We start from the raw sequence: 114513 nt of genomic DNA on the forward strand, positions 1-114513 counted from the left end.
CAACCCCGATCGCGGCGAGCGCCATGGCCACCCACACCGTCGCGGATCCACGGTCCGAGCGCCTCCGTCCGATCCCGCTCCCCCGGTTCCTCCTCACGTCACCCCTCCCCCCACCGTCTCCTCCGCCGCCGCCACGGCCTGCGCGCTGAGATCCACGCCGAGCAGCCCAGGCCCCGCGGAGCGCACCCGCACCGTCACCCGGACCAGGTCCCCCTCCCGGCTCACCTCGACCCGCGCCCCGTCCGGCGCCGCCTCATGCGCGGCGGCGAGCGCGGCGGCCCGGGGCTCCTGCCGGGCCACCGCCCTGGCGCCGGTCCGCGCCGCGTCCACGCAGCGGATCTGCGCCGACGCCGCCAGCAGCGCCCAGACCAGCCCCATCGTGAACGTCACCAGCACCGGCAGCACCACAGCCGCCTCGGCCGTCACCATGCCCCGGTCGCGCCGGAGCCCGCGCAGGGTCTCAGAACGACCCATGGAGCGCCTTCGCCACCAGGGACTGCAACGCCGACCGCACGGCACCACTCGTCACCACCTGATACAGCAGCCCCGCGAACCCCACCGCCGCGATCAGCCCCACCGCGTACTCGGCGCTGACCATGCCCGCATCCCGCCGCACCGACCGCACTGCCCGATACCTGCGCAGCGCTCCCGCTCGCAGCCGTCCGAACACCATCCGCGCCGCACTCGCCTTGTTCCGCATCACAACCACAACCCCCGTAGCTAGCAACCCTCTTCACCTGCCTGTGCCGCCCCGTACGACCGCACGGGCTTCATCGACCGCCCAGCACCCCCTCTCCCAGTCCGATCACCACCGGCACGACCCCGATCGCGAGGAACGCGGGCAGGAAACACAAGCCCACCGGCGCCGTGATCAGCACGGCGGCCCGTCTCGCCACGGCCGTCGCCCTGCGTCCTCGTTCGGCTCTGCACTCCGCGGCGAACCGTGCGACCGGCTCCGCAGCCGGCGCCCCAGACTCCCCGGCCCGTTCCAGCAACCGGACCAACGTCCCGGCACCCGACATCCCGGCCAACTCCCGCCACGCCGCACCGGGTTCGCCGCCGAGCCGCACTTGTGCCGCACCCCGCGCCATCGCCCGCCCCACCGGGCCGCCCACCGACTCCCCGATGGCCCGCGCGGCACCGATCGGCTCCGCACCAGCCGCCAGACAGGCCGCCAAGAGGTCAGCCAGCAGAGGAAGCTGCCGCTCCGCCTCGGCGCGCCCGCGCACACTCATCCCGCCAGCCACACCAGCCCCCGTACCAGCGCCCGAACCCGGACCCGGCTCCACACTCACCCCCGGACCCGGCCCCACACCCGCACCCGCACCCGCCGACGCCTCCCTCTCCCGCCGCCACCGCCAAACGCCCACTCCCACGAGCACCCCGACCACCACCCCCGCCACACCACCGACGCACACATATCCGGCGCTCACCGCCCCGACCACCGGCACCCACCGCCGCACCACCACCGGCACGCCCAACGAACGCCGCCCGGACCGCGCCTCGGCCACCACGCACACGATCCGGACCCGGCGCCGTAGCCCCCTCTCCCTCCGCCGCGCCGCCGCCTCACCCACCAGCCACGCGATCAGCACGACAACGCACAGCACTACCCCCAGCCTGTGGACAACTTCCATCGCCCAGCACCTCCCAGCCTCTCCTCACTCACGCCTCCGCACCCCGCACGATCCGCGCCGCCCACCACATCCCAGCCGCCTCCAACACCCCGCCGACCACCAGGCACCCCACCCCGGCCCCCGTATGCAGGAGCACCCGCAACGGTCGGGCACCCAACGCCGCGCCGAGGAGCAAGCCGAGCACCGGCAGCGCGGCGAGCATCACGACCGTTGACCAAGGGCCCGCCAACTGGGCTCGCAGGTCAGCCCGTTGGTCCCGCTCCGCTCGTAACGCGTCCGCCAGACGTTCCAGCCCTGCCGCCAGGCCCGCGCCCCGGTCCACCGCCACCCGCCAGCACGCCGCGAGCCCGTGCAACCCCTCCGCGCCCGGCTCGCGCGCCGCCTCCCGCAACGCAGCGGGCACATCACCGCCGAACCGCGCTGCCGCGATCACGGCCGCGCCGACCCCGGCCTCAGGCAATGCCGCGGACTCCCGTACGGCGACGACCAGCGCCTCCCCGGGTTGCTTCCCGGCCCGCACCTCTCCGGCCATCAGGGCGCACAGCCGGATCACCGCGTCCCCGCGCCGTTCCCTCTCGCGGCGGGCCTCCCGGGCCCGCCGCGCCCGCGCCACACCGGGCACGGCGCAGACCCCCAGCACGAGCGGCACCGCCGAGGCCCCCATGAACCCGATCACCAGCCCGGCGACGGCACACCCCCACTCGGGCCGGGCTCGGCCCCGTCTCCACCACCCGTCCAGCACCCGCCGCCATCCCGGCACCGGCAACTCCCCCGCCCCGACGCCCAGCACCACCCGGGCCCGCCGCACCTCCGCACTCCGCCACGGCCCATCGGCCCACACCCCCATGACCGCCCCCGACACCGCCACCACGCCAGAACGAACACCCCGACCGACATCACCACTCCGCCCCGCATCCCCGCTCCCCTCGTGCCTCACCTGTCACAGCACCCGCACCCCCAGCACCTCGCTCAGCCGCCCCCACCCCTCTCCCGGCACAAACCCCCGCTCGCCCCACTCCAGCGCCGGGACCGCCCGCACCCACCCCCGCGCATCCCGCTCCAGCACACGGACCTGGGCGATCCGGCGCCGTCCGCCACGGTCCCGTACGAGGTGCAGCACCACGGACACCGCGGCCGCCAACTGGCTGTGCAGCGCCGCCCGGTCGAGGCCCGCCGCCGTGCCCAACGCCTCCAGACGGGCCGGGACATCGCCCGCCGCATTCGCATGGACAGTTCCGGCGCCTCCCTCGTGGCCTGTGTTCAGCGCGGCGAGCAGCGAGACCACCTCCGCGCCGCGCACCTCGCCGACCACCAGCCGGTCCGGGCGCATCCGCAGCGCCTGGCGCACGAGGTCCGCGAGGTCGACGGCCCCGGCACCCTCCTGGTTGGCAGGCCGTGCCTCAAGGCGCACCACGTGGGGATGGTCGGGCCGCAACTCGGACGAGTCCTCAGCCAGCACGATGCGCTCGTCCGGCCCGACCAGTCCGAGGAGCGCGCTCAGCAGCGTCGTCTTGCCGCTGCCCGTCCCGCCGCTGATCAGGTACGAGAGGCGCGCGTCCAGCAGGGCCCGCAGCACCCGGTCGCCACCCGGCGGTACGGTCCCGGCCGCCATCAGCTCGTCCAGGGTGAAGGCGCGGGGCCTTACGACCCGCAGCGACAGGCAGGTGCAGCCCACCGCGATCGGCGGCAGCACCGCGTGCAGGCGAGTGCCGTCCGGCAACCGCGCGTCCACCCAGGGGCGCGCGTCGTCCAGGCGCCGCCCGGCCACCGCTGCGAGCCGCTGAGCCAGCCTGCGTACGGCGGCGGAGCTCTCGAACCGCACCTTCGCCGGTTCCAGGCCGCTGCCGCGATCGACCCAGACCTGGTCCGGCGCCGACACCAGGACGTCCGTCACGGACGGATCCGCGAGCAGCGGCTCCAGTGGACCGGCGCCCACCAGTTCCGAGCGCAACTGTCCGGCCGCGCCCAGCACTTCGGTGTCGCCCAGGATCCGCCCCTGTGCCCTCAGCGCCTCGGCGACCCGCGCGGGTGTCGCCTCCACCCCGTTCTCCGCGAGCCACTGGCGCACACCGTCCAGCATCCGCGCCCCCACCACCGCACTCACCGCGACCCCTCCACTCCCGATCCGCACCACACACCACGCACCTCACGCACCTCACACACCCCACGCACCCCGTCCCGCCCTTCTCCCCGCGTAACCAGCACCCACATCTGCACCACCGCACTCACCACCGCCTCCCCCTCACCCCACTCCACTCCGCCCTCACCACCGCCTTTTCCTCACCCCACCGCGCACCGCACCGCACCACACCAGCCACCCCGAACTCCCCCGCCCCCGCGCCTCCTCACCCCCCTTCGTCCACCCCCACCGGCATCCGCTCCCAGAACTCCGCGCAGAACCGCCCCAGCGGCCCGCCCCACCCGGACCTCGCCCCCTTGGCACCCACGACGCCCCCGGCACCATCGCCCGACCACGGCAGTTCCCCCGCGAGCGGCAACCCCAGCAACCGGGCCACCTCGTCTCCCTCCAGCGCCCCCGGGCCGGGTGTCGGTGCCGTCACCACTCGCAGATCCCGCAGCACCATCCCCACCGCCCCCGCCACCCGTCGGGCCGCCGCGACCGCCCGCAGTTCCGGTGGGACCACGAGGAGGCCCAGGTCGAGCTGGGCCAGCGCCTCCACCGAACCGGCGTCGACCCGGCGCGGCAGGTCCACCACGACGGCTCCGCCCCTGCGTCGAGCTGCCGCGAGCACCGCCCGTACCGCCTCGGGCGGCACCGAGGCGAGGTCGCCGCGGTCCCAACTGAGCAGCCGCAGGTCGTGGAGCTGGGGCAGCGACTCCTCCAGGGCGGTGCTGCCGACCCGTCCCCTCGACTGGGCGAACGCCGGCCAGCGGAGGCCGTCGACCGCCTCTCCGCCGAGCAGGACGTCCAGCCCTCCGCCCAGTGGATCCGCATCGATGAGGAGCGTGCGCCGCCCCGCCTTCGCCGCCGCCACCGCCAGCGCGCACGCCAGGGTCGAGGCGCCCGCCCCGCCCCGGCCGCTGACCACCCCGACGGTCAGCGCGGGCCGCCCCACGCCTTCGACGACGTCGGCGATCCGGTCCATCAGCCACTGCTCGCCGTCGGGCAGCATCAGCACATGGTCGGCGCCGATCTCCACGGCTCGCTGCCACACCCCGGGGTCGTCCTGATCGCGCCCCACCAGCACGACACCGCGCCGCCGCGCCAGTCCGCGCAGCCGTCCCGCGGCGTCGTCCCCGACCAGGACCAGGGGCGCCGCCTCCCACCTGCCCCTGGCCGCGGGCGGCCCGTGTCCGACCTCGGGCCGCACGCCCGCCGCGGCGCACAGCCGCAGCAGGTCGTCCAGGAGTTCCACGTCCTCCGTCACGATCAACGGGACGCGCCGTACGCCCCGCACCTCACACGTCATGGTTTCCGCCACGATCCGGCCCCCTTCTCCCCGCACATCCGCATCCGTACGACCCGTCCGACGCGCCGGTGGACGCCCGCATCCGCCGTACGCATACGGGAAGGCGGGCCGAACCGGCGGCCGCGAAGTCCGGAACCGGGGCGTCGAATACCAGCCGCCCCGGCACAGCTCGGCCATAACGAACCGGCCATGAACACCGACGCCGAACTCCGCGTGCGGAATCACCGTGCATCGATCCCGGAAATCGTGGGGATCTTGGTCAATAACTGTGGACGCGAGAAGGGTTGTGAATATCCCCGTCACCCATACCAGTGACACAGTGCGGTTGAGGAAGAACTTCCGTGGGGCGGCCCAGGGGACAGCTCGCACGCCCTCGGTCAGTCACCCACCGTGATCGGGCCGTCGCAGGCCAGCGCACATGCGCCACGGTGCCGACAGGGAGACGCGGGCAAGAAAAATGGACCCGAAAACGGGTCCGGACATGCGACGACCCCCGCCGGGGGGGAGAGCGGGGGTCGTCCCCACAGTCTGACTCGGGGGGGGAGGAGCCAGACCGGGGTTAGCACGGTCGCGAACGATCCGTGACTTCCATGGTGTACCCGAGAGCCTTCTCAAGCAAACCCACGCGCCACAGCTTACGCCGAATGGTGGGCGCCTATGCTCAAACTCGTGGAAATCCAGTCCTTGAACCACTCCATGCCGCGCACAGCGGCCTTCTTTGACCTGGACAAGACGGTCATCGCTAAGTCGAGCACGCTCACCTTCAGCAAGTCGTTCTACCAAGGCGGACTGATCAACCGCAGGGCCGTGCTGCGCACCGCGTACGCGCAGTTCGTCTTCCTCGCCGGCGGCGCCGATCACGACCAGATGGAGCGGATGCGCGCGTACCTCTCGGCTCTCTGCCGGGGATGGAACGTGGAGCAGGTGAAGGAGATCGTCGCCGAGACGCTGCACGACCTGATCGACCCGATCATCTACGACGAGGCGGCCTCCCTCATCGAGGAGCACCACGCCGCCGGGCGCGACGTCGTCATCGTCTCCACGTCGGGCGCCGAGGTCGTCGAGCCGATCGGGGAGCTGCTCGGCGCGGACCGGGTGGTGGCCACGCGCATGGTGGTGGGCGAGGACGGCTGCTTCACGGGCGAGGTGGAGTACTACGCGTACGGGCCGACGAAGGCCGAGGCGATCAAGGAACTGGCCCGGACCGAGGGGTACGACCTCGCGCGCTGCTACGCGTACAGCGACTCGGCGACGGACGTGCCGATGCTGAGCTCCGTGGGGCATCCGTACGCGGTCAACCCCGACCGGGCGCTGCGGCGGGAGGCGCTCACGCGCGCGTGGCCGATTCTCGATTTCCACAAGCCGGTCAGGCTCAAGCAGCGGCTGCCGGCCTTCTCCGCGCCGTCGCGCCCCGCCCTGGTCGCGGCGGCCGCGGTGGGCGCCGCCGCGGCCACGGCGGGCATCGTCTGGTACGCCAGTCGGCGCAGGGCTCTGACCGCCTCCCGGTAGGGCTGTGGGGCGCCCGGGAGAAGGTGCCGGGAATGCCCCTTTCCGTCCCCATAAGTAAAGAAGTGCGGCCAGGGCTTCCGCTTCTCCTACCGGAGGAGTACAAAGGACTCAACGGCCCGCGAGACCAGGGACATCCGAGAGGATCACCTACAACCGCAATCAAGGCCCCACGGACCGAAGCATGACCACCGGGCACCCACGCGACGTCGACCCGTCGATTACGGGCCAGCCGCACCAGGTGACGGGCAAAGTCCCGACCTGATGGGCATATATCGAGGACGCTTGGTAACCCGGCGCGTCATGCCGGCGGCGGTACGAGTATTCGTACCGCCGCAACCCTTTTCAGGCGCAATTCACGCCGCCCGGCAGCGCTTGCGCGCGCCCGGACCGTCCGGTCAGGCCGCGCCCCGCTGCAGCGCCTCGCAGACCGCCGTGGACTCCCTGACGCCCAGCTCGATCGCCTTGCCGCAATGGGCGATCCAGGCCGCCATCCCCTCCGGCGTGCCGGACACATAGCCTTCGAGCGCTGCCGTGTACGCCGCGCGGCCCAGCTCCGCGTGGCCGACCTCCGCCGGGCAGATCGACTTCGGGTCGAGGCCGCTGCCGACCAGGACGATGCGTTCGGCGGCGCGGGCGACAAGGCCGTTGTGCGACGTGAAGGGGCGCAGGGCGAGCAGTTCGCCGTGCACCACGGCGGCGCTCACCAGGGCGGGCGCCGAGCTGCCGCTGATGATCAGTTGCGAGAGGCCTTCGAGACGGCCCGCCACCTCGTCGGCGCCGGGCAGCGGAAGGTCGATGAGCGGCTCGTCGACGGCCTCGTCCGGCGTGCGGGGGCGGCCGACCGCGTCCCCGCGGTCGGCGGCGGCCACCAGGTGCAGCCGCGCGAGGACCCGGAGCGGCGACTGCCGCCAGATGGACAGGAGCTGCCCGGCCTCGGCGGTGAGCCGCAGGGCGGCGCCGACCGTGGGCGCCTCGCTGTCGCCGTCCGCGCCGCTGAAGTCGGTGCGCCTGCGCACCTCCTCGAGCGCCCAGTCGGCGCCGGAGAGGGCGGCGCTGCCGCGCGCGCCGCGCAGTGCGGCCTCGGAGGTGACCTCGTTGCTGCGACGCCGCATGACCCGGTGCCCGTAGACCCGGTCCACGGCCTTGCGTACGGAGTCCACGGTGTCGCCGACGCCGGGGAGGGTGCCGAGGGCGGCCAGGGGATCGGCTGACGTACTCATGAGTACGACCCTACGGGCCCCGGGCCCGCGCCCCACGAAGGAGTGGTCTTCTTCACGCGCGTGCGGCACTGTTCGCACTCACGCCACTACGCTAGGTGAACATGAAGATCGCTTTCGTAGGGAAGGGCGGCAGTGGCAAGACCACGCTGTCCTCGCTGTTCGTCCGCCACCTCGCCACCACCGGGTCCGCGGTCGTCGCCGTCGACGCCGACATCAACCAGCACCTCGGCGCCGCACTCGGGCTCGACGAGGACGTGGCCGCCGAGCTGCCCGCCATGGGCGCGCGGCTGCCGCTCATCAAGGACTACCTGCGCGGCTCGAACCCGCGCATCGCCTCCGCCGAGACGATGATCAAGACGACGCCGCCGGGACAGGGCTCGCGGCTGCTGCGCGTCGGGGAGAACAACCCGGTGTACGACGCCTGCGCGCGGCCGGTGGAACTCGACGGCGGCACCGTCCGTTTGATGGTCACCGGCCCCTTCACCGAGGCCGATCTCGGTGTCGCCTGCTACCACTCCAAGACCGGAGCGGTGGAGCTGTGCCTGAACCACCTCGTCGACGGGCGCGGTGAGTACGTGGTGGTCGACATGACCGCCGGCTCCGACTCGTTCGCCTCGGGCATGTTCACCCGCTTCGACATGACGTTCCTCGTCGCCGAGCCGACGCGGAAGGGGGTCTCCGTCTACCGCCAGTACAAGCAGTACGCCCAGGACTACGGCATCGCCCTGAAGGTCATCGGCAACAAGGTGCGCGGGGACGACGACGCGGACCTCGACTTCCTGCGCTCCGAGGTGGGCGACGACCTGCTCGTCACCGTCGGGCAGTCGGACTGGGTGCGCGCCATGGAGAAGGGGCTTCCGCCGCGCTTCGAGCTCCTGGAGGAGCCCACCAGGGCCGCCCTGCGCACCCTCCAGGACGCCGCCGACGCCACGTACGAGAGGCGGGACTGGGAGCGCTACACGCGCCAGATGGTGCACTTCCACGAGAAGAACGCGCGGAGCTGGGGCAACGAGCGGACGGGGGCCGACCTGGTGGCGCAGATCGACCCCGGTTTCGTACTTCAGGAGAACGCCGCCGCGCCCGCCGTCACCGCGTCGGTCTGACGGGTCTCACGGCCTGCCGGACGGTGCGCCCGGCGCCCCCTTGGGCGCCGGGGCCGGGGTGCCGGCGAGGTAGGCCGCCCAGCCCCGCTTGGGCGCCTTGCCCACTTCGAGGCGGGTGAGCTTCTTGAGCGTTGCGGGGTCCTGGGCGTCGAGCCAGTCGGCGAGCTGCCGGAAGGAGACGCAGCGGACCTCGGGCTTGCCGCAGACCTTCTCGACCGTCTGCTCGACGGCGCGCATGTAGACGCCGCCGTTCCAGGACTCGAAGTGGTTGCCGATGATCAGCGGGGCGCGGTTGCCCTTGTAGGCACGTTCGAAGCCGGCCACCAGGCTGTCGCGCATCTGGTCGCCCCAGTACGCGCGCATGGCCGGGTCGCCCTTCGTGGTGCCCGACTGGTTGACCATGAAGTTGTAGTCCATGGTGAGCTGTTCGTAGGAGTGCCCGCGGAACGGGACGAGCTGCATGGACAGGTCCCACAGGCCGTGCTTCTTCTTGGGCCACACCTGGTCGTTGACGCCGCTGGTGTCGTAGCGGAACCCCATCTCGCGGCCCGCGCGCATGAAGTTCTTCTGCCCTTCGAGGCAGGGTGTGCGGGCGCCGACGAGTTCCTTGTCGTAGTCGAAGGGCAGCGGCTCCGCCTTCTTCGTGCCCGTGTTGCTCCGCCAGGTGCGCACGAAGGACTTGGCCTGCCGGATCTCGCTCTTCCAGTCCTCGACCGACCACTGTCCGACGCCGCCGTCGCTGCCGCAGAAGTGGCCGTTGAAGTGGGTGCCGATCTCGTTGCCCTCGAGCCAGGCGCCGCGCAATTGCTCGACGGTGTCGCGGATCCCCTCAGCGTCGTTGAAGCCGATGTCGGAGCGGCCGGGCGCGTGCTGCGGCGGGTGGTACAGCTCCTTCTTGGCGCCCGGGAGCAGATAGACGCCGCTGAGGAAGTACGTCATGGTCGCGTTGTTCTTCCGGGCGACCTTGCGGAAGCGCGAGAACAGCTTCTGGCTGTCCTCGCCCGCGCCGTCCCAGGAGAACACCACGAACTGCGGGGGTCTGAGGCCCGGTCTGAGACGCTCGGCCTTCGGCAGGTGCGGCTGTCGGCCGGTGTACGCGGTCGAGCCGTCGCCGATCAGCCGGACCGTGCGGTGCGGAGCGGCGGGCACGGCCTCTTTCGCACCGGGGGCGCCTTGGTCGCGCGCGGCGCCGGTGTCGTCGTGTCCGCACCCGGCGAGGGTCGCGGCGCACGCCGCCGCGGCGACGGCCGCGGTGATCCTCGGGGCGGAGATCCGCCGGGTGGTGATCCTGTGGGGGGCGATCCTGCGGGTGGCGGCCATCTTCCGCCCACCTACTTCCTTGGAGTCGGCCTGCAAGACGGTGCATGCGCAACGGGCATGCGCGCGCCCGCTGCGCGCGGGCGGCCGCCGTCAACGTCGCACGAAATTCGCCCCTGATTTGTACGACAAGCCGACCAATATTCTTATTCACTCCTCCAGGTGAAAAAGTAGCCCATTTGCCCGGTTAATCCAGCCATAATCTTTACTCTGCATTACTGTCCGTTTACCGAGTGTTGCATTTCATCCCGCCGCTATCTGCCGAGGAGACGGGACATGACAGCCTTCGTCCCCACCCGCCCCAGCGATCCCAGCGATCCCAGCGACCCCGGCCGGACGGCCAGGCCCTCGGCCGGCGCCCGGAACGCGCACAGTCCCCCACCACCGCCGCACCGCCGCTTCCGGATCGCGGGAGCCGATCTGTCGGCCTCCGTCGCGGTCTTCCTGATCGCCCTCCCCCTCTCCCTGGGCATCGCCCTGGCGACGGGAGCACCCCTCGAAGCGGGGCTCGTCGCCGCCGCGGTCGGCGGACTCGTCGCCGGTCTGGTCGGCGGCGCCCAGCTCCAGGTCAGCGGCCCGGCCGCGGGCCTCACCGTGGTCACCGCGGAGCTGATCCAGCGCTACGGCTGGCGCACCACCTGCGCGATCACCGTCCTCGCCGGGATCGCCCAACTCGGGCTCGGCTGCCTGCGGGTGGCCCGCACGGCGCTCGCCGTCAGCCCCGCCGTCGTCCACGGCATGCTCGCCGGGATCGGCATCACCATCGCCGTCGCCCAACTGCACATCGTGCTCGGCGGCACCCCCGCCAGCTCGGTCCTCGCCAATGTGGCGGCGCTGCCCGCACAGTTCGCCGACGCGCGACCGGCCGCGTTCGGCGTCAGCGCCCTCACCCTCGCGCTCCTCTACTGCTGGCCGCGCGTCCCGGGCCGGATCGGCCGGATCACGCGCAAGGTGCCCGCGGCGCTCGTCGCCGTCTCCTCCGCCACCGCGGTCACCGCGCTGTGCGGCCTGGCGCTCCCCAAGGTGGACCTGCCGTCGTGGAGCAGCCACGCGCTGGCCGGAGTGCCGAACGGGCCGGTGCTCGGCATCGCCGCCGCCGTCCTGACGACCACCCTGGTGTGCAGCGTGCAGTCCCTGCTCGGCGCCGTGGCCGTCGACAAGCTGGCCTCCGCGCGGCCCGAACTGCCGCCCGGGGCACGCCGTTCGAACCTGGACCGGGAGCTGCTCGGGCAGGGCGCCGCGAACATCGTCTCCGGCACGCTCGGCGGGCTGCCCGTCGCGGGGGTCGCGGTGCGCTCGACGGCGAACGTGGCCGCGGGGGCGGTGAGCCGGAACTCCACGATGCTGCACGGCGTCTGGGTGGTGGCGGCGACGCTGCTGCTCGTGCCCGCCCTGGAGCTGATCCCGCTCGCCTCGCTCGCCGCCCTGGTCATGGCGGTCGGCCTCAAGATGGTCTCCCTGCTGCACATCCGCACGGTCACCCGCCACCGTGAGGTCCTGGTCTACGTGGTGACCACGCTCGGCGTCGTCGCCCTCGGCGTGCTCGAAGGCGTGGGGCTCGGGGTCGCGGTGGCCGTCGCCGTCGCGCTGCACCGCCTCGCGCGGACCCGCATCACGCACGAGGAGGACACGCGCGGCGTCCACCATGTGCGCGTACGCGGCCAGTTGACGTTCCTCGCCGTGCCGAGACTCAGCAGAGTGCTGCACCAGATCCCGCACGGGGTGCACTGCGCGGTGGAGCTGGACGGCTCGTTCATGGACCACGCCGCGTACGAGTCGCTGCAGGACTGGGAGAAGACACACATCGGGCAGGGCGGGACGGTCGAGGTGACCGGGCGCGGCGGCATGCCGATCGCCGAGCCCGCGCGCGCGAGCCACTCGTGCTGCCGCCCATGGACGCCGTGGCGCAACCACCACTGCGACCGGCCGAGCGCCCCCGCGCCCGAGAGCGTCGCGCCGCGCGGCGGGCACCATCTGGCCAGCGGGATCAGCGCGTTCCAGCGCAACACGGCGCCGCTGGTCCGCGACGAGCTGGCCCGTCTCGCACGAGAGGGGCAGGAGCCCACGCAGCTCTTCCTGACCTGCGCGGATTCACGGCTCGTCACCTCGATGATCACGTCGAGCGGCCCCGGCGACCTCTTCGTCGTACGGAACGTGGGCAATCTGGTGCCCCTGCCGGGCGCCGAGAGCGGGGACGACTCGGTCGCGGCGGCCATCGAGTACGCGGTCGACGTGCTGAAGGTGCAGTCGATCACCGTGTGCGGGCACTCCGGGTGCGGGGCCATGCAGGCGCTGATGAGCAGCCCGCCGTCCGGCGCCGGGGCGCTCACGCCGCTCAGGCGGTGGCTGCGGCACGGGGTGCCGAGCCTGGAGCGGCTGGCCGACGGGGATGTGCCGGACGCGCGGCTCGCCGGGCGCGCGCCCGCCGACGCGGTGGAGCGGCTCTGCCTGACCAATGTCGTCCAGCAGTTGGAGCATCTGCGGGCGCACGAGTCGGTGGCCCGCGCCCTCGACCAGGGCACGCTCCAGCTCCACGGCATGTACTTCCATGTCGGCGAGGCCCAGGCATATCTGCTGGAAGGGGCCGACCCTGTCTTCGGACAGGTCGCCGCCGCGTCCGCCGACGGGATGAGAGACACGCCCGCCACGCGGGCCTGAACCCGCGGGCACCCTTTCGCGTGCAACGGGTGAGAGCGTGACGGTTCCCGGCCGCCGCGGCCGGGAACCGTCCACTCGTCCACCAGGGCCGTCTACAGGTCTAAACCAATTCGCCGACCCCCCTTGTCACCGGGGGTCGGCGTCTGATGAGCTGTGGTTTGGGACACAACGGTCGCCCGGCGAAGCACCGTAAGGGAGATGTCGTGAGCAACGAAAGCCTGGCCAACCTCTTGAAAGAGGAGCGTCGTTTTGCGCCGCCCGCCGAGCTGGCGGCGCACGCCAATGTGACGGCGGAGGCGTACGAGCAGGCCAAGGCTGACCGGCTCGGGTTCTGGGCCGAGCAGGCCCGCCGGCTGAGCTGGGACACCGAGCCGACCGAGACGCTGGACTGGTCGAACCCGCCGTTCGCGAAGTGGTTCAAGGACGGCAAGCTCAATGTCGCGTACAACTGCGTCGACCGGCACGTCGAGGCCGGGCACGGCGACCGGGTCGCGATCCACTTCGAGGGCGAGCCGGGCGACAGCCGGGCCATCACCTACGCCGAGCTGAAGGACGAGGTCAGCCGGGTGGCCAACGCGCTGACGCAGCTGGGCGTCCAGCAGGGCGACCGCGTCGCCGTCTACCTGCCGATGATCCCCGAGGCGGTCATCTCGATGCTGGCGTGCGCGCGCATCGGCGCCGCGCACTCGGTGGTCTTCGGCGGCTTCTCCGCCGACGCCATCGCCAAGCGCATCGAGGACGCGGACGCCAAGGTCGTCATCACCTCCGACGGCGGCTACCGCCGCGGCAAGCCCTCCGCGCTCAAGCCGGCCGTGGACGAGGCGCTGACCCGTGTCGAGGGCGTCAGCACGGTCCTCGTCGTGCAGCGCACGAAGCAGGACGTCGCCTGGACCGAGGGGCGCGACCAGTGGTGGCACGAGGTCGTCGGCCGCCAGTCCGCCGAACACACGCCGCAGGCGTTCGACGCCGAGCAGCCGCTGTTCATCCTGTACACGTCCGGCACGACGGGCAAGCCGAAGGGCATCCTGCACACCTCCGGCGGCTATCTGACGCAGGCGAGCTACACCCACCACGCGGTCTTCGACCTCAAGCCGGAGACCGACGTCTACTGGTGCACGGCCGACATCGGCTGGGTCACCGGACACTCGTACATCACGTACGGCCCGCTCTCCAACGGCGCGACGCAGGTCATCTACGAGGGCACCCCAGACACCCCGCACCAGGGCCGCTTCTGGGAGATCGTGCAGAAGTACGGCGTCACGATCCTCTACACGGCGCCGACCGCGATCCGTACGTTCATGAAGTGGGGCGACGACATCCCCGCGAAGTTCGACCTGTCCAGCCTGCGCGTGCTGGGCTCCGTGGGCGAGCCGATCAACCCCGAGGCATGGGTCTGGTACCGCAAGAACATCGGCCGTGACAAGTGCCCGATCGTGGACACCTGGTGGCAGACCGAGACCGGCGCGATCATGATCTCGCCGCTGCCCGGCGTCACCGAGACCAAGCCGGGCTCCGCCCAGCGCGCGCTGCCGGGCATCTCCGCGACCGTCGTCGACGACGAGGCGAACGAGGTGGAGAACGGCGGCGGTGGCTACCTGGTCCTGACCGAGCCGTGGCCGTCGATGCTCCGCACCATCTGGGGCGACGACCAGCGGTTCATCGACACCTACTGGTCCCGCTTCGAGGGCCGGTACTTCGCCGGTGACGGCGCGAAGAAGGACGAGGACGGTGACGTCTGGCTGCTCGGCCGCGTCGACGACGTCATGCTCGTCTCCGGCCACAACATCTCGACCACCGAGGTGGAGTCGGCGCTCGTCTCGCACCCGGCCGTCGCGGAGGCCGCCGTCGTCGGCGCCGCCGACGCCACGACCGGCCAGGCGATCGTCGCCTTCGTCATCCTGCGCGGCAGCGCCGACGCGGAGGACGAGAAGCTCGTCGCCGACCTGCGCAACCACGTGGGCGCCACGCTCGGCCCGATCGCCAAGCCCAAGCGGGTCCTGCCGGTCGCCGAGCTGCCCAAGACGCGCTCCGGCAAGATCATGCGCCGCCTCCTGCGCGACGTGGCGGAGAACCGGGCGGTGGGTGACGTCACCACGCTCGCCGACTCCTCCGTCATGGCCCTGATCCAGGACAAGCTGCCGGCGGCACCCAGCGAGGACTGATCCGGCACCGCACCACACAAAGCGGGCATTCGGCGAACGCGCCGGATGCCCGCTTTGTGCGTAAGGTGAGGATGCGTACGGCAATGATCACCCGCCATGCTGCCCGTGCACCCGGTAGGGTGAACGACGCGTCAAGAACGCGTCAGGAATTCACAGGGTGCGCCGGGAAGTCTGGTCGGCAGAGCAATGAGCCGTACCCGACCGGAGGTTCCCCGCGTGAGCGCCCCCCGCAAAAGCGACCGCACAGCATTCGGACATCTGTCCCTGCCCGAGCGGAACTTCCTGGCCGACGCCCTGCGCGCCGAGACGGTGGGCGGGATCCTGCTGCTCGTCGCCGCCGTCGCGGCCCTCGTCTGGGCGAACGTCCCCGGCCTCGCCCACAGCTACGAGACCGTGCGCGACCTGCACCTCGGTCCCGGCACGCTCGGCCTGCACCTCTCCCTCGAACACTGGGCCGCCGACGGTCTCCTCGCGATCTTCTTTTTCGTCGCGGGCATCGAACTCAAGCGCGAGCTCGTCGCGGGCGATCTGCGCGATCCCCGGGCCGCCGCGCTCCCGGTCGTCGCCGCCGTCTGCGGCATGGCGGCGCCCGCGCTCGTCTACACCCTGGTCAACGTCCTCGGCGGTGGCTCCACGGACGGCTGGGCCGTACCGACCGCGACCGACATCGCGTTCGCGCTCGCCGTCCTCGCCGTCATCGGCACATCGTTGCCGGGCGCCCTGCGCGCCTTCCTGCTCACCCTCGCCGTCGTCGACGACCTGCTTGCCATCCTGATCATCGCGATCTTCTTCACCAGTGATCTGAACTTCGCCGCGCTCGCGGGCGCCTTCGCCGGCCTCGTCCTGTTCTGGGTGCTCCTGCGGACGGGCGTACGCGGCTGGTACGTGTACGTGCCGCTCGCGCTCGCCATCTGGGGCCTGATGTACAACAGCGGCGTCCACGCGACCGTCGCGGGCGTCGCCATGGGCCTGATGCTGCACTGCACGCGCCGCGACGGCGAGGAACGCTCCCCCGGCGAGCACATCGAACACCTCGTGCGCCCGCTCTCCACCGGCCTCGCGGTTCCGCTGTTCGCCCTGTTCAGCGCGGGCGTCGCGGTGTCGGGCGGCGCGCTCGGCGATGTCTTCGCACGGCCCGAGACGCTCGGCGTCGTCCTCGGTCTCGTCGTCGGCAAGACCCTCGGCGTCTTCGGCGGTACGTGGCTGACTGCCCGGTTCACCAGGGCCTCGCTCTCCGATGAGCTGACCTGGCCGGACCTCTTCGCGATCTCCGCGCTCGCCGGCATCGGCTTCACCGTCTCGCTCCTCATCGGCGAACTGGCCTTCACCTCCGACCCCGTGCTCACCGACGAGGTCAAGGCCGCCGTGCTCATCGGCTCGTTGATCGCGGCCGTGCTCAGCGGCGTACTCCTGCGCGTCCGCAACGCCAAGTACCGCGCCCTGTGGGAGGCGGAGGAGCGCGACGAGGACCTCGACGGGGTCCCCGACATCTACGAGGAGGGCGACCCGGCGTACCACCTGCGGATGGCCGCGCTGCACGAGAAGAAGGCGGCGGAACACCGGCGGCTTGCCGAAGCGACGGGCGGGGAAGGCGGCGAGGGCGAGCGTCCGGCATGATCTGACAGCAAGTCCGCACAACCGACAGAGCCACAGGCTCCTCCAGGAGAACAGGGAGAACGCGATGAGCGCACCCGACGGCAGCACGGTCGGCGCGGTCGGCGCCGAGCGCAGCATCGGCCAGTTGTTCGCCTCGGCGACGGCCGAGATGTCCGCACTGGTGCACGACGAGATCGCCCTTGCGAAGGTCCAGCTCAAGCAGGACGTGAAGAAGGGAGCGGTGAGCGGCGGCGCCTTCACGGCGGCGCTGACGATCGCGCTCTTCTCACTGCCGATGCTGAGCTTCGCCCTCGCCTACGGCATCAACGCCTGGACCGGCGGGCACAACGGCAACGGCGGCTGGAACCTCGCCTGGTGCTTCCTGCTCTCCTTCGCCGCCAGCCTGCTCGTCGCCGGTCTGGTCGGCCTGATCGGCGTGGCCTTCGCCAAGAAGGCCAAGAAGGGCAAGGGGCCGCAGAAGGTCGCCGCCTCCGTCAAGGAGACCGCCGGCGTCCTGCAGAACGCCAAGCCGCACCCCCGCCCGGTGACGGCCGGAGACCGTGTCCCCGAGGCCATCGAGGCTGTGGCACGCTCGTCTTCATGACGGACCCCGCCACTCCTTCGGCCCAACCGCCTTCCTCTGTCGTACGGCTCGACGTACCCGGTGCCAAAGAGGTGATCCACCGGGACGTCGCGGCCAACGGCGCGCGCTTCCACATCGCGGAGACGGGCGACGGGCCGCTGGTGCTGCTGCTGCACGGCTTCCCGCAGTTCTGGTGGACGTGGCGGCACCAGCTCGTGGCGCTCGCCGAGGCGGGGTTCCGGGCCGTCGCGATGGACCTGCGGGGCGTGGGCGGCAGCGACCGCACGCCGCGCGGCTACGACCCGGCCAACCTCGCCCTCGACATCACCGGAGTGGTGCGCTCGCTCGGCGAGCCGGACGCGGCGCTCGTCGGCCACGACCTCGGCGGCTACCTCGCGTGGACGGCGGCCGTGATGCGGCCGAAGCTGGTGCGGCGGCTCGCGGTGTCCTCGATGCCGCATCCACGCCGCTGGCGCTCGGCGATGCTCTCGGACCTCAAGCAGACCACCGCCGGATCGTACGTCTGGGGCTTCCAGCGGCCCTGGCTGCCGGAGCGTCAGCTCGTGGCGGACGACGCGGCCCTGGTCGGCCGGCTCGTCCGGGACTGGTCCGGGCCGCGCCAGCCCGACGACGAGACCGTCGAGACGTACCGGCGCGCCATGTGCATCCCCTCGACGGCGCACTGCTCGATCGAGCCGTACCGGTGGATGGTGCGCTCCCTGGCCCGGCCGGACGGCATCCAGTTCAACCGGCGCATGAAGCGGCCCGTCCGCGTGCCGACGCTGCATCTGCACGGCTCGCTCGACCCGGTCATGCGCACGCGCAGCGCCGCGGGCTCCGGCGAGTACGTCGAGGCGCCCTACCGCTGGCGCCTGTTCGACGGTCTCGGCCACTTCCCGCACGAGGAGGACCCGGCCGCGTTCTCCAAGGAACTGGTGAGCTGGCTGAAGGATCCCGAGCCGGATCGGTGAGCCGGGGGTGAGCGTCCGGCGTCCGGACGGGAACACGTGTCCTACGAACAGCCAATTGCCTGCCGCATAGGCCAATTTGGGGGCCGTGGGGGTGGTTACCGACCATGGGGCCCGGGCAGACGTCGGGGTATGGGCTGGACGCACGACTACAGTGACGCAGCACGCAATCGCCGCCCAGCGATGACGCTGGGCTCTCCCCAGAGGGGCGCGCCGCAAGGACACGCGGTGCACGATCCCCATCTGGGCATCTCGCGCATCCTGCGGCGCCGGGCCCGGTGGGTGTCGGCCCGGCTGCGCCACAGCGGGCGCGGCTGACACCTTTTCCCACTCCGCGAAGCTCCCCGGGGTGCCTCCGGGGTGCCTCAGAGCGCGCAGGCGTCCGTGTCGACCTGCTGGACCGCCGTGCGGCCCCGGTCGATGTCGCTGCGGATCTCGTCGCCGGTCAGCGCGTAGCCCGTCTCCGCGTTGTCCAGGGACTTGGCGAAGACCACGCCGTACACCTGGCCGTCCGGGGTCAGCAGCGGTCCGCCGGAGTTGCCCTGACGGACCGTCGCGTACAGCGAGTACACGTCGCGCTGCACCTTGCCCCGGTGGTAGATGTCCGGGCCGTCGGCGGTGATGCGGCCGCGCACGCGCGCGGGGCGCACGTCGTACGCGCCGTTCTCCGGGAAGCCCGCGACGATCGCGCCGCCGCCGCGCTGCGCGTCCGTCGCCGTGAAGCGCAGCGGGGGCGCCTTGAGCTGCGGCACGTCCAGGACCGCGATGTCGCGCTTCCAGTCGTAGAGGACGACCTTCGCGTCGTACTTGACGCCCTCGCCGCCGATCTGCACGGTGGGCTCCTCGACGCCGCCGACCACGTGCGCGTTGGTCATCACGCGGCGGTCGGAGAAGACGAAGCCGGTGCCCTCGACGACCTTGCCGCAACTGGGCGCCTGCCCCACGACCTTGACGATCGAACGCTTGGCGGTGCGCGCGGCTGCGCTGCGGGCGAGCGCGGGGTCGGGCGGCTGGACCTCGGCGATCGGCTCGTTGGCGAACGGGCTGAAGACCTGCGGGAACCCGTTCTGCGCGAGCGTGGAGGAGAAGTCGGCGAACCAGGTGTCCGCCTGCGCGGGCAGCACCCGCGCGACCCCGAGCAGCACCTTCGAGCTGCGGACCTCCGTACCGAGGGTGGGCAGGGCGGTGCCGGCGAGCGCGGAACCTATCAGCCAGGCGACCAGGAGCATCGCCGCCACGTTGACGAGGGCGCCACCCGTCGCGTCGAGCGCCCGCGCCGGGGACCAGGTGATGTAGCGGCGCAGCTTGTTGCCCAGGTGCGTGGTAAACGCCTGGCCGATGGAGGCACAGACGATCACGACGACCACGGCCACGACGGCCGCGGTGGTCGTCACCTGGGCGTCACTGGTCGCGGCGCCCCAGACGGCGGGCAGCGCGTAGACCGCCACGAGGCCACCGCCGAGGAAGCCGATCACCGACAGGATGCCGACGACGAAGCCCTGCCGGTAGCCCACGATGGCGAACCAGACGGCGGCCGCGAGCAGCAGGATGTCCAGCACGTTCACCGAATTCCTGCCTCGCCTCGCATCGCGGATGTCCTCGCGGTCGTCATCAGGGGGTCCACCTCCGCGCCGGGGTGCCGGGGGCGGTCCCCGGGACGGCACGGGGGCCACCCTGTCATGTGCGCCAGTCGAGTGGCACCGTCTTCTTCCGGTCCCAGGGGCGCTCCCACCCCGCGAAGTGCAGAATCCGGTCGATCACACCGGCCGTGAATCCCCATACGAGGGCGGATTCCACCAGGAACGCCGGGCCTCTGTGGCCGCTGGGATGCATCGTCGTCACCCGGTTCTCCGGGTCCGTGAGATCCGCCACCGGGACCGTGAAGACGCGGGCCGTCTCCGCCGGGTCGACCGCCGTGACCGGCGTCGGCTCCCGCCACCAGCCGAGGACCGGGCTCACCACGAAGCCGCTGACCGGGATGTAGAGCCGTGGCAGCACGCCGAAGAGCTGCACGCCGCTCGGGTCCAGCCCCGTCTCCTCCCACGCCTCGCGCAGGGCGGCGCGCAGCGGGCCCTCGGCGCGCGGGTCCCCGTCCTCGGGATCGAGGGCGCCGCCGGGGAAGGACGGCTGCCCCGCGTGGGATCTGAGCGATCCCGCGCGCTCCATCAGCAGCAGCTCGGGGCCGCGCGCGCCCTCGCCGAACAGGATGAGGACCGCGGACTGCCGCCCCGCGCCGTCCGCCGGGGGCAGGAAGCGGCTGAGCTGTTCGCCGCGCACGGTGCGCGCGGCCTCGGCGACGGGGGTGAGCCAGTCGGGCAGGCCGTCCGTGCGCAGGCTGACGTCCGGGACGTACGGGGACGGGGCCTGCGGGGTCTGCGGGACGTGTGGGGCCGACGGGACATGTGGCGCGGAGGGGTCATGTGGGGTGCCGCCGCCGGGGGTTGCGCCGCCGCCCGGGGCCGTGCCACCGGACTCTGCCGCCTCATCGGCCGCTCCGGTCACACCACTCGCACCCTGGATCTCGCTCACGTGCTTCATCTCGCCGCCCCCGTACCCGTCGTCCCTCGCCCAACGCCTGGCCGTCCCCGATTCGTTCCGGCCCGGCGGTGTGTCACCCGGTCGTGTCACCCGGGGTGCCGCCCAGCGGCGGGGCGGGCCGGCCGCCCGCGTCGAGGTAGGACTGCGGGGGATTGAGGCGCTGGCCGGGGAAGCCGCCCTTCTCGTACTTGAGGAGCTTCTGCGCCTTCTCCGGGTCCGTCTCGCCCTCGCCGTAGGCGGGGCAGAGCGGGGCGACCGGGCAGGCGCCGCAGGCGGGTTTGCGGGCGTGGCAGATGCGGCGGCCGTGGAAGATCACGTGGTGGCTCAGCATGGTCCACTCGCTCTTCGGGAAGAGCTCCCCGACCGCCTTCTCGACCTTGTCGGGGTCGGTCTCCTCGGTCCACTTCCAGCGCCGCACGAGCCGGCCGAAGTGCGTGTCGACGGTGATGCCGGGGCGCCCGAACGCATTGCCGAGCACGACGAACGCCGTCTTGCGGCCGACCCCGGGCAGCTTGACCAGGTCTTCGAGCCGGCCCGGCACCTCGCCGCCGAAGTCCTCCTCCAGCGCCTTGGCCAGCCCCATGATCGACCTCGTCTTGGCGCGGAAGAAGCCGGTCGGCCGGATCAGCTCCTCGACCTCCTCGGGGTTGGCCGCCGCGAGGTCCGCGGGGGTCGGGTACTTGGCGAACAGCGCCGGGGTCGTCTGGTTGACCCGCAGGTCCGTCGTCTGCGCGGACATCACCGTGGCGAGCAGCAGCTGGAAGGGGTTCTCGAAGTCCAGCTCCGGGTGCGCGTACGGGTACGTCTCCGCGAGGATCCGGTTGATCTTGCGCGCCCGGCGGACCAGCGCCGTGCGCGACTCGGGCTTGGCGGCGCCCGTCCCCGTACCCGTACTCGCACTGGTCGTCGCGGCGGATCGCTTCTTCGCGGGCATGAGCTATGCGGCCTTTCCCTGCACGGACGGTACTGATCCGGACGGTGTCGCTCCAGCCGGTACGGGCAGGGCCGTGTGGGCGGTGTGCCCGCACTGTTCGCCCAGAGCGGAATCCCGGTCGGCCGTCACCCTTACAGCCCCCTCCGCCTGCGTCGTCCCCGGCTTTTTGGATACTCGGCCAGCCTAAAGCCCGGCACGGACATCCGCCCCGACGCGGGCGGGTCGGCCCCCGATTGGCCCCCTCCCCGTCGGGTTGTGACGCAGGTGCGGCAGACTTGTGTCTGAGTGACTGATCACACTGTTTGGACCGTCCGGCAAAATGGGCGGCGGGAAACACCCGTCCCCACAGTGCAGGCGACATAGGAGAGAAACTCGTGGACGACGTTCTGCGGCGCGCCCCGCTCTTCGCGGCGCTCGATGACGAGCAGGCCGCGGAGCTCCGCGCCTCCATGAGTGAGGTGACCCTCGCGCGCGGCGATGCCCTGTTTCACGAGGGCGACCCCGGCGACCGCCTCTACGTGGTCACCGAAGGCAAGGTGAAGCTCCACCGCACATCCCCCGACGGCCGCGAGAACATGCTGGCCGTGCTCGGCCCGGGTGAGCTGATCGGCGAGCTGTCGCTGTTCGACCCCGGCCCGCGCACCGCGACCGCCAGCGCGCTGACCGAGGTCAAGCTGCTCGGCCTCGGCCACGGCGACCTCCAGCCCTGGCTGAACGCGCGCCCGGAGGTGGCCGCCGCCCTGCTGCGCGCCGTCGCCCGGCGGCTGCGCAAGACCAACGACCAGATGTCCGACCTGGTCTTCTCCGACGTGCCGGGCCGCGTGGCCCGCGCGCTGCTCGACCTGTCGCGCCGCTTCGGCGTGCAGTCCGAGGAGGGCATCCACGTCGTGCACGACCTCACGCAGGAAGAGCTGGCCCAGCTGGTCGGCGCCTCCCGCGAGACGGTCAACAAGGCGCTCGCCGACTTCGCGGGCCGCGGCTGGCTCCGCCTGGAGGCCCGCGCCGTGATCCTGCTCGACGTGGAGCGCCTGGCCAAGCGTTCGCGCTGAGCAAGGCTCCGCACCGCTACGGGGACGGGTCCCGCCACCATGTCGTGGCGGGACCCGTCCCCGTAGCGGGCCCGTACGACGCGCACCGGCACTCGACCATCCCCGGAGGGGACCCTGGCATGACGCAGTCCGAGACCCAGCCCCCGTCGGCGCTCGACCTGGCGACCCGGTTCGAGGCCGAGCGCGGGCGGCTGCGGTCCGTCGCGTACCGGATGCTCGGTTCGCTCAGCGAGGCCGAGGACGCGGTCCAGGAGAGCTGGCTGCGGCTGCAACGCGCGGACACGGCGGACGTGGCGAACCTCAGCGGCTGGCTGACCACCGTCGTCGGTCGGATCTGCCTGGACATGCTGCGCACGCGCGCGTCCCGCCGCGAGGATCCCCTGGACGCGGGAACGGCCGAGACGCACGTCCCCGATGTCGTCGTACGGCCCGCGGACCCGGGCCAGGAGGCCGAGCTCGCGGACTCCGTCGGGCTCGCGCTGCTCGTCGTGCTCGACACGCTGGCGCCCGCCGAACGGCTCGCGTTCGTCCTGCACGACATGTTCGCGGTGCCCTTCGACGAACTCGCGCCCATCGTCGAGCGCACGCCTGCGGCGACCCGGCAGCTCGCGAGCCGCGCCCGGCGCCGTGTGCAGGGCGCGACCGCGCCGACGGCGACCGATCTGGCCCGCCAGCGCGAGGTCGTCGACGCCTGGCTCGCCGCCACGCGCGCGGGGGACTTCGAGGCGCTGCTCGCACTCCTCGACCCGGACGTGCTGCTGCGCGTCGACGCGGGCCCAGGGACGGCGTCCAAACTGGTGCGGGGCGCCCTGGAGGTGGCCGGGCAGGCGACGTACTTCGGCCGGATGGTCGACACGGCGTCCGCCGCGTACGTGGGCGACGGCGTCGGCATCGTGCAGGCGCCGCGCGGCAAGGTCGTCTCGGTCCTCGCGCTGTCGTTCCGGGACGGCAAGGTCAGCGGCGTCGACATCATCGCCGACCCGCGGCGCCTCGCGGCGATGGGCATCACCTGGCCGCTGGCGCCCCGCGAGGACGGCCTGTAGGGGCCCGCTACGGAGCCCGCTACGGGTGCTGGATCAGCCCGTGGTCGCGCAGGTACTCCAGCTGCGCCAGGACAGACAGCTCGGCCGCCGGCCACAGCGAGCGGTCCACGTCGGCGTAGACGTGGGCCACGACGTCGGACGCCGTCACATGGCCGTTCTCGACCGCCGTCTCCACCTGGGCGAGGCGGTGGGCGCGGTGCGCGAGGTAGAACTCCACCGCGCCCTGCGCGTCCTCCAGGACGGGGCCGTGGCCCGGCAGCACCGTGTGCACGCCGTCGTCCACCGTCAGGGAGCGCAGGCGGCGCAGCGAGTCGAGGTAGTCGCCGAGGCGGCCGTCCGGGTGGGCGACCACGGTGGTGCCGCGCCCGAGGATCGTGTCGCCGGTCAGGACGGCCTGGTCGGCGGGGAGATGGAAGCAGAGCGAGTCCGCGGTGTGCCCGGGGGTCGGCACGACGCGCAGCTCCAGGCCGCCGGTCGTCACGACGTCCCCGGCGGCGAGCCCCTCGTCGCCCAGGCGGAGCGCCGGATCGAGGGCGCGCACCTTGGTGCCGGTCAGCTCGGCGAACCGGCCCGCGCCCTCGGCGTGGTCCGGGTGCCCGTGCGTCAGCAGCGTGAGTGCTATGCGCTTGCCCGCCTTGTCGGCCGTGTCGATGACGTGCCGCAGGTGCGCGTCGTCCAGGGGGCCCGGGTCGATGACGACGGCGAGGTCGCTGTCGGGCTCGGTGACGATCCAGGTGTTGGTGCCGTCGAGCGTCATGGCGGAGGCGTTGGGCGCCAGGACGTTGATCGCGCGGGCCGTGGCGGGGCCGGAGAGCACCCCGCCGCGCGGCTGCCCGGGCAGGGCGGCGGCTTCGGTCATCGGTTTGTTCCCCTGCTCGGAGCGGTCGGAGTGGCCGGAGCATCCGGGTTCGGGGCTGCGGTCGGGATGTGCTTGGTGAACTCCTCGTGCCCCGGCCAGGACAGCACCAGCTCCTCGCCCTCCATGCGCGCCCGCGCCAGTACGGGCGTCAGGTCGTGGTCCGTGGAACCGGCGAGGGCGCTCTCCACGCGCGCGTACGTCGCAAGAGTGCGCAGGGTCGCGACCGTCGGCGGCATCATCGACAACTCGGCTCGGTCGTACGCCTCAAGGGCCCGCTCCGGGCGGATCCACACGGTGCGGTCGGCCTCGGAGGAGTCGTCGCTGGTGCGCTGGCCCTCGGGCAGCGCGGCGACGAAGAACCAGGTGTCGTAGCGGCGCGGCTCGAACTCCGGGGTGATCCAGCGCGCCCACGCCCCGAGCAGATCGGAGCGGAGCACGAGCCCGCGGCGCCGCAGGAACTCGGCGAAGGACAGGTCACGGGCGATCAGCGCCTGCCGGTCGGCGGCCCAGTCGGCCCCCGTCGTGTCGGCGACGACGGTGTCCGGGCTCTCCCCGGCGAGCAGCACGCCCGCCTCCTCGAACGTCTCCCGCACGGCGGCGCAGACGATCGCCTGGGCCTCCCTCTCCGGCACGCCGAGGCGCGCGGCCCACTCCCGGCGCTCGGGACCGGCCCAGCGGACCTGGCGGTCGTCGTCGCGGGGGTCGACGCCGCCGCCGGGGTAGGCGTACGCCCCGGCGGCGAACGCCATGGACGTACGGCGGCGCAGCATGTGCACCTCGACACCGGCGGCACCGTCAGCGGCGTCCCGCAGGAGCAGCACGGTCGCGGCGCGCCTTGGCTCCGCCGGCACCAGTGTGCCTGCGGCGAGGGCGCGGATGCGATCCGGCCACTCAGGGGGGTACCACTGCCCGTTTGCCATGGCCGGAGGCTATCCGGTGAAGCGCAGATGTTCGAGAGCCCACCCGCCGCCCCCGTCGAACACCCGTTCACGGGAACGCCGCCCATCGGAGGCCCGGCCACCGGAGCCCCGTCCACGGGAACGGCGTCCACGGGAACGCAGCCCACCAGAGCCCCGCCCAGCCGAGCCCGGCTCACCGGGACCCCGGCGGTCACGCCTCCGTGAGTTCTACCTGGATCTCCACCTCGACCGGCGCGTCCAGCGGCAGTACGGCCACGCCGACGGCGCTGCGCGCGTGTACGCCCTTGTCGCCCAGGACCTCGCCGAGCAGTTCGCTGGCGCCGTTGACGACGCCGGGCTGCCCGGTGAAGTCGGTGGCGGAGGCGACGAACCCGACGACCTTCACCACGCGCGCGATGCGGTCCAGATCACCGGCGACGGACTTCACCGCGGCCAGCGCGTTCAGCGCGCAGGTGCGGGCCAGTTCCTTCGCCTGGTCCGGGGTGACCTCGTCGCCGACCTTGCCGGTCAGCGGCAGCTTGCCGTCGACCATGGGCAGTTGCCCGGCCGTGAACACGTAGACCCCGGACTGCACGGCCGGCTGGTACGCCGCGACCGGCGGAACCACGGGCGGCAGCGTCAGGCCCAGCGACGCCAGCTTGTCCTCGACGGCGCTCACGCCGCCTTCTCCCGCTTCAGGTACGCCACGAGCTGCTCCGGGTTGTTCGGGCCCGGCACGACCTGCACCAGTTCCCAGCCGTCCTCGCCCCAGGTGTCGAGGATCTGCTTCGTCGCGTGCACGAGGAGCGGCACGGTCGCGTATTCCCACTTCTTAGCCATGAGGGCGACTGTATCGGCCGAAGCACGTCGCCCTGTTCCCCAGGCTCCTGCGTGATCGCGGCACTCTCTGGTTAGGCTCGAATACGTGAGCAGGCTCCAGGTCGTCAGCGGCAAGGGCGGTACCGGAAAGACCACGGTCGCCGCCGCACTCGCGCTCGCCCTCGCGACCGAGGGCAAGCGCACTCTCCTCGTGGAGGTGGAGGGCAGGCAAGGCATCGCACAGCTCTTCGAGACACAGGCGCTCCCCTACGAGGAGCGCAAGATCGCCGTCGCCCCCGGCGGCGGGGAGGTGTACGCGCTCGCCATCGACCCCGAACTGGCGCTGCTCGACTACCTCCAGATGTTCTACAAGCTCGGCGGCGCGGGCCGCGCCCTGAAGAAGCTCGGCGCGATCGACTTCGCCACCACCATCGCCCCCGGCCTCAGGGACGTACTCCTGACCGGCAAGGCGTGCGAGGCGGTGCGCCGCAAGGACAAGCAGGGCCGCTACGCCTACGACCACGTGGTCATGGACGCGCCCCCGACGGGCCGCATCACCCGCTTCCTCAACGTGAACGACGAGGTCGCCGGGCTCGCCAAGATAGGCCCGATACACAACCAGGCACAGGCGGTCATGCGGGTCCTCAAGTCCCGCGAGACCGCCGTCCACCTGGTGACCCTCCTGGAGGAGATGCCGGTGCAGGAGACCCTCGACGGGGTCGGCGAACTGCGCGCCGCACGCCTCCCGGTGGGAAGGATCATGGTCAACATGGTGCGTCCCGCGCTTCTCGGGGAACCCGCCCTCGCACTCACCCGTGACCCGTCGGTGCGCCCCGAGGTCACCGAGGCCCTGGCCGCGGCCGGTCTCGGCGGCGCCGACAAGCTCGTAGGACCACTGCTCGACCAGGCGGGGGAGTACGCGGAGCGGTACGCGCTGGAGAACACCCAGCGCGAACTGCTCACCGAGGCCGGGCTGCCGCTGCACGAACTGCCGCTGCTCACCGAGGGCCTCGACGTGGCGGGCCTGTACACGCTCGCCAAGGACCTGCGCGCACAGGGCGTCGGCGACGACACCGAGGCGACCGGAAAGGGGACGGGCATGAGGACGGGCATGGGGGGACCGCTTCGATGACGCTGGATCCTGAGGGCACGCTCGCCATCGACCCGCTGCTCGACGACAAGGCCACCAGGATCGTGGTGTGCTGCGGCAGCGGCGGCGTCGGCAAGACCACGACCGCGGCCGCCCTCGGCCTGCGCGCCGCCGAACGCGGCCGCAAGGTCGTCGTGCTCACCATCGACCCGGCCCGCCGGCTCGCCCAGTCCATGGGCATCGACTCGCTCGACAACACACCGCGCCGCGTCAAGGACATCGACGACGCGGCCGGCGGCGAACTGCACGCCATGATGCTCGACATGAAGCGCACCTTCGACGAGATCGTCGAGGCGCACGCGGACGAGGAGCGGGCGCGCGCCATCCTCTCCAACCCCTTCTACCAGTCGCTCTCGGCGGGCTTCGCGGGCACGCAGGAGTACATGGCGATGGAGAAGCTGGGGCAGTTGCGCTCCCGCGACGAGTGGGACCTGATCGTGGTCGACACTCCCCCGTCGCGCTCCGCGCTCGACTTCCTGGACGCGCCCAAGCGGCTCGGCTCGTTCCTCGACGGCAAGCTGATCCGCGTCCTGATGGCGCCCGCGAAGGTCGGCGGGCGCGCGGGCATGAAGTTCCTGAACGCCGGGATGTCGATGATGACCGGCGCCCTCGGCAAGCTGCTCGGCGGGCAACTGCTGCGGGACGTCCAGACGTTCGTCGCCGCGATGGACACCATGTTCGGCGGGTTCCGCACCCGCGCGGACGCCACGTACAAGCTGCTCCAGGCGCCCGGCACCGCGTTCCTCGTCGTCGCCGCGCCCGAGCGGGACGCGCTGCGTGAGGCCGCCTACTTCGTGGAGCGCCTGGCCGCGGAGCGGATGCCGCTCGCCGGTCTCGTGCTGAACCGGGTGCACGGCAGCGGCGCCGACGCGCTCTCCGCCGAGCGCGCCCTGGCCGCCGCGGAGTACCTCGACGAGGCCCACGTCGAAAATCTTGCTGCGGCCCGCATTGTGGATCAACCGGGAGGGAAAGAAGACCGTCGTACTACTTCCGCGCCAGGCTCCCCCGCCGCAGCGGACGCCCCATCCGACCCCACCGCAGGGCGACCCGACGCCCACCGACTGACCGCTGGCCTGCTGCGCCTGCACGCCGAGCGGATGCAGGTGGTCGCGCGTGAACAGCGCACGCGTGACCGCTTCACCGCACTGCACCCCGAGGTCGCCGTGACCGAAGTCGCGGCGCTCCCCGGTGACGTCCACGACCTGGCGGGCCTCAGAGCCATCGGCGAACGCCTCGCAACCGGCGAGCCTCCGCCCGAAGCTGCGTGAGCCGTACGCGGTGCTCGGCGGCGGTCTGCTGCTTGGCGGCGGCCTGCTGCTTGGTGCCGGTCCGCTGCTTGGTGGCGGCCAACCGGTCGGTGACGGTGTACTGCTCGGCGACGGTCTACTGCTCGATGGCGGCCTAACGCCGAATGACGGTGCGCCGCTCGGTGGCGGTCAACCGCTTGATAGTGGCTTACCGCTGCATGACGGCCCACCGATCAGTGTCGGTCTGGCCGCTCGGCGGCGGCCTAACGCCGGATGACGGTCTACCGCTCGGTGGCGGTCTACCGCCGGATGACGCTCAGCCGCTCGGTGACGGTCTACCGCTTGGTGGTGGCTTACCGCTGCATGACGGTCTACCGATCAGTGACGGTCTACTGCTCGGCGGCGGCCTAACGCCGGATGACGCTCTGCCGCTCGATGGCGGTCTACCGCTCGGTGGTGACCTACCGCTGCATGACGGCCTACCGATCAGTGACGATCTACCGCTCGGCGGCCTGTCCCCGAACGACGGTCTGCCGCTCGATGTCGGTCAACCGCTCGATGGCGGCTTACGCTGAACGACGGTCTGCCGCGCCCACGATGGCGGCCTACCGCTCGGCGACGGCCAACGCTGGATGACGGTCAACCACTCGTTACCGGCACACCGCTGACTGACGGTTCGCCACTCAAAGCCAGGTAACCCCTAAATCGCGGCCTACCGCTGAACGCCGGTTTACCGCTCAATGGCGGCGGCCCAACGCCGAATGACGATCCGCCGCTCGCCGACGGCCGCGGCGCGGTCGGCTACCCGACCGCCGCGTACCGCTCGTACGTCTCCTCGTCCTCGAACTCCGCGGGCAGCAGGCCCGCGCCACGCTCGTACTCCGTCCGTGCCGTCTCCAAGAGCCGACGCCACGAGGTGACCGTCGGACGCCTGCGCAGCAGTGCGCGGCGCTCCCGCTCCGTCATGCCACCCCACACGCCGAACTCGACGCGATTGTCCAGCGCGTCCGCCAGGCACTCGGTCCGCACGGGGCATCCCGTGCACACCGCCTTGGCCCGGTTCTGCGCCGCTCCTTGAACGAACAGTTCATCTGGATCGGTAGTGCGGCAGGCCGCCTGCGCACTCCAGTCGACTACCCAGCCCATACCGGCGCCGTCCTCTCCCGAATCGAGGCTCCCCCACGGCGGCAGCGGCATATTCACCGCCGCCAGTTGAGGACGTTACGGAAGGTGGGCACAGCGCAACACCCCCTTCGGGCCCAATCTTGAATGGTCCGAACGGACTATGCGTAAGCGGCAGATCACCCGACGGAGTGACCGAAGGACATGCGTCATAACCCCGGCAAAACGGGGCAGTTCACTCGCGCCACAAGGGACGGCCAATGACACACAAGGCGATTCCGGACAGGTCGTGAGCCCTGCGTGCAAGACCCGCCGAGGGCCCGGAAATGACTACGAGAGCCATGCCGCCGGCCGCGTCGCACGCCACGAAGGGTCACGAAGACGGCGCCGGGAACGATTCAGCTCCGTCCCACGTCTTGATACGGGACCGCACTCCTGTGACAGTTGGGTGCAGCTTAGGCCAAGGCATATACGCCTGTCCGGAGATTCGACACGTAGGCTGCCCCGCATGGGAAAGAAGCGCTCGGCCGGTAGCGGCGGCGGACTGTCGCCGACTCAGCAGGCCGCCAAGTTCCTCGGCGTCAGCGTGCTCGCAGGAGCCGTCCTCGCCGGAATCGCACTGCCCGCCGCGGGCGCGCTCGGCCTTGCCGCCAAGGGATCCGTCGAGGGATTCGACGAGATCCCCGCCAATCTGAAGACGCCGCCGCTGAGTCAGCGCACCACGATCCTGGACAACCAGGGCGGCAAGATCGCCACCGTCTACTCCCGCGACCGCACCGTGGTCGCCCTCGACAAGATCTCGCCCTACATGCAGAAGGCGCTCGTCGCCATCGAGGACTCGCGCTTCTACGAGCACGGGGCCGTCGACGCGAAGGGCATCCTGCGCGCCATCAACGCCAACGCGCGCGACGGCGGCGTCTCCCAGGGCGCCTCCACCCTCACGCAGCAGTACGTGAAGAACGTCTTCATCGAGGAAGCGGGCAACGACCCGACGAAGGTCGCCCAGGCCACCCAGCAGACCCTCGGCCGCAAGGTCAAGGAGCTCAAGTACGCGATCCAGGTCGAGGACGAGCTGGGCAAGAAGAAGATCCTCGCCAACTATCTGAACATCACCTACTTCGGTCAGCAGGCGTACGGGGTCGAGGCCGCCGCCCGGCGCTACTTCTCCAAGCACGCCAAGGACCTCAACCTCCAGGAGTCGGCGCTCCTCGCCGGCATCGTGCAGTCCCCGAGCCGCTACGACCCGGTCAACGACGAGACCGAGGCCACCAAGCGGCGCAACGTGGTCCTGAACCGCATGGCGCAGGTCCACGACATCTCCAGGGAGGAGGCGGAGCGGGCGAAGAAGACGCCGCTCGGCCTGAAGGTCAGCAGGCCGCAGAACGGCTGCATCACGGCGGTCAAGGGCGCCTCGTTCTTCTGCGACTACGTCCGCGAGATCTTCCTCAGCGACCCGGTCTTCGGCAAGACGAAGGAGGCCCGCGCCAAGCTCTGGGACCGCGGCGGCCTCACGGTGCGGACCACGCTCGACCCGCAGTCGCAGACCTCGGTGCAGGCGGCCATCAAGGAGAACGTCCACAAGACGGACAAGGTCGCGACGGCGGTCACCCTCGTCGAGCCGGGCACCGGCAAGATCCTCGGCATGGGCCAGTCGAAGCCGTACGGCACCGACAACGACAAGAACGAGACGGTCCTCAACTACTCGGTCAACGCGGCCTACAACGGCTCGGGCTACGGCTTCCCGACGGGTTCGACGTTCAAGCCGTTCCTGGCGGCGGCAGCGCTCGAACAGGGCACGCCGATCGACAAGGAGTACCCGGCGCCGTACTCGATGCCGTACCCGAAGACGGTGCAGAGCTGCAGCGGCAAGCCGTGGGTCAACGACCGTTACTACAAGGTCGAGAACGAGAACGAGTCGGAGGTCGGCCCCTACCGCCTCAAGGAGGCGATGGAGAAGTCCATCAACACGTACTTCGTGCAGATGGTCGGCGACATCGGCATGTGCCCGGTGGTCAAGATGACCGACAAGCTGGGCGTGGTGCAGGGCAACGGCACCAAGGTCGACGAGGTTCCGTCGTCGATGACGCTCGGTTCGACGGGTCTGTCGCCGCTCACGATCGCCTCCGCGTACGCCGCGTTCGCGAACGAGGGCACGTACTGCACGCCGATCGCCATCAACTCCGTCAAGGGCCCCGACGGCAAGTCGCTCGCCGTGCCGAAGACCAAGTGCTCGCGGGCCATGTCGACGGAGACCGCGGACAAGATCAACACGCTGCTCAGTGGCGTCACCGACTCCGGTACGGGCAAGCAGGCCGGTCTCCAGGACGGCCGGGACAACGCGGGCAAGACCGGTACGACCGACGGCCGTAAGAACGCCTGGTTCGTCGGGTACACGCCGAACCTCGCGGGCGCGGTGTGGGTCGGCAGCCCCCAGCAGAACGTCGAGATGACCAACATCTACATCGGCGGCCACTACCACGAGAAGGTCTTCGGCGCCGACACCCCCGGCCCGATCTGGCGCAGCGCCATGACCGGCGCGCTGGCGGGCCGCCCCGCCCCGCAGTTCACCATGGTCGACATCCCCAACGCCGACAAGGACAAGGGCAAGGGGCGCGACGGAGGCCAGAGCGACGGCAAGCCCGGAGGCAATCGGGGCGGCGGTGACGCCGGCGGGAACACCGGTGGGAACGGTGGTGGCGCCGACGGTGGAGGGAACGGCGGGGGCGCGAACGGTGGGCGTGACGACGACCCGCTGCCCGGGTTCTCCATTCCGCCGGGCTGGATCGGCGGAAACAACGGAGACGGTGGGAACGGTAACGGGAACGGCGGTGGCTGGGGCCGCTGAGGTCCGCTGACCGCCGTAGGGAGTACAGGAAGAAGTACAGGTAGTACAGGGAGTACGTGAAAGGGGCGCCCCCGGGTTCGGGGGCCCCTTTCGCTGCTCCAGGGGGACTAGCTCGCCAGCAATCGCTTGACCGTCGCGGCGACCCGGCCGCCCTCGGCACGCCCCGCGATCTTCGGGTTGGCGATCTTCATGACCTGGCCCATGGCGCGCGGCCCCTCGGCGCCCGCCGCCTTCGCCTCCTCGACGGCCTGGGCGACGATCCGCTCCAGCTCGTCGTCGCTGAGCGGCTGCGGCAGGTACGCGGCGAGGACCTCGCCCTCCGCCAGCTCGCGCGCGGCGGACTCGGCGCGGCCGCCCTTCTCGAAGGCGTCGGCGGCCTCGCGGCGCTTCTTCGCCTCCTTGGCGATCACCTTCTGCACCTCGTCGTCGGAGAGCTCGCGCTTCTCCTTGCCCGCGACCTCCTGGTTGGTGATGGCGGAGAGGGTCAGTCGCAGCGTCGAGGAGCGCAGCTCATCGCGCTCCCTGATCGCGGCGTTGAGGTCGTCCTGCAGCTTCGACTTGAGCGTGGTCATGCCTTGATTGTCGCAGGTACGAAGGGTGGGGCGCCCGCCGATTTCCGGGGCCCCGCGGGTCTGCGACGATGGGCCCCATGCGCGCGCGAAACGAAGCTCTTCCGAAGAGCTTTCTGAAGACTTCCCTGAGGACCTCTCTGAAGGTGTCGGCCGGTGTCGCGGCGGTGGGAGCCGCCGGGGTCGCCTACGCGGCGGGGTTCGAGGCCCGTTCCTTCCGGTTGCGACGGGTGACGGTCCCCGTTCTGCCGCAGGGCATGCGCCCCCTGCGCGTCCTCCAGGTCTCGGACATCCACATGGTCAGCGGGCAGCGCAAGAAGCAGCGGTGGCTGCGTTCGCTGGCCGGGCTCCGCCCCGACTTCGTGATCAACACGGGGGACAACCTGTCGGACACCGAGGGCGTGCCGGAGGTTCTCGACGCGCTGGGCCCGCTGATGGAGTTCCCGGGCGCGTACGTCTTCGGCTCGAACGACTACTACGGGCCCAAGCTCCTCAACCCGGCGCGCTACTTGGTCAACAAGACGCGCGGCAGGCACGGCCTGAACGGCAACGCGCCCGTCGTCCACGCCATCCACAACCCGTGGACGGACCTGCGCGACGGCTTCGACGAGGCGGGCTGGCTGAACCTGACGAACACGCGGGGCGTTCTGAAGGTGGCGGGCGTCGAGATCGGCCTGACCGGCCTGGACGACCCGCACATCAAGCGCGACCGCTACGCGGAGGTGGCCGGCGGCCCGCTCCCCGGCCCCGACTTCTCGCTCGGCGTCGTCCACGCGCCGTACCTTCGCGCCCTGGACGCCTTCACGGCGGACGGCTACCCGCTGATCCTGGCCGGTCACACGCACGGCGGCCAGCTCTGCATCCCCTTCTACGGCGCCCTCGTCACCAACTGCGACCTGGACACGGACCGCGTGAAGGGCCTCTCCACGCACTCGGCGGACGGCAAGACGTCGTACCTGCACGTCTCGGCGGGCTGCGGCGCGAACCGCTACACCCCGGTACGTTTCGCGTGCCCGCCGGAGGCGTCGCTGCTGACGCTGGTACCGGCGCCGGCGGGGAAGGGGCGCTGAGGCGGGGCCGTACGGGAGCTCGTCCCACTGATCCGGTGCGTTGCGGCGCGGCCGGGGCAGGGGCGGTCCTTCGCCCCTGCCCGTACGCCGTCCTACGGTGGATGGATGATCGATCCCCGTGCCTCCAGCGCCCGCTCGGTACCGGCGGAAGCGGTGGTCCCACGACGCCGCCGCCCCGTGGCCGCCGCCTTCCGCGCCCTGCTCGCCCTGGCGGCGGCGACGGGCATCGTCATCGACCTGGTGATCAGCGACAGCGCCCTCCGCGTCCTGAGCTACTTCACGATCCAGTCGAACGTCCTGCTGGCGGTGGTCCTGGCCGTCTCGGCGGTCCGGGCGTGGCGGGCGGACCGCCCCCTCCCGCCGCTCCTCACCGGGGGCGCGCTGCTCTTCATCTGCATCACGGGCCTCGTCTACCACGTGATCCTGGCGAACGACGCGAGCGGCTTCTCGATGACGGAGGACGCGGCCGAGGCCATGACAGGCGCCCGCCAGGTCTCGAACCAGCTCCTGCACACGGTGACCCCCATCGGCGCGCTCCTGAACTGGCTCCTCCTGACCCGCCCCGGCAAGCTCCGCCTGCGCCACGCGGGCATCTGGATGATCTACCCCCTGGCCTACTTCGGCTTCGCCCTGATCCGCGGCGCGATCATGACGCCGGGCACACCGGCGCGCTACCCGTACCCGCTCCTCGACGTCGACCAGCACGGCTACGCGGGCGTCCTCGGCAACGCCGTGATCTTCGGCCTGGCCTTCTACGCCCTGGCCCTGCTCCTCGTCACGGCCGACCGCTTCCGCCCCGAGATCCGGGGCCCCGAAAACCGGATTTCGTCTCAGGCCACCAGTCCGCTAAAGTAATCGATGTCGCCGCGACCGGCCCCTACGGGCCCGGGAAGCGGAGCAACGACATCGGGGTGTAGCGCAGCTTGGCAGCGCGCTTCGTTCGGGACGAAGAGGTCGTGGGTTCAAATCCCGCCACCCCGACAGCCAAATAGCAGTTCAGAGGGCCCTTACCGAATCGGTAAGGGCCCTCTGGCGTTGCTGCGTGTCTATCTGCGTGACTATCGCTTTCTGAGTGCCTACGGCATCCGCGGATCGGTCCCGAATCCGAAGATCCCGTCCATGACGACGGCTCCAGTCTGGATCACGGGCCGGATCTGCTTCCGGTAGACCTCCTCGGTCACGGCCGTACCCGAGTGCCCGACCAGCCGGGAGATCTCCTCCAGCGGCACGCCCCGGTCGGAGAGCAGCGACACGAAGCTGTGCCGGAGCTCCCGGGGCGTCCACTCGTCGGCGTTGATCCCGTCGATGCCCTTGAGCGCCTGGCGGAAGGCGCGCCGGACGTTGGCAGCGTCGAGCGGCTTGCCGACGGCGGAGGAGAAGACGAACCCGTGTTCCTCCCAGTCGTCACCGGCGGCGAGCCGATCCCATCCCTGATCTTCGAACTGCTGCCAGAGGGCATCGACGCAGCGCGCCGGCAGGGCGAGGGTGCGCCGGGACTTCCGGGTCTTGGTGTCTCCGCTGCGCCGAACCGAGCGCCACACTGCGATGTGCGGAGGCTGCGGCGGGTCGAAGTCGGGGCGCCCCTTCAGGAAGACGTGGTCCCAGGTGAGGGCGCGCAGTTCTTCGGTGCGGGCACCGGTCAGCAGCGCGACGACGATGTACGGGTACATCGAGGTTCCCTCGGCCCCTTTGAGAACGGCCTCGGCCTGGGCGAAGGTGAGCGCCTTGGACGGGCGGCCAGCCTGCCCCTGAGGTACCGAGCAGAGTTCCACGACGTTGCGCTTCACCTTGTCCCGGGCCATGGCCCGCTTGACCGCGCGGTTCAGACAGGAGTGAAGGCCCTGGAGGGTGCGCGTACTGAGCGTCTTCGACTTGGTGGCCAACCAGCGGTCTACATCCTCCGCGCTGAGGTCGCGGAGCTTGCGAGCGCCGAGCGACGGGATGACGTGCTCCTCGCTCAGGAGGGTTGTGGTCTCGACGGTTCTGGGGTCGAGGCCGGCCAGCCCGTAGGTGAGCCAGTCCGTCACCGCGTCTTTGACCGTGTAGTTGGTGGGTGCGATGGCGAGACCGTCTTCGTGGTCCCGCAACACCTCCTTGAGCTTGTTCTTCGCTTCCATCTTGGTCTTGCCACTCCCCCACTTCACGATCCGCTTGCCGCTGGGATCGAACCCGAGATTGGCCGTGGCGATCCAACGCTGTCTCTTCTCGTCCCAGTGCAGACCGCCGTCACCGCGACTACGACGCTTCGTCATCAGGCCGCCTCTTCCATCTGGCCTTGGATGAAGGCACGTACGGCGTCATCGGGGATACGGCGGCAGCCGTCGACCTTGATGGAGACCAGGCGCCGGGTACGGATGAGGTCGTACACCTTCGTGCGGCCGACCTTGAGCCGCGTCATGACCTCAGTGACGGTGAGCAGTTCGGGCGCGGCCGTGGTCATTTGGTGGGCTCTCCTTCGGTTCCGGGGGCGGGTTCGAGGGACGCGGCAAGCCAGGTTTCGGCGGAGGACAGGCCGGTGCCGGCGAAGACCCAGTGCGCGAGGACGTACGTGGTGTCGGTGCCGCGTTCGGGCTGTGCGGTAGCTACTTGGGCGCGGCGCCATTCGGCGCGGGCGTCGCGGAGGGCGCCGAGGGTGGTGGAGTAGCGGCGGGACTTGGTGGAGAAGTGGCCGCGGAAGCCGAGCATGTGCGCCCAGGCGCGTAGGCGGAGGTGTTCGAGGCTCTTGCGTGCGCCGAGATCCCAGGCGGTTCGGATCAGGCGGCGGGCGTGGTCACTGATGTCGAGCTGGGCGAGTTCGGCGGCAAACCTCAGGGGGCGGTCGAGAGTTCCCGTCGCGGTTTCAGCGCCCTTGGTGGCGTACTTGGCGATGTAGGCGGCGACGGCGCGTTCGGTCAGCTCCTGTCCGTCGTTGAAGTCGGCGGATCGGATGGTGCGGACGTCGAGTTGGCGGCCGAAGGTGAAGGTGTGAGTGCGGCCGTCGATGACCGGGCCGTCCACGCGGACCTTGGCGGTGGCGGCGCGGATGGCGTCGGTGAGGAGTTCGGCGGTGGCCCAGGGCGGGGGCGGGGTGTCTCCGCCGCCGGGGCCGTCGAGGCGTATGACCGCGTGGAAGTGGACGGCGCCGCGCTTCTGGTACTCGGCAATCTTGGCGAAGGACACGCGGGCGTGGTCGCGGAGTCGGCGTTGGGAGAGGCCCGCCCGCTTGGCGACCTCTCGGCGGAGATAGGTGGAGAAGCGTCGCCAGAGGGCGCCCGCGTGGGCGTTCCAGAGCACGGCCGCTTCGTAGTCGTAGGTGTTCGGGTTGAGCGGGGTGCCGAGCGTGTCGTCGTCCTGGTCGTGGTGGGTGCCGCAGCGGCAGGGGCGGCCGCTGGAGGGGCGGTTTGTGGACCGGGCCGAAGCTCGGTGCGGTGAAGGTGGCGAACACGCGCGGGTGGGCGGCGACGTGTTCCGGGGTGCCCTTGCCGCCGCGCAGTCCTGCGGTGATCAGGTGGAAGGTGTCGCGGCGGTAGACCTCGGCGCAGGCCGAGCAGCGGGTGGTGCGGCGGTTGTTGCAGCGGACGAGGGGTTGGCCGGCCGGGAGGCTGGTGGAGTCGAGGTGGTGGAGGACGTTGCCGATCTCGCCGGTGGTGGTGTCGACGTCGTACTCGGTGCGGTGGCCGTCGAGGCGGATCGGGTTGGTGCAGCCACCGAGGCCGGAGAGCTGGCGGAGGATGCCCGGGAGCGTGCCCTGCGCGGCCAGGTGCGCGACTTCCGGGAGGGGGGCCGGAGTGGTGCGGGTGAAGATGGCTTTCTCCTTTGGCTGGCTCGGTCGGGAGGAACAGGCGCCGGGGCGGCGGAATGCTCGTCGTGTGCCGCCGCCCCGAGCGGCCGGGGGCGGGTTCAGCGCCGGTTGTGGTCGCGGAGCATCGAGCGCAGGACGACGGCGGCCACGGCGACGGAGATGGCCGTCACGGCGACGGCGGCCAGGAGCGCGGTGAGGACGACTCCGCCGACGAGTACGACGGCGACCGTGTTCTTGTCGATCGCGACCGGCGGGAGTGAGCGTCGTATGGGCGCCGGGTCGGTCGGGGCGTGGGTGTGCGCGGGCGGCGGGGTTGGGCTGTCGGGGTACTTGGGCAGGAACACGGTCGGAGACTCCTTATCTACTCGTCTAGTCATGCGAGCCGTTTATGACGTCCACGCCGGAGCGCGTGCCGGACTCGATGGCGGGGGCCATGAAGGTGTGGGAGAGCCAGAAGCCGAAGAGGGCCATCAGGACGACGATCCAGGTGCGGACGCCGAGGAACTTGACCGCTCCCCAGGCGAAGAAGCCGAGGACGAACACGAGCGGGAGGCTGACGGTCACGGTCTTCCGGGTCCTTTCAGCGGACGGGGCAGCGGTGGGCGCGGGCGGCCAGTTCGGCGGCAGCGCGGCCGTCGTAGTCGGCGGAGAAGCCGCAGCGCGGGGCGGTGCAGGCGGCGGTGTGCTTCTCGCGGCCCCGGCCGTCGTATGAGGTGCCGACCTGGACGGGGCCGATACGGGTGACGCTGCGGAAGCGGCGGTTGGCGGTCACGTGGGTCTCCTTTCAGAGCTGGGCGGCGATGGCTTCGGCCATGAGGGCCGGGACGCCGAGGCGGGCGCGGAGGGTCGGGGTGTCGATCGGTGTGCCGGTACGGGTGTGGTGGTCGGCGGCGACCTTGCGGGCGTGGTCGACCAGGGCGGCCGGGACCGATACGGCGGGGCGCTCGGGCGGTGCTTCGATGGCTGGCGGGGCGGGTGGCTCGGGGGTGGGTTCGGGCGTCTCCTCGTCGTCCTCGATGACGTCGAGGTTGTTGTCCGGTGGGGTGGGGGTGGTGTGGGCGAGGAGGGTGCCGCCGAGGAAGGCGACGGCGGGCCAGCCCGCGACGAGGATGCGCAGCCAGGCCGGCACATGGGTCAGGTCGAGCAGTCCGGCGGTGGCGACGTTGGCGCCGAGCGATGCGGTCAGGGCGATGACGAACCAGCACCAGCCCGATGCTTTGGCCTCACCCGAGCGCAGTCGGCGCCAGGCGGCGACGAGCAGCAGATCGACGCTGATCGGGTAGGCCCACGCTTTCCATCCGTCCTGTCCGGCCGCCGAGGCGATGTCGTGCAGGTAGGCGAAGGACAGCGAGGCGGCGATGAGTGCCTGGACGAGCACCGCGTCGACGCGGGCCAGTTGGGCGCGCATGCTGCGGCTCCTTTTCGAGTTCAGGCATGGCAGGGCTAGGGACGTGGCGTGAGGCGGTCACGCCGGCCGGGGTGGGGTGGGTCAGTCGGTCACCGGGCGCGGCTTCACGAGCGGCGCCGGGGCCTCGACGGGACGAGCGGGCACGTCCGGGCGGAAGGGCTTGAGCGCGGGCAGGTCAGGGACCAGGTGGGCGGTGTCGCGGCAGGTCTCGGCGGCGTCGCCGAGGGAGAGGTACGGCGTGCGGATGCGGGACCAGCCGCCGGAGGTGTCACCGGCCACGGCCAGGCCGGGCCGTTCGGGGGCGATGGCACAGGCGGCCATGACCGCTTCCGGGACGATGTCGCCGAGCGCCATCTTGGCGGAGGCTTCGTCGTTGACGCGGTGGCAGACACGGCCGGTGAGCTGGGCGCGGAGCATGGTCGCGCCCTTGCCGAGTTCGGCGCCGAAGCGCTGCCCGCACACCTCCAGGTAGATGCCGGCGGCACGGCCCAGTTGGGCGAGCCGGATGAGCTGGGTGACCATCTCGTCGCGCCGTTCCTCGTCCTTCTTGGTGGCGACGAGGAACAGTTCGGCGACCTCGTCGACAAACAGCACCAGTGGCGTAGGGCGTTGGTGCTCGGGCAGGCCCCAGATGTCGGAGGTGATCTCCTCGTCCGGGGTGTCCGGGGCGATGCCCTGCCGGGCCTTGATCAGGTCGTATCGGTCCTCCATTTCCTTGACGAGCGCGGGCAGCAGTTGGGCCGCTTGTTCCGGGTCGGTGGCGAGTGCCGAGAGCCGGGGTGCGAACGGCGCCAGCTCCACCCCGCGCTTGCAGTCGATGCCGACTAGGGCGACCGGCTGCCGGGCCAGCCCGGTGATGAGGTGGCGCAGGAACATGGACTTGCCGGACAGGGTCGCGCCGAGGGTGAGTTGGTGCGGGATGGTGCGGTAGTCGCGCACGTAGGGCATGGCGTCCTCTCGCAGCGCGACCGGCACCTTGAGGAAGCCGTCCGCCGCCTTGCGCGGCATCCGAACCTTGCGCAGGACGTCGTATCCCACGAGCCGCAGCTCGACGACACCGGGCTTGACGGTGGTGACGTACACGGCGTGTACGCCCCAGGCGTGCCGCAGTCGTTCGGCGGAGGCGGCGACGTCGGCGGGTTCCTGTCCCGGGGCGAGCCGGAGCCGGATGCGCAGCCCGGTCGAGGTGGGCCGGATGATGCCCCGGCGGGGCGGGACGGGCCGGACCTCTCACTTGGTGGTGGCCTTGACGGCGAGAACTCGCAGCCGGGAGGGGGCCACGGTCAGGCCGCAGGCTTCCATGACCGAGCCGTACGAGCCGAGCAGCCGGGTCGTGGATATCGGCAGGCCGATGGTGGACCAGTACACGCCAGGGTGCTTGGCCCGGGTGTAGGCGGCCCCACCGCCGAGCGCGGCGAGGGGACCACCCACCTCCAGAAGCGTCGCCAGGTCGGTCATCAGGCGGCGGCCCCCGCAGCGGCCGGGAAGGCGGCCGGAGTGACGGCGGCAGCGCGGAAGGCGATGCCGTGACGCTTCTGCCCGTTGAACACGGACTCCCACGGCCGGGCGACCAGCCCCGGCAGCGAGACCGGCGCGCCCAGCGCCAGCCCCTCGGAGACACCGCTCTCAGGAACGGTGACCTTGATCAGCGACGACTCGCCGTCCTCGATGTGGACGACGCCGATCGTCATCAGCGCCTCACCGCTGACGGCATCCTTGGCGATCTCGCCCGTCTGACGGTCACGGACCTTTGGCTCGGGAGCCTCAGTCAGCAGGATCGTCGCGGCCGAGGTCTCAACGCGGACGGTACGCAAGCTCCTATCTACTCGTCTATACATGTAGCGCTCTGCGAACCCGATGCCGGGAACGCGTGGACCACTATGCACCACAACTTGCCCACTCGTCTATACGAGTAAGCGTGTTGGGGTGTACGAGTCCGGGAATCGCCCCCGCGCACCACCGCAAACCATGACGATCAGGTCGCAGGAAGCTGGTACGACAGCACGTATGCGTCAGCGGCCATGACCGTGTCGCAGACCTCGACGGCGCGCCCCTCGGTGTCGAAGGCGGTCCGGATGAGGTGGATGACCGGGACGCCAGAGGCCAGCCGGAGCGTCTTCACCTCGGCTGGCGAGGGCATCCGCGCCCGAATCTCCTCCTCGAAGTGGTCGAGGCGGTGGCCGAGTTCTTCCAGGCGGGCGTAGATGCCGCCGGGCCCGGGGTTGGGTTCGGCGATCTGCGTGCCGCGTGCGATGTCGAGCGGCAGGAAGGAGGTGGCGAACTCGACCGGACGGCCGTCCAACAGATACCGCCGCCGACGGGCCAGCACACGCCGAACAGAGCCGAGTCGCGCGGAGACGTCGGGACTGGCCTTCTCTTCCTTGGCCTCCAGGCTGTCGACCTGGGGGTGACTGCCGGCGGCGTCGGCCTCGACGATGAAGGCGGACTTGCCCTGCTCCCGGTGCCGCCGCGCGAAGCGGTCTGAGGCGAGACGTCGTACGGGGGGCCGTGGTCGGACGAAGACGCCTTTGCCGTGCTCGGCGTGCACGAGTCCTTCCCCCTGGAGGATGGAGAAGGAGTTGCGGACCGTCATCCGGGATACCCCGTAATGCTCAACAAGGTCGGCTTCCGAGGGCAGCTTGTCGCCCTCGTGGAATCGCCCGCGGTCGATGGCCTCGCGCAGCTGGTCGGCGATCTGGCGGAAGACCGCACGATCACTCGTGGGGTCGAGGTCGCCGAGGAGGCCGGAAGGAAGAGGGCTCATGCGTACTCCTTTAGGTATCTAGACGTGTGGGCGAGTCTTGTTGCTACGGTGGAGAGCCTAGCCAGCCGAGAGGGCCGAGGAACGTGAGCATGGACCGTCCGCACTCCGTGAGCGTCGCCGGAGTGATCGTTGACGCCCAGAACCGGGCCCTCTTGATCCAGCGCCGAGACAACGGCAAGTGGGAGCCCCCGGGCGGCGTCCTCGAACGTGAGGAAACCATCCCCGAGGCCCTGCAACGCGAAGTTCTCGAAGAGACCGGCATCAAGATCGCGCTTCCCGCGACCCTGTGCGGCGTTTACAAGAACATGACGGGCCTGATCGTCTCGCTGGTCTTCCGCTGCGAGGCCGCCGACGGCGTGCCCACCACCGGCGACGAGACCCGCGCCCTGCGCTGGGCCACCCGCGAAGAAGTGTCCGACCTTGCCGACGAGGCGTACGCGATCCGCGTCCTGGACGCACTCGACACGGCCTCCCCGCCGGCCATCCGCGCTCACGATGGCGTGAAACTCGTCTAGCCCGAATCCGCTGCGCATGGCGGCCTACCAGCATGAAGGAACTTGTATGCACGAGTATACGAGTACAGCCCGGGTCTGGGGACTCACTTGCCCAGGTTTTCCCGAAGAGGTCAGCCGGGCCCGCCGCTGGACCCGCGACATCCTGCGCGGCTCACCACTGGCCGAGGACGCCGAACTGATCGTAAGCGAGCTCAGCGCGAACGCGATCCTTCACACCGCCAGCGGACGGGATTCGGGCAGCTTCCATCTGGCGCTGGCAGTCTCCGCCCAGGTCATCGCCCTATCGGTGACGGACGGCGGAGGCGCCGGCACAGCGCCCAAGGCCGAGCACCAGGACCAGAACGCCGAGCACGGCCGCGGCCTGGGCATGGTCAGCGCCATCGCCCACCGGGTGGTGGTCCACAAGAGCAACGGCGGCCACACGGTCACGGCGGAGCTCTTCACCGGCACGTGCCCAGGAGGTCACCCGTGCTGAACACCGAGACCCGCCGCGGCTACTGGTGCGAGTGCTGGACACAAGAGCTCCCAGAACAGGAACGGCCGGCACTCCGAGCTTCCTTCGACGCCTACTCGGCCCCACAGGCAGACCGATGGGTCGCAGTCGCACTCCGCACCATCTCACCGGCACTCGACCCCGCGGCCTCCGACGACGCATGGGTCTGGCTGTACCAGGGCCGCATCGCAACACGGCAGGCACTCTTACGGGGACAGCCGTGCGAGGTCTCAGTCACCCACGGAAGCACCACCATCACGTGGACCATCCGACCAGTGACCTTCCTACCGCTCGCACACCGACAGGGCACCGAACTCCCTGCCTGCGTAGACAACTTCAAGCCCCACCGAACCGACTGAGTTACAACTTTCTCTACTGGTTCAAGCCCCGGCTGCGCTCCGCTCCGCCGGGCGCGCTCCCGGCTCCGCTGCGGGCGCCGCTCCTGCCTCCGGCCCGCTCCGCCCGCGCTGCGCTGACGCGCGCCCACTGGTGGATAGGGCCGGTGGCCATGAGTCGATCACCGCGTACGCGGCGGTCAGAACAGGGCCTCCGGCGGGGGATCGGCCGGCACCGGGATGGAGGGGGCGCCGTCGCCGACTGCAACCCCGTGGGTGGCGTGCGCGGGGGAGCTCCCATCCCGTCCACCGCTGACCCAGGCAAAGCCGAGCAGACGCGGCCCATGGCGTCCAGGTCGTTCGTACAGTGGCGCGCTCCACCTGGACGCCATGGACCACGCCCGCTCCACGGTGTGTGGGTCGACGGCGGACGGGATGGGAGCTGGGGTGAGTGGTGGATTGAGGAGGGTGGCGCACGGAAGCGTCTTCCACCGCCATTGGCCAAGTGCGTGGTTAGCGCTTGACCCGGCCACGGACGGCCAAAAGCGTCAACCCTAGCAAGATCGGCTCCACAACACGTGAAGTCATCTCGATAAACGTTCCGGCAAGGGTAAGATCTTGCCCGGCCGAACGAAAAACAACGGAGTTAATCGTGGTGAGGCCGGCCTCCTTCGCGCGGTCCCAGGAGAATCGGTCACTTTGCTCCTTAGGGGTCACTCCTCCTGGTCCCGGATCTTCTGTAGTCACATCGATGGACCGATTGACTGTCACCGTGCCTGAAGTCCTAGGGTTCCGAGGATTCGCTGGCAGTCCCACCAACATCAAGAGAAGGGTTGTCAGTCCCATCGCCAATAGCAGCGAAACCAGGCCACGGGTAGCCCGTAGCCCGTAGCCGGAGAACGCCCAGTAAAGAGTCAGCAAGACGCGCTCCCCCTTAGGTCTGAGAGAATCGTGGCGGCGCATCTCCATTTCGCCGTAGTAGAAATCAGCCGCTTCCGGCTCGTTTTTCGCGTCTTCAAGGCCCTTGCGTAGCTGACGATATGTCGCTGCCAGCTGGGCTGGCTTCGGAGAAAGTTCCGGGTTCGGGTGATAGGGGCCTCTGATCCAGCCTGCAGGGGGATCCGCATTCTTTGAGTTCAAGGCCCGCCAATGATGCTCTTCCTCAAGAACTCGACGGCGGGTCAACCATCGTCGCTGCGGCGTCTCGGCAAAGGTACAGTTTCCCTCGATGCGTAGCTGATCTAGGTTGAAAGCGCCAATAAATCCGCAACGGCTGAGATCGACGTCGGTGAGCACCAGGCTGGAAGCATCCGTGGACTGCAACGTGAGAATCTTTGGTCGCGGGTCGCTGTGGAGAACGCTCTCGTTTAGCGGTTTGTCAGCAGTGACAGTGAATTTGCTTGGGTAGTATGTAATAGCTACCGGCGCTGAGAGAATTGCTCCATCCATGCCTAGAATGGCGTACCGCAACTTCAATACTGCCATTGACTCCCATCGCGTTCCTCGACACCACACCGATAGCGCGGAGGCTTCCATGTTAAGTTCAGACTGGAATGTGGCGAAGGAGAGATCCACCACCCCTTCTGTGGTAAAGGGGCCAAAATCGGATACGTCTTTACCGAAGGTGGCCTTGCGGAAATCTGGGCCCATGCGACCGAAGTTCGTACCACGGAAAGACGCGCCACTGAAAATCGCCCCATGGAACTCGGCGGAGTCGAATGTTGCCCAATCGAAAGAAACCCTCACTTTGAATTCCGCGTCCCAAAACCAGGCATCCTCGAACGTGGCGTGTTCGAATAAGGCGTAGTCCGTAAAAATGGATCGATACAGATCAGTCTTTCCGGAGAAGGTCGCCCATTCGAAACGAGCCACACCGAAGGTCGGCCGACCTGTGCTCGCGTCTTTGAGTGGCTCTAGGAGTGCTTCTAGTAATGCAGCGTCGAACAGTGTCCCGCGGTGATCGACGTTACTTCCAGGTGACAGTGTTTCAAAGTACTTGCGGCGTTGCCGAGGGTTCATGTGAAAGAGGCATGCAGCGTAATTAGGTACTCGAACACCCAAGCATCCGGCTGCACCGACGGCTGGATCCGCACCTTTGCCGCAGTAGGGCCACTACGGGGGGCCATCAACGCTCATGGTTCTATTGATGTTCGGCCGAGCTCTGCAAGCATCCCCACGCCAGGCAATCGGGTGTAAGGCTGCGGCGATTCGCCAGCTGAACTGAACTCCCGAGCTGCTTGTTCTGGGGGCTTGGTTCCCGTTGTCTCCCGTCAACGGTTGAGCGTTCCTGGGCCGTCTCTGGGCCGTCCGAGGCGGCCCAACGGCGACCGATGACGACTGCTGACGGCAGCAGTAGCGACCGGCAGCCACAGGTCACCCGATTGGATCTGCGACACTGGTTGAGCCATGCCTAAGCCCGGAGAACTGGCAGCGGATGATCCCAAAAAGGCTCTTCACCTGCGCAGTCGCGGTCGCTTCAAGGTGGTGTGTTGTCGGCGGGGCCGTACCTGAGCCGTGGCTCCGTGTTTGTTGCGCTTACATCGTGCGGCGGCACGGCCCAACGGGTCATCTGTCCCGCTCGGTCATTTGGGTTGCTCCCAACCGAGACCTGTCATGCGGTCACGTAGACGGCGGCTGCCAAGACGGATGACCTTGGCATCGATAGGGATGATTGGTCTGGGGCGTGCCAAGTCGTTGGTCACGATGATGAACTGGCATCCATGTTGGCTGAGCAGGTGCATTTTTTTGAAGAGGCGACTTGTCGCTCCAAGATCGTAGGATGCCGTCGGTTCGTCGAGAAGGTACAGGCGATATTTCGGCGTTTCGGTCAGTGCTGCCTCAATTTGAGTTCGTCGCGTTCGACCGTCTTCGGTCCACTCCATATAGAAACAATCCTCCGGCGCCAAATCTTCCATCAAGAGGATTTCAAGATTGTTAGCGAGATCTTGCACCCACGGAGAATATTTAAGTGTTTGACGCAATCGGCTTCCCTCGATGGCGCCTGCTCGGACGGCCAAAGACTTCAGAAAGAGCGTCTTCCCTGCTCCGTTGTCGCCATATATTACATTGATGCCAGGGTCGAACCTAATTCCTCGACGCAACGTCGTGATACCAGGCAGTGGAGTTTCAGTGCTGTACTCGTAAGGAACACGTGCAGCGATAAGATAGCCGTCTTTGTTTGTGTTGGTCTTTTGTTCTGGAGAGGTTGGATTGCTCTTGGGTTCGCCGACGTCACGAGGATGCTTGTTGCCCGTAAAGCCTGATTGAGACTTGGTTACAGCTTGCCCCGTGAGAGCGAGGCCCCGCTCCGCGGCCCATCGGACCGTTGGTGCGGGGTCAGCTAGCATCGCAAGAAGAGCATCCGTGACGGCAGCGTCGCACGGCCAGCCGATACAGAGCCCGTTCACGGCTACTTCCCGCATGGCTACATCGGTGGTGTGGGAAAGCGCGAGGAGGGCATCTCGGGCCACGGCATCGCCCTGCCATCTTTCGAGTAGTACTTCAATAACAGTTTCTCGCACTTGCTGGACAGTGTCCTGAAGGAGGGGCAGTAGCGCGTCCCGGGCAGCGGCATCACCAGGCCACCCCACCGCCAGCCCCTCAGCCGCAATTTCTCGGGCTTGCTTAGAGCGGTCTTGAGTCAGAGACACGAGTGCGTCAAAGGCGTCGGTGTCGCCGGCCCAGGCTTGAGCCAAACCCCATACGGCGATCGTCTGAACCTTGGGCTCACTATCACGGGTGACTGCAATGAGAGCCTCGCGGGCAGCGGTGTCGCGGGACCAGGTTCGTGCCAAATGCAGGGTGGCAAGTGCCCGGATGTCTGGGTGGTCGTCGACGGTGAGCCGGACGAGGGTGTCGCGAGTCATTGGGCTTCTGGACCAGTGCTTGATGAGCGTGCGGAGAGCCGTCTCGCGGTTAGCTGCGTCAGTGAGTTGAGTGGCTGCCAACAACGTGCTGAATTCGTCGATCGGCTGTAGATGAGTGTTGGGTATGAGGTTCCGCTGAAATTCGTGAGCTTTGCGTTCTTCTGCGTTGTTAATCTCTTGAGCTTTATCCAAAGCGGCAGCGATGTCCGCGAGCGCAGGGTGAGCCGGGATATTCGTCGATAGAAGCTCCTGTTGAGGCAGAGCAGGGCCTGCCGGAAGTGACTTCACCTCCGTTACGTCGGGGTGCAGAGATAAACGGTGCACATTATTGTGAGCTTGCTCCCACAAGGTTTCCAGTAGGGCGCGGCGTTCGTTTACTCGTTCGAGCTGATCTTCTGCTGTGGCCTTGTGCCTCAGTGCTTGGAGTCGCTGGTTTGCGGTGACGTCGGTGGCTGCTGACTCGGCACTGTCACGAAGTGCCTTAAGATGTGCCGTGTCGAGGTCGGTGACGATATCCCGCAGGGTGCTGATGATCTGCAACAGTGTGGTCATCAACAACTGGGCATCGCTCAGAGCCCATCGAAGCCTGTCCTGGGTACGATGAGCGCGTTCAAGCTCGAGCTGCACCTGGAGAGTGGCTACAGCGACTTCAGTAGGAGCTTGTGGCGTATATACTGGTGGTTTTTTCGAACGCCGCCTCTGACGATATTTACGAGCGGTGGTCAGCAGGTCATCGGCCTGGCGACACAGCTTTCTGTGGAGCTCCGGTTGAATGCGAGTGGCACTGCTGGTGATCTCTAGGAACACCTCGATGAAGCGTTTGGGCGGAAGGGAAGCCGTTCCTTTAAAGAGTCGATCGAGGTGTGACTTAGAAAACTTCATGTCGCTTACAGGATCGACTGGTGGCTCGTGCCCAGCCTCTATTCGCATCCTTTCCTGATGAGCGCGATGCTGGAAGCGCTGCTCGATGTCCCGTGTGCTGAGGCAGGCCGCTTGGCTCTGGTCTCGCAGGAACCTACCCAGAGTCACGTCTGGTTCCTCGTCGAAGCCCATCGCCCGTGTCATGTTCCCCCCGTCCCTGCGCTGTCCCAGCGGCGTCCCTGGGACAGAACAGGGACACGGCGCGTCGACCCAGCTCAAGTACCCGGAGCACGCAATGAGTCCCAGGCAGTCCCGGTGAATGTTGGGGGCAACCCTGCCCCACCACGATTCTCGCCTCAGCGGCCTACACAGGTCCCCGACTTCACGCAAATACGCTGAGGAGAGCAACAGTGGCTACGCCCCTGCACGACATCGCAAGCTTGGGTACTGTCACCCTGAGTGATCAGGTCGCCAGCATCGAGCATGTGCTCCTTTCGGCCATGCCTGAGTTCATCGGTGCACTTGCCGCCACTCTCGTCAGCGCGGTGGTGACGTGGGCCTTCCAGAAGTGGCCCAGGCGTGACGCGCCCGAAGTTCGCGATGAGAACATGCCCCGCTGAAGTAAACGCAAAGGCCCCCGCCTCGCGCCGTCTAGTCGGAGGGGCGGGGGCTTTCCACCTGATCTTGGGCAGCTCGTCATGCAGAGCGCTCCCAACCCGTGGTCAAGTGGCCCCGATCGTGCTCGGGACGAAGAGGCTGCCGTGCCACAGTCGTGCCAGATACAGGGGTCAGCAGCGGTCTACAAGGGTCGGTAGCGGGTGCATCCGTGCTCGCTGGCTCGGTCGGTGAAGCGGCAGGTCACCGGCCCGACGCTCCTACCTCTCTCCTAAAGTGGTTGTCCAGCGCGCTCACCGAGTCCACACTCTGTGGAACTCTTTGGCCGGGATGGCCTCCAGCGGATCTTCTTCAGGATCGATCGCTTGGTCTGTCAAGCCGCCGTGCTCGTCTTCCAGGTGCTCCCAGCTGTACCGGTGGAGCTGGCCGGCCGAGGTCAGCTCGGCCTGCTTTATGACGATCAACTCGCCGCGGTCGGGTACGGCCTCGATGTACCAGAGGCAGCCTTCTTCGTCAGCGTGGCGGAAGTGGTGCCGCAGGGTGGCACTCTCGTCGAGTGCTCGCAGGTACGCCATGATCTCTGCCGCGATTCGCTCCAGGTCAACCACGGGACCATCGTGCCAGCGAGCGCGCGCAGTTGGGCTCCTCTGACATCCATAAGCGACATCAACGGCGCCGGACGCCAGCACTCCTAGGCGACCTGGCATAGCCGACGCGGCCAGGGGGCTCCCCGGCAGTACCGACGAGCGATCGAACTCCTAAAGCGGGTATCGCAGGTTCGAATCCTGCGGGGGCACAGCGGGAATGGCCAGCTCAAGAAGGGGTTCCTCGCAAGCTGGCCCTTCGCCGTTTCATGCACCCTGCCACGGGCGGGCCACTACATCGGCTCGGAGCTCACTCCCGTAAGCCCGACCCGCTCCCTCGCTGCCCCAGATCAGGGCCCCGCCCCGAGCCGGTGTTGTGCCAGGTAACAACGCCAAGCGATAGCCGGCACGGTGCCTCGATCACTGACTTAGCTAGGTCCGCGTCGGTCTCATACGGTCACTTGCGGCTTTGGCCACGCATCACGTCGAGTACATCGCCCGGGGCGAGTCGATCGCGGTACAAAAGCACCCAGGCGACGGCGCCTACCACGGCAACGATTTGAGTAGATCCGGCGGCCGAGAGCTCCGACAGGCCCGCTGCAATGGCGGCACCGGTCATCACAATACCAAGGATGATCAGCCGTACCCATTCCCGATTGACGGCGGGCTCTACGTCCTTCAAATCTTTGGGATCGAGCAGGGCGAGTGTGCGGCCCTGTGCGTACCGTTCAGTGATCATCACCAGCAAGCGCGCCATTTCCTCGAAAACCTGGCCTGTGTCTGCGTCGATGTCCTGTCGTGCCTCTAGCCGCCGGATCGCCCCTACTACGTCGGCCGCATGCTTCCGATACTCGCGCCGACGCGGACCGGGCACCTGACGGTGCCGAACCTTCCAAGCCGACCACACCACCCGCTCAACCCTGGAGAGGTCCACGCGCGCAGCATAGATAGCGCTATGAGGCTGCGTGATGGTCTGGTAGTAACGCCGCGCCGCCCCCACGCGGCCAACACAGTCGATCAGAACCGCGACAGGCCGGGTGCGCTTGGCCACCCCTGGACGCAGGCTCAGCAGCGACCGCAGCCACCATCCGCGAGGATGAGGGGCGGCAAAGCCTGGACCGTGCTTGCTGTCTGCCCTGGTCGGTCCGCGTCGGCCGAGAAGTCCCAGCACGGCTCGTAGTGCAAGGAGAAGCGCGACAGTCAGAAGGAGTCCGAACACCGCAGTAGCCGCCTCGGCGGGGCGGCCTTCCGGGGCACCGAGTGCTGGAAGATATTGGGTGGCCTTCCTCCAGATCGACTCACCGAACGCCCGGAAAGTCGTCACTACCGTCACAGCGATGCCTGGTTGCTCGCCGGTCCATTCGACCTGCCGGGCCTGACCCCACAGGCCGCCGCCGGGCGCCCACCACACAACGGGAGCTCTTTCGCTCTCCGCCCACACATGAGACGACCACCTGGTGACGGCATTGACGATGCGCCCCAGGTTAAGCAGGATCTGCAACAGGATGAACGCCTTGACGAAGTACGCGACCGCAGCTAGCGGCGCGACCTGATGCCACGACCGCAACGCAACGCGCACCTGTGGGCCGACAGGAAACAGCCTGTGAGCATCACGGCCAAAAGGCCTTCTAGCCCACGCCAGATGCTCCGCAACCCCGCGCCTGCTCCATCGGAGATAGGCGTTCACTACACGACCCAGGGTGTGTCGGTACACCCACACGCCCGCGGCGAGCAAAGCCCATCCGACGAGTTCGGCCAGGTCAAGCACCCGTTGCAGGAACCACCGGACCCGCAACACGTCACGCGGGTCGACCGTCTCCGATATCCCCCATATGGTCACGCCCGGCACTGCGAGCACTAGAAACAAGCTGACCAGGAATGCGACCACTTCAAGGACTCTGCCCAGAGCAGCCCACGCGACTTCGATCACCCAGACAGTCTCGCCGAGCGCATGCGGCGACGGGTCCTGTTGGACTGTTATCTCGCGTAGCAGTACGGGACTCCCCGACAGGGGCCGGCCCTCCGCGCGGCCGTGATCCCGTTGTCCACGAGATATCGGATCGCATCGAGCATGGCCCGGTGGCAATACGCCTCCGGCCGGCCGCCCCGGCCGCGCATCCAGCCCGGCACCGGCAGCAGCGGCAGGACCCGGGCCCACTCAGCGTCCGTCATGTCCGTCGGGTAGCGAGGCTGCCGCGTCCCGTTGTCGGCGGCGTTTCCGAACCGGTGAGCCAGACAGTCACACTCCCAGGTGACCGCGCTGGACTGCCCGGCCACCGGCACGCAAGACTGCTGCACCAGGGCCTCCTGCTGCTCGGTGATCCGACACCAACGAGCTGTTCAGGAGGCCCTGTTCCTATGCGCCCACCACCCCGCGACCACCCGATCGGGACTTCCGTTCGACGCACATCCCTCAAGATCGAAAAGACAACAGCTTCTTAAGACTTGTCCCGCAAGACCGGGCTCGCGCCCAGTGCCCGCTGTTCTGCCGACTCGCGCCTCTTCGCGTTGGGGCCCACAGGAAGGTACGTCGCCCGGCGGTGTAGGGAGGCGCTCAGTCCAGAGCAACGATCACTGCCTCGGACACCATCACTCCCGCCTCCTGGATCCGCTGACGCATGTTCCCTTCGTACAGCCAGGCGCAGGCCTCGATCGCTGGGTGGAGTTCGGCGAGGATCAACGCCGCACGCTTCGGTACATAGGTTTCTTCCCTCCACACCGTCCCGCAGCGATCGATCTCCTCCTGCAACTGAAGGAGCGCCTGCTCATCGAACCCCTCGTTCATACGCAGGGGCATCACGAAACGATCTGCCGCCCCTTCCAGACGACTCACCAAGTCCGTCTCCATATACACCTCCGTCTCGGCCAGTTCGCAACGCGGTGGCACGATCCTCTCGTGGCTGGTGTGATCACGGCGTCGCAGCCGTCCTGGATAAGCCCGTTCACCGGGCTGAGCCCGCGCTGCTTCGGCAAGCTGGTGACCGCCCTGCGCCGCGAGGGAGCGGACACGGTCCGCCGAGGCCGGCCGTGGAGCCTCCCCCTGGAGGACCGCGTCCTGCTGGTCGCGGCGTACTGGCGCACCCATTTGACGCTGCGCCAGCTCGCGCCCCTGTTCGGAATCTCGAAGTCTGCGGCCGACCGCATCATCAACCGCCTCGCACCCCTGCTGGCACTGCGGCCACGGCGACGATTCCGTAAGGACACCGTGCTCATCGTGGACGGCACCCTGGTCCCCACACGTGACCACACCGTGGCAGAGCAGTCGAAAAACTACCGGTACTCCACTAATCACCAGGTCGTCATCGACGCCGATACCCGGATGGTCGTCGCGGTTGGCCGCCCTCTGCCCGGCAACCGCAACGACTGCAGAGCATGGGAGTTGTCCGGAGCGAAGGCCCTCGTCGGCAACAACTTGGTGATTGCTGATGGTGGCTACCGCGGCACCGGCCTGGTGATCCAAGGTTCGTGCCCGCGTCGAGCACGCCTTCGCCCGCATGAAGAGCTGGAAGATCCTCCGCGACTGCCGATTGAAGGGCGACGGCGTTCATCACGCCATTCTTGGCATAGCCCGCCTGCACAACCTCGCGCTCGCCGGATAGACCCGCCCAAGGTGGGCATCCTCGGTGCCAGCCATGTTGAGCTAGTTGATCATTGCGGGACAGCCTTTAGGCAACGCAGTAGGCACCTTGTCTGTGCGTTACGGCACCCCACGCCTTCGCATCGAGGGATGGCATCGGGTGAGTGTCTAACTGCGTGACAACGCCGACGAACAACGGCGGACGAGCGCGAACGTCTATGGACCATAAGCGCAGGTGAGAGGCACACCAGCCCAAGGCAGCACCCCCATCCAAGTTGCTTCGGGACGAAGAGGTCGTGGGTTCAAATCCCGCCACCCCGACAGGGAAGTACCAGGTCAGGGGCCTGATCCGCATCGCGGGTCGGGCCCCTGAGTGGTTCCTGGAGATCGCTTGGGAGAAATCTGAGAGAAGATCTTGATCGGTCCTCCTTGATCGTAAGCACCGCGTGAGGCCTCCCCGCGTTCCTCCGGATCATCGCTCACTTCCCTCTCGACGACCACGCCCATGTCCTCGTTCGACCAGATGCACAAGCCGTCCCTTCGTGACGTGCCGGGCTTGCTCTGGGACGTCACAGTCCCGGCATTGTGTCTCGCCCGGCGGCGGGCTTGCGTGCGTGGCGTGGCACCGGGAGGACGCCTCCCTCTGCGAGGTCCCGTAAAGAGATGAGAGGGCCGGAGCAGACCGCTTCCAGCAATTCTCGTTGAGCCGGTTCCTCCTGCACCAACAAGCCGAGGATGTTGAGCAGCGTCAGCAACTCGGTTGTCCAGTCGGGAAGCCAACGACGGGCCACTACATTGTCGAGTTCCAGTCTTCGCTTGCCCGCCGGCTTCTTGCGGCGATAGCCGAACCACTTGTCCAGTACGTTCATCCCGGAGACCTGATACTCCCTGGTGGATGGCAGTACCGGCGCGATGCACCCTGAACCGATCCACAGGCACTGCACCTCTGACTCATATCGGAGAGCCTGCGGCATTCCCTCCTCCGTGTCTGGTATCTCCACGACACAGCGAGGACGGCCTGAGGGAAGACGTAGCATCTCACGCGTACGTCCTTCTGCCTGGTCCGAGAAGCGGTCCCCGTACGTGTGCAGCCACAGCACGCGGCGGCCTGATCGAACCGCGCGGCCCCACAGACGAACGTCACCGGTCAGCGGTACCCGCACGCCGGGGTCTTCGAGGTTTTCGCGGAAGCGCTCTGTGTAGGCGGGATGGGAGACCACCCCGGCGATGTAGGCCAGGAAGTCTTCGGGCGTGACTGGTGTGGCGAGCCGTCGTGAGAGCAAGTCGAGCAGGGCGGGGGCAATGTTGGGGAATGCGCCCTGTGCATCGCGGTAAAGCGGCCGGACACAACCGCTGCGTCCGTTGAAGTAGTCCATGTCAGGGATCAGCGCGCTGAACACGAGGGCCGGGCCGTTTACGACGGGATGAGCGTTCTGCTCCACGGTGAAAACCTGATGATCCCCCCGAACCCGCCAGAGGTCGGGGCGCGCAACTACCATGAGCCGGTGATCCGGCAGGATCAACTGGCGGTCGAAGGAGCGGTACCCGACCTGGACAGGATCGGGCTGAGGTCGCTGCTCCTGTCGTAACGGAGTTGCGTCGTAACCGGTCGTTCCGGCGAGAGGCGTCACTCGGCTGTCGATCGTACGGTCCCTGGCCTCTCCGAAAAGTTCCCTGCGCTTGGATGGGTCAGCGCCCAGGAAGATGCGCCATCGCTTGCGGAGCGTCTCCTCATCCGGTGCATAGACCCATACGCGGCCGGGCGTCACCCCACGCGAGGACCACGGCATCAGGTCTCTGATCAAGGGAGCGCTCATCCATAGGTCATCTCCTTCCGGAAGGAAGGGGTCTGTGTCTCCCGTTGCACAGTCACGCCACTCGGGATCGTCGAGGGTCAAGCTGAGCAAACGCCGGGCCTTGTCGTCTCGATGCCCGTGCACTTTCAGATGGTGCACGAGAGCACCGTCCTCACGGTGGTCATCTCGTCGACGCACGAACACCGCGATGCATAGCTCTTGGGCGACATCCGGAAAGAGGCGGTTCGCCACGGCAGATCGTTGGCCTTCGGGAGAGAGATCGATGACCCAGCCTTCATCGGCCGATTTCCGCAAGTAGCGGCGCATGCCAGCGAACGCACGGCTCCTCAGCCACGCTTTAGGCGTGATGTAAGCAACCACGCCGAACGGTGCGTCGTCGTGGGCGTCGAACACCTTCCAGGTCCCCCAGCGCCAGAAGAAGACGTGCAGGTTCGACAGCTTCGACTCGTAGGTACCGTTGCCAGGCAACCGGAAATCGTCGAGCGGCGGGTCTTCCCCGACATTTGGATCACCTGCCTCGATCCATTTGCCCGCACCTCGAGTAACGGCATCGTGGGGCGGGTTGCCGATGACCACCATGACGCGCTCGTCCCGCTTGACCTTGTTGGCCTGCCGACGGGATTCCGCGAGCGGGCGATATGTGTGGGGGATCCAGTTGAACTCAGCCCTCGGATTGTCGAGAGTGTCAGCCACCAGGAGGCGCAATCCCTGTTTTGGGGCAGCGGATCCGTAGTCCTTCAGCAGTGCGTGCATCCGCAGATCCGCCACGGCATAAGGGCCGATCTGTCGTTCGAACCCGATGAGCCGCTGACCAACCATTTGCCGGAGGCGGGGACCGAGTGCTCCAGGTCCTTCTTCTTCGGTGATGATGGCGGCGGCCCGCTTGAGGACCGACAGCAAGAACGTGCCCGTTCCCATGGCAGGGTCAACGACGACCACTTCCGATGACGCGAAGCCGGGCCCGATCCCGAAGGACCTCTTCAGAATCGCCTCGGTGAGGCGGACCATGGCCTCGACCACACCATGCGGCGTGTAGTACGAGCCGGTACGCACGCGCAGCTCACGGTCGTAGATCTGCAGGAAGTCCTCGTACAGGAGGAGGTAGGAGTCTCCGGACCCGTCGTCGAGCCGGCTCCAGTCGACGGCTCCCACCACCCGCAGCAGCGTGCCGAGCGTGGTGGACAGGTCACCGGTCGCCGACTCTTCGGTGAGGACATCGAGAGCCTTGCCCATCAGCGAGTGCCGCTTGCCCAGCTTCGAGGCGATGGCGTGTACCGACTCGCCCTCGAATGAAATGCCTTCGACCCTGGCCAGCAGAAGGGCGAACACCACTGTCTGGCCGAACTGTTCGACGAACTCATCGTCGGTTGTCTCGGGGAACAGCAGTCGCCGCCACTCTTCGGCGATCTCTGTGAAAATTCGGCGGCGTCTGCCGGCCTTCTCCTGAACCATCGACTCGGCCACCTCGTCACAGAGCAGACGGCACAGGCCGGCGACAGACCGAACCAGCTGCGTGGTGCTACGGGGTGGCTTCGGCTGCCAGGTGAGAAAGTCCTGGAGCACCCGGGCGAGGGCGGCGCCGTCGGGGGCGAGCCGGGCACCGGATGTGAGGACTGAACCTTTCATCCGGGCAAGTTGCCCGACGGCCTGGCCACTGCGATACAGCGCGAACTCGTTCCCGTCGCAGTAGAGGACGTTGGGCAGCAGACGTAGCTTTTCCCACTGCGCGGCGCTGTCCCCAGTGAAGTGGGAGGGGTCTGCCCCGCGCCCGGGCTTCTTCAACTCGATGTAGCCGATGAGCGCTCCGTCGACCGACACCGCGTAGTCGGGCCTGGCCCGCAGGTCCACGAGCGGGACTTCACCGGTCAGGGTGATGGCGAACCCCAAACGTGCTCCGACAGCCCGGATCAAGGTCTCCATAGGGCCACGGAGTTGGTCCTCTTGCCAGCCACCACCTTTTAGCTTCGGGGTGGCCTCGGCCCCGAAGGCGGATACGGCCACCCGTACAGCTTCTTCGTAGGTGCCGCGTTGATCTGCTCGTACCGCCATGCGGCCCCCTTGCGTTGAAGGCGGCCGACGGGTTGTGCGAACCTCACGGCCGCACCCTGCTCTCGAACACGCGGGGTCCCATCCCCGACATCACACACTTACCGAATGTAAAGAGCAGACAGCACGTTGTGAAGAGCGCAACAGGCGAAGAGTGGGCCCTGGGGCGACCACATGAAGAGGACGGATACGAGTCCGTGTCGGTGACGCTCCCCCGCAGCCGCCTCAAGCCACCGCTCGACGGCAGGGGGTCCTCAGTAAGGGCCGCCACGCTGAGTCACAACCGGGATTCCGCGTACGTGAGCTCGCCCACGAGGCCCGTCCGTCATCGCCCCTCTGGGTACCGGTTCACACTACCCAGCCACAGCACGTCACGCGCTCGGGTCATGGCCACGAAGAGTTGGCTGCGGGCCAGCTCGTTGCGCTCGCGTTCCGTTTCGGAGGCTTCCGCGTCGGGCGTAAGGGAACCGTTCGCCAAGGCCGCGTCGTGCTCCGGGAGATAGACGCGCTTGAACTCCAATCCCTTGGCTCGGTGATAGCTGCCGAGTTTGACAGCGTCGACAGGGCGCCCGTCGTAGTGCTCCAGCAGGCACACGGAGATGCCCGCCCGTTCGAGGAGCCGCTGGTAGTGGCCGCTGGCGCGCATGGACGGGCACAGCACCGCTGTGTCCGGGCGGGCGCCTGGCGGCAGGTCGCGCAGGGCCTCCAGGAGCGCCTGGTCGTGCTCGGCCGGAGTCGGCTTCGACACGCGGATCACGTTGCCGTCGTGATATGTGAGGTCGACGTCTCGGCGTCCTGGCGTTCGGAGCCCGTCGATGTCCTCGAAGGAGTCCTCGGCGACGACCGCGAGTGCCGTGTCGAGGATCTCCTTGCTGTTGCGGTAGTTGGTGCGCAGCACTTGCCCGCGGTCGCCTCGGATGTCGATGCCGGCATCGGACAGACGGAAGCCGCCGGGATAGACAGCCTGTTGGCCGTCGCCGACCAGCAGCAGGCCGTTGGGCTCATCGCCGACGAGAGCGTGTAGAAGCTGTACTCCGATCAGGGTCAGGTCTTGGACCTCGTCGGCGATCACTGCCACATAGCGGTGTTGTCCGGTGTGGCGCCGTGCTTCTGCCAGGGCAAGGGAAAGGACGTCGTTGAAGTCGTGCACGCCGCGCTCGATGCGGAGCGCTTCGTACGCCTCGTACAGAGCCCAGACGGCCTGCCGATGCGGACGCCGCAGACTCGCACGACGGCGTCGGCGGGGCACCGTGGCGTACTCCTCGAAGGACGTGATGCCGCGCCCCTTGATGACGCGGTCGATCTCCTCCTTCCAGTATCCCGGGGTCGGGTCGATCTCGGCCAGGCAGCTGCCGCGGCCAACATGCTTCCAGGCGAGGCTGAAAGCCGTCTGGGCCTTGCCTCCGTGCAACCGGACAGGGACACCTCTGTCGTGCAGGAACTCCTGGGCCCAGGAGTGCAGGCTTCGGAAGTCGACCCTGTCGGCCACGGCGGAAGACATGGTCTTGAGAAAGGTCGCCTGCACCCGCGGGAGGTTGTTGGCGAAGGTGACATACAGGAGCCGGCCGGTGGTGCGCTGGGCGAGGTGGGCCGCGCGGTGCAGGGCGACGACGGTCTTGCCAGTGCCTGCAGGGCCGCTGATTCGTGCAGGGCCGGCCCAGTTGCGGCGTACCAGAGCTATCTGATCAGGGTGGAGGAAGGTCATCCACTGTTCGATCGGAGCCCGCAGCGCTTCTTCCAGAGCCGCCTCACGCAGTCCGTCAAGGTCGAACAAGCCGTCGGCCGGCTCTCCTTGAGGCTGCACCTGAGGCGGGGACGGCGCTGTCTGTGTTACGGACGATCCCTCGTACTCGGGGAAGACCCGCTCCAGGTGGTCGGCGATGGCACGTACGGATTCGGCGCGAAGTCGACTGCGCTCCGACAGCAGAGCCGACCCGACCTCATGCTCCCCCAACAGCCGGATCCTGCCCAGCCCGGCATCTACGCGGTGACCCGCGAAAACCATGAGGGGCTGGACCGCGACCGGGGACATCCCCAAGGCCGCCACAGCCGACTCGGCCGCTTTCGTCACGGCGAGGAGCTTGGCCGCGTGCTCATCGCGGGGCGCTCCGCCAGCGTGGAGCTTTCCCTCCGAAACGTCTGGTGCTGAGCGCCAGTTCTTGACGTCGAGAACGAACACACCGCCGGGACCGACCAACAACATGTCCACGTTGGCCGCCCGCGTTCCCGGCCACCTGCGGTCAACCAATAACCGCCACCCACGCGCCGTCAGGACCAACAGCTGAGCGGCGACCCGGCGTTCGCCCTCGCTGGCGGCTTCCCAACGGCGTGCCTCCTGCCGGGCGCCCTGCCACTGCTCCCTGAGCAGCCGCTCCTGCCGCCGCGCCTCCTGCGCCCGCCGTGATGCCGATCCACCAGCCGCCATGCCACGCTCCCTCGTACACAGAGTAGTGACCTTAAGACGATCAGCGATGGGCAGGGCAGGGCGCACAACTGACCAAGTGCATCTCCACCGATCAACTTCAGCCAGGCCTGCGGTCGTCGGGCACATGGTGTTGAGGTCAACGCACCATCGATAGATCACCCACCACCAAGACGACTGCACTGCCGTGGCCGAGTGCGGATTCTGCGCTGAATGGAGGACCTGATCACTGGGCCCGAGCGCATGTAACGGCTGACCGTGCGCTGACCGACTCGCCGTCACGCAACAACGGTTTGTCGTGCCCTTAACCAGGCGGCAGGGTGGGTACCCCGGTGCGGTCCGGACGTCGGGGGGGGTGCCGGGTCGTCACCGGGCGGCCAGCCAGTCCGGGTCCTCCTCTTGTGCCCGCAGGGCTTCCAGCGCGCCGGCATTGCCTAGGCGCTTCGTCTCGGCTGTCGTCCCACCGCGCGAGCGCGGCGGCAACAGCGTGCATGAGAGAGTCTGGAAGCCCGGCGTCGGCGAGCAAGGTCGCCGCATCCTCAGGTTCTGGGCCCCAGCGCCAGACGCGGGTACCGGTCTCGGGGATGTAATCGGCCTCCACGAGGTAACTGCCGGTGTGCTTGTCTGCGATCTCCAGTAGCTCGTCTGCGACGCCGTACGTTCGGGACTGCCGGAGATCAGTGGGACGACGTTGTGTCGCAGTTTTCGGGGCGCCTGCTCGTAAGGGCTGCTTCTCTGCCGCTCACAGGAGGCACGTCGAACGTCGATCACATCCAGCGGCTTGCCGACCTGGATGCCGGGATTGCGGTCGTCCGCGTGCCATCCCTCAGTCCGTAGCGGGTTCGTCCGGCCGCACCGCGACGTCTGCCCAGACCATCAGGCCCTCTGCTGTTCTCCCGCTTCCCCAGCGCGTCGCCAGAGTCGCCACGATGAGCAGGCCGCGGCCACGCTCAGCATCCGGGGCGGCGGGGCTCGGCGTAGTGGGCAGCAGTGGTCGTCGGAACCCGGTCTTCCCCTCGTCAGTCACTGCCACGGTGACGGTGTCTACCGCCAAGGCGCAGGTCAGTGTGATCGTGCCGCCTCGCCCGTGCTCAAGCGCGTTGGCAACCAGTTCCCCGGCCACGGTGAGGAGGTCATCGGTCGTGTCCGGGCTCAACTTCCAGTCTCGGGCTGCGTCCCGTACGTACCGGCGGGCGACTCGTGCGGCCGAGTAATCGTCGCCGGTGAAGTGGAGAGCGGGCAGCGCTCCTGGCATCGCCGCCGCCACGCCGGTCATGACTCTCCACCCGTAAACTCGTCCAGTGCGCCCGTCAACCACCCGACCGCGGCCAGTCGTAGGGACGCGACAAGGGAACTCGGGACCAGGCGACGGATCTCCGCACGCAGCACGATGTCGAGCCGGTTACGGCAGTCAGGGCTGAGCCGTATGCGCAGGGCAGCGGTCGCTTCGTCCAGCAGCGCACGCAAATCGTTCGGCTCGGGTCCTTCTGACTGGGCTCGGTGTGTGGTCACGGCACTCTCCGCAGGGCTCGGGCGGACTCGGTACCTGGGAGGCTAGGAGTCCATACGGTGCAGGACCCGGCACGTTGCGGATTGTTGCATCCCTTACCTCTTACGTGAGCAAGAGAGGTGCTACCCCTTGACCGCGCATCCATATAGCGCAGACCGTGGTGCAACGAACTGCAATGCCGACCAGGGGAGAGTGTCATGGAATTACGGTTCATCGGGATCGACCCCGATACCGGGGACGAGGAGAGTCCGACGGTATGGGTGGACGACGCGAAGGGCGAGATCGTCATCCAGGGCTGGAAGCCCGGTGCGGAACTCGAGGCGGCCTGCGCTGCGTTCGAGGCCCCGGGGCACGCGGTGGGCATTCCGGAGCATGAGCAGGTCGTACGCGTTCCCGCCCGCATGGCCGCGATGTTGAGGGAGGCGTGCGATGCGGTCGAGCAGCAGCGTCCCGCCGTTCCCTGAGATGCTCGCCGGGGCCCGGACGTCCGCGGTCCATCTGGAGATGCGTGACTGCTACGCCGTGGAGAAGGAACGGGAGGCCTTCGCCGAGTGGAAGAAGGGCGCCCGCATCGATCCCGATGATCGCGCCTCCTGGTGGCGGCCGTGGCTCGACCTGATCCAGGAGACCGTTGGGCGCGGTGTCGTCGTACGGCGAGCTCGTATCGTGTCGGAGCCGGTCAGCGATTACATCCGGTTCGAGCACTCCCACACCTTCACCAACGTGGCCGCGGGCGAGTTGGTGCGGTGGCTGCCGCGCCGTCGGGCCTCCGACATCGCGCTGCCCGGAAATGACTTCTGGCTCATCGACGACACGTTGGTGCGGTGGAATCACTTCTCCGGGGGCGGGGCGTCCGAAGGCGGTGAGATCAGTACGGAACCGGCCACCGTGCGGCTGTGTTCCGAAGCCTTCGAGGCAGTGTGGGAGCGCGCGATCCCGCACCAGCAGTACGAGATACGTTGATTCTTCGAGAACGAGCAGGACCACATCCACATGGCACAGTCCCCGTCGTCATCCGCACAGGCCGCCCGCGAAGCCGTTGCCGCGCGCCTGCGTGACCTGCGGAGAACCGCGGGACTGACGGTCGCCGAGCACGGAAAACGGTGCGGCTGGAGCGGTGGCAAGACCAGCCGCATCGAGAACGGGATCACCGCGCCGTCGGCCCGGGACGTGCGCCTTTGGTGTGAGGCGACCGGAGCCGCGGAGCGGGCCGATGACCTCGTGGCGATGTCCGTCAACGCGGAGACCATGTACACCGAGTGGCGGCAGCGCTCCCGTGCCGGACTCACCGAGTCACAGGCAGCGGCCGGACGCCTCTTCAAGGAGTCCCGGCTGTTCCGCGTCTACTCGGCCACCCTCGTCCCTGGTCTTCTGCAGACGGTCGGCTATGCGGCGGGCATTCTGCGCATCGTCGCGGAGATGCGTGATCTTGAGGTCGACGACAGCCCTGAGGCTGCCCGGGCCCGTATCGAACGGTCGAAGATCCTGCACGAGCAGCAACGGCGTTTCCTGTTCGTCATCGAGGAGGCCGCGCTGTATTACCAGCTCGGCGACACCACCGCGATGGCCGCGCAGCTCGGGCACCTGCTCACGGCCGGCGCGCTTCCCAGCGTCTCGCTCGGCATCATCCCGGCGGCGACCACCGGGCGGTGTCAGTGGCCGCGTGAGACCTTCCACGTCTATGACGACCGCCTGGTCTCTGTCGAGCTGGTCACTGCGCGCGTACGCATCCGGCAGCAGTCCGAGATCGACGCGTACGTGCAGGCGTTCGCACAGCTACGGAGCATGGCCGTGTACGGGGCCGACGCCCGTGCGCTGATCACGCGGGCGATCGGGGCGCTCGATCAAGTCGGGGCGTGAGAACCTTCAAAGCGCCTGCTCCGGCCAGTCCAGCAACCGTGCCCCGATCACCGCCGTCTGCAGCGTGTACCTGTCCCCGGGGTCCGACGGGTCCGCGCCCGTCAAGGTGTGGATGCGTTCCAGGCGGTAGGTGAGCGCCCGGACGCTCAGGGACAGGCGGCGGGCCGCCTCCGCCGCCACGCAGCCCGCGTCGAAGTACGCCGAGAGAGTCGACAGCAGGGGGGCCGCGCCGCCCCGGGCGCCTCGTAGTGGGCCCAGTACGTTCGTCACCAGGTCGATCAGTGCCTGGCGGTCGCGGGTCAGGACCGGGAAGACCAGGAGGTCGGCCGCGCGGAGGACCGGGTCCGTCAGGTCCAGGCGGGCCGCCAGTTCGAGGGTGCTCAGCGCTTCCTCGTAGGACTGGACGACGCCGCTCGGGCCCGGCTGGGAGCGGCCTATGGCCACCTGGCCGCCGTTCGTGGAGACGTGGGCGTGTTTGGCGAAGAAGGGGAGGACCTCGGGCTGGTCGCCGGGGGATATGCAGACCAGGCGGCCGTCCTTTGTCGTCAGCAGGACGTCTCGGTCGCCGAAGCGGGAGATCATCGCGCTCTCGACCGCCCTCGGGACCTCGTCCCCCTCGTCGTACGCCGCGTCGCCCTGCGCCACCGCCACCGCGTGCGCGTGGGACAGGCGCAGGCCGAAGCGTTCGGCGCGCTGGGCGAGTTGGCCCAGGTCGCTGCGGCCGTAGAGCAGGTCGTCGATGAACTCGCGGCGGGCCGTGACCTCTTGGCGCATCGCCTGGCGCTGGGCCCGTTCGTAGCCCTCCACGAACGCGTCCAGCGCTTGTTCCACCGCCGCCATGACGTCCACGGCTAGCACGCCCGGCGCCGTGGGCCAGTTCGTGCGGGCCTCCGCCAAGTGGGCCGTCATCAGCTCGCGCAGGCGTACGCCCCGCTCTGCCGCGCGCTGACCGAGCGTGCGGCGGGAGTCCAGTTCGTCGCGGGTCAGGCGGCGGCCCGTCGAGGCAGCCTCCGCCACCAGGTGCGCGAAGCCGGACAGGTAGGTGGCGGCTGCCGTGGTCTCGTCGTCCGTCATGGTCGCCGCCCCCCGGTCTCCATATCGCCGCCGCCCCCGTATTTCTAGCGCACGGGCCGGGAAGGGGGCGGTGTGGGGGGTCACGGGTACGGTCACGGTTGGTGGGTCTCCCCTGTTCCGGCGGGTACCGCTCGCCTCAGCGTCGTCTCTATCGCCGCCATCCTGTCCGCCAGGAGGCCGAGCGCCGCCACCGCCCGCACCGCCGGGTCTGTGTCCGCGCCGCCCAGGGTGCGGGCGCGGACGTAGGCGCGCTTCAGCTCCGTCCAGCGGGACGACTGGGCGGGCGTGAGCGTGCCCCGCAGCTCCGCCAGCTTCAGCAGGTTCGACTCCGCGCCGGTCGCCAGGGTCTGGGCCTCGCCCTGGTAGTGGTCGTCGATGAGCGCGGCTAGCTCCGTCTCGTTCATCGCCGGGTCGATGCGCGCCGCGATCTTGTTCATGTTGCGGTACGAGCCCTGGAGCTGGAACGGCGGCTCCGTGCGGGCGTCACCGCTCTGTGCCGCCGACGCGATGTACGCAGCGTTGACGGCCAGGACGGTGTCGCGGGCCGCCAGGAGGTGGCGCAGGACCGCCACCACCCGCTCCGCCTCCGCCTCCATGTACGGGTGCGTCAAGTGGTCCGGGCGAGTCGCCGGGTCGGCCGACGCCAGGCGTACGAACGTCTCCACGTCCCGCCTGTCCCGGCCGGCGAGCGGCGCCAGATGCGGGTTCGCCGTCAGCGCGTTCTCCACGAAGCTCAGCGCGAACACGTCCTCCTTGCCGGTCAGGACCGAGCCCAGGTTCCAGACGTCGGCCCGGTTGGCGAGCATGTCGGGGATGCGGAAGCGGGCGCCGGACTCGGTGTACGGGTTGCCCGCCATGCAGACGGCGAAGCGCTTGCCGCGCAGGTCGTACGTGCGGGGCTCGCCGTTCCACACGCCGGTCATGCGGCGTTGCGCGTCGCACAGGGAGATGAACTGTTGCAGCAGCTCGGGTGAGGTGTGCTGGATGTCGTCCAGGTAGAGGAGGACGTTGTTCGCTGCCTCCAACGCGAAGTTGATCTTCTCTACCTCCCGGCGGGCCGTCGCGTTCGGGGCCTCCGCCGGGTCCAGGGACGTGACCGTGTGGCCGAGCGCCGGGCCGTTGACCTTGACCAGCAGCATGCCGAGCTTGTCCGCCACGTACTCGATCAGCGTCGTCTTGCCGTAGCCGGGCGGCGACGTCAGCATCAGCAGGCCGCCCGCCGTGCCGAGCTGCTTGTGCAGGCTGTCGCCGATCAGGGGGAGGTAGACCTCGTCGATGAGGCGGCTGCGGACGAACGACGGCAGGACGTGCGGGCGGTGGTCGTCCACGCGCAGGCGGGCGCGTTCGGCGTTGGCCAGGCCGGTGCGCAGGCGCTGGTAGGCGCGGAAGCCGGGGACCACGTCCGTACGGAACCGGGTCGTCCGGGCCAGGAACTCGTCCAGGCGGAGCGGCAGGCTGCGGCCCTCCACGCGCGCGTGCGTGCCCAGCAGGCCCTCCACCGTCGCCGTGAGGCGGGCCTCGTGGTCGTAGTGCGGCAGGCCGGGGCAGAGCTCCACCGCCACCGCCTCCGCGATGTCCGCCGCTACCGTCTCCGCGAGGTCCGCCGTCTCGCCCGTCGTCGTCGCGTACGCGGACAGCCACGCCTCCGCCAGCGCCTTGCGCGCGGGCAGGTCCGTGACGGCGGCCAGGTCCTCCTCGTACGCCGCCGAACTGTCCGTGGCGTGCCGGAACTTGTCCAGGAACACCCGCACCGGGGCGGACACGGCGAAGCCCTCGGGCGCTGTCGTCAGCTCCTCGAAGAGGTAGGCCGCGGCGGCGGGGTCCGTTCGTGCCGCCACCTCCGCGCACCAGTCGTAGATCGCCGGCGCGAGGCCGAACGTGTCCCGGGCGCGCGCGAGCGACCGCGCACGCCGGGTCCACTGCTCGCGCTCCCCCTCCGTCGTCCCGTGCGCCCAGAAGAGCTGGGCCGCGGCGCGCGCCCCAGGCGTGTGGCGCAGTACCCCGGCACCCGCGTGCAGGCGCAACAGGGCCGTGAGGATGAGGGTGGCGTCGTGGTCGTGGACGCCGCGTTCGTAGCCCTCGTCGTACGACTCCTCCGCCGCCGTGCGGACCAGTGCGGGCAGGTCGTCGACGGCCGACAGGTGCTCCGGGCCGTGGTCGGCGAGGAGGCGGGCGGCCAGGTGTTCGGCGCGGTAGACGTCCGCGTTCTCGGAGGGGAGGGACTGGCCCCAGTAGGGCGCGTACGCGGCGAAGGCCGGATCGTCCACCGGCGCCCGGTAGTCCGTGCCCGTCAGCGCGAACGCCATCCCGTCCTCGCCGTACGGGACCAGGGTCAGCTCGTGCGGCTGCGTGTTGACGGGGAACGTGTGGCGGCCGAGGCGGATCGTGGTGCCGCCGTCGGTGTAGAGGTCGACGCGGTCGCGCAGGGCGCGCAGGGCGTCCTGGCGGACGGTGTCGAGGCGGGTCTCCAGCTCCTCGGCGCGGACCTGGTCGTCGAGGTCGCGCAGTTCGGCCGCGGTGCGGCGGACCTTCGCCACCATCGGGTCCGAGGCCAGGTACGTGCTGATGGCGTCGAGGGTGTCGAGCGCGGACAGGCGGCGGGCGACGGAGTCGAGGATGCGGTCCGCCGAGGTGGCGAGGCGTTCGGCGTGGCGGGCGCGGGCGTCGGCGAGGGTCTGCTTGCGGGCGGCGAACGCCTCGTGGATCGCGAGGCGCTTGGTGTCGAGGTCGGCGAGGAACGCGTCGGACTCGGCGAAACGACCCTCCAGGTTCTCCACCTGGAGGAGGAGGCGGGCGAGTTGGTCGTCGCAGGCGTCCGGGGTCGTGGCCACCGCGAGGGCGCCCGTCACCGCCTGGCCGAGCAGCGAGAACTGGGCCGCGAACTCGGCGCGGCCCTCGTGCGCGGACAGCTCGCGGCGGCGGGCGTCGAGCGTGGCGCGGGCCCGGTTGACGCCCGCGACGACCTCCGCGATGCGCTCCAGGACGTCCGTACGGACCGTCGCGTCGTCGATGTCGAGGCCGCCCAGGACGTCGGTGACCGTGTGGAGCTGCTCGGCGAGTTCGGTGACACGGGCGGTGAGCGGGGCGGCCTCGGCGGCGGTCCCGATCGCCCCGGCCTCCGCCTCGACGCGTGCGAGGTCGGCGTGGTGGTCGGCGAACGCGTCCGGGCGGGCCAGGAAGGTCACGGCGCGGGCGCCCGCCGCCGCGATGTCGGCGGCGAGGTCCTCGGCGAGGGCGTCGATGCGCGCGGTGTCGGCGTAGCGCAGGTCCTTGAGGGTGAGCAGATGGCCCTGCGCGCGGTGCAGCTCGGTCAGGCGCTCGACCCACTCGGTCGCGGTACGGGGCGCCTCCCCGCGGACGCGGCGGACCAGGGCGGTGGCGCGCGTCTCCGCCTCCGCGAGCGCGTCGGCGGCCTGCCGGGTGAGGGTGCGGACGGTCTCGTACTCGGTGAGGATCCGCTCGGCCGTCGCCCGCAGCGCGTCGATCCCGGGGCGCAGGCTGACGCCCAGGTCCTCGCCCAGCCAGGGGGAGGAGTCCCCGGCGCGCTCGCACGCGGCCGCCAGCGCCTCGTACGCCGTCGTGGTCGGCGTCGCCGCCGCCTCCTCAGCCGTACGGGCCAGGGCGAGGCAGTCGGAGATGCCGCGGACGAGGTCGGCGTTGCCGATGCGGGTCAGCTCCGGGTCGGCGGTGCTGGATTCGACGACGTACGTGTCCGCCGTGAACGGGGTCGACCAGATCTGCGCCGGGTGCACGCGCGCGGGTTCGCCGCTCCCGGCGGTCGTCGGCTCGTCGCGCAGGAGCACGAGCGTGCCGTCGTCGAAGAGGGCGTGGCCGCGGCCCGTGAGCGGGGCGGTGACCTCCTTGCGGATCAGGTTGTACGGCAGGAGGACCGTGCGGCCCTCCACGCGCGCGTGGAAGACGTAGAGCACGTCCTCGCCGTTCGGGGAGCGCACGGTGCGCTCGTAGGCGAGGTGCGTGGTGTCGAGGCCGTCGAACGTCTTGTGCACGCCTGTGGCCAGGCAGTATCCGCCCGCGAAGACGACGCCCTGCGCGTCGGGCAGCGTCCGGCACGCCTGCCCGATGCCGTCGAGCCGGACCACCGTACGGGTGAGGGTGTCGAAGACGAGGTGGCGCCAGGTGTCCTCCTTGTACGGGCGGACCCGGACGACTAGGAGCGCGCCCACGCGCGCGTGGGCGATGTCGGCGTCGGCGAGGGACTGGAGCGGCTCGTCGACCGGTTCCGTGTGGATGCCGTCGGGGGTCTCGGTGTCGTTCTCGGCCTTGATCGTGAGCGCGCCGCCGACCGTCGACACGTAGACCGCGCCGCCGTGGTCCTCGTCGCCGACGACTACGTGCGGGTGGCGGCCCAGGACGTGGTCCTCGCGGGTCGCCTCCCGCCAGGTGAGGTCGTCGGCGGGCGGCAGGACGTCGTCGCGGTCGCCGCGCGCGTCGAGGAAACGGGCGCCGCTGCCGTCCGGGGGCAGCTCCCAGCGCAGAACACGCAGGTCGGTGGCGCGGTCGCCGGTCTGGAAGACGGCGAGGAGCTTGCCGTCGAGGACGCGGAGTTGCAGCAGGCGGCTCTGCCGGTAGTAGCGGAACAGGGCGGTGAACTCGGCGACGAACCGCGGGTCGTCCAGGAGGCCCGGCACCGCGTCTTCGGGCAGGCGCGTGAGGGACTGGTCCGGGCTGTGCAGGGTGAAGACGTCGCCGACCTCGGGCGTGCCCGTGCCGAGGACGTCACGCAGGCCGAGCAGCAGGGCACCGCCGACGGCCACGACATCACGGGCCAGGCGTGGCTCGTCGGTGCGCAGCCTGCCGGTGCCGGTGAGGGTCAGGCCGACGGAGCCGAAGGCGGCGATGCGGCGTTCGTTGAGCGCGGCGGCGTGCGCAGCGAGGCGGCGGGCCTGGGCGGTGAGGCGGTCACGCAGAACGTCGTAGGTGGCCGCGTCCAGGTCGGTGTGGGTGGCGGTTGCGGGGCCGGTCTTTGCAGCACCGCTTGTATCGGTGTCCGGGCCGGTGCCTGTACCGATCTCCGGGCCGGTACGGGTACCGGCCCCCATGGCCCCCATGGCCCCCATATCCCCCAACATCCTCAACGTCTTCTCTCCTGTCCGATGTCGGCCGGGGCCGCCGACCCCCGTACGGCGTCCCCGGCCGGTCCGTGCGATGCCGAGCGGTGGTGTCAGACCCGCGCGGAACCGTTCAGCCTGAGCTGGTCGAGCGGCAGGTCGGCGACGCCCAGCTGGCCCGCCTTGTCGAGGAGTTCGCGGAGCTGACCGGCCTGCTCGCTCCCCCCGCCCTTCATGAGCTTCATCAGCAGCGCGGAGACGGTGAGGTTCTGGACGTCGCCCGTGGAGACCGAGCCGAGGATCGTGGTCAGGTCCTCGGTGAAGTTCGCCGAACCGTCCAGCCAGGGCCCGGCGAGGGCCTGCGCCGTGTCGGAGTGCTTGACGAAGGAGTCGACGCCCTTGCCGAGCGCGATCGAGGAGACGATCCGGTCGAAGAAGGCGGACTCGCCGCCCACGATGTTGATGTCGGCGCTCTCCAGGCCGGTCGCGAGGACCGTGGCCTGCGCCTCGGCGACCTGGCGCTGCACGTCGAGCCCGGCGAGCCGGATCTCCTTCTCCGCCTGGAGGCGCAGCCGGTACTCCTCGTGCCCGCGCGACGCCTCGTCGAGCGCGGCCATCGCGGCGGCCTTCTGCGTGATGCCCTCGGCCTCCGCCTTGAGCTTCGCCTCGATCGCGGTGGCCTCCGCGAGTGCCTGCTCGCGGGCGCCGAGCGCCTCGGCGCGCATCCGGGCCTCGGTGGCCTGGGCCTCGGCGCGGCCCGCCTTCTCGATGACCTCGGCCTCCTTGTCGCGGACCTGCACCTCGGCGAGTCCGGCGGCGGCGCTCTCGGCCTGGATGCCCTCGGCGAGCCGCAGCTTGGCCTTGGCCTCCAGGTCGGCGGCCTTCAACTGGGCGTCGGCGAGCGTCAGTCGCTCGGCCGCGCGGTGCGTGGCGGCCTGCTCCGCCGCCTCGGCCGCCTTGATGTCCTTGACGAGCTTCTCCTGCGCCTCGGCCTCCGCCGCGATGATGACGGCCTGCCGCCCGCGCTCGGCCTCCTCGACCGCCCGGAGCTTCTTGATCGACTCCTCCTGCTCGGCGACCGTACGGTCCACGGCGACGCGCTCGCGGACGACCTCGGCGATCTGCCGCTTCTCCGCCTCGACCTCCTTCTCGGCGGCGATCTTCGTCAGCTGGGTCTCCCGCTCCCGCGCGATGACCTCCAGGAGGCGGTCCTTCTCGATGCGCTCGTTCTCGACGGCGATGACGCGCTCACGGTTCTTCTGCGCGACCGCGACCTCGCGGGCCTGGTTCTCGCGCTGCACCCCGAGCTTCTCCTCGGTGGCGAGGAACGCGGCCTGCGCCCGCAGCCGCTCCTCCTCCACGACCCGCGCCGTCTCGGCCTCCTCACGGGCCCGTACGGTGTCGATCTCCCGCTTCTGCTTGATCTCGGCGTCGGCCTGGCGCCGCTCCAGTTCGAGGATGGTCTCGCGGGCGTCGACGTTCTGCCGGGTGATCTCCTTCTCCTCCGTGCGCTGGAACTCGTTGGTGCGCACGTGCTCGATGGTGGTCAGCTCGGTGATCTTGCGGATGCCCTGGGCGTCGAGGACGTTGTGCGGGTCGAGCTGGTTCAGCGGCGTCTGCTCCAGGTAGTCGATCGCCGCGTCCTCCAGGTGGTAGCCGCTCAGGTCGACGCCGATGACCTCGATGATCCGGTACCGCAGCTCCTCGCGCTTGGTGTAGAGGTCGGTGAAGTCCATCTGCTTGCCGACGGTCTTCAGCGCCTCGGAGAACTTCGCGTGGAACAGCTCCTGCAGCGTCGCCTTGTCACTGGCGCGCTGGGTGCCGACGGCCTGGGCGACCTTGATGACGTCCTCGGCCGTCTTGTTGACCTTCACGAAGAACGAGATACGGATGTCGGCCCGGATGTTGTCCTTGCAGATCAGGCCGTCCTTGCCGGCCCGCGTGATCTCGATGGCCTTCACCGAGATGTCCATCACCTCGGCCTTGTGCAGCACTGGGAGCACGACCTGCCCGGTGAAGGTGACGTCCACCTTGCGCATCTTGGAGACGATGAGCGCCTTGCCCTGCTCCACCTTGCGGAACAAGCGCGTGAAGACCAGCAGCTGCACGACGGCGACGAGCAGGACAACGGCGACGGACACGCCGATGCCCACGGTGGTGGCATCCATGGTGAAGTCCTCTGGTTCCAGGGGTGATGGCGACCCCGAGCCAATGAAGGAAGAGAAGAGAAGAGGAGAAGAAAGGGAGGGAGGGAGCGAAGAGGGAGACCTAAGGGGGCGGTGGCGGCCCCGACCGCCCGCTGCCCCACCGCCGCGCGGTCCTAACGTTCGTCAGGGGCGGGCCGGCCCTGAGGGCACACGGCCGCGCACGAGGCTCCGACGGGCTCGGCGAGGCGCTTCCCCATGTCCCCGCCCCCCTTCACCATGCCGCCGGTTCGGCTCCACCCCGGCGCCACCCCCGTTTCCGGGGCCCGGCACCGGGGCTTGGCCCCCGTTTCTGCCGGGGCCATCCTGTCCCAGGGGACTCGTTCGGCGCATTGCCGGGTTCCGGCAATCTTTATGCGTTCTTGATGCCGGGGGCCGACACCGCCGGGCCCGCCTCGCCTCGGCCCCGCTAGGTCAGCGTCCCCGCCGCCACGCCGGTCAGCGCGAGCGCGACCGAGGCCCCGCCCCAGATCAACGCCAGCCGTATGCAGCGGTATTTGGTCCAGGCGATCCGGGACATGACCGTGAGCTGGCTCAGATTGCGGAACGCGAGGTCGGTGTGGCGCAGGCACCGTTCCAGGTGCCCGGCCGTCACCGCGAGCCTCGTGTCGCCGAAGTAATGGGTACGGCCCCCGTAGGGGCTGCCGAGCCTCGGGGTCACGGCCAGGCCCAGCAGGACCAGCGCCGTCGCACAGGCGGCGCCGCCGGCCCACAGGAAGAGCAGCGGAACCATGCCGTAGTGCCGCACGGCGATGTCGCCGCTGCCGATGGCCGCGAGCACGGCGGTCGCCGCACCGGCCAGGAACGCCAGCATGAGCGCGGCCTTGTTGTCGGCCCGCACCACTTCCTCCCGTGCCTCGGCCAGCAGGACCCTCGCGAGTTCCGCGCCGTGGTCCGTCGTGACGTCGGCGTCCGGGACCGTTCCGTCCCCGCCTCGAGGTGTGCTCACACTTCCCTCTCATGTGCGTCGGCGTGGACGGCCGCCCCGATGCGGGCGGCCGTCCTCCTCCGTGCCTCGTGCCGGAAAGATGGCGTGTCAGACCGCCGAGGAGCGGCGGATCTCCTCCTCCAGTGCGTTCACCGCCTGCCGGGTCCGGATGTTCATGGCCGCCGTGTGTTCCCGCAGTGCCGCTTCCGATTCGGCCCTGTGGCGACGGACCTCGTGCTCGATGGCGTCCTGGGCGATCTCGATGTCCGCCATGACCCGGCGCTCCGCGAGCCGGACCTCGGCCTCGTGCACCCGTACCCCGCTGATGCTCGCGCTGGTCAGCATCTGGTCGTACGCGGACTCGCCGCTCATGTACTTCACCAGGACGGGGAGGATGTCGAGGACGATGAACAGCAGGCGGACCAGCCAGATCCCCACGAACAGGACGGGGTTGCCGGTGGCTAGCTCTTCGAGGGCCCGCATCCGCTCCAGGACCCCGACCTCCTTCTGCTTGGCGCGCTCCACGGCGAGGCGCTGCTCCACACCGTCGGCGCGGGCCTTCAGGAAGGCGCCGCGCGACGCGGTCTGGCGGCTCTCGATCTGCGAGATCCTGCTGTTCATCCCGGCGAGGCGGCGCTCGTTCTCCTCGGTGCGGTGGGTCGTGCGGTAGTCCCGCGCCTTCTCGCGCAGCCGCAGACATTCCGACGTGCGCTGGTACAGGCCGGTGGCCGCCATCCGGATCAGCCGGCGGCACTCGTCCCGCACCTGGTTGTCGAGGGTCTCCAGGCGGTCCGTGTCGCGGTCCACCCGCTTTTGCAGCTCGGCCGCGTCCGTGCGCAGGGCGGTCAGCTCCCCGGCGCGCTCCCCGGGCGTCCTGCCGAAGGACAGCACGTACGTCGTGCCGCAGCCCTCGGGGGTGACGGTCTTCGTCGTGGTGGGCACCGGGTTGCAGCGCACGAGGTTCGTCCGCAGCCGGTCGATCGCGTCGGTGCGTTCGTCGGCGACGCGCTCCTCGATCGCCGTCTGGAAGATCCGCAGCACCAGCGGTTCGGCGATCACCGCGCCGAGCAGCACGGCGACGAGCAGCCGCATGAGGAGCGGTGCGGCCCGTCGTCGCGCGTTGGGCTGCGGCGTCACCAGCCAGCGGTCGAGGTTGAGCACGAACAGCATCCAGATGACCGTGGGCACGAGTGCCACGGCGGACACCCTGCCGAGCGCCTCGGTCGCGAAGTTCCACATGGAGAACGCCGCTATGACGGAGGTGCCGAGCACCACTCCGCCGAGCGCCGTGTACTTGCTCCGCTCGAACCGGACTCTGTGCAGCAGTTCCTCGTCGACGCCGGTCAGGGTGCGCAGCCCGCGCGCGACGTCGAGGGGGAGGGTCCGGCCGGACGCGCGGGGCGCGGTGCGCTCGTCGGCGGCGTGGTCGGCCGTCACGCGGTTGCCGGTGGAGTCAGTCAAGGAGATCGTCCTCGTCCTTGACGAACCCGCTGTGCGGGTCGCTCGACGTGTCCGGGCCCGCTCCGGCGGAACGGGCGGACCGGGACGCCGTTCCCGGCTCGACCATGGGGGCGGTGCCGGTCCCCGTGACGGCGGCGGACGCGGCCTGGCTCCCCGTCTCCCGCAGCACCTGTTCGAGCACCTGGTGGTAGTCGACGCCGTACTCGCTGGTGCCCATCTGCCGCAACAGCGTCAGCAGCATGTCGCGGCGGATCTGCGCCTCCGTCGTCTCGCGTGCCTGCGCGTGGGCGCGGTTCGACGCGTCGACGGCGTCGCGGCGGGCCGCCTCCGCCGCCGTGTTGCGGTGAATGCGGTCGGCCGCCTCGGTGACGTCGATCTCGTTCCGGGCGATGCCGAAGGCGTCCACGTGGTCGGAGCCCTGGGCAAGCAGCTCGGCGATGCGCAGCGCGTCCTGCGTCTCGAAGTCCCGCTGCCCGCGCTGCAGTTCCCAGGAGCGCCGCTCGTCGCGCAGCTTCTGCTCCCAGTCCCGCAGGTCGTCCGAGGCGTGCACCTCGGCGCTGACGAACTCCACGCTCATGCCGGTGACGCGGGGCGGCACGATCGCGCTGTACGCGGTGATCCGGTGGCTCACCTCCGTGCGTACGGCGTTGACCTCCTCCACGCGGTGCCCGGCGCTCACCCGCGGCAGGTCGGCGTCGCCCATCAGATAGGCGCGCAGGGGAACGGTGACGTCGATGATGCCCTGCCGGGCGATGACGGTCGGGTCGGTCACCTGGCAGGTGAACGACGCCCGCACCGTGAACTTGTCCGCCTCGCTCACCGAGGGGAGCGTGCGCTCCACCTCGACGAGGCGTGCGCGGGTGTCCACCAGGGTGACGGAGGAGGCGTCGAGCACGTCGGGGTGGGACTGGTCGAACACCATGCCTTCCGGGAAGACGCGGTAGTTCCCACCGACCCTGAAGACGTAGACCGCGCCGGGCGGCAGCGGGGGCACGTCGTCACGCTGGCGGCGCCGAGACCACCAGGTGCCCTGGACCGTGGCCAGGATGTGCTCGGCGATGACCGGGTAGTTCACTTGCTTCGTCCTCCTTGGGCGGAAGTGACGCGAGGGGCGGATCTCGGGGGCGGGGCGCCACGGTGGGCCCCCGCCGAGGCGGGCCGGCGCAGCGATCCGAGGAGCACCTGCGCGAGCTCGTGGGCGCCGGGGATCGCGTAGTCGGGGTGGCGCAGGGCGATGGACAGGTGGCGGCGCAGCGCGGCCCACTGCTGTGTGCTCATGGCGGTGCGCATGGACTCGCCCAGCTCGTTGACGGCGCCCCTGGCGGCCGGTTCGTGCCGCAGTTGCACGAGCGTCCGGCACAGGGCGCTGATGGCCCGGCTCCGGTGGCCGCTGTGCAGGGCGTCGGCCCACAGGGAACCGAGGTGGCGGGCGCTGTCGGGAACGGTGCGCAGGAGCGCGGCGGCGACGGGCTGCGGGGCGTCGAGGCTGTCCGCCTCCAGCAGCTGCACGGTGGTGCGCAGTGCGATCGACCGTTCCCGGGACTTCGCGGGGCTCCTGGCGAGCGCGGTCCGTACGTAGCGGAGGATGAACAGCGCTCTGCGCGCGTCCTGTTCGGCGCTCTGCAGCAGCAGGACCAGCGAACGGTGAGCGGCGAGGGCGACACGTTCCCCGCGCAGCGTCAGGAACCACAGCCAGTTGAGCGCTTCGAGGCGGTAGAGCGAGCCCAGGCGCCCGGTGAACGCCATGGCCGCCGTCACGGCGCGGCCCTGCCCCCTGTTGTCCGTCCAGTCCACGGCGATGTTCCGGGCGTGCGGTGCGAGGTCCGCGGTGTCGCACATGAACTGCAGCGTCAGCGCGGCGGTCACCCGTTGGCTGGCGAGCCCTTCGGACCATACGCGCAGCATGTTCTCGTCGACCTCGCCGAGGGCGTGCCGGGCCAGCAGCGCGACACCACGGGCCACCTCCGTACGGGTGGCCAGGTCGCCCTGGAGCGACAGCTCACCGAGCCACTGGCGCACGGGGTACCAGAGCTCGTAGCCGTACAGGTCGTGCAGCTCCTTGATGACGAGTTCGCGGGCGCGCGGCGAGGTGAACACCAGACGGCGCTCGCTGCGCCCGGCCCCGCCGGCCTTGTCGGCCCGGTGCTCGGTCGTCACCAGTCCTGTCGCCCGCTCCTTCCAGCGGGCACGGGACTGCTGGGCGACCGCACCGAGCACGCCCGCGGTCTCGTCACCGCGTTCGGCCACCGGCGCCTCACCGCTCTGTTCCCAGGCGCGTACGTGGGCGGTGAGCGCGGCGCACTCCTTCTCGAAGGTTCGCTGCGGGATGCCCTCCAGGAAGGCCAGGGCGGTGAGCGGGATGAGATCGTCCGCGTGCGGTTTCTGCAGGAAGAAGTGGTGCACGAGGTCCTGGTGGCGGTCGTGCAGACTGTTCAGCGCCTCCTGCGGCCCCTCGTCGGCCAGGACGAGGGCCGCCGCGACGATGTCCTTCGGGCGCCGCTGTTCGGTGACCCTTTGCAGCAACTCCTGCTCGACGTCCGGCTCCACGGCGCGGTACGGCAACTCGGCCCGGCAGCGCTCGAACAGCTCCAGGGGGTCCGGCGCCCGCCACGGCACGCAGTGGTCCCGCAGCGCGAGGCGCCGATGGGTCGCCTCGCCCGCCGTGATCACCAGGTAGGAGCCGTGGCGGCGCAGCTCCGCGCTCAGCCGACTGATCTCGTACGCCTGCACGGCCTCGACGCGCAGCTCGCCGACGTAGTCGCGGATGACGTAGCCGTGCCCCCGCTGGAGGTCGCGCGATGCGGCCAGGTCCGCCAGGGCGTTGCCGGGCGGCAGGCTGCGCAGCCGGGCATCCGCGCCGAGCACTTCTCTGAGCAGGGCGAGGGCGCCCGCGCCCCGGCCGCAGTGGTCCTCGCCCACCAGCACCACCAGGGCGTTCTCGCGCAGCCTGGCCAGCGCCTCGTCGAAGCAGGGCCGCACGGTCTCGTAGAAGCGCAGGGCGCGGTCGACGTCCTCGGGCTCGATGATGCCGGGCGCGAGCCCCGGGGAGGTGGCGCCGCCGAAGCCGAAGGCGGCCCCGGAGGCGTCGACCATGCCGTAGAAGTTGTTGTTGACGAGGTGCTGGACCTGGCGCAGCTCGTCGTAGCCGCGGTCGTCGCCCTCACGCTCGTCCTGCTCTGCGCGCCCGGCCCGTGCCGCGTCCGGTGCGACGGTCTCGCCCGCCCCGTCCGCCGCGTCCGGGCCGCCCGAGCCGGCCTGCGGCTCGGGCGGTGAGGCGTCCGCCTCGGGCGACGGCTCGGGAGGAACCGGTGCGAGGCCCTCCCGGTCCGGTTCCTCACTCACCGGCGCTCCCGAACCCGAAGTTCGCGCCCCTGGCGTCCACGGAACCGGCGAAGTTGGTGACGGTGATGCGGTCAGCCCGGTACTCCTGCTGGCCGAAGCCGGCTCCGGGCGCGGCCCCGCCCGCGGCGGCCGGTTCGTTCCGGCTCGCCGCGGGCTCCCCCGTCACGGAGGCCGCGGGCTTCCCCGTCCCCGCGGCCCCCGGCTCTTGTGCGGCGGTGGTTCGTGCGCCCGGCGCGGGAACCCACAGCCAGGCCGTCGCCGCGTACTCCTTGACCTCGACGTCGACGCGGCTGAAGTCGTCCGGCGAGAGGGTCGTGTGACCGCCCGCCACCGTGGACCGGAAGACGTCGTCGGACAGCAGCAGCGCCAGGTCGGCCCCGGGGTGGGCGGCCAGCGCCTCGTACAGCGGCCGCGCGTTGAGGAGGCGGGCCGTGGCCACCACGGCCGTACCGGCGAAGCCGTTGTCGGCCATCTGCACCGGCCCCTGGTGGATGACGGCCCGCAGGCGCATGCGGGCCGACGGGAGCCGCTGCGCGTTGTAGTGGCGCAACTCGGCGACGAGATGACGGACGTAGTCGTCGACCAGCCGCGGTTCCGTGCCGTCGACGGGCCGTACCGCCAACTGTTCGTCGCCCTTGCGCTGGATCTCCCACGTCGCACGGTCCAGGCCCGCTCCCCAGGCGGCCTGGTCGAGAATGCGGGGCAGGTCGTGCTGTATTTCCGACTGCCGCCGGTCGTTGTTGCTCCCGTACGCCTGTGCGTCGACGGCTATGCAGGTGCAGGGACGGAAGTAAGGCCTCGCAGCCACCCGATCTTTTCCTCTCTGGGCAGGCGGTGGGCAGACACTGCCCACGAAGTGCTGCCCGAGAGGCTATGAGCGGGGGCGCGAAGCGATTCCGTATCAGTACGGGTTGTCCGCGAATACTTTCGCGAATTCAAACAGTTTCGGGACGTCACAGATTGTTATGTTCCGGTAATGCCGTTCCACCAGGCCCTGGGCCGTCAGCGCGGCCAGGCTCTTTTCCGCGGTGTTCAGTTTCAGTCCGGCGAGCGAGGCCAGTTCCTTCTGGGTCAGCGTCACCCCGAGGTCGCACCGCTTGCCGTGGGCGTCCGCCGCGGGTTGCGCGTACGCCTGGCACAGCTCGGCGAGGACCCGCGCGAGACGGGTCCGGGAGTCGTAGGCCTGGAAGTCGACCCTGCGCCGGTTCGCCCAGCGCAGCCGGGCGCAGAGCATGTGGAGGATGGCCCGGGTGGCGTCGGGGTACCGGGCGAGGAAGGCCTCCAGCGTCCTCATCTGGATGATCCGCGCGGTCACGTCACTGCACGCGACCACCGTGCCGGACCTGGGGCGGTCCTCGAAGGCCGCCATCTCGCCCACCAGGTCACCCCCTATGCGTACGGCGAGCAGCATGTCGTAGCCGCTTTCGGCGCTGGCCACGACCTTCACTACACCACTCGTGAGCAGCAGGACATGGCGGCCGTCCTCGCCCTGCTGGAGCAAAGTGCGGTGCGCCGGATAATTGATCAAGGTGCCCTGGCTCAGCAGCTCTTTCCGTGTCGTCTCACGCAACCGGCCGAGAAAAGTCGACGGTGGCCACACCCGTTCCACGCACGCCCCCTGCAATGTCACTTCCGTGGCGCAGCGCGTCACCGTTCACCTGCCCACATGGCCGTCCATGCTGCCGTCGCGGCGCGCCGCGGCGCACGCACAGGAAGGTATGTGGCCGGTTTACTCGCCTGGAGGTACGGAATGGCCGAACGCGTTTGTTCCCCCCGTCCCGTTCGGCGTCGGCACCGCCCGGCTCCCGGCATGTACCCTTGACCACGCAAGCGAAGGGGAGTAGCCCCGCGAACCGGTCGTCGACACACTGGAACCCCCGGGTTCCCGGTGGCCGGGCTCGGGCCGTGTGCGGTTCGGGTGGGCGAGACCTTCGACCAGGCAGAAATAGCAGATACGTAGGGATACGTGTCTCGGCTGCCGGGTCGAGTGGTCCTCTCCGCGCCGCGGGTGGGTCGCACGGTCCCGGCCCGTACAGAAAGCACCCGCTCATGCACCTCGACCCCCTGGCGATCATCACCGCCTTCGGGCTGATCTTCCTCGCCGAGCTGCCCGACAAGACCATGTTCGCCTCGCTGGCAATGGGCACACGGATGAAGCCGCTGTACGTGTGGTTCGGCACGTCCGCCGCGTTCATCGTGCACGTGGCCATCGCGGTGGGCGCCGGTTCGCTGCTCGGGCTCCTGCCGGACTGGATCGTGAAGGTCGTCTCGGCGCTGCTCTTCGCGTTCGGCGCGTTCATGCTGCTGCGCGGGGGTGACGACGATGACGACGACGAGGCGGGCGCCAAGACGGTCACCGGGTTCTGGCCCGTCTTCGGCACCGCGTTCATGGCCGTCTTCATCAGCGAGTGGGGCGACCTGACGCAGATCACCACCGCCAACCTCGCCGCCACCAACGGCACCTGGTCCACCGCGATCGGCTCCGCCGCCGCCCTGATGTCCGTCTCCGCGCTCGCGCTGGTCGCCGGGCGGTTCATCGCCAAGCGGGTGCCGCTGAAGACCGTGCAGCGGATCGGTGGGGCGTGCATGTTGCTGCTCGCCGTGTGGACGGTCGTGGAGATCTTCGTCTGATCCCGTCCCGGCCCGCCGAATCGGCCGCGTACGCCTCTTGTCGATACAGGAACGTATCGAATACGTTCCTGTATCCGTAGCCGTAGCCGTACCGATGAAGGAGGCGCGGGAACGATGACGGCCGGCAGCCCGACCAAGCGCCGCGCCCGTACGCGGCAGCGGCTCCTCGACGCCGCGCTCGACGTGTTCGCCGAAGTGGGGTTCGGGCGCTCCACCGTCGAGCAGGTCTGCGACCGGGCCGGATTCACGCGCGGCGCCTTCTACTCCAACTTCTCCTCCCTCGACGAGCTGTTTCTCGCCTTGTGGGAGGAGCGCTCCGCGCGGATGCTCGGCGATGTGCGCCGCGCCCTGGCCGGCATCGATCCGGCCGACCCCGAGACCGCCGTGCGGGCCGCGATCGCCGCGGCCCCGGTGGACGACGCCTGGTACCGGATCACCGCCGAGTTCACCGTGCACGCGCTGAGGAATCCCGGCCTGCGACGGATCATGGCCGCCCGTGAGCAGGCGATCCGCGACGCGATCCTGCCCGTGTGCGTCAGCGCGCTGCGCCGCCTCGGGCGGCGGGTGAGCGATGAGCGGGCCCTCGGGGACGCGCTGGTCGCCGTGCACGACGGGACCGCCGTACAAGTTCTGCTCCAGCCGGACGACGACGCCGTGCGCGCCCGTCGCGAGGCCCTGTTCATCCACGTACTCGACGCCTACAGCACACCCATGGAGAGCGCATGAGCGAGACCAAGGGCACCGGAGCCAGTGCGGATGTCATCGTCGTGGGGGCCGGGCTCGCCGGGCTCGTCGCCACCTACGAGCTGACGCGCGCGGGCAAGCGCGTCGTCCTCGTCGACCAGGAGAACGCGGCCAACCTCGGCGGGCAGGCGTTCTGGTCGCTCGGCGGCCTCTTCCTCGTCGACAGCCCCGAGCAGCGCCGCATGGGCATCAAGGACAGCTACGAACTCGCCCTCGCCGACTGGCTGGGGTCCGCCGGGTTCGACCGCGAGGTCGAGGACCGGTGGCCCCGGAAGTGGGCCGAGGCGTACGTGGGGTTCGCCGCCAGGGAGAAGCGCGACTACTTGTACGGGCTCGGGCTCAAGGTCACCCCGAACGTCGGCTGGGCCGAGCGCGGCTCCGGCACCGCGACCGGGCACGGCAACTCCGTGCCCCGCTTCCACATCACCTGGGGTACGGGTCCCGAGGTCGTCCGCGTCTTCCGGGAGCCGGTGCTCGATGCCGCCGCGCGCGGGCTCGTCACCTTCAAGTACCGGCACCGGGTGGATGAGCTGATCGTGGAGGACGGGGCCGCCGTCGGGGTGCGGGGCGCCCTCCTCGAACCGTCCGACGCGGGGCGCGGTGTCGCCTCGTCGCGCGAGACCGTCGGCGACTTCGAGCTGCGCGCGCAGGCCGTCGTCGTCACCTCGGGCGGCATCGGCGGCAACCATGAACTGGTCCGCAAGAACTGGCCCGTCGAGCGGATGGGGCAGCCGCCCGAGTCGATGGTCACGGGCGTGCCCGCGTACGTCGACGGGCGGATGCTGGAGATCACCGAGGGCGCGGGCGCGTCGATCGTCAACCGTGACCGGATGTGGCACTACACGGAGGGTCTGAAGAACTGGGACCCGATCTGGCCGGGGCACGGCATCCGGATCATCCCGGGCCCGTCGTCGCTGTGGCTGGACGCCACCGGCAAGCGGCTGCCCGCGCCGCTCTTCCCCGGGCACGACACGCTCGCCACGCTCAAGCACATCACCGCCACCGGGTACGACCACACGTGGTTCGTGCTGACCCGCGCCATCGTGGAGAAGGAGTTCGCGCTCTCCGGGTCCGAGCAGAACCCCGACATCACCGGCAAGGACCTGAAGCTGGTGCTGCAACGGGTGAAAAAGGGTGCCCCCGGCCCGGTGCAGGCGTTCCTCGACCGGGGCGAGGACTTCGTCGTCCGGCGGAACCTGAAGGACCTCGTCGCCGGGATGAACGCGCTGACGCCCGCGACGCCCGTCGAGTACGAGCAGGTCAAGCGCGAGATCGTCGCCCGGGACCGGGAGGCCGAGCACGGGTACGGCAAGGACCTCCAGCTCATGGCCGTCCGCAACGCCCGCGCCTATCTGCCCGACCGCCTCACCCGCGTCGCCAAGCCCCACCGCCTCCTCGACCCGGCGCAGGGCCCGCTCATCGCCGTACGCCTGCACGTGCTGACCCGCAAGACGCTCGGCGGCCTGGAGACCACGCTCGACTCCCAGGTCGTCCGGCCCGACGGGTCCGTCTTCGACGGGCTGTACGCGGCCGGGGAGGTCGCCGGGTTCGGCGGCGGCGGCGTCCACGGCTACAACGCGCTCGAAGGGACCTTCCTCGGCGGCTGCATCTTCTCCGGCCGGGCCGCCGGGCGCGCGCTCGCCAGGAGCCTGGCGTGAGCGCGCGCGGCACGGCCCTGGTGACCGGGGCGTCGTCCGGGATCGGCGCGGCGGTCGCCGCCGCGCTGGTCCGGCGGGGGTACCGGGTGTACGGGACCAGCCGCGATCCGGAGAAGGTCAAGTCGCCGGTGGCGGGCGTCACTTACCTCGCGCTCGACCTCGCCGACGAGAGCAGCATCGAGGCGTGCGCGGCTGCGGCGGGCGCCGTGGACGTGCTGATCAACAACGCGGGTGAGTCGCAGAGCGGGCCCTTCGAGGAGCTGCCCATGGACGCGGTCCGGCGCCTGTTCCAGCTCAACGTCTTCGGGGCCGTCCGGCTCAGTCAGCTCCTCCTGCCCGGGATGCGGGAGCGCGGGCGCGGGCGGGTCGTCATGGTCGGATCCATGCTGGCCAGCTTTCCGCTCGCCTACCGGTCGTCGTACGTCGCCTCCAAAGCCGCGATCAAGGGGTTCGCGAGTGCGGCGCGGCGGGAGTACGCGGCGTACGGGGTCGGCATCACCACCGTCGAGCCCGGGTCCATCGCCACGGGGATCAGTGAGCGGCGTACGCAGTATGTACGGGAGGGGTCGCCGTTCCGGGAGGCGTACGACACGATGCTCTCCGCTTTGAACCGGAACGAGGCGTCCGGGATCTCGGCCGAGAAGGTGGCGGCGAAGATCGTGGCCGCGGTTGAGGCGCGGCGGGTTCGGCCGTTCTATGCGGTGGGGAGCAATGCGGCGGTCGTGTTTGCGTTGCGGAGGGTGTTGCCGCGTGGGGCGAGTGAGGCGATGGTGGCGCGGCGGCATGGGCTGAGGTAGGCGTCCCGCCGTGGGGGGGTGTGCGATGTGGTCGACCATCCGTCGCGTCGTGGCTGGTCGCGCAGTTCCCCGCGCCCCTGGAGCATGCGGCTTCGCCGCAGCCCCGGAGGGCGCACGAAGTGCGCCTCTCAGGGGCGCGGGGAACTGCGCGAGCAACCACGACGAGAGCCGCACCCGCATACGAGCACACCCTCTACGGCGCTCGCCGCACCCCGACCGCGACAGGCACCTCCGCGGGGCGGTCCGCGTCAGGGGTGACCCGGGTAGTGGTCCTGGTGTCCTCGACAGAGCCCGCGTGGGTCGTCGTGCCGGCGGCGGTGAGTACGGCGGTGGCGAGGCAGCCCGCCGCGATCGCGGTGACCAGGGGGGTGCGGACGCGCACGGGGACCTCGCAGTAAGTAAGTTGAAGATTAAGCGGACTTAACTCGCCTTAACTGAGCGCTCAACCTAGGGGGTTGGCGGGACGGCGGGCAAGAGGCGAAACTCCTGGGACCCCACCCGAAAGGCGGCCGTCCCGCGTCATGCCAGAACACCCGCAGGAATCCGTCGGCCGCCGCGTCCTGCGGCTGCGCACCGAGCGCGGCCTCACCCAGCGCCAGGTCGCGGAACCCGCCTACACGCCCGCCTACATCTCCACCCTGGAGGCGGGCCGGGTCCGGCCCAGCGAGGCGGCGCTGCGCCACATAGCCGAGCGCCTCGGCGTCACCTACGAGGAGCTGACCACCGGGCGCTCCGCGCATCTCGCGACGGACCTGCGGCTCCGGCTGACCGAGGCGCAGCGCGCGCTCGCGACCGGCGCGGCCAGTGAAGCGGCCGAGCTGTACCGGGAGTTGAGCGCGGAGGCGTCCCGGAACGGACTCGGTGCCGAGCACGCCGCCGCCGAGCTCGGGCTCGGTGAGTGCGCCCTGGAGACCGGCGAACTCGCGCTCGCCCGCACCCACTTCGACACCGCCGACGCGCTGCTCACCGAGGCGGGCGCCCCACTGCCGCAGCGCGCCCCGGTCATCCGGGCCCGCGCCGTCGCCCACTACCTCTCCGGCTCCCTGCGCTACGCCTGCTACCTCCTGGAGACCGCGCTCGACGGCCTCAACACCGGCGGCCTGCACGACCCGGACGCGCTAGTGCTGCTCTACACCGCGTCCATCGCCCCGTACATGGACATGGGGGCGCACGCGCGCGCCGCGCAGGCCGCCGAGCTGGCGCTGGCGCTCGCCCCGCAGGTCGGTGACCCGGCGCTCGTCGCCCAGATGCACCGCTCGGTGGCCCGTACGCTGCTCGCCGAGGGCAAGGTGGCCGAGGCCGACGCCTCCCTCGCCAAGGCCGCCGAGCTGTACCAGCAGCTCCAGATCCGTACGGAGCTGGCGCACTGCCACTGGATGCGCGGCTACGTCCACGCGCAGGCGGGCCGTCTCCACGACGCCGAGTCGGAGCTGCGGACGGCCCGCGACATGCTCTCCGCCAAGCGCGCCGCGCTCTACACCCAGCAGGTCGAGGTCGAACTCGCGGACGTGCTGCGCAGGCTCGGCCGCCCGCGGGAGGCCGCACACCTGCTGCGCTCCCTGCTCGGCGAGCTGAACCCGGAGCGGGGCGCCGTCCACGCGGCGGGCGCGCACCGGCTGCTCGGGCTCATCGCGCAGGAGTCGGACGCCGTGGAGGAGGCGGAGGAGCACTACGTCAGCGCCCTCAGCCTGCTGGAACGCGCGGGCGCGGCGGGTGACCTGGCCGATCTGTGCCGTCTGCTCGGCGACCTGTACCGGCGCACGGGCCGCATCGAGGCCGCCCTCGACACCTACCGCACGGGGCTCGGCCACCGCGCGGCCCCCGGCACGACGACCCTCGGCCCGGCCCCGGCACGACCGCCTTTGTGACGGGTCCACGCCGAAATACGTAGATAAATGCGCGGGGTATTCCGAGCCGCCGCCTCCGGGCGTACATTCCTCTCACCGTCGCCGATCCGGGGCGTACGGATGAGCCGCGTCGGCGCAGCTCATCCACTCCCCCTCCCCGTCCCGGCCCGTCGACGGACGGCAGGCAAGCTCAGCGGGAGCACCTGCGAGGCGGACCCGGCCACTCCCCTCGGTGGCACGACCCCCGGCCGGGTCACGCCGCGCTCCTCGCCCTCGGGGCGACACGAGCGACGAGAAGCGACACGGGAGGCGACGAGGACGGCGCGCGTCAGGAAACGCGGGCGCGCCACCCGGTGAACTCCTCCTCGCCCGCCTGCTCGAATCCGACCGCGACGGGTTCGTCCCCCTTCGCCGCCAGGTGGACGGTGCACTGCGTCACCGTGGCGCCGGGCGCGGCCCACGTATCGGAGAGGTCCGCCTTCGGGCAGCCGGTGACCTCCGGCCGGTCCAGGAGGTGGCCCGGAGCCCCGCCGAGCTGCTGGCCGCTCGCGGTCAGCAGGCGGACGCTGGTCGACTGGCCGGGGTAGAGGTCCTTCCCGCCCGTGTTGCGGTAGGAGATCGCCACGTAGTACGGGACGCGGCCCTCCTGGTCCTCGTCGAGGCCGAGACCGGCGAGGTCGGCCGGGTCGCCCTCGCGTACGTACTTCAGGGTGGCGGGTAGTTCGAGCACGCCGCCGTCGTCCTTTCCGGCGTCCCACCGCACGGCGATCGTGTCACCCTGCCGCGCCAGCTCCTTCGAGGCGGTGGCGAGCCCCCCGTCGACGGGCCAGGCGGCGACCCCGTCGGCGGGCGTGATGAACCCGGCGCCAGCGCTGTGCGTCACGGTCATCGCGCCGACGCCCTTCGTCATCATGTAGGTGCCGCAGGTGGTGTACGAGTCGCCGGGCGCGAGGGCGTCCGGTGACGTGTCCGGGCAGGGCGAGGCGATGCCGGAGCCGATGGACTCGACCTGCGCGGCGGGCGTCCAGTCGGTGCCGATCAGCGCGAGGTTGCGGAAGACCTCGTAGGCGGCCGGGATCTTCTTCGTACCGGTGTTGGTGACCTCGTAGGTGAGGTAGTACGGGATCTTGCCCTTCAGCTCGCCGCTGACGCGCACCCCGTCCAGGTCGTCCCGTGAGCCGCGCACGAGGCTCTTGACGGCGAGCCGGATGCCGTACGTCTTCTCGTTCAGGGCGGTGTGCACGACGTCCTCGGCCCCGGTCCGCACCGGCAGCCGCGTCCGTGAGGCGGCCGGCCCGTCCTCGGGCGCCACCGAGCGGTGCGCGCCCTGTCCGCCCGCGCATCCGACGAGGAGGGACAGCGCCGCCGTCGCCCCCGCCAGGTGTCCGCACGCCGTCTTGAAGTTCCTGCTCAGGCGCACGGAATCCCCTTTATGTTGTTATCAGTGTGGTGCGCAGATGCTATGTGATCGCTGTGCACCGTCTCACCGGCGTCAGGTTTGATGGAGGGCATGACCGACGCTGAGACCATGCCCGACTGGGAGAAGCGGTTCCGTGCGCCGCGTGTCTCCCTGCCCGAAGCGGCCGAGGACGCGCCCGACCGCGGCCTGTTCACCTCCAACGCGACCGGCACGTACGAGATCTACGCCTGGGACCGGGCGACCGGTGAGCAACGCCAGGTCACCGACCGTCCGGACGGCACCACGGACGCGGTGCTCTCGCCCGACGGCGAGTGGATCTGGTGGTTCGACGACGGGCGGAGCGCCGAGCCCGGTGAGGCGCCGTCGTACGGGGACGAGTTCGGGGTGTGGCTGCGGCAGCCGTTCGCCGGGGGCCCCGACACCGAGGCCGTGCCGGGGCTCGCGCCCTCCTACCCCGCGGGGCTCGCGCTCGGCCGGGACGGGCGGACCGCCGTGGTCGGCCGCTCCACGGACGAGGACGGCACGACGATCCACGTCGTACGGCCCGACGGTGATGGCTCCCCCGTCGAGATCTACCGCCACCGCGAGTCCGCCGGGGTCGGTGACCTGAGCCATGACGGGCGGTTCGTCGCCATCGAGCACACCGAGCACGGTGACGCGATGCATTCGGCGCTGCGCGTCGTCCGGCTCGACGGTTCGACCGTCGCCGAGCTGGACGACACGGAGGGCGGGGAGAAGGAGCTGGGCCTTGAGGTGCTGGGCTTCGCGCCCGTCCAGGACGACACCCGCCTCCTCGTCGGGCATCAGCGGCGCGGCCGCTGGGAGCCGATGATCTGGGACGTCCTCTCCGGCGACCAGCGGGATCTGGCCCTCGACCTGCCGGGCGACGTGTCCGCCGAGTGGTACCCGGACGGCTCCGCCCTCCTCGTCGTCCACGAGTTCGAGGCCCGCTCCGAGCTGTGGCGCTACGACCTCGCCTCCGGCGCGCTCAGCCGCGTCGAGACGCCCGCCGGTACGGTCTCGGGCGCCACCGCCCGCCCCGACGGCAGCGTCGAGTACCTGTGGTCGTCGGCCGAGCGGCCCCCGGCCGTGCGCTCCACCACGGGCCGCGTCGTCCTCGACCCGCCCGGCATGAAGGCCCCGGCCTCCGTCCCCGTCGAGGACGTCTGGGTGGACGGGCCGGGCGGGCGCGTCCACGCCCTCGTGCAGAAGCCGGCCGGAGCCACGGGTCCGCTCCCCACCGTCTTCGAGATCCACGGCGGCCCCACCTGGCACGACTCGGACGCCTTCGCGGCGGGCCCGGCGGCCTGGGTCGACCACGGGTACGCGGTGGTCCGCGTCAACTACCGGGGCTCGACCGGCTACGGCCGCGAGTGGACCGACGCCCTCAAGCACCGCGTCGGCCTGATCGAGCTGGAGGACATCGCGGCGGTCCGCGCCTGGGCCGTCGACTCCGGCCTCGCCGACCCCGGCCGCCTGATCCTGTCCGGCGGCTCCTGGGGCGGCTACCTCACCCTCCTCGGCCTCGGCACCCAGCCCGGCGCGTGGGCGCTCGGCCTCGCGGCGGTGCCGGTCGCCGACTACGTGACGGCGTACGAGGACGAGATGGAGGCCCTCAAGGCGATGGACCGCACACTGTTCGGCGGCTCCCCGGAGGAGGTCCCGGACCGCTTCACGGTCTCCTCGCCGCTGACGTACGTGGACGATGTGAAGGCCCCCGTCTACATCTCGGCGGGCGTCAACGACCCGCGCTGCCCCATCCGCCAGATCGACAACTACGTGGACCGGCTCGCCGCCCGCGGCGCGGTCCACGAGGTGTACCGGTACGACGCCGGACACGGCTCGCTCGTCGTCGAGGAACGCATCAAGCAGCTCCGCCTCGAACTGGACTTCGCGAGCCGACACTTGCCGCCGAGGTCCTGAGAGGCTGCCCGCCGGGGGCCGCGGGACCGGCCGTCGCATCGGACCCGTACCGTGTAGGTGTGTACCGGTTCCTGCTGACTCCCCGCTGGTGGGGGATCAACATCTTCGTCCTGCTCGCGGTCCCCGTGTGCGTCTTCATGGGCTCCTGGCAGCTCAGCCGCTTCGAGGACCGGGTGCAGGACCACCGGTCCGCGAGCGAGCAGAGCGACGCCAACAAGAAGGCCGCCGTCGAGCCGCTCGCCTCGCTGCTGCCCGTGGACCGGGAGACGTCCGGCAGGCGCGCCACGGCCACCGGCCGCTACGACAAGCAGCTCCTGGTGCCCGACCGCGACCTGGACGAGCGCACCGGCTTCTACGTCGTGACGCTCCTGAAGGTCGACGGCACCGGCAAGGCGCTCCCCGTGGTCCGCGGCTGGCTGCCCGGCAAGGCGTCGGCCGCGAAGGCGCCCGCCCCGCCGAAGGGCGAGGTCACCGTGGTCGGCGCGCTCCAGGCGTCGGAGTCCGCGGGCTCGAACGGCGTGACCACGGCCGGCGGCCTGCCCCCGGGCCAGGTCGGCATGGTCAGCGCCGCGTCCCTGGTGAACCTGGTGCCGTACGACGTCTACGACGCCTGGGTCACGCTCGACAAGGCCGACGGGGCGATGGAGCCCGTGCCCGCCGACATGTCCCAGGGCGGCGGCCTCGATCTGAAGGCGTTCCAGAACCTCGGCTACACCGGCGAGTGGTTCGTCTTCGCGGGCTTCGTGCTCTTCATGTGGTTCCGCCTGGTCCGCCGCGAGGCCGAGGCGCTGCGCGACGCGGAGCTGGGCCTGACCGACGAAGCCGCCGAGGACGCGGCCGCGGAGGCCCCGGTGAAGACTGTCTGACGGCTACGACGCCGGCAGCACGCCCGTCCGGTACACCGTGCCCGCGCACGCGTCCGGGATCGTCGCCGCCGCGCTCGGGGCGCCGGGCTCCGCCGTGTGGGACACGACCACGCTGCCCGGCTCGTCCTCGCTGCCGAGCTGCGTCGACAGACCGGAGTCGGAGGCGCCCGACTCGGAGCCCGTGCTGGTGGTGCCGGTGGGCGTCGGGGTGGGGGTCGGCTCGCCGTCGCCGGTGGGCGCGGTGGTGCCCCCGGTGCTGCCGCCGGTGGAGGGGCAGGTCCCCGACGGCACCCAGGCGAACCGCACCTCGTAGGCCATCCCCGGTTCGAGGACGAGCTGGCCGGGCTCGGTCGACGGGTCGGGCAGGCCGGTCGCGCGGTCGCCCGCCGTGTGGTCGACGACGCTGACCCTGGCGGGGTCGGCCGCGCCCTCGGCGAGGGTGACGACGCTGCCGGGGCTGTCGACCGTGCAGTTGCCGGACGACCCGTTCGACACCCGGAACGAGCCGTAGACCGTGCCGTCCGCCTGGGGCGGGCCGACGGTGGCCACGGCCTGGCTCAGATCGTTCGCGTCGCAGACCGGGGAGGTCGCGGCGGCCGTGGACGCGGGTCCCGGGCCACCGCTCGCCCCGGCGCTCGCGCCGCCGGGCTTCTCCTTGCCGCCCTTCTCCTTGTCCTTCTTGCCGGCCTTCTCGTGCTCCTCGGAGGGCGAGGGCGTGGCGCCGGTCCGCTTCCCGTCCGGGCCGTCCGACGGGCCGGCGCCGGTGGTGCCCCGCGAGGCCTCGCTGTGGCCGGCGATGGAGGGGTGGTCGGAGGAGGTCGCCTTCGTCACGTGCAGCACCGCGGGCACCGCCATCGCGACGAACACCCCGGCGGCGACGGCGCCGACCAGGGCCTGCCGCTTGCGCGCCCGGCGGGCGGGCACCGCGCGGCGAAGTTTCTCCAGGGCCTCGTCCGTGGGGGCGATGTCGGCGACGGCCTGCCGCATCATCCGCCGCAGTTCCAGCTCGCCGTCGGCCTCCGCATCGGCCGGGCGACGGGGTGCGTCGTTCACAGTTGCGTTCCCTGCGTGCTCGTCCTGCGCGTCGTGCTCAGGGGCGTGCTCGGTGTCGTGCTCGAAGTGGTGCGTGTGGTCCGCGTCCGCGGACCGGTCGTCGGGGTCACGGGGGGCGGGGTTCATGCCGGCGCCTCCATGGCGACGCGCAGCGCGGCGATGCCACGGGAACCGTACGCCTTCACGGACCCCAGGGATATCCCGAGCGCGTCGGCGACCTGTGCCTCGGTCATGTCCGCGAAGTAGCGCAGGACGAGCACCTCGCGCTGGCGCCGCTGGAGTCCGCGCAGCGCCGCCTTCAGCGCGTCGCGCTCCAGGAGGTCGTACGCGCCCTCCTCGGCGCTCGCCATGTCGGGCATCGGCTTGGTGAGCAGCTTCAGCCCGAGGATGCGGCGGCGCAGCGTGGAGCGCGAGAGATTGACGACGGTCTGGCGCAGGTACGCCAGCGTCTTCTCGGGGTCGCGGACGCGTTTGCGCGCGGAGTGGACCCGGATGAACGCCTCCTGGACGACGTCCTCGCAGGAGGCGGTGTCGTCGAGGAGGAGCGCCGCGAGCCCCAGGAGGGAGCGGTAGTGGGCGCGGTAGGTCTCGGTGAGGTGGTCGACTGTGGTGCCCGCCGCCGTCACGTCGTCAACGCCTTGTTGTGCCGGGAGCTGCGCCGGCCGCGCCGCGGGCATGGGGGCGATCACCGGCATGCCGCCGGCCGCGCCGCCGCGGGGACGCCTGGTCCCCAGGGGCGCGAGGGTCGGGAGGGAGGGCCGCAGGGCCGTGCCTCTCGCCTGTACCGCTGTGAAGTCGAGTACCTCTGCCACGCCTGTTGGACACGCTTCCCCCCGTCAGGGTTGTACGCGTGTGGCGCCTCATTTGCGACAAGCCTCGTCATCCCCACCGATGACGACGCGTCAAATGCCGACATGCGTACCTGCTCTTCCCCTACGCCCCGAATGCCTTCTGTGCCCGGCCCCGGCTGAAGGCGGCCACCCCCGAAAGTGCCCGCAGAGACGCTCCCCGCCCCGCTTGCGGTTGCGGGACGGGGAGGAATTCTTCGAACGATCTGGGTCCGGTCCAGAAGGTGCCGTCAAGTGGTGTGGACCACTGCCTTACACAGAACTCTCACAGATCCTACGAGGCGATCCGCATATGTGAAGAGGGAGATCCACAACTCATTGGCATATGCGCCGGTTTCTCAGACCCCGGTCAGCTCCGCGGCGACCAGCTCGGCGAGTTGAGCCGTGTTGAGAGCGGCGCCTTTGCGCAGATTGTCCCCGCACACAAAGAGTTCGAGCCCGTTCGGATCGTCGAGCGAGCGCCGCACCCGGCCCACCCAGGTCGGGTCGGTGCCCACCGCGTCGGCGGGCGTGGGGAACTCACCGGCGGCCGGGTTGTCGAACAGGACGACACCGGGCGCGGTCGCGAGGATCTCGCGCGCCTTGTCCACGGTGACCTCGCTCTGGAAGCGGGCGTGGACGGTGAGGGAGTGCGTCGTGACGACCGGCACCCGTACACACGTCACGGCGACCTTGAGGCCGGGCAGCCCGAGGATCTTGCGGGTCTCGTCCCGCACCTTCATCTCCTCCGACGACCAGCCGTCCTCGCGCAGCGACCCCGCCCACGGCACGACGTTCAGCGCGACCGGCTCCGGGAAGGGCCCCGTCCGGTCGCCGACGGCCCGGCGCACATCGCCCGGGCTCGTCCCCAGCTCCGTACCGGCGACGAGGGAGAGCTGGGCGCGCAAGGTCTCGACACCGGCGCGGCCCGCACCGCTCACCGCCTGGTAGCTGGAGACGACCAGCTCGTCCAGGCCGAACTCGGCGTGCAGCGCGCCGATGGCCACGATCATCGACAGGGTCGTGCAGTTGGCGCTGGAGATGATCCCGCGCGGGCGCACGCGCGCGGCGTGCGGATTGACCTCGGGGACGACGAGCGGCACGTCCGGGTCCATGCGGAACGCGGCCGAGTTGTCCACGACGACGACGCCCTTGGCCGCGGCGACCGGCGCCCACTCGGCGGCGACCTCGTCGGGCACGTCGAACATGGCGACGTCGACCCCGTCGAAGACGGACTCCTCCAGGGCCACCACCTCGACCTCGGCGCCGCGCACGGTGAGCTTGCGCCCCGCCGAGCGCGCCGAGGCGACGAGCCGGATCTCGCCCCAGATGTCCGCGTGCTGCGACAGGATCTGCAACAGCACGGCGCCGACGCTCCCGGTCGCTCCCACGACCGCGAGCGTCGGACGCCCCGGGTTGGCTGCGGCCATCAGCGGCCGGTGCCCCCGTAGACCACGGCCTCGTCGGAGTCCGAGTCGAGCCCGAAGGCGGTGTGCACGGCGCGCACGGCCTCGTTCACGTCGTCGGCGCGGGTGACGACGGAGATGCGGATCTCGGAGGTCGAGATCAGCTCGATGTTGACGCCCGCGTCGGTGAGTGCCTCGAAGAACCCGGCGGTGACGCCCGGGTTCGTCTTCATGCCGGCGCCGACCAGGGAGATCTTGGCGATCTGGTCGTCGTAGCGCAGCGAGTCGAAGCCGACGCTGGGCTTGATCCGCTCCAGGGCGTCGATGGCCTTGCGGCCCTCGGTCTTGGGCAGCGTGAAGGAGATGTCGGTCAGACCGGTCGACGCGGCCGACACGTTCTGGACGATCATGTCGAGGTTGATCGAGGCGTCCGCGACCGCGCGGAAGATCTTCGCGGCCTCACCCGGCTTGTCCGGCACACCGACCACGGTGATCTTGGCCTCGGAGGTGTCGTGCGCGACACCGGAGATGATCGCCTGCTCCACGGCCTTGTCCCCTTGCTGCTTCTTCTCGATCGGCTCGTTGCTGACCCAGGTGCCCTGCAGTCCGCTGAAGCTGGACCGCACGTGGATCGGGATGTTGTAGCGGCGGGCGTACTCCACACAGCGGTGGAGCAGCACCTTCGACCCGGAGCTGGCCAGCTCCAGCATGTCCTCGAAGGAGATCCAGTCGATCTTCCGCGCCTTCTTCACCACGCGCGGGTCGGCGGTGAAGACACCGTCGACGTCGGTGTAGATCTCACAGACCTCGGCGTCGAGCGCGGCGGCCAGCGCGACAGCCGTGGTGTCCGAGCCACCACGCCCGAGGGTCGTGATGTTCTTCCCCTCCTGGCTGACGCCCTGGAACCCCGCGACGATGGCGATGTTGCCCTCTTCGATCGAGGTCCGGATGCGCCCGGGCGTGACGTCGATGATCCGCGCTTTGTTGTGGACCGAGTCGGTGATGACGCCGGCCTGGCTGCCCGTGAACGACTGGGCCTCGTGGCCCAGGTTTTTGATCGCCATGGCAAGCAGTGCCATGGAGATCCGCTCCCCGGCGGTCAGCAGCATGTCGAATTCGCGCCCGGCAGGGATCGGGGATACCTGCTCGGCGAGATCGATCAACTCATCCGTCGTGTCACCCATCGCGGACACCACGACAACCACCTGGTTGCCGTTCTTCTTGGCGTCCACCACGCGCTTGGCGACCCGCTTGATGCCCTCGGCATCGGCTACGGAGGAGCCTCCGTACTTCTGCACGACAAGGCCCACGTGCGCTCCTCGCTCAGTCCGTCTGTCACCACGTGTACGTACGCGTACCGCGGTCGGCTCAGTCTAACGAGCGGCCGAAATCCGCCCCAGCGATACCGCATCGTGAGATGTCCCGCTCACGACGTGATCACCAGGGGGTTCCTGGTCGGGGTCCGGCCGCCCGATCAAGCACATGCCCAACGGCACCCGGGGCAAGCGGAAAGTGGGCCAGCTCACGTGCGGACGCGGGGGCGCCCGACGGCTATTTGACCGGGCGCAGGCCGAGCGGACCGGCGATCTCCTCCACCATGACCTGCCCCGCCTCCTCGGCGAGCGTGTCCTCGGCGCCGGACAGGTCCTCGTCCGTGTCGAGGCCGTCCAGGTCGTCGAGCGGCTGGTTGAGCCGGACGTGCGCCACCAGGGACTGCAGCGCGCGCAGCGTCGCCGACGCGGTGGAGCCCCAGTTCGAGAAGTACGAGAACTGCCACCACCACAGCGCCTCGGTGACCCGGCCCGCGCGGTAGTGCGCCATGCCGTGGCGCAGATCGGCGACGACGTCGGTCAGGTCGTCGGAGATCCGCGCCGCGACCCGGGCCTTGCGCGGCTCGTAAGGGTCGAAGACCTCGGAGTACACGTCGACCGGCGCGAGCATCGCGGCGAGCCGCTCCCGCATCTCGTCCACGTCCTGCTCCGGGCCGAGATCGGGCTCGTAGCGCTCGTCCGGGACGATGTCCTCGTGCGCGCCGAGCCGCCCGCCCGCGAGCATCAGCTGCGAGACCTCGAGCAGCAGGAACGGAATGGCGGAGTCGGGCTCGTCGCCCTTCGCGATCTCGGTGACCGCGACGATGAACGACTCGATCTGGTCGGAGATCTGGACGGCGAAATCGTCCGGATCCGGGGCGGTGGCGTGCAGCGTGGCATCAGACATCTAGGAGTCGTCTCCCCTCGAAGGCCCGGCCGAGAGTGACCTCGTCCGCGTACTCCAGGTCGCCCCCGACGGGGAGGCCGCTGGCCAGGCGGGTGACCTTCAGGCCCATGGGCTTGATCATCCGGGCGAGGTACGTCGCCGTCGCCTCGCCCTCCAGGTTCGGGTCGGTCGCGAGGATCAGCTCGGTGACCGTGCCATCCGCGAGGCGGGCGAGCAGCTCCCGGATCCTCAGGTCGTCCGGGCCCACGCCCTCGATCGGGCTGATGGCGCCGCCGAGGACGTGGTACTTCCCGCGGAACTCACGCGTGCGCTCGATCGCCACGACGTCCTTCGGCTCCTCGACCACACAGATGACGGCAAGGTCGCGGCGCGGGTCGCGGCAGATGTTGCACAGCTCCTCCTGCGCCACGTTCCCGCACGTCGCGCAGAAGCGGACCTTCGCCTTGACCTCCATCAGCGCCTGCGCGAGCCGGCGGACGTCCGTCGGCTCGGCCTGCAGGATGTGGAAGGCGATCCGCTGCGCGCTCTTGGGACCGACGCCGGGCAGCCTGCCCAGTTCGTCGATGAGGTCCTGGACCACGCCTTCGTACACGGGTCGGATGCCTTCCGTCAGATGCTTGTTCGGATTCTGGTGATGGTGTCTCTGGCTCGTACGGTAGTCGGCGCCGGGGCTAGAAGGGGAGGCCCGGGATGCCGCTCGCGCCGCCGCCGCCGAGGCCCTGCGCCAGCGGGCCGAGCTTCTGCTGCTGGAGCGTCTGGGCGTTCTCGTTCGCCGCCTGGACCGCCGCGACCACCAGGTCGGCGAGGGTCTCCGTGTCCTCCGGGTCGACCGCCTTCGGGTCGATGACCAGGCCGCGCAGCTCACCGGCGCCGGTCACCGTCGCCTTGACGAGACCGCCGCCCGCCTGGCCGTCGACCTCGGTCCGCGCCAGCTCCTCCTGCGCCGCCGCGAGGTCCTGCTGCATCTTCTGGGCCTGCTGGAGCAGCTCCTGCATGTTGGGCTGGCCACCACCGGGGATCACGATCAGCTCCTGTTCCGTGTCGTCGAGGTCGTCCTGGGCGCGGGCGCGTCCCTGAAACGAGCGTACGTGGTCCGGGGAGTGCCCGCCCCAGCGCCTGGCACGACACTCTTTCGAGTGAGATGCGCCGCTTTCCCCTACCTGATGAAGGCCCACGTCTGAGCGGAAAACCCGCGGAACCGGGGCGTCGGCCACCCATTGGGCGGTAGGAAGATGCCGTATCAACCGTGACCGATCGAGGAGTGCCGGGTGAGTCAGCCGGACATGCAGCCCGAAGGACCGCCCCAGGAGGGGCCGGGCGAGGGCCGCAGCACCTCGGACGATCTCACGGGGCGCATGTTCCCGCTCGGCGACTGGGGCGAACCGGCCGACCGCCTCGACGAGCTGTACCGGTGGGTGGAGCGCGGGGCCCTGCGGACGGCCGCCTGGTACCTCGCCGACCGGGCGTGGAAGCGGCGGGTGGCGCGGGTGCTGCGCGGCGGGGCGGTACTGGGGGCGCTGACGGCGGGCGCGCTGCCGCTCCTGGATCTGGCGGGGGCGGTGCCCGGCGCCGCGGTCTGGGGCTACCTGGGCCTCCTGCTGGCGGTGGCCTGTGTCGGCTGCGACCGGTGGTTCGGCCTGACGTCCGGCTGGATGCGGGACGTGGCGACCGCGCAAGCGGTGCAGCGGCGGCTCCAGACGCTCCAGTTCGACTGGGCGTCCGAGTGCGTCCGCGAGGTCCTCGGCCCGACCGAGGGCACGGCCGCGGAGGCCGCCGAGCGGTGCCTCTCCGTCCTGCGGCGCTTCTCGGAGGACGTGACGGAGCTGGTCCGCACCGAGACGGCGGACTGGATGCACCACTTCCACACGGGCCCCCTCCCCTCATCCCTCCACCCCCCCACCCATTCGACCCTGCCCAGCCCCCCACCGCCTCCGACCCCCCGCTTCCCTCTCCCCCCGGGCACCCGCCCCAACATGCCGAGACAGCGTCCGCCGGAGCCGAGGTAGGGGGCGGGGCGGGTAGCGCGCGGGGTCCGTGAGCGCTGGGGCCGGGTGGGGAGGAGGCGCGGGGGTGGGGCGTGCCGGTGCTGGAGGTTGGTGGGGGCCCCACCTAGTGGGAGGCGGGGCCTGAAGGCGCCGGACGCTCCGGCACCGCGGCCGGGGTGAGGGGGGACGGAGTCCCCGCAACTCCGAGGGGCGAGGGCGGGGCCGGGGGGCCGTACGCGCGGGGACGGTCCCGCACCGCAGCCCGGGGGTGAGGGGGGACGGAGTCCCCACACCCCCCGAAAGGGCGGGTGGGCGGGGAACGGGGCCGGGGGCCGTAGGCGCCGGGGCGGTCCAGCGCCGCAGCCCGGGCGTGGGGACGAAGTCCCCGCAACCACCTCGGGGGCGGGTGGGTGGGGAACAGGGCCGGGGCCCGAAGGCGCTGGGGCGGTTCAGTGCCGCAGCCCGGGCGTGGGGGACGGAGTCCCCGCAACCCCGAGGGGGTGGGGAACGGGGCCGGGGCCCGAAGGCGCTGGGGCGGTCCGACGCCGCAGCCCGGGCGTGGGGACGAAGTCCCCGCAACCACCTCGGGGGCGGGTGGGCGGGGAACAGGGCCGGGGCCTGAAGGCGCCGGGCCGGTTCGGCGCCGCAGCCCGGGCGTGGGGGACGGAGTCCCCGCAACCCCGAGGGGGCGGGGAACAGGGCCGGAGGCCGAAGGCGCGGGGGCGGTCCGGCGCCGCGGATAAAGTGCGGGGTACGTTGACAGCCAGGTGAACCGGGGGACCCGCCTTGCCCGCTTTCGACGGCCCCGCCGTCACCCGCAGCACCCTGCGCCAGCAGATCGCGGACGCGCTGCGCGACGAGATCCTGGCGGGCCGCCTGTGCCCGGGCCAGGAGTTCACGGTGAAGGAGATCGCCGAGGGGTACGGGGTGTCGGCGACCCCGGTCAGGGAGGCTCTGGTCGATCTGACCGCGAAGGGCTTGCTCGACTCGGCCCAGCACCGCGGTTTCCGCGTCCACGAGTACTCCCTGTCCGACTACCGCGCGATCGTGGAGGCCCGGAGCCTGGTGGCGGACGGTATCTTCCGCGCTCTGCCGGAGATCCCGGAGGGCGCCCTCACGGGGGTGCGCCGTCGCGGCGAGGAGGCGGCCCGCGCGGCGGGCGCCGGCGACCTGAACGTCCTGATCGGCTACGACCTGCGGTTCTGGCGCGAGTTGGCCGCCTTGTTCGGCAACCCGTATCTGTCGGACTTCTTCCACCGTCTGCGCGTGCAGTCGTGGATGTGCGCGGTCCCGCTGCTGCGCCGCGCCGACGACCTGCGGGGCGCCCTGTGGTCGGGCCATTGCGCGCTGGTGGACGCGCTGGCCCGCGGGGACGCCCCGGCCGCGCAGGAGATCATCGCGGCGTACAACAAGGAGTCCCTGTCCCTGCTCGAACGCCTCGCGGGCGAATCCGGCGCCTGAGAAGGAGCCGGAGAAGGAGCCGGAGAACGGGTACCCGCAAGACAGGGCTGTGCCGGGCCGTCGCGCACTACCCTGACCTGACAACCGGAGCCCTAAGGAGCCCCCTTGGCCTGTGACCTGTGGCTCGTCCCGCTCGTCGACGTGCTGTGCCACAGCCCCGACAACCCGTTCGCGGAGGAACTCGCGCTCTACGACAAGGCCCTGCACGAGGCGGGCCTGCCCCCGGTCCCGGTCTACGCGTACATGCCGGGCCTCTCCGGCGACGTGGCGCCCGTGGCCGGGTTCGACTACGACGCGCTGCATTTCCTGCGCCGCGCCTATCTGCTCCAGATGTGCGGTCTCGCGGTGACGCCGGTGGACGAACTGGGCGGCGACTACGAGCAGTTGCTGGAGATGTTCGAGTCGACGGCGCAGGCCTCGCATCTGGTGTGGCACTACGACCACGCGGGCGCGTACGTCCCCGTGGACTTCCCGGCGCCGCTGTCGAACGACGAACTCCTGGAGGGCGGCGGCCCGCTGGGCTCCTCGCACGCCTTGTTGCGCGAACTGGAGTACGTGGCCCCGTCGATCGGCATCGACCCGGCGAACCCGCCGCGCCCGCCGGCCCCGCCCGCGGCCCCCACCGAACTGGAGGAACGGGCGGCGCCGGTCGCCCCCGGTGAGGGCCCGTTCGCGCGGGAGCGCCATGTGTGGCTGGGTCTGCACCAGGCGGCGACCCGCAGCCTGGCCCAGGGGTCGATGATCGTCTTCAGCTGAGCCGACGGCGAGTCGGGCCCGGGGGACGCCATCACGATGCCGTCCCCCGGGCCCGCATTCCTACGCCACGTACTCGTCCGCCACGCCCAACGCCGAGTCGAGCGCCGCGATCCCTTCCTTGGCCTCGGCCTCGGTGATGTTCAGCGGCGGCACCACATGGGTCCGGTTCATGTTGACGAACGGCCACAGGCCGCTCCTCTTCGCGGCGGCGGCGAACGCGGCCATCGGCGTGTTGTCCTGCCCGGTCGCGTTGTACGGCACGAGGGGTTCCCGCGTCGCCCGGTCCCGTACGAGGTCGAGGGCCCAGAACATGCCGACGCCCCGCACCTCGCCCACCGAGGGGTGCCGTTCGGCCAGCGCGCGCAGCCCTGGCTCGATGACGTCCGCGCCGAGCTTGGCGGCGTGCTCGACGATGCCCTCCTCCGCCATGACCTCGATGGTGGCGACGGCGGCGGCGCAGGCCAGCGGGTGCCCGGAGTAGGTGAGGCCGCCCGGGTAGGGCCGCTTGGCGAACGTCTCGGCGATGGCGCCGGAGATCGCGACGCCGCCGAGCGGCACGTACCCGGAGTTGACGCCCTTGGCGAAGGTCATGAGGTCCGGCACGACCCCGTACAGGTCGGCCGCGAACCACGTACCGGTGCGGCCGAAGCCCGCCATGACCTCGTCGAGGACGAAGACGATGCCGTACTTGTCGCACAGGGCGCGGACCCCGGCGAGGTAGCCCTCGGGCGGCAGCATGATGCCCGCCGTGCCGGGGACGGTCTCCAGGATGATCGCGGCGATCGTCGACGGGCCCTCGAACTGGATCGTCGACTCCAGGTGCTCCAGGGCGCGCTCGCACTCCTGCGCCTCCGTCTCCGCGTAGAAGCGGGAGCGGTACAGGAACGGCGCCCAGAACCGGACGACCCCGGCGGTGCCGGTGTCGCTGGCCCAGCGGCGCGGGTCGCCGGTGACGTTCACGGCCTGCTGGGTGCCGCCGTGGTACGAGCGGTAGGCGGAGAGGACCTTCGGGCGGCCCGTGTGCAGGCGGGCCATCCGCAGGGCGTGCTCGACGGCGTCGGCGCCGCCGTTGGTGAAGAAGATCTTGTCGAGGTCGCCGGGGGTGCGCTCGGCGATGAGGCGTGCGGCCTCGGAGCGCGCCTCGACGGCGAAGGCGGGCGCGAACGTCGTCATCTTCGCGGCCTGCTCCTGGATCGCCGCGACGACCTTCGGGTGCTGGTAGCCGATGTTGGTGAAGACGAGCCCGGACGCGAAGTCGAGGTAGCGCTTGCCGTCGTAGTCCCAGAAGTACGAGCCTTCGGCACCGGCGACGGCGAGGGGGTCGATGAGCTCCTGTGCGGACCAGGAGTGGAACACGTGCGCACGGTCCGCGGCCTTGACGGCTGCGCCGACCTGGGGATTCGGCTGAGGGGTCATGGGCCCGAGGGTAGAGGCGGCGTCCGCCGCCGCACCATCGGCGTCCTGTCTGCGGGACGGCCCCGAACGCGACACCCTGTCGCTCACCGCGCGTATATCACTCTCCGCGTCCGTTACGGAACCGTGTGAGCCGCTCCGGGCCTCTCTGTCGTATGTCCGCACTATTCTCAGAGGGTTGGTCACGTACGGGGGAGGGTGGCGCGACATGGAGAGGCTCGAACCGCTGGGAGCGGGGGACCCGCAGCGCATCGGGGCGTACCGGCTGCTCGGCCGGCTGGGCGCGGGCGGCATGGGGCAGGTGTATCTGGCGCGCTCCGAGCGCGGCCGGACCGTCGCGGTGAAGCTGGTCCGCGAGGAGCTCGCCGAGCAGGAGGAGTTCAGGTCGCGCTTCCGGCAGGAGGTGCGGGCGGCGCGGCAGGTCGGCGGCGCGTGGACGGCGCCGGTGCTCGACGCGGACACGGACGCGGAGATCCCGTGGGTGGCGACGGGCTATGTGGCGGGGCCCGCGCTCCAGCAGGTCGTCTCGCACGACTACGGGGCGCTGCCGGAGCGGTCGGTGCGCATCCTCGCGGCCGGGCTCGCGCACGCGCTCATGGACATCCATGAGGCGGGTCTGATCCACCGCGATCTGAAGCCGTCGAACGTGCTGGTGACGATCGACGGCCCGCGCGTCATCGACTTCGGCATAGCCCGCGCCCTGGAGACGGTCACCGACGGCGGTCTCACGCGGACGGGCGCGCTGGTCGGATCGCCCGGGTTCATGGCGCCGGAGCAGGTGCGCGGCGACCGGGTCACCCCGGCGTGCGACGTGTTCTGCCTGGGCTCGGTCCTCGCGTACGCGGCGACGGGCGCGCTGCCGTTCGGCACGTCCAACAGCGGGGTGCACGCGCTGATGTTCCGCATCGCCCAGGAGGAGCCGGATCTGGCCGGTGTCCCGGAGGGCCTGCAGGATCTCGTACGGGACTGCCTGCGCAAGCAGCCCGCCGCCCGCCCCTCGTTGCGGGAGATCCTGGAGCGCACCGGCGCGGAAGACACCCTGGGCGACGGGGGCCGCACTCGTGACCCGTGGCTGCCCGGCGCGCTCGTTGCGCAACTCGGGCGCCACGCCGTGCAGTTGCTGGATTCGGAGGAACCGGACCGGGGGACGCGGGCCGCGCCCGAAGCGCCCTCACCCCCACCCCCGCCTCCGCCGGGCAAGCCGGGCGGCGCCCAGCTCAACCACCTGCCCACGATGGTCGTCGGCCAGCAGGCGGCGGCGCCCGCCCCGGCCACGCCCGCCTACGGCTACCCGTCACAGCCCCAGCCGCAGCCGGCCGCGTACGGCTATCCGCAGGGGAACTGGGGCCAGACCCCGCCCTACGGTCCGGCCCCGCTGGTCTCCCCGCAGCAGGAGCCGCCGCGCCGGGGCCGTTCCACGGCGGCGTTGATCGTGGTCGCCCTGATAGTGGCTCTCGGCGCGGGCGGATCGGTCTTCGCCCTGATGAAGGACGACGGCACGGCCGGCTCGAAGGCGGGCGGCGACACGGCGTCGCCGACGGTGACGGCATCGGCCCAGCCGGGCCCCGACACACCGTCACCCACCGGCGAGCAGGGTCAGACCCCGCAGGCTTCCTCGGACGTGATACCGGTGAAGTTCCTCGGCAGCTGGGAGAGAACGGACGACAACGGCGTCGCGTACCGGCTGACCATTCAGCAGGGCAGCCCCGGCGACACCGTCCTGTCGGTGACGGCGGACGGTTCGCTGTCGTCGGGCTCCACCTATCGCTGTCTGTTCCAGGGCGATCTGGTGTCCGCCGACGGCGACACCTTGAGCATCGGCCGGACCGACGTCGTGTCCGGGCCTGGCGCGCCCACCTGCGCCCCCGGAGCGGCGAGCACGCTCACCGTGCTCCCCTCGGGGCAACTGAACCGCGTCATGGACACCGGCAAGGCGTCCACGTACGACAAGGCGGGCTGACGCGGACGCCCCGGCCCGCGCGAGGCGGACCGGGGCGTGCCGTGTGCACGTCCTTCTACAGGAACGAGTTGATCTCAATCGTCTCGTCGCGGCCGGGGCCGACGCCGATGGCCGAGATCGGGGCGCCGGACATCTCCTCCAGCGCCTTCACGTAGGCCTGCGCGTTCTTCGGCAGGTCGGCGAAGGTCTTGGCCTTGGTGATGTCCTCGGACCAGCCCGGCAGCATCTCGTAGACGGGCTTCGCGTGGTGGAAGTCGGTCTGCGAGTACGGCAGTTCCTCGACGCGCTTGCCGTCGATCTCGTACGCGACACAGACGGGGATCTGCTCCCAGCCGGTGAGGACGTCGAGCTTGGTGAGGAAGAAGTCGGTCAGGCCGTTGACGCGGGTCGCGTAGCGGGCGATGACCGCGTCGAACCAGCCGCAGCGGCGGTCGCGGCCGGTGGTGACACCGCGCTCGCCGCCGATGCGGCGCAGCGCCTCGCCGTCGTCGTCGAACAGCTCGGTCGGGAACGGTCCGGCGCCGACGCGGGTCGTGTACGCCTTGAGGATGCCGATGACGCGGCTGATCTTCGTCGGGCCGACACCGGCGCCCGTGCAGGCGCCGCCCGCGGTCGGGTTCGACGAGGTGACGAAGGGGTACGTGCCGTGGTCGATGTCGAGGAGCGTGCCCTGGCCGCCCTCGAAGAGCACGACCTTGTCGTCGTCGAGCGCCTTGTTGAGGATCAGGGTGGTATCGGCGACGTAGCCCTTGATCTGCTCCGCGTAGCCGAGCAGCTCCTCGACGACCTGCTGGGCCTCGATGGCGCGGCGGTTGTAGAGCTTGGTGAGGAGCTGGTTCTTGACCTCGAGGGCCGCCTCGACCTTCTGGGTGAGGATCGACTCGTCGTAGAGGTCCTGGACGCGGATGCCCACGCGGTTGATCTTGTCGGCGTAGGTCGGGCCGATGCCGCGCCCGGTGGTGCCGATCTTGCGCTTGCCGAGGAACCGTTCCGTCACCTTGTCGACGGTCACGTTGTACGGCGTGATGATGTGCGCGTTACCGCTGAGCAGGAGCTTGGACGTGTCGACGCCGCGCTCGTTCAGACCGCTCAGCTCGGAGAGCAGGACCGACGGGTCGACGACGACACCGTTTCCGATGACCGGCGTGCACTCCGGCGAGAGGATTCCGGAAGGGAGGAGATGCAGCGCGTACTTCTGGTCGCCCACGACGACCGTGTGACCGGCGTTGTTGCCGCCTTGGTAGCGCACCACATAGTCCACGGATCCACCGAGCAGGTCGGTGGCCTTTCCCTTGCCTTCGTCACCCCACTGAGCACCGAGCAGCACAAGTGCGGGCACAGGCGTACACCCCTTCCGGGCGGGGCATGTCCAAGGTCAGGGGTCGCAGCCACTGATGAATGCGTAAGCCTTGGTATGCCCCGGAATAGACGAAGCCCCTGGCGCAATAGCGCAAGGGGCTCTTGCACAAAGATGCTACCCGAGGAAGCGAGGCAAGGCCGAGGTGGCGGCTTTGGAACAGCCGGCTGACCGGACGGACGAGGGGCTGTCGCGGCAGGTTCTGGTGCTCGTGGACCCCCTCGCCCGGCGTACGGACGGGGAGTCCGTACGGATCGCCAAGGATGTGCTGTGCGCGGGCGCGGCGGCCCGCGTGTGCCTGCCCGAGGGGCCGGAGGAATTCGCGAAAGCGCTGGCCAGGCGGGGTGCGCGGCGCCCCGTGGTGATCGGTGACGACCGGGCGCTGCTGCGGGCGGTCTCCCTGTTGCACCGCGAGCGGGAGCTGTCCGCAGCGGTGCTCTCGATGATCCCGGTGGGCGGTGCCGTGTCGCTCGCACGCTCCCTCGGAATTCCCTCCGGGGCGGTCGCCGCGGCACGCGCCGCGCTGGACGGTTCGGAGCGCCGCCTCGACCTCCTCGTCGACGACAGCGACGGCGTGGTCCTCGGCGAACTGCGCATCCCGCCGCTCACCCAGCATCCCCCCGGCGCGGACGGCGCGGCGCACCCCTGGCTGCGCACCTGCCGCTCCCTGGTCCGCACGCTCGCGCCCCGGCCCGCGCGCCCCACGGGCCAGGAGCCCGGCCCCCCGGCGCACCTGCGGATCGAGGCGGACGGCAGGACCGTGCTCGACCTCGACCAGCCGGTCCGCCACGTCTCGGTCGGCCCCGCCACCGGTACGGGTCTGGCCCGCCTTGAGATCCACCACACCCCGGACGCGCCCCCGCTGCGTGCCTCGGCCCGGACGATCACGGTGACCGGACCCGACTTCCGCTACCGCACGGACACGGTCGCCATCGCGGGCCCGGTCCGCCGCCGGATGTGGACGGTACGGGTGGGGGCGTGGGGCCTGGCGCTGCCCTGAGCGCCCTGCCGTCGGGGCCGGTGGCGGCTGTGCGGGGTCAGGAGCCGTCGGGCCGGGGCCACGGACGCCCCTCCAGGTCCTCGATCGCCCGGTTCAGACGCCGCAGGCTCGCCGCGAAGCCGGCCACCTCTTCCTCGGTCCAGTCCTTCATGAGACCGCCGATCACCTCGACGTTCAGCCCGCGGTCCTCGTCGAGGCTCCTGGCGCCCTCCTCCGTGACGCGGAACTTGCGGGCGATGCCGCCGTCCGGGTCCGGGATGCGCTCGACGAGCCCGGCACGGAGCATCGCGGCCGTCTGCCGGTTCAGGGTCGAGGCATCCAGGCCGAACGCCTCGCTGAGCTGCCCGATCGACATCGGCCCGTCCAGCTGGATCCGGCTCAGGAGGATGTACGCGCTGCGGTCCAGGCGCCAGCGGTCTGACCTGGCCCGGGATCCGGACAGATAGCCGTGCCGGCTGAGCAGCATGGTCTCGAACTCGACCCGCCGCGCGATCTCCCCCGCTCCGTCGGCCTCACCCACGCCGTCCGCCCGCCTTTCCGCCGAATACCTGCTCAGCAGGTATATCAAGCCGCCGGCGCGGTCAGTCCAGCCCGAGCGGCGGTCAGCGGACGTACCGCTTGAGCTGTTCCGTGTCCAGCTCGATGCCGACAGGGTCGGGGACGGTCCACCAGCAAGTACACGGGATGTTCGCCTCGGCGTAGGCGGCGGGCTTCTCCACTCGGTCGCGGGCGTGGGTGTCGGCGTCGTAGAACGTGATCTCAACGGTCATGAGAACGCCTTCGGCGTCGGCCCAGTGTCCCTGCCCCAGGAAGTGGTGAACCGGTGCCAGCATGCCGTCGGGCTCGGCCCGGTCGGTGCGGTGGGTTCCGACCTTGAGCCCCAGTGTCGGGATCAGGTTGAGATCCGGCCGCTCCCGCATGCACTGCCGGATCAGCCACATGGTGAGCGCGCTGTGTCATGCTGCACGATCGGCGCAGGTGGCGTCCTGAAACCAAGCCCGGCGAACAGACGTCCCCCCACCCATGGGACAACGCACAGAAGCCGCACTCGGCTGCCTCGCCGTTCTCGCCGGGATCGGGGGTGGCTTGTGGGTGTGGTGGGGGCGGGCGCAGGGGCGTGTGAATCGGTTCGAGCAGGCCCCCGACTGGCGGGTCTTCGTCATCGATCTGCCGGTGTGTCTTGTCGGCGGGGTCGGGGTCGGGGCGCTCGGTGGGGTTTTGTTGCACCGGGTGTTCAGAGCGCGACGGGGAGCCCCTCCAGGCCCCTGATGACGAAGTTCGGGCGGCGGGTGGGTTCCGCTGCCAGGTGCAGTGTCGGGGCCTGGGTGAGCAGGGCTCGGAGAGATGCCGCCAGTTCCACGCGGGCGAGGGGGGCGCCGATGCAGTAGTGGATGCCCGCGCTGAAGGAGATGTGGGGGTTGTCGGCGCGGGTGAGGTCGAGGCGGGCCGGGTCGGTGAAGACCGCCGGGTCGTGGTTGGCGGAGCCGAAGAGGAGGGCGACCTCGGAGCCGCGGGGGATGGTGGTGCCCGCGAAGTCGATGTCGTCGAGCACCCAGCGTTCGAAGAGCTGGAGCGGGGTGTCGTAGCGCATCAGCTCCTCGACGGCGCGCGGGACCAGGGCGTGGTCCGCGCGGAGCGCCGCCAGCTGGTCGGGGTGGCGGAACAGGGCCCACCAGCCGTTCACCGTCGAGTTGACGGTGGCCTCGTGGCCCGCGTTGAGGAGCAGCACGCAGGTCGAGATGAGTTCTTGTTCGGTGAGGCGGTCGTCGTCCTCGTCGTGGGCGGCGATCAGGGCCGAGATCAGGTCTGTGTCGGTGGGGCTGTGGCGGCGGGTCGTGATCAGGGCCCGCAGGTACTCCGTGAACTCCACCGATGCCCGTACCGCCGCCCGCGCCGTCTCCTCCGGCGGGTTCAGCTCGTACATCCCGCAGATCGCCGCCGACCAGGGGCGCAGGAGCGGGCGGTCCGCCTCGGGGATGCCGAGCATCTCGGCGATGACCGCGACCGGGAGGGGTTCGGCGATCGCTGTGAGGAGGTCGCCGCCGCCGTCCGCGACGAGGCCCGCGACGAGGTCTCCGGCCAGCTTCTCCACGTAGGGTCGCAATTGCTCGACCGTGCGCGGGGTGAACGCCTTGGAGACGAGGCGGCGGATGCGCGTGTGGTCCGGGGGTTCGAGGTCGAGCATGCCGTGGTCGTTGAGGGTGTGGAACGGCTCGTGCTCGGGTGGCGGGGGTGTGCGGCCGAAGTCCTCGTGCGCGTAGCGGTGTTGATAGGTGCGGCCCAGGCGGCGGTCCCGCAGCAGCGTCGACACGTCCGCGTGGTGCGGGATCAGGTACTGGCGCGTGGGCTCGAACCAGTGGACCCGGCCCGCCTCGCGCAGCGCCGCGTACGCGGGGTACGGGTCGGCCACGAAGGCCGGGGACCACGGGTCGAAGGCGGTGACAGCGTCCATGTCTGGACGCTAGCCCCGCTCAGCCCGGTGTGACCAGACGTGCCTCGTACGCGAAGACGGCCGCCTGCGTGCGGTCGCGCAGGCCCAGTTTGACCAGGACCCGGCTGACGTGCGTCTTGATGGTCGACTCGGCGACGACGAGCCGCTCGGCGATCTCCGCGTTCGACAGTCCCTGTGCGATGAGGACGAGGACCTCCGTCTCGCGGTCGGTCAGCTCCCCGTAGGCCCCCGGGTTCTGCACGGCGGGCAGCTTCGGCGACTCCGAGAGCTTCGAGAACTCGGTGATCAGGCGGCGCGTCACGGAGGGGGCCAGGAGCGCCTCGCCGTTCGCCACCACCCGGACGCCCTCGGCGAGTTGGCGCGCCGACGCGTCCTTCAGGAGGAAGCCGGACGCGCCCGCGCGCAGCGCCTGGTACACGTACTCGTCGAGGTCGAAGGTGGTGAGGACGAGGACCTTGGCGCCCTCGTCGGCGGCGACGATCTCGCGGGTCGCCTCGATGCCGTTCATCTCGGGCATGCGGATGTCCATGAGGACGACGTCGGGGTGGAGTTCGCGGACCCTGGCGACCGCCTCGACGCCGTTGACCGCCTCGCCGACGACCTCGATGTCCGGCATCGCGTTGAGGAGCACCGAGAAGCCCTCGCGCACCATCATCTGGTCGTCGGCGATCAGGACCTTGATCATGCGTCCGCCCCGGTGGTGTCGTCGGCCTTCTCGCGCTGCTCGGGGGCCTGGGTCGCGACCGGCACGAAGACCATGACCTCGTAGCCGCCGTCCGCCGTCGGCCCGGCCGTCATCTCGCCGCTGAGCATCGTGACGCGCTCACGCATCCCGGTGATGCCGTGTCCGGCGCCGGGCGAGGGCTTGGCGAGGGCGCTGGGCGCGCCGTTGACGATCCGCAGGCCGAGCCCGCCGAGCACGTACGACACCTCGACGGCCGCCTCGGCGCCGGGCGCGTGCCGCAGCGCGTTGCTGAGCGCCTCCTGCACGATCCGGTACGCCGACAGTTCGACGCCCTGCGGCAGTTCGCGGACGGCGCCGGTCACGGCCTTGGTGACGGTCAGGCCGGCCTCCCGTACGTTCTCCAGGAGCTTGTCGAGGTCGGCGAGGGTGGGCTGCGGGGCGTCGGGCGCCTCGTAGTCCTCGGCCCGTACGACGCCCAGGACCCGGCGCAGTTCGGTCAGCGCCGCCACCGCGTTCTCGCGGATCGTGACGAACGCCTGCTCCAGCTCGGGCGGCGGGTTCTCGACCCGGTAGGGCGCCGCCTCCGCCTGGATGGCGACGACCGACATGTGGTGGGCGACGACGTCGTGCAGTTCGCGCGCGATGTTCGTGCGCTCTTCGAGGAGGGTCCGCCGGTCGCGTTCGACGGCGGTGACCGTGCGCTCCTGGACGACCTGGCGCCGCGTCGTGCGGTTGACCTGGATCAGGGTGACGATCGCGAGCGCGACGCCGGAGACCACCAGCATCGGCACGGAGATGCCGGAGTCGATGCCGCCCATCAGCTGGCCGGCGAAGACCGCGTACACCGCGCTGAGCACCCACATCCAGGCCGCCGTACGGGGCCGGGTGCGGGCCGCGACGACCAGCATCACGGCCGTGTGGCCGACGATGCTGCCGCTCGACCACGGATACAGGCCGTCGCCGGTCAGCACCACGAGGACGGGGGCCACCGCGAACGAGAGCCACCAGGCGAGGACCGGCCGCAGCAGGGTGAGCGCCACCGGCAGGGCGGCCGCGAGCCCCGCCAGGGCGGCGACGACGCCCTCGCTGGAGGAGCTGTAGCTCGCCATGCCGACGAGGAACGTGAACAGCGCCAGGGCAAGGACCAGGGCGTGCGGGAAGAGGCCCAGGTGCTTGCGGAGGGCGGGCGGGCAGAGCTGGGCCCACGGCCCGTCCGCCGCCGCCCTGGGCAGCGGTCGGTAGGCGCGCACGTCGCGGAACAGGTCCTCGCGCAGCCCCCGCAGCGCCGACTGCGCGAGGCTGAACTCGGGGCTGCGGTTGCTGGGCGCCCCTGAGGTGGCGGTCGTCTCGGTCATGCCCCGACGGTACGGGCCGCCCCGGCGCCGGGTCGTCCCCAGTCAGACGGGTCCTTCGGGTCCGCCGTGAGTACTACTCGGCTCACCAGGCCAGTTGCGCGATCTCCTCGGCGACGACCGCGCAGGCGTCCGCCGCCGGGTCGATCAGCGGGAAGTGCCCGACCCCTTCCAGGAACGTGGTGCCGACCACCTCGCCCGCCCTGGCCGCCGCGTCCGCGTACGCCTCGGCGACGGCGCACGGCACGGTCGTGTCCGTACGGCCCTGGACGAGCGTGGTCGCGATGCCGGTGGGCAGCAGCCGCGCGGGGTCCGCGTACGGCAGCCGCGCCTCGGCCCGCTCGTCCTCGCCGCCCAGCAGCTCGGCGACGGCGCCCGCGCACACCCCGAGCTTCCGCGCGAGCCCGAGGTCCGCGACCGGTGCGAGGGCCACGACGCCGCGCAGCGCGGGCGGAGCCGGGGTGCGCCAGGGCGAGTCCGCGGGCAGGACGTGCCGGGCCGCCGCCCACAGCGCGAGGTGGCCGCCCGCCGAGTGCCCGGTGACGACGGTGCGCCGCGCGTCCGCCGACGGCAGGTGCTCGGCGGCGAGGGCGGGCAGGGCGTCGAGCGCGGCGGCGACGTCGTCGAAGGTCTCGGGCCAGCGCCCGGCCACCGGCGCCTTCGCGCCCTGCTGCGGCAGCGCCCGGCCGCGCCGGTACTCGACGCTGGCGACGGCGAACCCGCGCCGGGCGAGGAAGTCGGCGAACGGGCTCAGGTGCGCCCGGTCGTACGGGGTCCGCCAGGCGCCGCCGTGCAGGGCGACGACGAGCGGCGCCGCGGCCCGGCCGTCGCGGGGCGCGTAGAAGTCCACGACCTGGTCCGGGTGGTCGCCGTACGCGGCGGTGGCGTCCGGCGGGACCGCGGGGTGCGAGAAGGCCGACGCCTCCTCCGCCTCGTCGCGCGCGGCGGCTTCGTCCGGCATGCTCCCAACCTCTCGACGTCGCAACGTGAGTGCGCAAGAAAAACACTGGAGGAAAACACTGGAGAACCCAGTGGAAACCAGTAGGCAAGCGGACGCTACCAGGCCCATGACGTGCGCCGACACGTTCCGTCACCGAGTAAACGGTCCTGCTGTGCCGTTACCCTGCCTGTCATGAGCAGCGACCCCGAACCCGGCACGCTCCGTCCCGGCGGGCGCACCGCCCGTGTCCGCGCGGCGGTCCTCGAAGCCGCGGGCGACGTCCTCGCCTCGGAGGGCTTCGACCGGCTCGACCTCGCCGACATCGCGCGCCGCGCCGACGTCGGCAAGACCACCGTCTACCGGCGCTGGTCGACCCCGACCGGCCTCGTGGCCGACCTGCTCGCGCAGATGGCGCAGGAGTCGCTGCCGCGCACGGCGACCGGCACCCTGCGCGGCGACCTCACGGCCAACGCGCGGCTGGTGCGCAAGACCCTCTCCGATCCGCGCCAGGGCCCCTTGTTCCGCGCGGTGATCGCGGCCGCCACCTGCGACGAGCGGACCGCCGAGGCCCTGCGCCGGTTCTACGAGGTCCGGGTCGCCGAGTGGGCGCCGTCCGTCGAGGAGGCGGTGGAGCGCGGCGAGCTGCCGGAGGGCACGGACGCGGCGGAGGTCGTCCGGGCGGTGTCGGCGCCGCTCTACTACCGCCTGCTCACGACCGGGACCGCGCCCACCGAGGCGGACGCGGCCCGTGCGGTGGCCGCCGCGGTGGCGGCGGCCGAGGCAGGCGTCTACGTCAGCTCCTAGAGCTGTTCGGCCAGCACCCGCGCTGCCCGCTCCACCTCCGCGAACCCGAGGTAGAGCGGTGTGAACCCGAACCGCAGCACGTCCGGCGCCCGGAAGTCGCCGACGACGCCCGCCGCGATGAGCCGCTCCATCACGGCGCCCGCGTCCGCGCACCGCAGCGCCACCTGGCTGCCCCGCTCGGCGTGCGCGGCCGGGGTCACCGGCTCCACCCGCCCGGCGGGGACGTACGCCTCGACGCACTCCAGGAAGAAGTCCGTCAGGGCGAGCGACTTGGCGCGCACGGCCTCGATGGAGACGTCCGGCCGCGACCAGACCTCAAGCGCCGCCTCCAGGCCCAGCATCGACAGGATGTCCGGCGTCCCGACCCGCCCGCGCACCGCGCCCTCGGCGGCCTCGTACTCCGGCCGCATCCCGAACGGCTCGGCGTGCGAGTTCCAGCCCGGCAGCGGCGAGTCGAAGGCGGCCTGGTGCGCGTCGCGCACGTACAGGTAGGCGGGCGATCCGGGCCCGCCGTTGAGGAACTTGTACGTGCAGCCGACGGCCAGGTCGACCCCGTGCTCGTCGAGCCCGACCGGCAGCGCGCCCGCGCTGTGGCACAGGTCCCAGACGCTCACGGCCCCGGCGGCGCGGACGGCCGCCGTGAGCCCCGGCAGGTCGTGCAGCCGCCCCGTGCGGTAGTCGACGTGGTTGAGGAGCACGGCGGCCGTACGCGGCCCGAGCGCGTCCGGCACCTCGGCCGGTGCCACCGCCCGCACCGCGCACCCGGTCATCCGGGCCGCCGACGCGGCTATGTAGCCGTCGGTCGGGAACGTGGCGGCGTCGACGAGGATCTCGTCCCGCCCCTCGCCCGCGAGGCGCACCGCTCCGACCAGCGCCTTGAACACGTTCACGCTCGTGGAGTCGCCGACCACGACCTGGCCGGGCGCCGCGCCCACCAGCGGCGCGATCAGGTCACCGATCCGCTCGGGCGCGGTCCACCAGCCCGACTCGGTCCAGGACCGGATGCGCAGCCTGCCCCACTCGCGGCGCACCACGTCGTCGACCCGCCCGGGGACGTTGGCGGGCAGCGCGCCCAGGGAGTTCCCGTCGAGGTAGACGACATCGTCGAGGACGAAGTCGGCCCGCACGGCGGCCAGTTCGTCGGCCGCGTCGAGTGCGCGCGCCCGCTCGTGCAGGTCAGACATGGGACCTCGCCGTCCACAGCTCGGGGAACACGGTCTTCTGCGCGCGCTTCTCCAGCCACGCCACCCCGGCGGAGCCGCCGGTGCCGGTCTTGGCGCCCATGGCGCGGCGCGTGGCGACCAGATGGTCGTTGCGCCAGCGCCACACCAGCTCCGCGACATCGGTCAACGCCTCGCCGAGCCGCGCCAGTTCGGACGTCTCGTCACCCGCGTACAGCGCCGTCCAGACCGCCTCCACCTCGGGCGACGGCTCATAGCGCCGGGACACGTCCCGGTGGAGGACGGAGCGCGGGATGCGGTGGCCGCGCCGGTCGAGCAGGCGCAGCACCTCGTCGTAGAGGCTCGGCTCGTGCAGCGCCTTCTCCAGCTCGTCGTGGACGCGGGGCGCGCCGCGGTGCGGCACCAGCATCGACGCCGACTTGTCGCCGAGCAGGAACTCCATGCGCCGGTACATCGCCGATTGGAAGCCGGAGCCCTCGCCGAGCGAGGACCGGTAGGAGTTGAACTGGGCCGGGGTGAGCCCGGCGAGCGGCCGCCACGAGGCGTTCAGGGCCTCCAGCTCGCGGCGCGAGCGCTTCAGCGCGGCGATGGCGGTCGGCACGTCGTCCTGGGTGAGCGCACGGGCGGCGGTCTCCCACTCGTGCACGATGACGGTGAACCACAACTCCATGACCTGGGTCGTCACGAGGAAGACCATCTCGCCGGGGTCGTCCGAGCGCAGGTGTTGGAGGTGGGTGAGGACATCGGCCTGGACGTAGTCCTCGTAGGGCGTGGTGCCCGCGAAGTCGAGATGCGGCGCGTCGGGGGTGTCCGCCGCTGTGGAGGCGCCCGTCTCCGGGGTGGTCCGGTCTCCGTGATCCGCGTCGTGGGACATCGCTGTCTCCTGATGTGTGCTCCGGGTAGCGGTCCGCCCTGCCGTTACCGGCACGGGGCCCCGGTCCCCGCCTCGCATCCTTCACAATCGTCCCCCGGAACGGCAAGGCCCGCCTGGTCACAGGCGGGCCTCACTGTCGTGCACGGTTCAGCCGAGGGTCTGCGCCGCCGTCGGGGACGAGTCCTTCAGGAACTGCGAGCAGCGCTCGAACTCCTCCTGCTCGCCGATGGCACCTGCGGCGCGCGCGAGGGCGTGCAGGGCGCGCAGGAAGCCGCGGTTCGGCTCGTGCTCCCACGGCACGGGCCCGTGGCCCTTCCAGCCGCTGCGCCGCAGCGCGTCGAGCCCGCGGTGGTAGCCGGTACGGGCGTACGCGTACGACTCGACGACGCTGCCCCGCTCGAACGCGGCGTCGGCGAGCTGCGCCCAGGCCAGCGAGGAGGTCGGGTACTTCGCGGCGACGTCGGCCGGGGGCGTGCCGCCGGCGAGCAGCTCGCGCGGCTCCGGGTCGTCGGGGAGGTGGGTCGGGGGCGGTCCCCCGAGCAGGTTCTCGTGAAGGCTCATGGTGTCCAGTCTGCGCCATCCGGCGGGCTGCTCTCCACGCCGGTGATCACGCCGTCCGGCGCCTGCCGGTCACGTCCCGTGACCGTGCGCAGGGCGCGCACGAGCGCGTCGGCGCCCGCCTCCGCCTTGCTCCGCGGACAGCCGACGTTGAGCCGTACGAAGCCGGGCGCGCCGTACGTCCCGCCCGGCATGACGGCGACCTTCTCCTGCTCGACGAGGACGCGCTGCAAGGCGTCGTCCGTGGTGATGCCGAGCGGCCGCAGATCGACCCAGGCGAGGTAACCGGCCTGCGGAGCACGCCACTTGAGCTCGGGAAAGGCGGCGTCGAGCCGTTCCTCCAGAAGCCGCAGATTGGCGTACGTGTAGGCGCGCAGGGCCTCCAGCCACGCGCCGCCCTCGCGGTAGGCGGCGATGTGGGCGGTGAGCGAGAGCACGGCGGGCGAGGCGAGCCCCTCACCTGTGTCCATGCGGCGGGTGAACTCGGCGTGGTCGTCCGGGTCGCCGACGAACCCGTAACTGCCGCTGAGCGCGGGGAAGTTGAAGGACTTGGTGGCCGAGGTGACGAGCGCCCAGCGCAGCCCGTCGCCGTACCGGGTCCACGGCAGGTGCGTGTGTCCGTCGTGGGTGAGGTCGGCGTGGATCTCGTCGCTGATCACCGCCACGTCGTGGGTGCCCGCGAGGTCGGCGAGGCGGCGCAGCTCGGCGTCGGTCCACACGTGGCCGGTCGGGTTGTGCGGCGAGCAGAGCAGGAGCACGCGGCTGTCGGTCCTGGCCAGCTCCCGTTCGAGGCCGGTCCAGTCGTGGAGGCCGACGGGGCGCAGGTCGCGGCCGAGCCCGGTGACGGACTTGCGGAACCCGTCGTAGGCCGGGGTGTGCAGGACGACCCCGTCGCCCGGCTCCGTCCACATGCGCAGCAACTGCGCTATCTGGTTGAGGACGGACGGCCCGTACACGAGCCGGTCGGTGTCGACCTCGGTGGCGTACCGGGTGCGGAACCAGTCGCGCACCGCGCCGCGGAAGTCGTCGTTCCGCCACTCGGTGTAGCCGAGGACGCCGTGCGCGAGGCGGGCGTGCAGGGCGGCCAGGACCTCGGGCGCGCACGCGAAGTCCATGTCGGAGATGGTGAACGGCAGCAGGTCGGGGACCGGGAAGCGGTCCGTGATGCCGTCCCACTGCACGCACCAGGTGCCGTGCCGGTCGACGGGGGTGTCGAAGTCGTACGTCACTGGGGGCGCCTTTGGGCATGGCACGGGCCCGGCACCCCGGAGGAGCGGGGGCGCCGGGCCCGTGCGAGGGCTGGAACGGACGGGCGTTACTTGATGCGGGTGCCCGTCGAGCGCAGGCTCTCGCACGCCTCGACGACACGGGCGGTCATGCCCGACTCGGCCTTCTTGCCCCACACGCGCGGGTCGTACGTCTTCTTGTTGCCGACGTCGCCGTCGACCTTCAGGACGCCGTCGTAGTTCTGGAACATGTGACCGGC

102 protein-coding genes, 1 tRNA gene and 4 pseudogenes (2 of these 107 only partly in view) are annotated in these 114513 nt (G+C 70.4%); 38 read left to right on the forward strand and 69 right to left on the reverse strand.

The window, feature by feature from the left end:
- The 7 genes from ABZ877_RS12525 to ssd all read right to left on the reverse strand — a co-directional run.
- Positions 1-97, reverse strand: the beginning of a protein-coding gene (locus ABZ877_RS12525) for an Rv3654c family TadE-like protein (protein ID WP_361068659.1). The gene continues 275 nt to the left of window position 1, outside the view; 97 of the gene's 372 nt are visible here — the first part of the coding sequence; it begins with the start codon at positions 95-97; its stop codon lies beyond the left edge, outside the window.
- The gene (locus tag ABZ877_RS12530) at positions 94-474 is read right to left on the reverse strand and encodes a TadE family protein (RefSeq protein WP_361068662.1); all 381 of its coding nucleotides are present in this window, start codon (positions 472-474) and stop codon (positions 94-96) included. Before ABZ877_RS12530 ends, ABZ877_RS12525 begins: the two co-directional genes overlap by 4 nt.
- On the reverse strand, positions 461-700 hold the full coding sequence (locus ABZ877_RS12535; RefSeq protein WP_361068664.1) for a DUF4244 domain-containing protein: 240 nt from the start codon (positions 698-700) through the stop codon (positions 461-463). Before ABZ877_RS12535 ends, ABZ877_RS12530 begins: the two co-directional genes overlap by 14 nt.
- Positions 701-770: 70 nt before the next feature.
- Positions 771-1637, reverse strand: a complete 867-nt coding sequence (locus ABZ877_RS12540) for a type II secretion system F family protein (RefSeq protein WP_361068666.1) — start codon at positions 1635-1637, stop codon at positions 771-773.
- A gap of 28 nt (positions 1638-1665) precedes the next feature.
- Positions 1666-2484: a type II secretion system F family protein gene (locus tag ABZ877_RS12545; protein ID WP_361068929.1), complete on the reverse strand. Its 819-nt coding sequence runs from the start codon at positions 2482-2484 to the stop codon at positions 1666-1668.
- Positions 2485-2577: 93 nt separating this feature from the next.
- Positions 2578-3717 carry a TadA family conjugal transfer-associated ATPase gene (locus ABZ877_RS12550; RefSeq protein WP_361068931.1) on the reverse strand — a complete coding sequence of 380 codons (1140 nt, stop codon included), beginning with the start codon at positions 3715-3717 and terminating at the stop codon, positions 2578-2580.
- A gap of 265 nt (positions 3718-3982) precedes the next feature.
- The gene (gene ssd / locus ABZ877_RS12555; protein ID WP_361068934.1) at positions 3983-5068 is read right to left on the reverse strand and encodes a septum site-determining protein Ssd; all 1086 of its coding nucleotides are present in this window, start codon (positions 5066-5068) and stop codon (positions 3983-3985) included.
- A 657-nt stretch (positions 5069-5725) separates the two neighbouring features.
- Between ssd and ABZ877_RS12560 the strand changes: the two genes are divergently transcribed.
- Entirely contained in the window at positions 5726-6577 is an 852-nt protein-coding gene (locus ABZ877_RS12560; protein WP_361068668.1) for an HAD-IB family hydrolase, read from the forward strand.
- Between the two features lie 395 nt (positions 6578-6972).
- On the opposite strand, the gene ABZ877_RS12565 is transcribed toward ABZ877_RS12560, so the two are convergent.
- On the reverse strand, positions 6973-7797 hold the full coding sequence (locus ABZ877_RS12565; protein WP_361068671.1) for an oxidoreductase: 825 nt from the start codon (positions 7795-7797) through the stop codon (positions 6973-6975).
- A gap of 101 nt (positions 7798-7898) precedes the next feature.
- Here ABZ877_RS12565 and ABZ877_RS12570 point away from each other — a divergent pair, with 101 nt between their 5' ends.
- A complete protein-coding gene (locus ABZ877_RS12570) occupies positions 7899-8900 on the forward strand; it encodes an ATP-binding protein (protein WP_361068672.1) in 1002 nt (333 codons plus the stop codon).
- Between the two features lie 6 nt (positions 8901-8906).
- Here ABZ877_RS12570 and ABZ877_RS12575 read toward each other — a convergent pair whose 3' ends face one another.
- On the reverse strand, positions 8907-10220 hold the full coding sequence (locus ABZ877_RS12575) for a hypothetical protein (protein ID WP_361068675.1): 1314 nt from the start codon (positions 10218-10220) through the stop codon (positions 8907-8909).
- A gap of 273 nt (positions 10221-10493) precedes the next feature.
- On the opposite strand from ABZ877_RS12575, the gene ABZ877_RS12580 reads away from it, so the two are divergent.
- The 6 genes from ABZ877_RS12580 (at position 10494) to ABZ877_RS12605 (ending at position 18502) form a co-directional block, all read left to right on the forward strand.
- The gene (locus ABZ877_RS12580) at positions 10494-12875 is read left to right on the forward strand and encodes a SulP family inorganic anion transporter (protein WP_361068678.1); all 2382 of its coding nucleotides are present in this window, start codon (positions 10494-10496) and stop codon (positions 12873-12875) included.
- A gap of 146 nt (positions 12876-13021) precedes the next feature.
- Entirely contained in the window at positions 13022-15037 is a 2016-nt protein-coding gene (gene acs / locus ABZ877_RS12585) for an acetate--CoA ligase (RefSeq protein ID WP_361068680.1), read from the forward strand.
- A 216-nt stretch (positions 15038-15253) separates the two neighbouring features.
- Positions 15254-16654 carry a Na+/H+ antiporter NhaA gene (gene nhaA / locus ABZ877_RS12590; RefSeq protein ID WP_361068683.1) on the forward strand — a complete coding sequence of 467 codons (1401 nt, stop codon included), beginning with the start codon at positions 15254-15256 and terminating at the stop codon, positions 16652-16654.
- Between the two features lie 64 nt (positions 16655-16718).
- A complete protein-coding gene (locus tag ABZ877_RS12595; RefSeq protein WP_361068686.1) occupies positions 16719-17237 on the forward strand; it encodes a phage holin family protein in 519 nt (172 codons plus the stop codon).
- Entirely contained in the window at positions 17234-18187 is a 954-nt protein-coding gene (locus tag ABZ877_RS12600) for an alpha/beta hydrolase (RefSeq protein WP_361068688.1), read from the forward strand. Before ABZ877_RS12595 ends, ABZ877_RS12600 begins: the two co-directional genes overlap by 4 nt.
- 129 nt (positions 18188-18316) lie before the next feature.
- The gene (locus ABZ877_RS12605; RefSeq protein WP_361068689.1) at positions 18317-18502 is read left to right on the forward strand and encodes a hypothetical protein; all 186 of its coding nucleotides are present in this window, start codon (positions 18317-18319) and stop codon (positions 18500-18502) included.
- Positions 18503-18549: 47 nt separating this feature from the next.
- Here ABZ877_RS12605 and ABZ877_RS12610 read toward each other — a convergent pair whose 3' ends face one another.
- The 3 genes from ABZ877_RS12610 to nth all read right to left on the reverse strand — a co-directional run bounded on the left by ABZ877_RS12610 (position 18550) and on the right by nth (position 21656).
- The gene (locus ABZ877_RS12610; protein WP_361068692.1) at positions 18550-19749 is read right to left on the reverse strand and encodes a MarP family serine protease; all 1200 of its coding nucleotides are present in this window, start codon (positions 19747-19749) and stop codon (positions 18550-18552) included.
- A 112-nt stretch (positions 19750-19861) separates the two neighbouring features.
- On the reverse strand, positions 19862-20722 hold the full coding sequence (locus ABZ877_RS12615) for a CoA pyrophosphatase (protein ID WP_361068695.1): 861 nt from the start codon (positions 20720-20722) through the stop codon (positions 19862-19864).
- A 73-nt stretch (positions 20723-20795) separates the two neighbouring features.
- Positions 20796-21656, reverse strand: coding sequence for an endonuclease III (gene nth, locus ABZ877_RS12620; RefSeq protein WP_361068698.1), 861 nt, complete (start codon positions 21654-21656; stop codon positions 20796-20798).
- A gap of 374 nt (positions 21657-22030) precedes the next feature.
- Between nth and ABZ877_RS12625 the strand changes: the two genes are divergently transcribed.
- Complete coding sequence (locus ABZ877_RS12625) at positions 22031-22705, forward strand: Crp/Fnr family transcriptional regulator (protein WP_016642758.1); 675 nt, start codon at positions 22031-22033, stop codon at positions 22703-22705.
- A 119-nt stretch (positions 22706-22824) separates the two neighbouring features.
- Positions 22825-23748 carry a sigma-70 family RNA polymerase sigma factor gene (locus ABZ877_RS12630; RefSeq protein WP_361068700.1) on the forward strand — a complete coding sequence of 308 codons (924 nt, stop codon included), beginning with the start codon at positions 22825-22827 and terminating at the stop codon, positions 23746-23748.
- Between the two features lie 19 nt (positions 23749-23767).
- Here the strand turns inward: ABZ877_RS12630 and ABZ877_RS12635 are convergent, their stop codons facing one another.
- The 4 genes from ABZ877_RS12635 to ABZ877_RS12650 all read right to left on the reverse strand — a co-directional run bounded on the left by ABZ877_RS12635 (position 23768) and on the right by ABZ877_RS12650 (position 26346).
- Complete coding sequence (locus tag ABZ877_RS12635) at positions 23768-24607, reverse strand: MBL fold metallo-hydrolase (RefSeq protein WP_361068703.1); 840 nt, start codon at positions 24605-24607, stop codon at positions 23768-23770.
- Positions 24604-25527 carry an NUDIX hydrolase gene (locus tag ABZ877_RS12640; RefSeq protein WP_361068705.1) on the reverse strand — a complete coding sequence of 308 codons (924 nt, stop codon included), beginning with the start codon at positions 25525-25527 and terminating at the stop codon, positions 24604-24606. Before ABZ877_RS12640 ends, ABZ877_RS12635 begins: the two co-directional genes overlap by 4 nt.
- Positions 25528-25717: 190 nt before the next feature.
- Positions 25718-26185, reverse strand: coding sequence for a RidA family protein (locus ABZ877_RS12645; RefSeq protein ID WP_361068708.1), 468 nt, complete (start codon positions 26183-26185; stop codon positions 25718-25720).
- The gene (locus ABZ877_RS12650) at positions 26182-26346 is read right to left on the reverse strand and encodes a DUF4177 domain-containing protein (RefSeq protein WP_107498797.1); all 165 of its coding nucleotides are present in this window, start codon (positions 26344-26346) and stop codon (positions 26182-26184) included. Before ABZ877_RS12650 ends, ABZ877_RS12645 begins: the two co-directional genes overlap by 4 nt.
- Before the next feature lie 85 nt (positions 26347-26431).
- Between ABZ877_RS12650 and ABZ877_RS12655 the strand changes: the two genes are divergently transcribed.
- The 3 genes from ABZ877_RS12655 (at position 26432) to ABZ877_RS12665 (ending at position 29133) form a co-directional block, all read left to right on the forward strand.
- A complete protein-coding gene (locus ABZ877_RS12655; protein ID WP_361068711.1) occupies positions 26432-27457 on the forward strand; it encodes an ArsA-related P-loop ATPase in 1026 nt (341 codons plus the stop codon).
- Positions 27454-28743, forward strand: a complete 1290-nt coding sequence (locus tag ABZ877_RS12660; RefSeq protein ID WP_361068714.1) for an ArsA family ATPase — start codon at positions 27454-27456, stop codon at positions 28741-28743. The genes ABZ877_RS12655 and ABZ877_RS12660 overlap by 4 nt, the downstream gene beginning before the upstream one ends.
- A 252-nt stretch (positions 28744-28995) precedes the next feature.
- Positions 28996-29133, forward strand: coding sequence for a hypothetical protein (locus ABZ877_RS12665; RefSeq protein WP_361068717.1), 138 nt, complete (start codon positions 28996-28998; stop codon positions 29131-29133).
- Positions 29134-29523: 390 nt separating this feature from the next.
- On the opposite strand, the gene ABZ877_RS12670 is transcribed toward ABZ877_RS12665, so the two are convergent.
- Positions 29524-29868: a WhiB family transcriptional regulator gene (locus ABZ877_RS12670; protein ID WP_361068720.1), complete on the reverse strand. Its 345-nt coding sequence runs from the start codon at positions 29866-29868 to the stop codon at positions 29524-29526.
- A gap of 484 nt (positions 29869-30352) precedes the next feature.
- Here ABZ877_RS12670 and ABZ877_RS12675 point away from each other — a divergent pair, with 484 nt between their 5' ends.
- Positions 30353-32689: a transglycosylase domain-containing protein gene (locus ABZ877_RS12675; RefSeq protein ID WP_361068722.1), complete on the forward strand. Its 2337-nt coding sequence runs from the start codon at positions 30353-30355 to the stop codon at positions 32687-32689.
- Positions 32690-32796: 107 nt separating this feature from the next.
- On the opposite strand, the gene ABZ877_RS12680 is transcribed toward ABZ877_RS12675, so the two are convergent.
- Positions 32797-33261 (reverse strand): GatB/YqeY domain-containing protein, encoded by a 465-nt coding sequence (locus ABZ877_RS12680; RefSeq protein WP_361068725.1) that lies wholly within the window; start codon positions 33259-33261, stop codon positions 32797-32799.
- A 143-nt stretch (positions 33262-33404) separates the two neighbouring features.
- Here ABZ877_RS12680 and ABZ877_RS12685 point away from each other — a divergent pair, with 143 nt between their 5' ends.
- The 3 genes from ABZ877_RS12685 to ABZ877_RS12695 all read left to right on the forward strand — a co-directional run bounded on the left by ABZ877_RS12685 (position 33405) and on the right by ABZ877_RS12695 (position 35309).
- Positions 33405-34328 (forward strand): metallophosphoesterase, encoded by a 924-nt coding sequence (locus ABZ877_RS12685; protein WP_361068727.1) that lies wholly within the window; start codon positions 33405-33407, stop codon positions 34326-34328.
- A gap of 105 nt (positions 34329-34433) precedes the next feature.
- Positions 34434-35183, forward strand: coding sequence for a Pr6Pr family membrane protein (locus ABZ877_RS12690; RefSeq protein ID WP_361068729.1), 750 nt, complete (start codon positions 34434-34436; stop codon positions 35181-35183).
- A gap of 52 nt (positions 35184-35235) precedes the next feature.
- Positions 35236-35309, forward strand: a tRNA-Pro gene (locus ABZ877_RS12695).
- A gap of 95 nt (positions 35310-35404) precedes the next feature.
- Here the strand turns inward: ABZ877_RS12695 and ABZ877_RS12700 are convergent.
- The 10 genes and pseudogenes from ABZ877_RS12700 to ABZ877_RS12745 all read right to left on the reverse strand — a co-directional run bounded on the left by ABZ877_RS12700 (position 35405) and on the right by ABZ877_RS12745 (position 42281).
- A complete protein-coding gene (locus tag ABZ877_RS12700; protein WP_361068732.1) occupies positions 35405-36580 on the reverse strand; it encodes a site-specific integrase in 1176 nt (391 codons plus the stop codon).
- Positions 36580-36768, reverse strand: coding sequence for a helix-turn-helix domain-containing protein (locus ABZ877_RS12705; protein ID WP_361068735.1), 189 nt, complete (start codon positions 36766-36768; stop codon positions 36580-36582). The genes ABZ877_RS12700 and ABZ877_RS12705 overlap by 1 nt, the downstream gene beginning before the upstream one ends.
- Positions 36765-38211 (reverse strand): annotated as a pseudogene (locus ABZ877_RS12710) (replication initiator). The gene ABZ877_RS12705 and the pseudogene ABZ877_RS12710 overlap by 4 nt, the downstream one beginning before the upstream one ends.
- Entirely contained in the window at positions 38208-38453 is a 246-nt protein-coding gene (locus ABZ877_RS12715) for a hypothetical protein (protein WP_055625154.1), read from the reverse strand. The pseudogene ABZ877_RS12710 and the gene ABZ877_RS12715 overlap by 4 nt, the downstream one beginning before the upstream one ends.
- A 25-nt stretch (positions 38454-38478) precedes the next feature.
- Complete coding sequence (locus tag ABZ877_RS12720; protein ID WP_361068739.1) at positions 38479-38673, reverse strand: hypothetical protein; 195 nt, start codon at positions 38671-38673, stop codon at positions 38479-38481.
- 16 nt (positions 38674-38689) lie between these two features.
- Positions 38690-38881 carry a mobile element transfer protein gene (locus ABZ877_RS12725; protein WP_361068742.1) on the reverse strand — a complete coding sequence of 64 codons (192 nt, stop codon included), beginning with the start codon at positions 38879-38881 and terminating at the stop codon, positions 38690-38692.
- Positions 38882-38893: 12 nt separating this feature from the next.
- Positions 38894-39517, reverse strand: a complete 624-nt coding sequence (locus ABZ877_RS12730; RefSeq protein WP_361068745.1) for a DUF2637 domain-containing protein — start codon at positions 39515-39517, stop codon at positions 38894-38896.
- Positions 39518-39598: 81 nt separating this feature from the next.
- A pseudogene (locus ABZ877_RS12735) lies at positions 39599-40975 on the reverse strand (FtsK/SpoIIIE domain-containing protein).
- Positions 40975-41331 carry a hypothetical protein gene (locus ABZ877_RS12740; RefSeq protein WP_361068748.1) on the reverse strand — a complete coding sequence of 119 codons (357 nt, stop codon included), beginning with the start codon at positions 41329-41331 and terminating at the stop codon, positions 40975-40977. Before ABZ877_RS12740 ends, ABZ877_RS12735 begins: the two are co-directional and overlap by 1 nt.
- Positions 41332-41492: 161 nt before the next feature.
- A complete protein-coding gene (locus ABZ877_RS12745; RefSeq protein WP_361068751.1) occupies positions 41493-42281 on the reverse strand; it encodes a GntR family transcriptional regulator in 789 nt (262 codons plus the stop codon).
- A 107-nt stretch (positions 42282-42388) separates the two neighbouring features.
- Between ABZ877_RS12745 and ABZ877_RS12750 the strand changes: the two genes are divergently transcribed.
- Genes ABZ877_RS12750 through ABZ877_RS12760 form a run of 3 tightly spaced genes read left to right on the forward strand, consistent with a single transcriptional unit; the run spans position 42389 to position 43648 of the window.
- A complete protein-coding gene (locus tag ABZ877_RS12750; protein WP_361068754.1) occupies positions 42389-42796 on the forward strand; it encodes an NUDIX hydrolase in 408 nt (135 codons plus the stop codon).
- Positions 42797-42842: 46 nt separating this feature from the next.
- On the forward strand, positions 42843-43271 hold the full coding sequence (locus ABZ877_RS12755; RefSeq protein ID WP_361068937.1) for an ATP-binding protein: 429 nt from the start codon (positions 42843-42845) through the stop codon (positions 43269-43271).
- Positions 43265-43648, forward strand: coding sequence for a hypothetical protein (locus ABZ877_RS12760; RefSeq protein ID WP_361068757.1), 384 nt, complete (start codon positions 43265-43267; stop codon positions 43646-43648). Before ABZ877_RS12755 ends, ABZ877_RS12760 begins: the two co-directional genes overlap by 7 nt.
- Before the next feature lie 489 nt (positions 43649-44137).
- Here ABZ877_RS12760 and ABZ877_RS12765 read toward each other — a convergent pair whose 3' ends face one another.
- A complete protein-coding gene (locus tag ABZ877_RS12765) occupies positions 44138-45643 on the reverse strand; it encodes a pentapeptide repeat-containing protein (RefSeq protein ID WP_361068760.1) in 1506 nt (501 codons plus the stop codon).
- A 563-nt stretch (positions 45644-46206) separates the two neighbouring features.
- Positions 46207-48543: a HEAT repeat domain-containing protein gene (locus ABZ877_RS12770; protein WP_361068762.1), complete on the reverse strand. Its 2337-nt coding sequence runs from the start codon at positions 48541-48543 to the stop codon at positions 46207-46209.
- 218 nt (positions 48544-48761) lie between these two features.
- Between ABZ877_RS12770 and ABZ877_RS12775 the strand changes: the two genes are divergently transcribed.
- Positions 48762-48971 (forward strand): hypothetical protein, encoded by a 210-nt coding sequence (locus tag ABZ877_RS12775; protein ID WP_361068765.1) that lies wholly within the window; start codon positions 48762-48764, stop codon positions 48969-48971.
- 288 nt (positions 48972-49259) lie between these two features.
- On the opposite strand, the gene ABZ877_RS12780 is transcribed toward ABZ877_RS12775, so the two are convergent.
- From ABZ877_RS12780 to ABZ877_RS12795, 4 genes and pseudogenes are all read right to left on the reverse strand, one after another.
- Complete coding sequence (locus ABZ877_RS12780) at positions 49260-49574, reverse strand: hypothetical protein (protein WP_361068768.1); 315 nt, start codon at positions 49572-49574, stop codon at positions 49260-49262.
- Positions 49575-50007: 433 nt separating this feature from the next.
- Positions 50008-51480, reverse strand: a complete 1473-nt coding sequence (locus ABZ877_RS12785; RefSeq protein WP_361068771.1) for a hypothetical protein — start codon at positions 51478-51480, stop codon at positions 50008-50010.
- Positions 51481-51587: 107 nt separating this feature from the next.
- Positions 51588-51785: pseudogene (locus tag ABZ877_RS12790) on the reverse strand (transposase); the annotation flags it as partial.
- A gap of 319 nt (positions 51786-52104) precedes the next feature.
- Positions 52105-52398, reverse strand: a complete 294-nt coding sequence (locus ABZ877_RS12795) for a hypothetical protein (RefSeq protein WP_361068773.1) — start codon at positions 52396-52398, stop codon at positions 52105-52107.
- A gap of 48 nt (positions 52399-52446) precedes the next feature.
- Between ABZ877_RS12795 and ABZ877_RS12800 the strand changes: the two are divergent.
- Positions 52447-53149 (forward strand): annotated as a pseudogene (locus ABZ877_RS12800) (transposase).
- Positions 53150-53696: 547 nt separating this feature from the next.
- Here the strand turns inward: ABZ877_RS12800 and ABZ877_RS12805 are convergent.
- The 4 genes from ABZ877_RS12805 to ABZ877_RS12820 form a co-directional block, all read right to left on the reverse strand.
- Positions 53697-56993, reverse strand: a complete 3297-nt coding sequence (locus ABZ877_RS12805) for a type ISP restriction/modification enzyme (protein ID WP_361068776.1) — start codon at positions 56991-56993, stop codon at positions 53697-53699.
- 322 nt (positions 56994-57315) lie between these two features.
- The gene (locus tag ABZ877_RS12810; RefSeq protein WP_361068778.1) at positions 57316-59415 is read right to left on the reverse strand and encodes a UvrD-helicase domain-containing protein; all 2100 of its coding nucleotides are present in this window, start codon (positions 59413-59415) and stop codon (positions 57316-57318) included.
- 301 nt (positions 59416-59716) lie between these two features.
- A complete protein-coding gene (locus tag ABZ877_RS12815) occupies positions 59717-60049 on the reverse strand; it encodes a hypothetical protein (RefSeq protein ID WP_361068940.1) in 333 nt (110 codons plus the stop codon).
- Between the two features lie 189 nt (positions 60050-60238).
- A complete protein-coding gene (locus ABZ877_RS12820) occupies positions 60239-60688 on the reverse strand; it encodes an ATP-binding protein (RefSeq protein WP_361068781.1) in 450 nt (149 codons plus the stop codon).
- Between the two features lie 431 nt (positions 60689-61119).
- Between ABZ877_RS12820 and ABZ877_RS12825 the strand changes: the two genes are divergently transcribed.
- Genes ABZ877_RS12825 through ABZ877_RS12835 form a run of 3 tightly spaced genes read left to right on the forward strand, consistent with a single transcriptional unit; the run spans position 61120 to position 62782 of the window.
- Positions 61120-61386, forward strand: coding sequence for a hypothetical protein (locus ABZ877_RS12825; protein WP_361068784.1), 267 nt, complete (start codon positions 61120-61122; stop codon positions 61384-61386).
- Entirely contained in the window at positions 61352-61885 is a 534-nt protein-coding gene (locus tag ABZ877_RS12830) for a DUF6879 family protein (protein ID WP_361068787.1), read from the forward strand. The genes ABZ877_RS12825 and ABZ877_RS12830 overlap by 35 nt, the downstream gene beginning before the upstream one ends.
- 30 nt (positions 61886-61915) lie before the next feature.
- Positions 61916-62782 carry a helix-turn-helix transcriptional regulator gene (locus tag ABZ877_RS12835; RefSeq protein ID WP_361068789.1) on the forward strand — a complete coding sequence of 289 codons (867 nt, stop codon included), beginning with the start codon at positions 61916-61918 and terminating at the stop codon, positions 62780-62782.
- Between the two features lie 6 nt (positions 62783-62788).
- Here ABZ877_RS12835 and ABZ877_RS12840 read toward each other — a convergent pair whose 3' ends face one another.
- The 9 genes from ABZ877_RS12840 to ABZ877_RS12880 form a co-directional block, all read right to left on the reverse strand.
- Positions 62789-63856 (reverse strand): helix-turn-helix domain-containing protein, encoded by a 1068-nt coding sequence (locus tag ABZ877_RS12840; RefSeq protein WP_361068792.1) that lies wholly within the window; start codon positions 63854-63856, stop codon positions 62789-62791.
- A gap of 92 nt (positions 63857-63948) precedes the next feature.
- Positions 63949-68934: a DNA repair ATPase gene (locus ABZ877_RS12845; RefSeq protein WP_361068794.1), complete on the reverse strand. Its 4986-nt coding sequence runs from the start codon at positions 68932-68934 to the stop codon at positions 63949-63951.
- A 104-nt stretch (positions 68935-69038) separates the two neighbouring features.
- On the reverse strand, positions 69039-71093 hold the full coding sequence (locus ABZ877_RS12850; RefSeq protein WP_361068795.1) for a flotillin family protein: 2055 nt from the start codon (positions 71091-71093) through the stop codon (positions 69039-69041).
- 445 nt (positions 71094-71538) lie between these two features.
- A complete protein-coding gene (locus ABZ877_RS12855; protein ID WP_361068798.1) occupies positions 71539-72078 on the reverse strand; it encodes a Pycsar system effector family protein in 540 nt (179 codons plus the stop codon).
- An 87-nt stretch (positions 72079-72165) separates the two neighbouring features.
- Positions 72166-73518 carry a DUF4407 domain-containing protein gene (locus tag ABZ877_RS12860; protein ID WP_361068801.1) on the reverse strand — a complete coding sequence of 451 codons (1353 nt, stop codon included), beginning with the start codon at positions 73516-73518 and terminating at the stop codon, positions 72166-72168.
- Entirely contained in the window at positions 73511-74593 is a 1083-nt protein-coding gene (locus tag ABZ877_RS12865; protein ID WP_361068804.1) for a hypothetical protein, read from the reverse strand. The genes ABZ877_RS12860 and ABZ877_RS12865 overlap by 8 nt, the downstream gene beginning before the upstream one ends.
- On the reverse strand, positions 74590-76860 hold the full coding sequence (locus ABZ877_RS12870) for a hypothetical protein (RefSeq protein ID WP_361068807.1): 2271 nt from the start codon (positions 76858-76860) through the stop codon (positions 74590-74592). Before ABZ877_RS12870 ends, ABZ877_RS12865 begins: the two co-directional genes overlap by 4 nt.
- The gene (locus ABZ877_RS12875; RefSeq protein ID WP_361068810.1) at positions 76853-77668 is read right to left on the reverse strand and encodes a hypothetical protein; all 816 of its coding nucleotides are present in this window, start codon (positions 77666-77668) and stop codon (positions 76853-76855) included. Before ABZ877_RS12875 ends, ABZ877_RS12870 begins: the two co-directional genes overlap by 8 nt.
- 93 nt (positions 77669-77761) lie before the next feature.
- Positions 77762-78430 (reverse strand): Crp/Fnr family transcriptional regulator, encoded by a 669-nt coding sequence (locus ABZ877_RS12880; RefSeq protein ID WP_361068813.1) that lies wholly within the window; start codon positions 78428-78430, stop codon positions 77762-77764.
- 479 nt (positions 78431-78909) lie between these two features.
- Here ABZ877_RS12880 and ABZ877_RS12885 point away from each other — a divergent pair, with 479 nt between their 5' ends.
- The 4 genes from ABZ877_RS12885 (at position 78910) to ABZ877_RS12900 (ending at position 82690) form a co-directional block, all read left to right on the forward strand.
- Entirely contained in the window at positions 78910-79491 is a 582-nt protein-coding gene (locus ABZ877_RS12885) for a TMEM165/GDT1 family protein (protein WP_361068815.1), read from the forward strand.
- Positions 79492-79605: 114 nt separating this feature from the next.
- Positions 79606-80217, forward strand: a complete 612-nt coding sequence (locus tag ABZ877_RS12890; protein ID WP_361068818.1) for a TetR/AcrR family transcriptional regulator — start codon at positions 79606-79608, stop codon at positions 80215-80217.
- Positions 80214-81893 (forward strand): FAD-binding dehydrogenase, encoded by a 1680-nt coding sequence (locus ABZ877_RS12895; protein ID WP_361068821.1) that lies wholly within the window; start codon positions 80214-80216, stop codon positions 81891-81893. The genes ABZ877_RS12890 and ABZ877_RS12895 overlap by 4 nt, the downstream gene beginning before the upstream one ends.
- Positions 81890-82690, forward strand: a complete 801-nt coding sequence (locus ABZ877_RS12900; protein ID WP_361068824.1) for an SDR family oxidoreductase — start codon at positions 81890-81892, stop codon at positions 82688-82690. Before ABZ877_RS12895 ends, ABZ877_RS12900 begins: the two co-directional genes overlap by 4 nt.
- Before the next feature lie 193 nt (positions 82691-82883).
- Here ABZ877_RS12900 and ABZ877_RS12905 read toward each other — a convergent pair whose 3' ends face one another.
- Complete coding sequence (locus ABZ877_RS12905; RefSeq protein ID WP_361068827.1) at positions 82884-83072, reverse strand: hypothetical protein; 189 nt, start codon at positions 83070-83072, stop codon at positions 82884-82886.
- Positions 83073-83211: 139 nt separating this feature from the next.
- Here ABZ877_RS12905 and ABZ877_RS12910 point away from each other — a divergent pair, with 139 nt between their 5' ends.
- Positions 83212-84558, forward strand: a complete 1347-nt coding sequence (locus ABZ877_RS12910) for a helix-turn-helix transcriptional regulator (RefSeq protein ID WP_361068829.1) — start codon at positions 83212-83214, stop codon at positions 84556-84558.
- Between the two features lie 307 nt (positions 84559-84865).
- Here the strand turns inward: ABZ877_RS12910 and ABZ877_RS12915 are convergent, their stop codons facing one another.
- Complete coding sequence (locus ABZ877_RS12915; protein WP_361068832.1) at positions 84866-85957, reverse strand: hypothetical protein; 1092 nt, start codon at positions 85955-85957, stop codon at positions 84866-84868.
- A gap of 81 nt (positions 85958-86038) precedes the next feature.
- Here ABZ877_RS12915 and ABZ877_RS12920 point away from each other — a divergent pair, with 81 nt between their 5' ends.
- Entirely contained in the window at positions 86039-87880 is a 1842-nt protein-coding gene (locus ABZ877_RS12920; protein WP_361068835.1) for a prolyl oligopeptidase family serine peptidase, read from the forward strand.
- A gap of 59 nt (positions 87881-87939) precedes the next feature.
- Positions 87940-88746, forward strand: a complete 807-nt coding sequence (locus ABZ877_RS12925; RefSeq protein ID WP_361068838.1) for an SURF1 family protein — start codon at positions 87940-87942, stop codon at positions 88744-88746.
- A 3-nt stretch (positions 88747-88749) separates the two neighbouring features.
- Here the strand turns inward: ABZ877_RS12925 and ABZ877_RS12930 are convergent, their stop codons facing one another.
- The 7 genes from ABZ877_RS12930 to ABZ877_RS12960 all read right to left on the reverse strand — a co-directional run bounded on the left by ABZ877_RS12930 (position 88750) and on the right by ABZ877_RS12960 (position 95271).
- Positions 88750-89925, reverse strand: coding sequence for a hypothetical protein (locus ABZ877_RS12930; RefSeq protein WP_361068840.1), 1176 nt, complete (start codon positions 89923-89925; stop codon positions 88750-88752).
- A complete protein-coding gene (locus ABZ877_RS12935) occupies positions 89922-90611 on the reverse strand; it encodes a SigE family RNA polymerase sigma factor (protein ID WP_361068843.1) in 690 nt (229 codons plus the stop codon). The genes ABZ877_RS12930 and ABZ877_RS12935 overlap by 4 nt, the downstream gene beginning before the upstream one ends.
- Positions 90612-90985: 374 nt before the next feature.
- A complete protein-coding gene (locus ABZ877_RS12940) occupies positions 90986-92056 on the reverse strand; it encodes an aspartate-semialdehyde dehydrogenase (protein ID WP_361068846.1) in 1071 nt (356 codons plus the stop codon).
- Positions 92056-93342 (reverse strand): aspartate kinase, encoded by a 1287-nt coding sequence (locus ABZ877_RS12945; RefSeq protein ID WP_361068849.1) that lies wholly within the window; start codon positions 93340-93342, stop codon positions 92056-92058. Before ABZ877_RS12945 ends, ABZ877_RS12940 begins: the two co-directional genes overlap by 1 nt.
- 241 nt (positions 93343-93583) lie before the next feature.
- Complete coding sequence (locus ABZ877_RS12950; protein ID WP_361068852.1) at positions 93584-94249, reverse strand: DUF5063 domain-containing protein; 666 nt, start codon at positions 94247-94249, stop codon at positions 93584-93586.
- Complete coding sequence (recR, locus tag ABZ877_RS12955) at positions 94242-94841, reverse strand: recombination mediator RecR (RefSeq protein WP_361068854.1); 600 nt, start codon at positions 94839-94841, stop codon at positions 94242-94244. Before recR ends, ABZ877_RS12950 begins: the two co-directional genes overlap by 8 nt.
- 79 nt (positions 94842-94920) lie before the next feature.
- Complete coding sequence (locus ABZ877_RS12960; RefSeq protein WP_361068857.1) at positions 94921-95271, reverse strand: YbaB/EbfC family nucleoid-associated protein; 351 nt, start codon at positions 95269-95271, stop codon at positions 94921-94923.
- A gap of 246 nt (positions 95272-95517) precedes the next feature.
- Between ABZ877_RS12960 and ABZ877_RS12965 the strand changes: the two genes are divergently transcribed.
- From ABZ877_RS12965 to ABZ877_RS12975, 3 genes are all read left to right on the forward strand, one after another.
- On the forward strand, positions 95518-96255 hold the full coding sequence (locus ABZ877_RS12965; protein WP_361068860.1) for an SLATT domain-containing protein: 738 nt from the start codon (positions 95518-95520) through the stop codon (positions 96253-96255).
- 765 nt (positions 96256-97020) lie between these two features.
- Positions 97021-97695, forward strand: a complete 675-nt coding sequence (locus ABZ877_RS12970) for a GntR family transcriptional regulator (protein WP_361068863.1) — start codon at positions 97021-97023, stop codon at positions 97693-97695.
- Positions 97696-97800: 105 nt separating this feature from the next.
- Positions 97801-98451 carry a hypothetical protein gene (locus ABZ877_RS12975; RefSeq protein ID WP_361068865.1) on the forward strand — a complete coding sequence of 217 codons (651 nt, stop codon included), beginning with the start codon at positions 97801-97803 and terminating at the stop codon, positions 98449-98451.
- A 60-nt stretch (positions 98452-98511) separates the two neighbouring features.
- Here the strand turns inward: ABZ877_RS12975 and ABZ877_RS12980 are convergent, their stop codons facing one another.
- Positions 98512-99867: an aspartate aminotransferase family protein gene (locus tag ABZ877_RS12980; protein WP_361068868.1), complete on the reverse strand. Its 1356-nt coding sequence runs from the start codon at positions 99865-99867 to the stop codon at positions 98512-98514.
- A 205-nt stretch (positions 99868-100072) separates the two neighbouring features.
- Here ABZ877_RS12980 and ABZ877_RS12985 point away from each other — a divergent pair, with 205 nt between their 5' ends.
- A complete protein-coding gene (locus tag ABZ877_RS12985; protein WP_361068871.1) occupies positions 100073-101824 on the forward strand; it encodes a serine/threonine-protein kinase in 1752 nt (583 codons plus the stop codon).
- Between the two features lie 55 nt (positions 101825-101879).
- Here ABZ877_RS12985 and ABZ877_RS12990 read toward each other — a convergent pair whose 3' ends face one another.
- The gene (locus ABZ877_RS12990) at positions 101880-103163 is read right to left on the reverse strand and encodes an adenylosuccinate synthase (RefSeq protein ID WP_361068873.1); all 1284 of its coding nucleotides are present in this window, start codon (positions 103161-103163) and stop codon (positions 101880-101882) included.
- A 172-nt stretch (positions 103164-103335) separates the two neighbouring features.
- On the opposite strand from ABZ877_RS12990, the gene ABZ877_RS12995 reads away from it, so the two are divergent.
- Entirely contained in the window at positions 103336-104181 is an 846-nt protein-coding gene (locus ABZ877_RS12995) for a diacylglycerol kinase (RefSeq protein WP_361068875.1), read from the forward strand.
- A gap of 37 nt (positions 104182-104218) precedes the next feature.
- Here the strand turns inward: ABZ877_RS12995 and ABZ877_RS13000 are convergent, their stop codons facing one another.
- The 6 genes from ABZ877_RS13000 to ABZ877_RS13025 form a co-directional block, all read right to left on the reverse strand.
- On the reverse strand, positions 104219-104647 hold the full coding sequence (locus ABZ877_RS13000) for a MarR family transcriptional regulator (protein WP_361068943.1): 429 nt from the start codon (positions 104645-104647) through the stop codon (positions 104219-104221).
- A 136-nt stretch (positions 104648-104783) separates the two neighbouring features.
- Positions 104784-105101: a hypothetical protein gene (locus tag ABZ877_RS13005; protein ID WP_361068878.1), complete on the reverse strand. Its 318-nt coding sequence runs from the start codon at positions 105099-105101 to the stop codon at positions 104784-104786.
- 314 nt (positions 105102-105415) lie between these two features.
- On the reverse strand, positions 105416-106633 hold the full coding sequence (locus ABZ877_RS13010; protein ID WP_361068881.1) for a cytochrome P450: 1218 nt from the start codon (positions 106631-106633) through the stop codon (positions 105416-105418).
- A 19-nt stretch (positions 106634-106652) separates the two neighbouring features.
- The gene (locus tag ABZ877_RS13015; protein WP_361068884.1) at positions 106653-107318 is read right to left on the reverse strand and encodes a response regulator transcription factor; all 666 of its coding nucleotides are present in this window, start codon (positions 107316-107318) and stop codon (positions 106653-106655) included.
- A complete protein-coding gene (locus ABZ877_RS13020) occupies positions 107315-108673 on the reverse strand; it encodes a histidine kinase (protein ID WP_361068887.1) in 1359 nt (452 codons plus the stop codon). Before ABZ877_RS13020 ends, ABZ877_RS13015 begins: the two co-directional genes overlap by 4 nt.
- An 82-nt stretch (positions 108674-108755) precedes the next feature.
- Positions 108756-109631 (reverse strand): alpha/beta hydrolase, encoded by an 876-nt coding sequence (locus ABZ877_RS13025; protein ID WP_361068890.1) that lies wholly within the window; start codon positions 109629-109631, stop codon positions 108756-108758.
- Positions 109632-109802: 171 nt separating this feature from the next.
- Here ABZ877_RS13025 and ABZ877_RS13030 point away from each other — a divergent pair, with 171 nt between their 5' ends.
- A complete protein-coding gene (locus ABZ877_RS13030; RefSeq protein ID WP_361068895.1) occupies positions 109803-110414 on the forward strand; it encodes a TetR/AcrR family transcriptional regulator in 612 nt (203 codons plus the stop codon).
- Here ABZ877_RS13030 and kynU read toward each other — a convergent pair.
- The 5 genes from kynU to fbaA form a co-directional block, all read right to left on the reverse strand.
- Complete coding sequence (kynU, locus tag ABZ877_RS13035) at positions 110411-111598, reverse strand: kynureninase (RefSeq protein ID WP_361068897.1); 1188 nt, start codon at positions 111596-111598, stop codon at positions 110411-110413. The genes ABZ877_RS13030 and kynU overlap by 4 nt on opposite strands.
- Positions 111591-112469 (reverse strand): tryptophan 2,3-dioxygenase family protein, encoded by an 879-nt coding sequence (locus tag ABZ877_RS13040; protein WP_361068898.1) that lies wholly within the window; start codon positions 112467-112469, stop codon positions 111591-111593. Before ABZ877_RS13040 ends, kynU begins: the two co-directional genes overlap by 8 nt.
- 147 nt (positions 112470-112616) lie before the next feature.
- Complete coding sequence (locus tag ABZ877_RS13045) at positions 112617-113030, reverse strand: DUF3151 domain-containing protein (RefSeq protein WP_361068900.1); 414 nt, start codon at positions 113028-113030, stop codon at positions 112617-112619.
- Positions 113027-114256: an aminotransferase class I/II-fold pyridoxal phosphate-dependent enzyme gene (locus tag ABZ877_RS13050; protein ID WP_361068903.1), complete on the reverse strand. Its 1230-nt coding sequence runs from the start codon at positions 114254-114256 to the stop codon at positions 113027-113029. Before ABZ877_RS13050 ends, ABZ877_RS13045 begins: the two co-directional genes overlap by 4 nt.
- A gap of 86 nt (positions 114257-114342) precedes the next feature.
- Positions 114343-114513, reverse strand: partial view of a class II fructose-bisphosphate aldolase gene (gene fbaA / locus ABZ877_RS13055; RefSeq protein WP_361068906.1) — the end only. The gene runs 861 nt beyond the window's last position; 171 of the gene's 1032 nt are visible here — the last part of the coding sequence; its start codon lies beyond the right edge, outside the window; its stop codon occupies positions 114343-114345.

The organism is Streptomyces sp. NPDC046939 (genome assembly GCF_040644575.1).
In the GTDB taxonomy this organism is placed as follows: Bacteria; Actinomycetota; Actinomycetes; order Streptomycetales; family Streptomycetaceae; genus Streptomyces.

Bases quoted from the DNA above. Each gene is read 5' to 3' on its own strand.
- ABZ877_RS12530 (WP_361068662.1), bottom strand. From the start codon at position 474: ATGGGTCGTTCTGAGACCCTGCGCGGGCTCCGGCGCGACCGGGGCATG.
- ABZ877_RS12535 (WP_361068664.1), bottom strand. From the start codon at position 700: ATGCGGAACAAGGCGAGTGCGGCGCGGATGGTGTTCGGACGGCTGCGA.
- ABZ877_RS12540 (WP_361068666.1), bottom strand. From the start codon at position 1,637: ATGGAAGTTGTCCACAGGCTGGGGGTAGTGCTGTGCGTTGTCGTGCTG.
- ABZ877_RS12545 (WP_361068929.1), bottom strand. From the start codon at position 2,484: ATGGGGGTGTGGGCCGATGGGCCGTGGCGGAGTGCGGAGGTGCGGCGG.
- ABZ877_RS12550 (WP_361068931.1), bottom strand. From the start codon at position 3,717: ATGCTGGACGGTGTGCGCCAGTGGCTCGCGGAGAACGGGGTGGAGGCG.
- ssd (WP_361068934.1), bottom strand. From the start codon at position 5,068: ATGACGTGTGAGGTGCGGGGCGTACGGCGCGTCCCGTTGATCGTGACG.
- ABZ877_RS12560 (WP_361068668.1), top strand. From the start codon at position 5,726: ATGCTCAAACTCGTGGAAATCCAGTCCTTGAACCACTCCATGCCGCGC.
- ABZ877_RS12565 (WP_361068671.1), bottom strand. From the start codon at position 7,797: ATGAGTACGTCAGCCGATCCCCTGGCCGCCCTCGGCACCCTCCCCGGC.
- ABZ877_RS12570 (WP_361068672.1), top strand. From the start codon at position 7,899: ATGAAGATCGCTTTCGTAGGGAAGGGCGGCAGTGGCAAGACCACGCTG.
- ABZ877_RS12575 (WP_361068675.1), bottom strand. From the start codon at position 10,220: ATGGCCGCCACCCGCAGGATCGCCCCCCACAGGATCACCACCCGGCGG.
- ABZ877_RS12580 (WP_361068678.1), top strand. From the start codon at position 10,494: ATGACAGCCTTCGTCCCCACCCGCCCCAGCGATCCCAGCGATCCCAGC.
- acs (WP_361068680.1), top strand. From the start codon at position 13,022: ATGAGCTGTGGTTTGGGACACAACGGTCGCCCGGCGAAGCACCGTAAG.
- ABZ877_RS12595 (WP_361068686.1), top strand. From the start codon at position 16,719: ATGAGCGCACCCGACGGCAGCACGGTCGGCGCGGTCGGCGCCGAGCGC.
- ABZ877_RS12600 (WP_361068688.1), top strand. From the start codon at position 17,234: ATGACGGACCCCGCCACTCCTTCGGCCCAACCGCCTTCCTCTGTCGTA.
- ABZ877_RS12605 (WP_361068689.1), top strand. From the start codon at position 18,317: ATGGGCTGGACGCACGACTACAGTGACGCAGCACGCAATCGCCGCCCA.
- ABZ877_RS12615 (WP_361068695.1), bottom strand. From the start codon at position 20,722: ATGAAGCACGTGAGCGAGATCCAGGGTGCGAGTGGTGTGACCGGAGCG.
- nth (WP_361068698.1), bottom strand. From the start codon at position 21,656: ATGCCCGCGAAGAAGCGATCCGCCGCGACGACCAGTGCGAGTACGGGT.
- ABZ877_RS12630 (WP_361068700.1), top strand. From the start codon at position 22,825: ATGACGCAGTCCGAGACCCAGCCCCCGTCGGCGCTCGACCTGGCGACC.
- ABZ877_RS12635 (WP_361068703.1), bottom strand. From the start codon at position 24,607: ATGACCGAAGCCGCCGCCCTGCCCGGGCAGCCGCGCGGCGGGGTGCTC.
- ABZ877_RS12640 (WP_361068705.1), bottom strand. From the start codon at position 25,527: ATGGCAAACGGGCAGTGGTACCCCCCTGAGTGGCCGGATCGCATCCGC.
- ABZ877_RS12650 (WP_107498797.1), bottom strand. From the start codon at position 26,346: ATGGCTAAGAAGTGGGAATACGCGACCGTGCCGCTCCTCGTGCACGCG.
- ABZ877_RS12660 (WP_361068714.1), top strand. From the start codon at position 27,454: ATGACGCTGGATCCTGAGGGCACGCTCGCCATCGACCCGCTGCTCGAC.
- ABZ877_RS12665 (WP_361068717.1), top strand. From the start codon at position 28,996: ATGACGGTCTACCGCTCGGTGGCGGTCTACCGCCGGATGACGCTCAGC.
- ABZ877_RS12670 (WP_361068720.1), bottom strand. From the start codon at position 29,868: ATGGGCTGGGTAGTCGACTGGAGTGCGCAGGCGGCCTGCCGCACTACC.
- ABZ877_RS12675 (WP_361068722.1), top strand. From the start codon at position 30,353: ATGGGAAAGAAGCGCTCGGCCGGTAGCGGCGGCGGACTGTCGCCGACT.
- ABZ877_RS12680 (WP_361068725.1), bottom strand. From the start codon at position 33,261: ATGACCACGCTCAAGTCGAAGCTGCAGGACGACCTCAACGCCGCGATC.
- ABZ877_RS12690 (WP_361068729.1), top strand. From the start codon at position 34,434: ATGATCGATCCCCGTGCCTCCAGCGCCCGCTCGGTACCGGCGGAAGCG.
- ABZ877_RS12700 (WP_361068732.1), bottom strand. From the start codon at position 36,580: ATGACGAAGCGTCGTAGTCGCGGTGACGGCGGTCTGCACTGGGACGAG.
- ABZ877_RS12705 (WP_361068735.1), bottom strand. From the start codon at position 36,768: ATGACCACGGCCGCGCCCGAACTGCTCACCGTCACTGAGGTCATGACG.
- ABZ877_RS12730 (WP_361068745.1), bottom strand. From the start codon at position 39,517: ATGCGCGCCCAACTGGCCCGCGTCGACGCGGTGCTCGTCCAGGCACTC.
- ABZ877_RS12745 (WP_361068751.1), bottom strand. From the start codon at position 42,281: ATGAGCCCTCTTCCTTCCGGCCTCCTCGGCGACCTCGACCCCACGAGT.
- ABZ877_RS12755 (WP_361068937.1), top strand. From the start codon at position 42,843: ATGCACGAGTATACGAGTACAGCCCGGGTCTGGGGACTCACTTGCCCA.
- ABZ877_RS12765 (WP_361068760.1), bottom strand. From the start codon at position 45,643: ATGAACCCTCGGCAACGCCGCAAGTACTTTGAAACACTGTCACCTGGA.
- ABZ877_RS12770 (WP_361068762.1), bottom strand. From the start codon at position 48,543: ATGGGCTTCGACGAGGAACCAGACGTGACTCTGGGTAGGTTCCTGCGA.
- ABZ877_RS12795 (WP_361068773.1), bottom strand. From the start codon at position 52,398: ATGGAGACGGACTTGGTGAGTCGTCTGGAAGGGGCGGCAGATCGTTTC.
- ABZ877_RS12805 (WP_361068776.1), bottom strand. From the start codon at position 56,993: ATGGCGGTACGAGCAGATCAACGCGGCACCTACGAAGAAGCTGTACGG.
- ABZ877_RS12810 (WP_361068778.1), bottom strand. From the start codon at position 59,415: ATGGCGGCTGGTGGATCGGCATCACGGCGGGCGCAGGAGGCGCGGCGG.
- ABZ877_RS12820 (WP_361068781.1), bottom strand. From the start codon at position 60,688: ATGACCGGCGTGGCGGCGGCGATGCCAGGAGCGCTGCCCGCTCTCCAC.
- ABZ877_RS12825 (WP_361068784.1), top strand. From the start codon at position 61,120: ATGGAATTACGGTTCATCGGGATCGACCCCGATACCGGGGACGAGGAG.
- ABZ877_RS12830 (WP_361068787.1), top strand. From the start codon at position 61,352: ATGCGGTCGAGCAGCAGCGTCCCGCCGTTCCCTGAGATGCTCGCCGGG.
- ABZ877_RS12835 (WP_361068789.1), top strand. From the start codon at position 61,916: ATGGCACAGTCCCCGTCGTCATCCGCACAGGCCGCCCGCGAAGCCGTT.
- ABZ877_RS12840 (WP_361068792.1), bottom strand. From the start codon at position 63,856: ATGACGGACGACGAGACCACGGCAGCCGCCACCTACCTGTCCGGCTTC.
- ABZ877_RS12845 (WP_361068794.1), bottom strand. From the start codon at position 68,934: ATGGGGGCCATGGGGGCCATGGGGGCCGGTACCCGTACCGGCCCGGAG.
- ABZ877_RS12850 (WP_361068795.1), bottom strand. From the start codon at position 71,093: ATGGATGCCACCACCGTGGGCATCGGCGTGTCCGTCGCCGTTGTCCTG.
- ABZ877_RS12885 (WP_361068815.1), top strand. From the start codon at position 78,910: ATGCACCTCGACCCCCTGGCGATCATCACCGCCTTCGGGCTGATCTTC.
- ABZ877_RS12890 (WP_361068818.1), top strand. From the start codon at position 79,606: ATGACGGCCGGCAGCCCGACCAAGCGCCGCGCCCGTACGCGGCAGCGG.
- ABZ877_RS12895 (WP_361068821.1), top strand. From the start codon at position 80,214: ATGAGCGAGACCAAGGGCACCGGAGCCAGTGCGGATGTCATCGTCGTG.
- ABZ877_RS12910 (WP_361068829.1), top strand. From the start codon at position 83,212: ATGCCAGAACACCCGCAGGAATCCGTCGGCCGCCGCGTCCTGCGGCTG.
- ABZ877_RS12920 (WP_361068835.1), top strand. From the start codon at position 86,039: ATGGAGGGCATGACCGACGCTGAGACCATGCCCGACTGGGAGAAGCGG.
- ABZ877_RS12930 (WP_361068840.1), bottom strand. From the start codon at position 89,925: ATGAACCCCGCCCCCCGTGACCCCGACGACCGGTCCGCGGACGCGGAC.
- ABZ877_RS12940 (WP_361068846.1), bottom strand. From the start codon at position 92,056: ATGGCCGCAGCCAACCCGGGGCGTCCGACGCTCGCGGTCGTGGGAGCG.
- ABZ877_RS12950 (WP_361068852.1), bottom strand. From the start codon at position 94,249: ATGTCTGATGCCACGCTGCACGCCACCGCCCCGGATCCGGACGATTTC.
- ABZ877_RS12980 (WP_361068868.1), bottom strand. From the start codon at position 99,867: ATGACCCCTCAGCCGAATCCCCAGGTCGGCGCAGCCGTCAAGGCCGCG.
- ABZ877_RS12985 (WP_361068871.1), top strand. From the start codon at position 100,073: ATGGAGAGGCTCGAACCGCTGGGAGCGGGGGACCCGCAGCGCATCGGG.
- ABZ877_RS13000 (WP_361068943.1), bottom strand. From the start codon at position 104,647: ATGCTGCTCAGCCGGCACGGCTATCTGTCCGGATCCCGGGCCAGGTCA.
- ABZ877_RS13005 (WP_361068878.1), bottom strand. From the start codon at position 105,101: ATGCGGGAGCGGCCGGATCTCAACCTGATCCCGACACTGGGGCTCAAG.
- ABZ877_RS13010 (WP_361068881.1), bottom strand. From the start codon at position 106,633: ATGGACGCTGTCACCGCCTTCGACCCGTGGTCCCCGGCCTTCGTGGCC.
- ABZ877_RS13015 (WP_361068884.1), bottom strand. From the start codon at position 107,318: ATGATCAAGGTCCTGATCGCCGACGACCAGATGATGGTGCGCGAGGGC.
- ABZ877_RS13020 (WP_361068887.1), bottom strand. From the start codon at position 108,673: ATGACCGAGACGACCGCCACCTCAGGGGCGCCCAGCAACCGCAGCCCC.
- ABZ877_RS13025 (WP_361068890.1), bottom strand. From the start codon at position 109,631: ATGCCGGACGAAGCCGCCGCGCGCGACGAGGCGGAGGAGGCGTCGGCC.
- ABZ877_RS13030 (WP_361068895.1), top strand. From the start codon at position 109,803: ATGAGCAGCGACCCCGAACCCGGCACGCTCCGTCCCGGCGGGCGCACC.
- kynU (WP_361068897.1), bottom strand. From the start codon at position 111,598: ATGTCTGACCTGCACGAGCGGGCGCGCGCACTCGACGCGGCCGACGAA.
- ABZ877_RS13040 (WP_361068898.1), bottom strand. From the start codon at position 112,469: ATGTCCCACGACGCGGATCACGGAGACCGGACCACCCCGGAGACGGGC.
- ABZ877_RS13045 (WP_361068900.1), bottom strand. From the start codon at position 113,030: ATGAGCCTTCACGAGAACCTGCTCGGGGGACCGCCCCCGACCCACCTC.